We start from the raw sequence: 115,343 nt of genomic DNA on the forward strand, positions 1-115,343 counted from the left end.
CAGTTATTGGCCGCCAGTATTTTAGGCTCGCTGGTGAATCATTTGTTTGAGAAACAAGCGATTTATGCGTTGGTGATAGGTGGTGTCAGTTGGATTATTGCCGCTTTATACGTACTACGCGTCAAAACACGTCGCTTGGCTTCTAAATAAAGGTTAGTGCAAGAGTTCTCCCGCTTCTGACCTCGTTTAGCGATGGACAGGTCAGAGGCACTTCCACTGAGTTCGTTATTTCTTCTGCCATCTGAACTGAGCCCAGAGTTGACGCTGCTTTTCAGGCATAAAACTCCAGACCAAAATCCGGCTTTGTTTATTGCCTTGTTGCATGTTAATTACCTGATGTTCTGCGCCCTGCTGAGTTAACTGCTTCTGAAGTGCTGGCAGATTGTCCTGTTTGGATACCAGGCTACTAAACCACAGTACTTGCTGCGCATAGCTTTGACTTTCTTCGATCATGGTTGTGATAAAAGCAGCTTCTCCACCGTCACACCATAGCTCATGCGAGCGTCCAGCGAAATTTAGCTCTGCTTTCTTATACCCCAGATTTTTGGCTTTACGTTCACTACCTGCTGCAGCTTGCTCAGCCGAGGCATGAAAGGGGGGGTTACATAAGGTCAGGTCAAACAAATCATCAGGTTGAATAATGCCGTGAAAAATATGACTGGAATGAGGTTGTTGACGCAGTGTAATTTTATGCTGTAGCTGATTTTGCTCTATCAATAAGTGGGCAGCTTCTGCAGCCATCGGATCCAGTTCGGAAGCCATTACCTTCCAGCCGTATTCGGCCTGAGCTAATAGAGGATAAATCAGATTGGCACCACAACCTGTGTCCAGCAACTGCACTTTGCTGCCGGTCGGTACTTTGTTTTTATTCAGCAAAGCTAACAAATCAGCCAGATAATGCAGGTAATCAACGCGGCCTGGTACTGCAGGACATAAAAAACCGTCTGGCAGTTGCCAATGAGCTACTGAGTACAGCTGTTTTAATAAGGCCTGGTTCAGAGTTTTTACCGCATCCGAATTGGCAAAGTCTATGGATAATTGACCGTATCCATTATCCCGGACAAAAGCACTGAGTGCCGGAACTGCAGCACAGAGGGCGGCAAAATCATAGGGTTGTTGATGTTTGTTGCGCGGATGCAAAGCTTTGTTGGATAGTTTCATGCAAAGGACCTGGGCTGCAGCTTAACGCTCTGCAGCACCACAAGAGTGACGGACAATAATTTTCGGCTGAATTTCTGTCAATTCTACAGCCTGATGATTAATCAGTTTTAATAAATTGACCACCAGCATTTCACCAGCCAAAGAGGTATTTTGCTGAATAGTAGTTAAAGCCGGTGATGAAAAAGAGGCCACAGGTATATCATCAAAGCCGACCACAGCGACATCTTCAGGCACCCTCAAGCCTTTTTTCTGCAAAGCACGAATAGCCCCAATGGCGATCAGGTCGCTGGCACAAAACAGTGCATCAAAAGTTTTACCCTGAGCATGTAGTTGATTAATTGCATCGAAGCCAGCTTGCTCTGTTGAAATGGCATCCAGCTGCGCCACAGTGTCCTCTGCTATTCCTGCTTGTTTTAGGGCGTGCACCATGCCCTGATAACGAGCTAAAAACTCAGGACTGTTATCGGATGCATTACCTATAAAAGCAAAGCGGCTGCGTCCTTGTTGCAGCAGATGTTGACCCGCCAGTTTTCCGCCTTGCAGATTATTACTGCGGATTGTGAATTCAGGGTGGCCTTGCACTTCAGCTCCCCAACAGACAAAGTGAGTTTGTTGCGCCAGCAAGGTATTGAGTTTTTCTTCGTAGTCTTTGTAGTCACCGTAACCCAGCAGAATAATACCATCGGCCTTTTTACTGTCCTCATAGTCAGCGTGCCAGTCATTGCTCAGTTGCTGAAAAGAGACTAATAAGTCGTGTCCACGCTGGCTGCAGGCCCGGGTAATACTGCCCAGCATAGCGAGGAAAAACGGATTGATCTGAGATTCGTCTACAGTCGGGTCTTCAAACAGTAATAGTGCCAAAGTGCCAGTCGTTTGTTTGCGTAAATTACTGGCGTTTTTATCCACTTTGTAATTTAACTGCTTCGCAATGGCGAATATTTTGTCTTTGGTTTCCTGATTCACAGCCGGGCTATCACGCAACGCACGCGAAACCGTGGATTGCGAGACGCCAGCCAGATAAGCGATATCAAAAGAGGTCGCTTTTCCTTTCATTGGTGTCATCGGGGCTATTCCTGGCTGATTTGTTGACTTCATATACCCTTCTTACTTGAAGCTGCAGCTGCGTTGACTGCGCTCTTTCGCATCAGTCACATAGACAACTATGTTCCTGACAACTCAATCTCTTGTCGCCTTGCCGCAACTCCAATTAATTTGGGTAACCCCCTTCTTACTTGAAGCTGCAGCTACGTTGACTGCGCTCTTTCGCATCAGTCACATAGACAACTATGTTCCTGACGACTCAATCTCTTGTCGCCCTAACATGGCTTTATCTTCGGTATGCTTTGGGATAACCCCAGCCCCGACAATAGCTCTTTCTGAGCACGGCTTCGAGGTGCTTATTTATTCTTAATAATGCTGGGCATCATAGCATTAAATTGTGGTCAGTGATCCTTTTCACTGGTTGCTATCACAACCTCACAATTTGATTTGATTACGTATTTTTCTACGTTGTGGATCCTATGTTTAGCCACAGCCGTGCTGTGACTGAATGCGGCAATTTGTACGAAGTTGTTAACTTTGCTTAAGCTGTTTTGTATTAACTGCTAAAGTATGCGCCATGATTAGCCTGAGTAACCCGTCCGATGAAATCTGTAGTTTGGTTTTTTCTCATCTGCCTTTTGAGCAGTAAAGCCGTGTTGGCATGCAGCGAAAACGCAGAGGGTTGCGTAGCATCCGAACAATTTCAGTTGTCTGTCGCTCTGGGAGCGGGACAACGCAGTAATCCGCTTTATGACGGTGACAGCTTTCCTATGCTGATTTTGCCGGATTTTAGTTACTATACCGACACTTGGTTCATCGACAATGGCACCTTAGGTTACAGTCTGGTTCAGCATGATCAGTTTGCGGCCAGTGTGGTGATGCGTTTGAACTCAGAGAAGGGCTACTTCCAGCGTTGGTTTGCCGGTAATGTCATTACGATGAACAGCGCTGGCGCGTTGTTGCCCCCTGAGGTTGAAATTGGCACCGAAAAGACGATGAGCACAGTATCGGTTGAACAGGTGAAAAAAAGGCCGACCGCGGTGGATGCTGGCTTACAGTTCAACTGGTTTGGAGAGCAGTGGCAAAGCCGACTGAACCTGTGGCAAGACATCAACTCCAAGTACCAGGGCCAGAATGCCAGTTTGAGTTGGTCGCGTTTTTGGCCTCTGGCTGGTGGGCAGTTTGATTTGAGTACCACTTTATACTGGAAAAGTGCCAAACTGATCGACACCTACTATGGGGTGGATGACGATGAACTCTATTACCTGGGGCGTTATGATGGACGGGCCAGTTGGCAACCTGAATTACGTTTAGGCTGGCAGAAGGCTCTGACTTCACGCTGGTCTGTACTTACTTTTTATCGATATCTGCATTTGGATGATGCGATGACGGATAGTCCGTTAGTGCAGGATGATTCAGTGCAGACCTGGTTTGTAGGTATGGTTTATCGCTTTTATTGAACGAAGGATAGGGAATGTTCGGGCTGTTATTCGCCGGTAATATGATGCTGGCTGCCGCCCAGCCCCCTGAATGCAAGGCTGAATTATGCTGGTCAGTAAGTCCGGCTTTTTGTGTTTCTGCAACACCAGAACAAGTTTGTGAGACTCAGCTAAATGTCAGTTGGAGTAGCAGCAAAGTTGAAAATTTGTGTCTGTATTTTGCACAGCAGCAAATGCAGTGTTGGCAGCAAGTCAAACAGGGAGAATGGCAACAAGTATTGAGTTGGCCGGGTAAAACGGAAGTCAGATTACAACACGAGCATGATGTGTTATTGCAAAAAGAGTTAATAGTCTTAAGCCGTCAGCCGGAAAAAAGACGACGTCTGGTGGCTCCCTGGAGTGTGTTTTGATGCAAAAAATCTTACTGGTTGAAGATGATGCCCGCTTAGCTGCTTTAGTGCAGAGCTTTCTGCAGCAACAAGGCTTTGAGGTTCGGTTGGAAAGTCGTGGAGATACAGTCGCGACTATTTGTCAAACCTGGTTGCCTGATTTGCTGATCCTGGATTTGATGTTGCCTGGTATGGATGGTTTTACAGTGTGCCGTACCATCAGGCCCTGGTTTACTGCGCCCATTTTAATGTTAACTGCCAAACAAGGTGATATTGATCAGGTGTTGGGGTTAGAACTGGGGGCGGATGATTATGTCATTAAACCAGTTGAGCCTCGCGTCTTGCTGGCCAGAGTGCATGCTTTGTTAAGACGGAGCAGTCCGACACAAAAAACTGAAAATCAGGAGCTTAGCTTTGGTCTGCTGAATCTGAATAACAGCGCCAGAGAAGCGCATTTCAAAGGACAGCTGGTCGAACTAACCAGCTATGAGTTTGATTTGTTATGGATGCTGGCTAAGCATGCGGGGCAGACAGTTAAACGTGAAGCCATTCATAAACAGATCATTGGCCGTGAATACGACGGTTTAGATCGTACAGTGGACGTTCGTGTGTCGCATTTACGTCGTAAACTTAATGATAACGCCGAAACACCATTTCGTATTAAAACTGTCTGGGGTAAAGGCTACTTGTTTGTTGCAGACGCCTGGAATAGCTAAACAGTGTCCAGGCTATTCCTGCATTTTTATCTGTTCATTTCGCTGGTACTGATTGGTGTTGGCTGGACTGTAGAGCGGATCTGGCAGGAAACTCAAAGTCAGGTTCCGCCCTGGGTGCTTTTACTGGCAGACAATCTGGCCGGACAACTCAGTACCCAGTCTTTACCGCATGCAAAGCTGTCCTCGGCATTGCCTGTCACTCAATTGCCCGCTGGCAGTATTTTATGGTCGGATGCTGAACTTGCTGCGTTAAACGCAGGGCAGGTGGTTCCTTTGTTTACCCAAGACCAGGTGTTTTTTTATGCGATACAACAGGATGAGTTGTGGCAGCTTGGTCCTGCTGATTTGACCGAAAGTGCTGTGCCTTCCTACTGGTTTAGTTTGTTGTTTTTAGGATTGTTAGCTGTGGCTGTATGGTTATGGCTTTGGCCTGTCGCCCGCGATATTCAAAAGCTCAAGCAACAATTATCTGAGCCTAACGCGCCAGCTGCTGTGCCAGTGCGATCTTTTATCGCCCCTATTGCACTTAGTTTTGAACAAATGCGACAACAAATTCAGCGATTACTGGGGTTGCAGCGCGAAATGACGCAGGCAGTTTCGCACGAATTACGTACCCCCTTAGCCCGTTTGAGTTTCGCATTGGAATTGTCTGCTCTGCCCACAGACGAAAAGCAACTGATGCTAAATGATGTTAAAGAGTTAGAGCATCTGGTGGATGAGATGCTGGACTATGCCCGTCTCGAATCGGTACAGCCACAGTTGAAGAAGCAGCAGGTCGACTTATCTGAATTGCTGCAGAACTTAGTTGAAAAGTTATCTCCTCTGCCTGGCGCTCCTGTCACGCTTCAGGTGGGGGCTGGCTGCATTTATGTCTGCGATGGTCATTATCTGGAAAGGGCAGTGCAAAATTTACTGGTGAATGCGAAACGATTTGCTCGTACTCAGGTACTGATGACACTTGAAGTAAAACCGCATTCGATTGAGATCACTGTGGAAGATGACGGGCCTGGTATAGCGTTGGAACAAAGAGCAGAAATTCTGAAGCCTTTTGTCCGATTGGACCCAAGCAGGCAAAAAGGTTTTGGTGGTTTTGGTCTGGGCCTGGCTATTGTCAGTCGGGTGATGGAATGGCATCAGGCAAGTATTAAGGTTGATGACAGTCGTTTGGGTGGTGCTTGTTTCAGGATAAAACTGCCGTTAGTTCACTGAGCCAACGGCAGTCACAGAATATTACAGTCCCAGGTTTTTCAGAAAATCATCGTCTGCGTCAGAGGTTAACACTTCAACAGCTTCTGTTTCAGTGGCATTGGTATTCGCGATGATATCGTCCGGATTTTCGTCCTGAGTGGGGATAAAATCATGCAATTGGATAAATTCAGTTTTATCCATCGACAGTTCCATATAAAAAATGGCGTGATTGGGGGTACTGAACGTGACTCGTCTGGCCTGAGGCTGATCCAACTGAGTATTGATCATGATTTGCACTTGTTTATTAATTGCCATCATTTTAGGTTGGCTTTGATTAATAGAGGTTTGCAGCTCCATCCGGACTCTGTTAGTGAAGTCACCCACTATTTGGTTCATCAACTCGCCCATCACATTACCTACCTCGTCTGAGGTATGGAAATTGGCAAGTTCAGACTCTGGCATCCCCATGCTCATCATGTACTTACGGTAAATTTCCATTGCAGCTTGCGCGGTAAAATTGATGATGACTAAACCAGAAAAACCGCCATCAAATAATACGAAGCAGCCTAAATCTGGACGCAGACAGGTTTTCTGGATTTTTTGCACCATAGGTGAGTAAGCAACTTTATCATTACCTGCTGCAGCCAAAACCTGAGTCACAGAATGGCAGAGCGTGAGCAGTATTTCTTCGGTAGTAATTACTTTTGTTTTTTTCATCTCTTAACCCGGCTAAGCAACAACATTAACCTTAGTATATCTCTATTCGAACGCATAACACTATAAAAAGCCTAAGGCTTTATGCTAACACCTCTATAGAGGGCAGCAGATGTTCTATTCATTTAAAGAGGCAAAGAGCAATGACAGAGCAAGAAAAAATGGCTGCAGGTTTGTGGTTTAATCCTGCGGATAAGGCTCTGGCTGCACAACGACAGTATGCCAAAGCTTTGTGTGTGCAGATGAATCAACAGGGGCCTTTACCTTTTAAAGCTCATCAACAGCAGGCCGGACAACTTTTTGGCAAGCTGGGCAGCTGTTATATCGAGCCCAATTTCTTTTGCGATTATGGCTATAACATTGAACTGGGGAAGAATTTTTATGCGAATCATCACTGCGTTATTTTAGATGCTGCTAAAGTGCGTATTGGGGATGATGTGCTACTAGGGCCCGGTGTGCAGATATACACTGTGACCCATCCGCTGGATGCGGCACAGCGAAAAACCGGATTAGAAAAAGGTCTGGCCGTTACTATCGGCAACTCGGTCTGGGTTGGCGGCGGAGCCATTATTTTACCTGGTGTCAGCATAGGTGAGGGCGCCGTTGTTGCTGCTGGTGCTGTGGTGACTAAAGATGTACCAGCGTATGTAGTGGTGGCAGGTAATCCAGCTAAGGTGATAAAAAATCTGGATTAAAGTCTGGGCCTGTCATGGATTTTTTGAAATTCTCCTGATTCTATAAGATGAAGCAGGCCAGCATTAAATCTTGCCTGCAACTCCGGACTCCAGAATGCCGCAGGGTATTCAACGGCGGGGAAAATCTCATGTATTTGCAAAGTACCCTGACCATAATTTTTATTGGCATAATAGCTGAGTACTTTCCGATCCCCTACCATCAACTGAACCCGGTCATTCATTAATAACTCAAATTGTTTCTCGCGGTCAGCTTCTTCCAGGTAATGTGCTGTTTTGATGATGGCAGAAAAATCCGGCCCTAATACTTCACTGGCTTGTTGATAGGCAACAATAGTTTTTCCCGTCAAATCTTTCATGCTATCGATGTTAAGTTTTGTTGTACTTTTGTTCGCAACAACATCCAACACAGTGAAATAGGGCTGGCTGTAAAATGCGCCGGGATAAGGCACAGCAACAGGACTGGCTATGTCCAGCTTTTGTTCTGAAAATAGCTTGAGTAAGCGATTGTAGCTGTAGAGTTCAAACTCAGCCTCAATGCCCTCACGCTGTAAAATAGCTTTTACTATCTCATAATCCACACCGGTCATTTCCCCTTGCGCATTCCGGTATGCCCAGGGAGCGGAATCATGTAAACCCACTTTAATGCTGGCAGCTTGGGTAAATAAGCTGACCAAACTGAAGAATAAAACAAAAGGTCTCATAAAGGCTCCGGTAAAGCATAAGCTCCTTGCCTGTTTTTAACACAGTTCGGGACCAGTGTCGCAATTTTTAAGATGGTGCTGCCAATAAATTTTACTCAGATCAGGTATCATTTAATTGCTTCCTGTCTGGATCCTATTATGAGTAAAACTGTTTCTTTGGGTTTATTGGTGCTGCTTGCCAGTATCATCGCTATTACCCCTCTGGCCATTGATATGTATTTACCTGCTATGCCAGTGATGGCTGATGAATTAGGTACAGATATTGGTCTTATTCAGCAATCGTTGAGCATATATCTGGCAGCTTACGGTTTAGGGATGCTGCTGTTTGGCCCGCTGGCTGATGCTATTGGTCGTCGTCCTTTGGCTTTAGGTGGGCTGTGTTTTTTTTGCCTGGCCAGTTTTGCATTAGCTTTTTGTCAAGACGCTCAGTGGTTGTTAGCGTTACGCGCGTTACAGGCTTTTGCCGGCAGTGCGGCAACTGTAGTCATTCCTGGAATTATTCGTGCTTTGTATCAGGAAAATACAGCCAAAGGTATGTCCTATGTGTCGATGATTATGATGATGGCGCCTCTGATCGCTCCGGCTATCGGCAGTGCTGTACTTTGGGTTGGGCATTGGCAGGATATCTTTTTAGTGCTGGCTTTGTATTCGGCATTGATCCTGCTGCTGACCTGGCGTTTTTTACCTGATCCTGTGCCAGTTGTGAAAGGACGGCAGCTGGAATTTTTCTCTGGTTATCGTTTTGTGTTTGCCCACCTGGCGGCGCGACCACAAATTGCGACCTCGATGTTTGCCTCTTTTTCTTTCTTTTGCTTTCTGACCGCGGTGCCTTTTGTTTATATTGAATACTTCGGAGTCAACGAACAACTCTTTAGCCTGTTGTTTGCACTCAATGTGGGCATGCTGATGCTGGCTAATTTCTGTAATAGCAGGTTGGTCAGCCGCTTTGGTCCGCAGCGTATGCTGAATATGGGACTGGTATCCGCACTGTGCAGCGCTGTTGTGCTTTGTCTGGCCAACTGGTTTGAACTAGGTTTAGTGTTTACTGTGCTGAGCATTGCGCCTTTGATGGCAAGCTTGGGTTTGATTGCCACTAATGCAGACGCGATGATTTTGATGCGTTTTCCTGAGCACAGTGGCACAGCTACGGCGGTGATTGGGACACTGAGATTTGGCAGTGGTGCATTAGCTGGTCCTCTGTTAGCGCTGATTTATACCGGAACAGCTCTGCCTTTTTCCTTATTGATGTTGTCTGGCGTGCTGGCGATCGCTATTAGTCAGTTTTTAGGTGCACATCAAGCGCGGCCTGCCAAAGCATCTTAAGATTGCAGATGATTGAGTAGCCGGTCAAAGGCGCGATAACTTAAGGCTTCGAGTAAATCCGTGCGCTCTATCTGCGGACGCTGAGCTAAGTCGGCCAGAGTACGTGCTACTTTGAGCAGTTTGTGATAACTGCGGGCAGATAGTTTGAGCTGGGTCAGGCAATGTTCAAAAAAATCGGCATCTGCTGGTGTTAAGTAACAGTGTTGTGCCAGTTCAGTCAGGTTTAAGCGTGCATTGGCTTTGCCTTGCCGTTGCCACTGAATAGCTCGTGCCGACTGCACTCTTTGTTTTACCTGAACACTGGACTCTTCCTGTTTATGCTGGCTTAAACTGCCTTTAGGTAACAGTGGAACTTCGACCTGGAGTTCGATACGGTCGAGAAAAGGACCAGATAAACGGCTTAAATAACGGCGGATTTGCTCTGGACTGGAGCGGCCATCTTTGTGGTGCCCTGACGGGCTTGGGTTGAGCGCTACGACCAATTGAAAACAGGCAGGAAACTCAGCCTGTCGCGCTGCTCTGGAGATAAATACTTTGCCGCTTTCTAAAGGTTGGCGTAGTGATTCGAGTACCAGACGTGGAAATTCGGGTACCTCATCTAGAAACAGAATGCCGCTGTGGGCTAAAGATATTTCTCCGGGACGAGGTACAGAACCACCCCCAACCAAAGCTACTGCTGAGCAGGTGTGATGAGGCTGACGAAAGGGCCGCTGATGCCATTGTTGCAAGGTCCGGGGTTGTGCAGCTACTGAATAAATCGCTGCGGTCTCAAGCGCCTCTTGATCACTCAGGCCGGGTAAAATACCAGGTAAACGTTGAGCCAGCATAGATTTCCCTGTGCCTGCTGGGCCAAACATCAGCAAGTTATGTTCACCTGCTGCAGCTATTTCCAGTGCTCTTTTCGCTTGAGCCTGACCACGTACTTCAGCCAGATCCGGATAGGATTCAGCCTGAATATCCGTAATGGCAGGTATAGCAGGTAAGGCCTGATGTTGCAGTAAAAATGCATGGAGTTGTAATAAATGCTCTGCGCCGCACAGCTGCATATCGGGAATGTGTTGTGCTTGTACCGCATTTTGTAAAGGAAATACAGCGATATGTCCGGCCATTTTGCAGGCCAAAGCCAAAGGGATTTCGCCGACTATACTGCGAATTTCACCTGATAAGGCTAATTCGCCAAAAAACTCATAACCCGATAAATCTGCTTGCAATTGACCGCTCGCATGCAAGATGCCCAGTGCTATCGCCAAATCAAAACGACCGCCTTCTTTGGGAAGATCGGCAGGTGCCAGGTTGACGGTGATTTTATGATCCGGAAACTCAAAACCGCTATTAATCAAAGCGCTGCGTACTCTGTCTTTGGCTTCTTTGACTGAGGTTTCTGGCAAGCCTACCAGCTGAAATCCCGGTAGACCACGACTCAGATGAACCTCCACTGTGACCAGTGGTGCCTGTAAACCGCAGCGGGCTCTGCTGTGAACTAAGGCCAGTGCCATGCTCTATCCTTAGATGATTTTGTTTACTTAATTTTAACCTTTAAACTTCAGTTCGCCAGTAGTCACAGCGAATTGACAAAAGTGTTTTTTAAGCCTCATACCATTTGCGGTTAAGTCTATGTTTATTGCCACTATTTTCTTCTTTTTCTACAACGAAATACAGCCGGAGTACTTTCATTTTCCGCATTTCCTGCTATTCCTCTAACAGTAGAGCAATAAATTGAACCTGAACTGTTTTGTCTGATAAGGTGAGGGTAACTAACTACAGCTTGGTATTGATCTGGTATCAGTAAACACATTGGGGTCCCATGCGCTTTGTATTGATATTGCTGTTCAATTGTGGTCTGTGTTGGAGCTTGCAGGCTAAAACTTATGTGATTGGTATAGAGCAGCTGGACTATTACCCGCATTACGATTTTAAATCGGCTCAGCCCAGAGGTTATTTTTTCGATTTAATACAGCTTTATAGCCAGTGGAGCGGCGATGAGTTTGTCTTTAAGGCTCTGCCGGTTAAACGTTTATACAAAGACTCAATTGAGCTGACAGACTTTGTCTATCCGGACAACAGAGCATGGCAACCTCATTTAGATATAGATTCAAACATCACTAAGTATTACAGCGCTCCGGTGATTTATACGCTGGGAGCTACTATGGTCTTGCCAGAAAAGCGTCGTATGACGATGGATGAGTTTAAAGTGCTGGCGAACATCCATGGATTCTCGCCGACGCTTTGGATGGAGTTAAAACAACATCACAAGTTTAAAATCCTGGATGTACCTGATGCTGAGTCTGCTTTACGTATGGCGATGCGAGGCAGAGTTGATGCTGCAAACGTCGAATACAATGTCGCTTTGCATCATCTTCAGCAAATGAAATTATCTGGAGCTTTGGTGATGGCTGAGCATTTACCTTTTACCAATCTCGCATTTCATTTATCCAGCCAAAAACATCCGGAACAAATACGGCGTTTTAATCAGTTTCTGATTGAACAACAGGACCAGATCCAGCGGTTAAAGCGGCGTTATGCTTTAGTAGAATACAAGGGACAATTGCCAAAATTGCCGGATGACCAAAAGGTTACTGCTGAAATTCGCCATTAAAGTCGCTACACTAGCCATAGTTAATTAAAATCATGGGAACTTGATATGTTTGAATGGATCGCAAGTCCAGAGGCCTGGATTGCGTTGGGTACTCTGGCAGCTTTAGAAATTGTCTTAGGCATAGACAACATTATCTTCTTATCTATTTTGGTTGGGCGTTTACCTGAACACCAGCGTGCTTTTGCCCGTCGTATGGGGTTAGGCTTAGCTATGTTTGCCCGTCTGGCACTGTTATTCTCGATTTCCTGGGTGATGGGGTTAACTGAAACCTGGTTTACCGTATTGGGTAATGACATTTCGGGTCGGGATGTGATCTTAATAGGTGGCGGTTTGTTCCTGCTGGCGAAGTCGACTCAGGAAATTCACCATAGCCTTGAAGGCCCTGATGAAGAAGAAAACGCAGGTCCTAAAGTGGTCGCGAATAACCTCTTTATGGTGCTGATCCAAATCGCGATCTTAGATATCGTTTTCTCTTTAGATTCAGTGATCACTGCTGTTGGTCTGGTCAATCAAATTGAAATTATGGCTATTGCTATCATCGCAGCTGTTTTAGTGATGATGTTTGCTGCTAAGTCTATTGGTGATTTTGTTGATGCCCACCCTTCTATTAAAGTACTGGCGTTATCTTTCCTGATTTTGGTCGGTGTAACTTTAATGATCGAAGGTTTTGATGTGCATGTACCAAAAGGTTATATCTATTTTGCTATGGCGTTCTCTGTTGCTGTGGAGATGGTCAATATCCGTATGCGTAAAGGCCGCAATGCAGTGAAACTGCATAAAGCCATGACAGAAGAGAAAGCTGAATAAACTCGGCCCCTGACGTGAAAAAAAAGCCCTGTGAGTTAACAACTGACGGGGCTTTTTCTTTCCAGCTGCAGATACAAGACTGTAGCGAGCAGCAGAGTGAAAACTACAGCAACACCAACTGAGCTTATCCGGTACAAAGCGCTGTACATCAGATCCTGATCCGGCTTTAAATACTGACCAAAAATAATGGCCATAGTAGTCATGCCGCCAAAAGCCACACCCGAGCCAGGCCCTTCCAGTTGCTGCGCTCTGGCAAAAATCAACATGCCAAAAAAGAACGCCAGCATGGTTAACGGCAAGTGCTGATAGTTGTCGTACAACACCAACTGAGCGACTATGGCATAAGCCGATCCCAGCAAGACTCCAGAAGCTCTTTTGATGCCCGCTTGTACTATTCCAGTGAAACTCATCGGCAGCAGGATCAGGATGCTGCTGGCCTGAGCGGACAGTGAATCCTGTAAGTCCAGCAGTTGAAAGGTCACAAAAGATAATGTGGCCAAAGATGCAGCCACCAGACTTTGTTGCTGCTGCTCAAAAGCTGTTTTCGCCGGGGGCAGTTGCATTGGCTGTTCTGATACTGGAAATAACCAAATCATGCTACTGGCAATGAGCAAAGCCAATAATACGGCCAATAAAGCATTGCCAAGCATTTGGCCAGGATCCATGCTGGGGTAGCTGGCAAAATGCAAAAAGATACTACCGTTAATAATGGCAATAGCGGCAAAAACAAAAAGAGCTCCCTTGGCCATCAGGCGGAATAACCAGAGAAAATACACAAACACCAGCAGTGTCATGACCAGGCTTAAAGCGCCGAGCCAGCTGTACAGCAATACCATAGCGCCAGCCAGCAGGTTCGCCGTCAGGTATTGCAGTACCACAAAAGGGGTCAGTCTTGGGATTAAGCCTAACAGCAGCACAGGACTGATGGTGAAAAACACGCCCCATTGATCGGAGTTGGTCAGTTTAGCCAGCAGTAAACCCAGACTGGCACCAAAGGCCAGCCGCAGTACTTTATTAAAAGGAGTGGAAGCAAACATAGTAGGCCCTGTGCTCTGTCATCAACACCATCTCAGTAGACATAATGCAGCAGGCTAATCAGCTGGATTTGGCTTTTCGCCAAAGCGGCCAGCACGCTGTTGTCTTGCGGCACCAGTTGCACTGTGGCGCGGGAACCTACCACTAAAGCTGGCGGCATTTGCTGTTGCATCGCCAGATTCACTTTTAAACGCTGGGCATCACGAACCCAGCGGCTGCTGCTGTCAGCTGTGGCTAAGCGTCCATCCGGTGTGCTTTGGCCATTGGCGACACCAGCATCAATATCGCGCACTGAAGCTGTAAATACTTCACCAGGTAAAGCGTCAAAAGTGATAAGTGCCTCAGTGCCCCGGTGCACATGCAACAGACTTTTCTCCCGAAACAAAGCGCTGACCCAACTTTGCTGAGTGGACACCAAAGCGACTGTGGCCTGATGACTCGCCAGATTAGTACCGACCTCCAGTTGTAAGTCTGTCACTATGCCATCGACATCGGCATAGACTTTTGTTCTGTCCAGTTCCAGTTGTGCTAAGGCCAGCTGATTCCGGGCTTGTTTAATTTGTACTAATTCCTCAGATGGTATTCCAAGTTCAGCTTCACGTTCCGCTAAATCTGCTGTACTGGCCTGTAGCTCTGCTTTGGCTTTGAGTACCGCAGTTTGACTTTGCTCCAGTTGCTGGCGTGGAATTAGTTTTTGACTGTAGAGTTGCTGATAACGCTGATCTTCCCTTTGTACGTCTTGCAGGGCAAAACGTGCCTGATCAACACGTGCCGTTGCACTTTGCAAAGCCGCGCTTAACTGACGATTGTTTTGCTGACTTTGCTCCAGTTGTAACTGAGCCTGCTCCAGCTTGAGTTGGTAGTCCGTTGGATCCAGTTCAAACAATAAATCGCCTTTTTTCACCTGTTGATTATTTTGCACTGCAACAGAGACCACACGACCAGACACCTGTGGCGCAACCTGTACCACGTAACGTTGCACCAGACTGTCTGTAGTGACAGGCATGTACAAATCTGCAGCCAGGTAGTAACCAAACACCAGTCCGAACAGTAATAAGGTCCATTTGATCCAGCGATTAAACAGTTGCTCGGCGCTCATGCTAAATCTCCGGCTTTTTGATCCTGCAAAAGTACTGCGGCTTGTTGCAATACCAAACTCAGTAAGAGTGGTAAATCCTGCTGCTGTTGCGGGGTCAGTTTGGCCAATAATTGCTGTTGCAGTGCACTGCGTTGTTCATTGATAGCGGCAACTAAATCTGTAGCCGCCGGTAATAAATACAACACCTTCTGACGTCTATCCTGCTCTGAAGGACGACGCTCTATCAGACCTTGTTTTTCCAGCTGGTCTAGAACCGGCACTAAAGAAGGGGTTTCTACAGCCAATAGACGGGCTAGTTCAGTTTGACTAAAGCCCTGATTTTCAGCGATGTACACCAGTGCTATGCCAGAGCTTTGCGTCAGCCCCTGACAAGCTAATTGTTTATCCAGCAAACAGCGCCATTGGCGGGATAGCTGGTGAACTTGCAGACCTAGACTTTGGAAACTCATAATTTGCTCGTTAATAATTAGGAAGCTAACGGTATTTTAGTTAGCTTCCTAATCAATTTCAAGCTGAAGCAGCAATAGCCTCATTTTCTGTGTAAATAAAAAAGTACAGGTGACCTTGCTGCTGGGCAGGAAGTTAGCGCAGGTCGTCGGCCTTTTTACCAAATACAGGAATGGTCAAATGCCAGCGAATGGCGGCTAAGCGTAAGGTTAATAAAGCTGTCATCCCTATGAGCATCGCGGGCATTTGCGCTATGCCAAAGCCGAGCAACTGCACATAAACCAAACCACCAAAAATACAGGTAATAGCGTAGAGTTCGCCACGAAACACCATAGGAATTTCACGGCATAACACATCACGGATCATGCCTCCACAGACTCCGCTCATCGTGCCCATCATGATGGCAACAAAACCCGAGGTGCCGTGGTCCAGCGCTTTTTGTGTACCCATGATGACAAAAAACGCCAGACCAATAGCGTCAGCAATTTGTAAGGTATTGTTTGGGATCAGCAATCTGTTACGGACGGCCAGAATGGTCAATCCTGCAGCCACAAATATGGCTAAGAAGTAACTGTTGTTGCTTAACCAGATCACCGGAGAGTCCAGGATCAGGTCACGTAAAGTACCACCCCCAATGGCTGTGACTGTCGCCAGCACTATCACACCAAAACCATCCATTTGTTTGCGCCAGGCTGCCAAAGTACCGGAAATTGCAAACACGGCAATGCCTAATAAATCAAACCAGTGGAAATAGAGCTCCATACCACACCAAAAGCTGAAATGAATGGCATTAAATTAACAGGCTTTTACACTGAATCACAGGTTGAAGCAGGTGTTTTATTTGCTGCTCATGCTAGTATGACGCCGTTAGTTTGGTTGAAGGAAGAGGCAATATGGTTAAAAAAGTGTGGCTTGGAGTTGTGTTGGTGTTGTCAGCCAGTGCTGTGGCGGGTTTTTTCTATGCCAATCATCATGCAGAACAGCTAATGGCTGGCCATATCGAGCGCAGTAATCAGCAGTATTTGCAATTAGCTGAACAGGGCGATATGCCACCTATTCATATGAGTTACAGCCAGTTGTCTGCCAACGTCATTACCTCAAGTTACAAGATCCAGGATTTGACGATTGGAATTGCAGGAGTGGGAGATTTTATCACTGTGGGTCAGGTTGAGCTGATTGGCTTACAGCGTGATGGTTTACCCGTAGATGGTGCCGCCCGTTTAAAAGATTTAAAGCTCGCTCCTCAGGCTCTGGCTTCCTTACCCAAAGAGCTGGCTGACTATCTGGCCACTTTAGTGATGGAAATGAGTTATCAGTACAAATACAAAGCAAAAACAGGTGACCTGACTTTTCAGCAGGAATTAAGAGTGGATCATCATTTTAGTGTGAATTATCGTTTCGCACTCACCGGCGTAACGGAGTTATGGCAGTTTGCTGAAAATATACATGGACTGACACCAGAACAGCAGCAGCGACAGTCTGAGCAACCTAATTATCTACCTGATTTAATGAAGAAAGTAGGAGCCATAGGCGTAGCAAGTGGTTCCTTTGTTGTGGAGAACAAAGCGTTTTTACAACAGCTGTTTGATCAACTGGCGGCAGCACAAATCACCACAGATTATGCCAGCACCCAACAACAACTTAGTTCAGCTATTATGCATAATCCGCAAATACCTGCGGTTATCAGTGAGCCAGTGCTGAATTTTTTAAAACAGCCTGAGCGGTTAAAGCTCAGTTTCCAGTTTCAACAACCTCCGACCTTTTCTCAAATGCAGGACGGCTCTGCTATGACAGGAATTGAGACTGCGGAAGATTTTATCGAGTTCGCAGGTATTACTATTGAAGGCAATGCTGTTTCCGGGAGCTTGTTAAAATAACGGTACATCAGCTGAACTCGGCATAAGCAGTTCTGGTTAGAAAAACGGCCCTTGTCGGGCCGTTTTTAGCAAAAGTATTAATCCTGACCGATACGGGCTTTGATATCGTTAATCAGTGGAGAAGCGCCAAAGCCATTGGCTGCAGCCCATGCTTCCAGATCTTCTGCAACTAAAGCTTTGGCTGGCATCTGTTTTACAAAAAACGCGCCAGTTTCATAAGCATCGCTGCGCATCGCAAATTTAATTAATGACTCACCATTGCATTGTATTGCGTCATAAACCTTACGAACGTTGACTTTGTTATCTGACAACACTTTACGGACGCGGTTTTTATCGTCTGCTTTGGTGTATTCACACAAAGAGGTGGCCCATTGATCCTGTGCTATTGCTAACGGTGCTGCTGCGAAATAAGCACTGGCTACTACTGCTAATGTAACGAGCTTTTTCATAAAAATACCCCTTAGAGGTTATAGGTGAATTGGTAAAATTGATAATAATGAAACTATATACTGTTGGGTACTACTTTGCCAAGTATTACCTGCATTTTTAGATAAGCAAGTAATTGAATAAAATCAGGGGTTTACGGCTGGACGGCTAGATGAGGGCTGTTGTCTAATTATTGGGGAGAGGTGTATCCTCTCCCGACAGATGAGGCTGGCTTTTAACCTAACCAGGGTTGTAACGAAGCTCGCTGTTGTTCATAACTACTGATTTGTGGAGCGAACTGTTCGCTGGCACCGATAAAATCCAGGCCGCTTAATAAACGCTGCTTGATATCAGGGTCTATCTGAAAGCCCACAGCGGCGTTATTGCCCAGAATAATTTGCTGGCCCGCTAAATCAATTTTCCATTCCTGTGTGCCTTGCTGGCAGCGACTGAATAAAAACTCGATATTGGATGCACTCAGGCTAATCAATAACATGCCGTTGTTAATACTGTTATTAAAGAAAATATCAGCAAAACTTTCGGCAATGATCACATTAAAACCATACTGCTGGATAGCCCAGGGCGCATGTTCACGGCTGGAACCACAGCCAAAGTTAGCCCGGGTCAACAGAATCGAAGCACCTTTGTAGTGAGGGGCGTTTAATACAAAATCCGGGTTGGGTTGTTCATTCGCCAGATAACGCCAGTCATAAAACAAGGCCTCTGCAAAACCGTCGCGACTGACTGACGTCAAAAACTGTTTTGGAATGATTTGGTCGGTATCGACATTGTTTTTATCTAAAGGGCAAACCAGCCCTTGTGCAAAAATCTGGCTCATTAGTTCGCTCCTGCTGTGCGCTCTACAGATGAAATATCAACAAAACGACCTGCAATAGCAGCGGCTGCGGCCATAGCAGGGCTGACTAAATGCGTACGGCTGCCACGGCCCTGGCGGCCTTCAAAGTTACGGTTTGAAGTGGAAGCACAGCGCTGACCTGCTTCAACACGATCGTCGTTCATACCTAAACACATAGAGCAGCCAGGTTCACGCCATTCAAAACCTGATGCTTTAAAAATATCGGCTAACCCCTCAGCTTCGGCCTGACGTTTGACCTGACCTGAGCCTGGTACTATCAAAGCACGCACACCGGAAGCCACCTGTTTGCCTTGCACCACAGCAGCAGCCTGACGTAAATCTTCAATCCGGCTATTGGTACAGGAGCCAATAAAGACCACATCGACTTTCAGGTCAGTTAACTTTTGGCCTGCTTCAATGCCCATATAAGTTAAAGCACGGCGCGCTGCGTCAGCTTTAATTAAATCACTGAAGGACTCTGGGGCAGGAATAGGCTGATCCACAGCTATAACCTGCTCAGGGTTGGTGCCCCAGGTCACTTGTGGTCTGATGTTTTCTGCGGCAATAGTCACTGTTTTATCAAAGACTGCATCTGCATCTGAGTACAAGCTTTGCCAGTACTGTACTGCTGCATCCCAGTGCTCTGCTTGTGGCGCATGAGGTTTGCCTTTCAGATAAGCAAAAGTCACTTCATCCGGTGCTATTAAACCGGCCTTCGCACCCATTTCAATGCTCATATTACACAACGTCATGCGGCCTTCCATGCTCATGCCACGAATAGCTGAGCCGCAGAATTCAGCCACATAGCCATTACCACCGGCCGTACCTAACTGGCCTATCACCGCCATAATCACATCTTTAGGCGTTACAAAAGGCGACAAAGAGCCGGTCACTTCTACCTTTAAGGTTTTTGCCACTTGCTGCTGCAAGGTTTGAGTGGCCAGCACATGCTCAACCTCAGAGGTGCCAATACCAAAGGCGATAGCACCAAAAGCACCATGAGTAGAAGTATGGGAATCACCACAGACGATGATCATGCCCGGCTGAGTTAACCCCAGTTCAGGCCCTATCACATGCACTATGCCCTGATCCGGGTGTAATAAATCCAGCAAAGGCACATTAAATTCTTTGCAGTTGGCGGCCAGTGCTTCCAACTGTTTACGTGAAGTTTCGCCCGCAGCGTCTATGCTGCGCAGCTGAGTCGAGACGTTATGATCCATAGTGGCATAAGTTAAATCAGGACGGCGCACAGTACGACCGGCTTGACGTAAACCGGCAAAAGCCTGAGGGCTGGTGACTTCATGGATTAAATGGCGGTCGACAAACAACAAGTCGGTGCTGCCATTCACAGCGGCCACTACATGGCTTTGATAAATTTTCTGATATAAGGTTTTAGCCATGATTAAGCTCTCTTTGTATCAATAGCGTTTAAGGCTGCAATCACTGCAGCGCCTACATCTGCAGTACCATAGTTTGAAGCTGAATTAATATCCCGCGTTACTATGCCTTGCTCTAAAGTACTGGCTACGGCCTGCTCAATAGCCCGGGCAGCTGCTTCTTCGCCAAAGCTGTAACGCAACATTAAAGCTGCACTTAAAATCTGGGCTATAGGGTTGGCAATACCTTTGCCAGCGATATCCGGCGCAGTGCCACCAGCGGGTTCGTACAAACCGAAGTTAGAGCCGTTTAAGCTGGCTGAAGGCAATAAACCTAAAGAACCGGCAATGGCGGCAATTTCATCCGACAAAATATCGCCAAACAGGTTGTCGCATAACAACACATCAAAATGCTGCGGCGCCCGGATTAGCTGCATAGCGGCATTGTCGATATACATATGTTCCAGCTGCACTTGTGGGTAGTCTTTGGCGACACGCTCTACCACTTCCCGCCATAACACACTGGTCGCCAACACATTGGCTTTGTCGATGCTGGTGACTTTATTGCGGCGTTTAGTCGCAGCTTCAAAAGCCACCCGGCTGATGCGCTCAATTTCGCTGACACTGTATTTTTGCGTATCAAAAGCGGCGTCTTCAGTGCGGCCTTTTTCACCAAAATAAATACCACCTGTCAGTTCACGCACACATAAAATATCCATGCCCTGACTGCTGATTTTTGGGTGCAAAGGCGATAACTCGGCAAAAGCCGGGTAAATCTGACCTGGTCGTAAGTTGCAAAACAAATCAAAGGTTTTACGAAGTGGCAATAACGAAGCACGTTCTGGCTGCTGAGCCGGTGGCAGGCTGGTCCACTTAGGGCCACCCACTGAGCCAAATAATATGGCATCACTGTTTTTACACAAAGTCAAAGTCGCTTCCGGTAAAGCTGCGCCAGTGGCATCAATAGCAGCGCCACCAATTAAGGCTTCAGTGTGTTGAATACTGAAGCCAAATTGATCTGACACCACAGCCAGTACTTTTAACGCCTGAACCATGACTTCAGGGCCAATACCATCTCCTGCCAACACGGCAATTTTATAGTTTTTCATTGTTACTTCTCTGTCTGTGATTCAGATAAACGGCGGGCCTGCTTGGCGGCGTCGACCTGTTTGCTGCGTTCAATTAAATTTAATACGTGCACATAAGCCAAGACTGAAGAGCGCACTATGTCCGTGGCTAAGCCTGCGCCGTGGTAACGGCGGCCCTGATGTTCGGCAATGATATCCACCTGGCCCAACGCATCTTCACCGCTGCCTTTGGCTTGTAAGTTAAAGTCGACCATCTTGACGTCAGTGCCAACAATCCGCTGAATAGCCTGGAATGAGGCTTCCACCGGACCATTGCCTGTGGCTGCTTCGGTGTGGGTTTCACCATTAATGCTGATGCCGACAGTAGCGCTGGCGACATGTCCTGTGTGAGTGGACGAGCTTAAAAACTCCAGTTTGTAAGGCTCGTTGGTGTCTTGTAAGTTTTGAAAAAACACCAGCGCTTCTAAGTCGTAATCAAAGACCCGGCCTTTTTGGTCAGCTAAAGTGACAAAAGCTTTGTAAATTTCGTCTAAGTTGTAATCATCCTGGGTGTAACCCATTTCGCTTAAGCGATGCTGGATCACAGCGCGACCAGAGCGGGAGGTCAGGTTTAATTCGTTCTGACGAATACCGACTTGCTCAGGCGACATAATTTCGTAAGTGTTTTGCGCCTTTAATACGCCATCCTGGTGAATACCTGAGGAGTGCGCAAAAGCGTTTTCGCCGACAATGGCCTTATTCGGTTGAATCGGCATATGGCAAATTTGGCTGACCAAGTGGCTGCTGCGGTAAATCTCAGTGCTTTTAATATCAGTGTAAAACGGCAGAATGTCCGGGCGGGTTTTAATAATCATCGCCACTTCTTCTAATGAACAGTTACCGGCGCGCTCACCTATGCCGTTAACTGTACATTCAATCTGACGGGCCCCGGCCTGAACAGCGGTGATGCTATTGGCCACAGCCAAACCTAAATCGTTATGGCAGTGCACACTTAAAATGGCCTGATCAATATTCGGCACTTTATTACGCAGGTCGGTAATGATGCGGGCAAATTCATTCGGAATGGTGTAGCCCACAGTGTCCGGAATATTAATAGTGCGGGCACCAGCTTTAATAGCGGCTTCGACAATACGGCATAAGTCATCAATAGGAGTACGGCCTGCATCTTCACAGGAGAACTCAACATCGTCAGTGTAACGGCGCGCCAGTTGAATAGCGGCAACCGCCTGTTCAGTGGCTTGTTCTAAAGTGCGGCGTAACTTGTACTGCAAATGCAAAGGCGAGGTGGCGATAAAAGTATGAATACGGCGACGTTCGGCATTGGCCAAGGCCTGACCACAGGCTTCAATGTCCGCACTGACAGCCCGGGCTAAACCACAAATAATAGGGCCTTTGACTTGAGTAGCTATGCTTTGCACAGACTCAAAGTCGCCAGGTGATGACACAGGAAAACCCACTTCCATTACATCGACATTTAAGCGGGCAATAGCATGAGCCAGCTGAATTTTTTGCTTATGGCTCAAACTGGCACGCAAGGCCTGTTCGCCGTCTCTTAAGGTGGTGTCAAAAATCCAGACTTTGTCCTGACCACTCATCACATTTTCCTCATTGATTGATTAAAACCCGTTCTGGTGGCCTTGGTTAAAACAAAAAACCCCGGCCTGTGGCACGGGGTTTTTGGTTTACTGGTACAGTCGTTTTACCAATGCACAAAGCCCCGTGGCCTGTTGAGGAGCACGAGGAGAGTGAGCAGGTTAGCGAAACGCTGGTTTAAATTCATTGTTGTTTAAGTCTTCATTGAGTTTAATTTATACAACTGTTATTAGTAATATCACGGCAAATTGACCATTGCAACAGTATAGACGGCTAAATATCTAAGTATTTTTGCTGGTGTTTGATAGTGTCGCTGAGGCCAAAGGTTTAGCTGGGTTAAGCTCATCATCCACCGAACAGCTTCTCTCCTGCTCGATTTCTGCGTGCCAGCAGTAGTATTACCTATGAATGGAGTAGGGTGTTTGTTATTTTAAGAACGCCTTATTTTCCTAAGCGCTTGAAATCCAGGCTGAGAGATGAAAATTTAAACCAAACAGATGGGAGAATACAGTGGCAGCTATAGGTTTTGTAACTTTGCTTAAAAACTTCAGTGTTAGAAAGTTGCTGTTTGGCGTGGCACTACTGGCGTTGATGATTTTTTTAGTTATATGCATCACCTACACATTAAAACATTCTCCCTGGTTCCTGTTAGGGGCTGTGCCGTTTTTATTGTCTGTGTTGGTGTGTTATGAAGGATTTATAAAAGTAATCCAAACTTACTTTTTGGACTACATCAGCTGCGCAGTGTCTTTTGGTTTCGCGTTAGTTTATTTAAGACTGTATTGGGACTCGAATTACTCTTCTCAAATGGATGGGCAGTCTGATATTGCCTGGATAAGCCTGATTCCTGTTCACTTTCTTGCTTATTTTGTCTGCTGTTGCCTTGGGCTGGTTGCTTATTATGTTTACACCAAATGCTGGAGTCGTTAGCTCCGGCCCCGCTATTTTTGGTGGCATGCTGTCTTCTCTGTTAGGGATTGGCGTGTCCACCTGATGTTTTTTGCAGCAAAGGCAGCTAAATAGAGTTGTTTTTGTTGAAAAATTAGGCGGTTGATGCGTTTTTTCAGTTTTTTTATGAAAAACACATGACGAACGCCAGTTATTCAGCATAAAATGCGCCCCGTTCTGCCAGTGTTGTCAAACAAGCTCTGCTCATGCCCGGGTGGTGAAATCGGTAGACACAAGGGATTTAAAATCCCTCGCTCGAAAGGGCGTGCCGGTTCAAGTCCGGCCCCGGGCACCATTTCTCTTCTGTTAGTCCTGATACATTTCCTTTTCAATTTCTGTTCTGCCACTAAACTGCTATAACTAAAACACTTTGCTTATTTTGCAGGTTTATTCCGTTATGCATTTTTACTCTCTTGATTTCATTAAAGAAATGCCAAAATCCGATCTGCATTTGCATTTAGATGGCAGCTTACGTTTAGACAGCCTGATTGAGATGGCAGCTAAAGCCAGTGTGAAACTGCCAAGCCAGACAGTGGAAGGTTTAAAACAGCTGGTATTTAAAGACAGTTACCAAAATCTTGGCGAATACCTACATTGTTTCCAATACACCTGCGCGGTGCTGCGTGATATGGATAATCTGGAGCGCGCTGCGTATGAGCTTGCCATCGACAACCAGCTTGAAGGTGTCAATTATATTGAAGTGCGTTTTGCTCCTCAGCTGTTAATTGATTTGCCATCCGGCATAGATTTTGACCGGGTGATGCATGCGGTCAACAATGGATTGAAACGTGCGCAGCAGGAATACAATAGCCAGGCTGCTATTCTGAATGGTGACAAGCCGCCTTTTGCCTATGGCATTATCAACTGCGCCATGCGGATGTTTGGCGACAAAGGCTTTTCACCTTATTACACCAATTTATTCCAGCTGATGCGGGATTTTAGTCCTATTGAGGTTATTAAACTCGCCGCCATGGAATTAGTGCGGGCCAGTGTCAGGCTGCGGGACGAAGCTGGTATTCCTATAGTAGCTTTGGACTTAGCTGGGCAGGAGTCAGGCTATCCGGCCAGCAAATTTAAAGAAGTTTATGAGTTTGCGCATCAGCACTTTTTACTAAAAACCTTACATGCTGGTGAAGCTTACGGCGCTGAAAGTGTGTTTGAGGCCATTACCGAATGTTACGCCGACCGCATAGGTCATGGTTATTCCTTGTTTGTGCCGGAGATGATCCAGGATCCGTCTATCAAAGATAAACAGAAGTACATTCGTGAACTGGCGTCTTACATCGCTGATAAACGCATTGCCATTGAAGTCTGTTTAACCAGCAACCTACAAACCAATCCGGGTATCAGCGACATCAAAGCGCATAAACTCGGCGATATGCTGGACCATCGTATTGTCACTGTGATTTGCACTGACAATAGGCTGGTGTCTAACACTACAGTTAGCCGCGAATACAAACTGGCTTTGGATAACTTTGATATTCCGCTCAAACGCTTAAAAGATATGGTGGCCTACGGCTTTAAGAAAAGCTTTTTTCCGGGCAGCTATGTAGAGAAGCGTCAGTACGCTAAACAATGTTTAGAGTACTTCGATAAAGTAGCGCAAAAATACGGCTTTATTAATTAAGCTTAAAATGGGTTCGGAGCTGTTCACAATCAGCTCCGAACCCACAGTCCCTTCCTTAGCTTCAGACGCCTTCATTTCTCTATATTTTAAGTTGTTGAATTAAAAGTAAATTATCGCTTCTTAATAAATCCTGACAAAAGTGTCGCAAAAAGCATACATGCTAAGCCATTGAAATATATAAGTATTATTTCAAGCTCTATTTTGCTGTTGCTAATTAGCGACAGATCTTTTGGAGTTTCTGTTCAGTTTCAGCCTAAAATGAATTCAACTTAATTTAAGTTATTGATATTTAACGTTTAAAAATTAATTTTAAGACTTGGCACGGACTCTGCATATATTAGTTCGTAACGGTAAATTAGGTAAGAGGTACGCAGTTGTTACTCTTACCTAATTTACCGGCAGGCTCAGCAAAACGCTGAAATGAACAGTAGTAAAGACGGGGTGAATTATGGACTTATTTTTAATCGCAGCTATCGCATTCTTCATGGTGAACGCTTTTGTATTTGTAACCTACATGCGCAAAATTGATTTAAACGGCAATGCAGTTTTAGAGTTAGAGCGTGTTCAGGCCGCTGATGCTTATGCCCGCACTGCTGCTAAAGTACGCAAAGCCCGCACTGCAGTTGCGCTGGAACAAGCTGCTAACTAAGTAGTTGCTGTAAATAGATGAAAGCCAGTCTCTGACTGGCTTTTTTTATGCTCTGCAGGATTGCAGAGCACCCCAAGGGGCTAACGCGGTGCGTTGTTAAAAATCGTTCCGGACGGTTGTTTATTCGCAGTCATCCATGGCGCTTAACCTCCTTCTGTAAATCCGTTATGATAAGCGTCTGATTTTTCGTGGAACCCTGTCCTGATGCGAATGCCTGTTCAGCCTGCTTCCTTGCGGCAGTTTGTTTTACTCAGCTTTTTTATGGCGTTAATCCCACTTGGGGTGCTGTTATGGCAAAGTCATAGTGCTTTATCCGATGTCAGTCGTTATGCCATAGCTGAAGCCGAGAGTTCGGTGGCGAATGTACGCCGTGCTGAAAATATGCAAAAGCTGGTCAATGACATTGAACGTTCAGTGCTGCAGTTCAGCATTTTGAAAACCGATGCCTTGTCTCAATTGGCGGCCACTCACCTGAATAACTATCAACAGAATCTGGGTTCCGTTTGTCTGAATCTGGCGCAGCCTGTGCTGTGCGCGCAGCAACAAAAACAACTGGAGTTGTTGTTTGACAGCTACTTACACGAGAGTAATGAAGAACTAAGCCCTATTCTGCAAAAAATCCGCCAGCAGCAGGTGCAACTGACGCAAGTGATTTGGGCCTTGCTGGAACAACGATTACAGCAGCAACAGGTGTATGCCGAAGAGGCGCAAAGTCATCTGGCCTGGCAAACAGTAGCTTTAGTGGTACTGACTTTATTGATGGTGCTGTGGGCCTCTGCCCGAATTACAGCACCGGTAAAAATGCTCGACACTATGATCCGTTCTATAGGGCAGGCCAGCCATCATTTCCCGCATGACAAAGTGGATGGCCCACGTGAACTGACCGAACTGGGTGAGCAGTTACGCTGGCTGGCATCACGTTTACAACAACTGGAAGCTTTGCGGCTTATTTTATTGCGTCATGCATCTCATGAACTTAAAACACCTTTGTCCAGTATCCGCGAAGGTTGTGCTTTACTGAGCGAACAGTTGGTTGGACCGCTGAACGCGCAGCAAATGGAAGTGGTTAGTTTGCTCAATGGCAGTGCGGACCGTTTGAGTGTGCTGACGGAACAGCTGCTGGATTACAACAAGTTACTGCAGCAAGCAAAACCTGAGTTTGACTGGCATGACAGCGAAACCTTGCTGCAAAATTGCTTTAACGATCATGCGTTATCTTTGCAGCAACGCGAGCAAAAAATTGTGCTGGACTGTCAGTTACCTCGTATTTACACCGATTCGATGTTATTCCGGCGTATTCTGGATAACCTGATTAACAATGCACAGGCTTATGGTGCCGAAGGCAGTAATGTCTGGGTCAATTTGCGTCAACATGATAAGTTTATGTTGTTAGATGTGGCGAATAACGGCACTCCTATCCCTGCTGAATTGCGGGCTAAGTTGTTTGAACCTTTCCAACGCGGCAAAGCCCCACGTTTTGATGCGGTACAAGGTTCAGGTTTAGGTTTATCTATTGTCGCCGACTGCGCCCGTTTATTAGGTGGTCTGGCAGAAATTATCGATGTGAATTACGCCGATGTGTGTATTCAGGTGCGTTTGCCTTTAGTTGAGGATGCGGTATGAAAGTTTGGTTAAGTCTTGGCCTTTGTCTGGTGTTAACAGCCTGTCAGGGCGTGAAGCCTGTGGCACCAGTGGTGAATAAAACTATACCCAAAGTTGAACCCGCCCAAACCCAGCAAGTGGAACCACCTAAACCGATAAAGGCTGAACTGGCTATTGCTGACGATGTATTAACTTTGCAAGCCTGGCGTGATTTTCGTGCCCAGTTGTTATTGATGCCGGTGGCAGAGCGCGATCTGTTATTACGTAGTTTCAAAACCAGTCCTGTAACGACCTTACAAACCTTATTGATTAAGCTGCATCCTGACAGTCCTTATACGGTTCGTTTTGCCGCTCAGACTCAGTTAAATGACAAACTGACCACTTTACCTAAAGGTTTAGCCGATTTATTGCGTTGGGATTTAGCCTATAACCAGAAGTTGCTGGAAAGCGAATCTGCAGTGACTGCGTTATCGCGTTTAAATGCACAGCAACAAGAACAACTGGACAGATTGCGTCGGCAAAGCAAAGACTTACAAAAGAAAATTGATGCGCTGACGCAGATCGAAGCCAAATTAAATCAAACAGGAAATTAAGCATGAGCAATGGCGCCCGGTTATTGCTGGTGGATGATGATCCCAGCTTATTGCGTTTACTGACGCTGCGTCTGGAAGGTGAAGGCTATCAGGTGATCAGTGCCGATTGCGCTGAAACTGCTTTGGTATTGCTGGGTAAAAACAAAGTCGATGTAGTGCTGAGTGATTTGCGGATGCCGGGTTTAGACGGTATGGCTTTGTTTGATGAAATCGCTAAACGTCACGCCGGTTTACCTGTGGTGTTGATGACAGCACACGGCTCTATTCCAGAGGCCGTAGCTGCAACGCAGCGTGGTGTGTTTGGCTTTTTAACTAAGCCACTGAATAACAACGATTTACGTGATATTTTGGCGCAGGCGGTGCATCAGTCCCATGTGCCGAGTAAAGATGAGTGGCGTGCAGATATTATCACCCGCAGTAAAGTAATGGAGCAGGTGCTGGATCAGGCTTATCGGGTGGCGCAACGCGATGTCAGTGTGTTGATCACAGGCGCCAGTGGTACAGGTAAAGAAATGCTGGCTAAGGCTATTCATAAAGCCAGTCCAAGAGCGAAAGGCCATTTTGTTGCTATTAACTGTGGTGCTTTGCCTGAGCATTTGCTGGAGTCCGAGCTGTTTGGTCACACCAAAGGGGCTTTTACTGGTGCAGTGAACGAGCATTTAGGTTTATTCCGCGAAGCAGACGGCGGTACTTTGTTCCTTGATGAAATTGGTGATATGCCAATGCCATTGCAGGTGAAGTTATTGCGGGCTTTGCAGGAGCGGCAAATACGTCCTGTCGGCAGTACCAAGACTATCCCTATTGATGTGCGGGTATTGTCGGCGACTCACCGTGATTTAAAACAGGCGATGCAGGAACAAAGCTTTCGTGAAGACTTGTATTACCGCTTAAACGTGGTGAATTTGCAGCTGCCAACCTTAAGAGAGCGGGCTGAAGACATTCCATTGTTAGCTCGCCATGTGCTGCAACAAAATGCAGAGCGTCATGGCGTGCAGGTGAACCGCTTTTCCGAAGATGCAATGCAGGCGCTGGTGACAGCTCAGTGGCCTGGTAATGTGCGCCAATTGGTGAACGTGGTCGAGCAATGTGTGGCGTTAACCCAAAGCCCGGTGTTGAGTGTCGCTTTAGTTGAGCAGGCGCTGTCACAAAACCGCAGTTTCTGGCCGACCTTAAGCGAAGCCCGTGATCAGTTTGAACGCCAGTATTTGATCCGGGTGTTAAAAATGGCTGAAGGCAATGTGACCCGGGCTGCGGAGCTGGCCGGGCGCAACAGAACAGACTTTCACAAACTGCTGAAAAAGCACGAACTCAGCGCAGCTCAGGTGTCCGAGCAAAGCGATGAATTGGAATAACCGAAAATGGGGTCGGATCACATTGTTTAAAGCGCACAATGTGATCTGACCCCGAGAGATTGATTTATGCACGAAAATTTTGATGTAGAACCTGACGTACTGAAAGCGAAAATCATCAGCGAAACAGCCCGCATCAACTGGTTGGAGCTGCAAAAGTTTTATGCGGCCGGTTCTGTGGTGCAGGTTTCTGCCGAACTGGATTTAGTGGATGTGGCTTTTGCCTTTAGTCAGGATGATAAAGCAGCAGTAGAGAACTGGCTGCAAGCTGGTTTAGTCGACAGAGTAGCTGATACACAAGCCCAGCTTTGGGTGGAACAAAAAGCCGAACTGTGGGCCGTGGTGATTTCTCCCTGGATTCTGGTACAGGACAAAGCAGCTCAAGCTACTCATTAACTACGCAGGTCAATCCCTTATGTATGCAGAAAATTTCCAGTTAGAGTCCTACCTCAAGCGTATTGGTTATACTGGACCTTTAGAGCTCAGTGCTGACACTTTAACAAAGTTGATGCGTGCTCAGCTCTTTAGTGTTGCCTTTGAAAACCTCGATGTGCAAGCCGGTAAAATTGTCTCTCTGGTGCCTGAACAGATAGTCGACAAAATAATAGGCCAGGGCCGCGGTGGTTATTGTTATGAGGTCAATGGCCTTTTTGCGATGGCATTACAGGCGTTGGGTTTTCACTACAAGTTTATCGCCTGTCGCCCGATGTTTTATCCGGTGCGCCGGCCTAAAACTCATATGGTGTTGCTGGTGGAAGCAGAGGGTGACCAGTGGATCTGTGATTTAGGTTTTGGCAGCTACGGCATTCGTGCCCCTATAGCTCTATCGTCGTTAGAACAAATCCAGCAGCAAGACTTTGATCAGTTCCGTTTAACCACAGAGCAGAGCGGTGCTTATGTGGTGCAGGCCTTGGTGGATGGCCAGTGGTTAAGTCAGTTTGGTTTTGAGCCTTATGAGAGCGAGTGGGTCGATTTTATGCCTGCCAACTACCTGAACTCCACTCATCCGGATACGATTTTTGTACAGAAGTTATTAGTGATTAAACACCATGAACAAGGCCGCGATATCCTGCTGGGCGATCAGCTCAAACAAATACGAGCTGATGGCACACAAGTACAGCAACTAAGCCCGCAGCAGCGGGAAGACATACTAAAGCAGTTGTTGAGTTAGAGAAAAGGGCAGAGTGTATACTCTGCCCTTTCTTATTAATACCCTGCAGCCTGGCCGTCTTTACGGGATTCTGAAGCGCCGTAATACACTCCGGTTTTAGGGTCTTTCATAATGGCCTGATAACCACCAAATTCCCCTAAACCATAACGAACGTCATGGCCTTTTTTCATCAGTTCACGAGCCGTTTCGTATGGCACCCCTTTTTCCAGTTGAACATAACCGCCGTTAGTTAAATACAGAGGCTGTGCGTCTGTTGGTTCAGTGCTGCCCAGATGTTGCCAGCGCGCAGCATCACCTGCTTCCTGCAGGTTCATACCATAATCGACCATATTCACCACAATCTGCACATGGCCCTGAGGCTGCATAGCGCCGCCCATCACCCCAAAGCTGGTCAGTGGTTTGCCATCTTTACTGATAAAGGCCGGAATAATAGTCTGGAAAGGGCGTTTGCCTGGTTCATAGGCATTCACGTGTTTTTGGTCCATCGAGAACATCTCGCCCCTGTCCTGAAAACCAAAGCCGGTACCAGGCGCAACCACACCTGAACCCATACCGCGGTAGTTACTTTGGATCAGTGACACCATAGTGCCGTCTTTGTCGGCTGTAGTCAGGTAAATGGTATCGCCCTGATAGGCGGCTGGATTACCTGCATCGACGCGTTGCGCCGCTTTGGGACCAATTAACTTAGCGCGTTCTTTACCATAGGCTTCAGAAATAAGGCCTTTGACCGGCAACTTATTAAAATCTGAGTCTGCGTAATATTTGGCTCTGTCTTCAAAAGCCAGCTTTTTCGCCTCTACTAAGGTATGAATACTTTCAACGCTGTTATAGCCCATGGCTTTTAAATCGAAATTCTTCAGAATTTGTAACATTTGCAAAGCCGCTATGCCCTGGCCATTTGGCGGTAATTCCCAGACATCATAACCACGGTAATTGACGGATACCGGGTCCACCCAGTCTGACTTGTGGCTGGCGAAATCTTCATACCGCAGATAACCGCCATTGGCTTTCATAAAACCGTCGATACTTTTAGCGATATCACCTTTGTAAAAGGCATCGCGTCCGCCTGTGGCTATGGCTTTATAAGTGGCAGCTAAATCAGGGTTTTTAAATAGCTCGCCTTTAGCTGGCGCTTTACCATTGATGGTAAAAGTGCCAACAAAATCACCCGGCTGGTCTTTTAAGCGAGGAACAGACCTGTCCCAGTAATACGCAATCAGCTCACTGACCGGGAAACCTTGTTCGGCATAAGTAATGGCAGGTTGCAGAATTTGCGTCATAGGTAATTTGCCAAACTTCTGGTGCATCTCAAACCAGCCATCAACGGCACCAGGTACGCTGATCGGTAACATGCCATAAGGCGGGATGTCTTTTCGATCGAGCTTTTTCAGTTCTTTAGCTAACTGGTTATAGCTTAAACCTTTAGGTGAACGACCTGAGGCATTTAAACCGTAGATTTTATTGGTTTTACCATCCCAGATAATGGCGTATAAGTCGCCGCCTATACCATTGCCCGTAGGTTCCATTAAACCCAATGCTGCATTGGCGGCTATGGCAGCATCTACCGCTGTGCCGCCTTGTTTCATAATATCTAAAGCAATTTGAGTGGCTAATGGCTGACTGGTCGCTGCCATAGCGTGGGGCGCTATTACCTCTGAGCGGCTGGCAAAATCAGCGCCGGTAATTCGGTCATACGCTATTAATTGAGGGGATAATGCAATCAAACTGCAGAGCAGGAGTTTTTTCATTCTGGTTGTGCCTCTGAAATACAGGAGTACTCAAACTAATCAGGACTTGTTGAAATTACCAGCGGCACGCGACCAAAACCCTGATTAGCTGGCTGAAATAAGATGTGCGTTCAAGCTGACTTTTTGTTCATGGCTGAGTAAGAGTTTTTGTTTGGCGTCAAAGTCGTATTGCACCAGTACGGCTTTTCCTAAAGCACAACACCGACCTTGCTGCCAGGCTTCCTGATGAATTTCAAAAGAACTGTTTCCAACCATGCTAACTCCAGTGCGAAGTTCGACCGGTAAACCATAAAATAGCTCTGCCTTAAACTGCACACTGATGCTGGCGAGTATTAACCGCCATTGTTTGGTATTGAGATCAGGTGTAAATAATTTGAAAATAGGGTCTCTGGCCCCTTCAAACCACTGCGTCAGCACTGTATTGTTGATGTGACCTAAGGCGTCTGTCTCGTTAAATCGTGGCTGAATAATTTCTTTAAACATAACAATAACCTAAAAACTATGAATGATTTTATTGAAGTGTTCGATGATGTATTACCCCGTGATTTTTGTCAGCAACTGATCACTCTATTTGAGCAAAGCCCTCACACAACAGCTGGGCGCACTGGTGGTGGCGTCGACACCAGTAAAAAGTTGAGTACCGACTTGTACTTGAATCAGTTTCAGGAGTATCACCCGGCGCTGAGTGAGATTATTAAGTACACCACCACTTATATTGCGGACTATTTCAGAAAGTATCATTTTGCGTTAATTGGCCCCGTCAGCATGACAGTTGCTCATCCGACTGAACAGCGGATGGTCACTGTGACGGCCGAAAATTATCCACAACTTGGTGCTCCTCAGGCCGAAAACTTTATGCGCAGTTTGTATCGGCTTGGCCCAATACAAATGCAAAAATATCAGCAAGGTAAAGGCAATTATGGTTACTGGCACTCAGAGGTCTATCCGCAGCTCCCGAATAATGAGCCCTTGCATCGTACTTTGTTGTTTATGTTTTATTTAAATGATGTAGCAGAAGGTGGCCAGACCGAGTTTTATTATCAGAATAAAGCTATTCAACCTAAAGCCGGACGTATGGTGATAGCGCCGGCTTACTTTACTCACACGCACAGGGGCTGTGTTCCGGTGTCGGATGATAAGTACATATTAACCAGTTGGGTACTGTTTAACCGTGCCGAACAGTTATACGGTACAAACGCCTAGTGACCAGATTCAGCTATCGGACGAACCATCTCTAAATGTGGAATATCATCTTCCAGATAAGGTTCACTGCAGGCGATAAAACCAAAGGACTCGTAAAATCGTTGCAGGTAACACTGAGCAGAAATACGGATCTCCTGATCAGGCCAGCAACTGCTGGCTACATCCAAAGCTTTATCCATTAAACCGCGGCCCAACGCCAGACGGCGCGCTGTTTGTGACACACAGATACGGCCTAAGGCAGGGCTGTTTTCATAACTGACCCCAGGGGCCAATACCCGGGCGTAAGCTAAAATTTTGTCGCCTTTTTTCAGCAGTATATGCCGGGTTTGCGGATGGAGGTCTTTGTTATCCAGCTCTGGGTAAGGACAATTTTGTTCCACCACAAATACATCCACTCTTAATTGCAGCATGGCATACACCGTATACGAATCCAGTTGATTAAAGCCTGCAACCTGCCATTCCATTTGTCTGTCCCGTTATTTTTTTATGGTTCTGGTTTTTACTATATCAAAGTCCCCTTGCTTTTGTCTGGTTGTGAAAAGGATACGGAAGCACAGTAAAAAAATCGGCATAAAGAGCAAACTTGCACCACACTTACTCAAGGCGTTGGATAGGCAGCGGCAAAAGGAGTTGGGATGTGGTTAAGTCAGATAGTTCAAAAGAAGCGCTACTGGCAGCAGCTGCTTAGTCTGTTGGTTGTACTGCTGATCAACTGCAGCTTTTATGCAATAGGTCAGTTACAACTGCAACAACGTCAACAGCAATGGCAACAATGGCTGGAATTACAACCGCTCACGCATCAAGCCTGGCTAGTCAGTGAACAAGGCCAGTTAAAACTTTTATCCAGCCCACCCAAAGCTGCAGCTGATTTTGTTGCTCTGGATGGCACAAATCCGGTATTACATCTGGCACCACAACTGGTGCAGAGTTGGACAGCTCTGGATTATCTGTTACTGAATCTGCCTTTTGTGATCTGGTTGGCCTGGCTAGTGTGGATCCGGCCTTATCAGCAACAATTCCGGCAAGAACTACAGCAGCTTGAGCAACAAACTCAGTTATTGCTGACTCATCTGGATTTACCTTTTCATCAGGAAACGAATCCTGTTACTCAGTTACAGCGAGTATTACTGAAGCTACAAAACTGGCAAAAACGTGACAGTGAAATTCGCCAGTTGGTGCGGGTACAAGGCCTGGTTGATCACGAGCTGGCAATAGGCAACAGAGTGTTTTTTGAAAGTCGTCTCAATCACTATTTAACTGAGAGTGGGGAAGTAAACAGCGGCGCTGTGTTTATAGTGCAGTTGTCTCACCCTGAAGTTCATTTATCCAATCTGATCAAGCTGCAACGTTTAAGAGGTTGTGTGGAATTAATCGCTGAACTGGTCTCTGGTTGGCCTGAAGCTGTGATGGCCCGGCTGGCCGAAAATGATATCGCTTTGCTGATCCCAGGATTGAACGGGAAAGAGGCCGAACAACTGGGTGATCGTCTGGCTCAGGTACTGAGTCAGGCTAACTTTTTTGCTGAATGTCAGGATTTTGATTTAGTCCATATTGGTTTTGTGTTGTACCAGCAAGGACAGAGTTCTTATCAATTGATGGCGGAAGCAGATATGGCTTTAAAGACTGCTCAGTTACAGGGACCTAACGCTGCTTATGGTTTTAACGATCCACAAAAACCAAAAATCAAAGGTTCTGTCTGGTGGCGGACTGAATTACATAATGCGTTGAAAGAACATAGGTTTTTGCTGAGCTTTCAGCCTGTATTCTGTTGGCAGGATAATGATGTGTTGCAACACGAAGTGCTAGTTCGGCTGGCCGGTAGTGATGGAGAAAAATTAGCTGCTGCTGTATTTTTACCTATGGCTGCCAACTGTGGTTTAGCTGGGGCTATCGACCAGTATGTATTACTCAAGGTTGCTAAATTGACTGAGACCGCTGTGCTTGAGCACTGCCGTTGCAGTGTGAACTTAAATGTGCAGTCTTTGCTGGATGAGGGCTGGTGGCATTGGCTGACCGCACAGGTAAATCAAGGCAGCCTGGAGACAGCGGATCTGGCATTGGAGTTTCACGAACATCACTTAATCAAACATTATAAAAACCTGAAACCCAAGTTATTACAATTACAGCAATGGGGCTTTGAATTAATTGTTGATCACGTGGGATTGAGTCTGGATACCACCCCTTATACCGATGAGTTACCTATCAGAATGTTAAAAATCCACCCTGCGATAGTGCGCGGAGTTGATCATCAGCTGGAGCAACAGTTATTTATCCGGGGTTTATTGGCGTCTTGTGTTGGCAAGGATATTAAAGTGATAGCGACAGGAGTGGAGCAGGATCTGGAATGGCAATGTCTGAAAAAATTAGGGGTAACGGGAGCTCAGGGGTATTATTTTAGTCAGCCACTGGCTCGTCTTATTGCACAGAACCAGTTGTCAGATTAAGGCTCCGATAAGGCCTGTTATCAGGCCGGCTCAGAGCCAGGCAGCAGACCACGGTATGCCAAGCCTTTGATAGCCTGCAAACCGCCTGTATGGAAAAAACTCAAGCGGCTGCCGGCTGGAATTACGCCGCTTTTAATAAGTTCAAATACTGTATATAGGGCCTTGCCGGTATAGATAGGTTCTAACTGAACAGCCTGATCTGTAAACGCCAAACAAAACTGCCATAACTGGTGATCAAAGTGGCCATAGCGTGGCTGATGCAAAGCCTGGACTAACTGCCATTCCGGCCAGGAGTGGTCGGCAGGTAGAAATTGCTTAATTTTGTCCGGTAAGCCTGGATCCTTGACCACAGCGATACCCAATACGGGCGTATTTTGGGCGCCATGAATCAGGCCTGCTATGGTGCCTCCACTACCTACAGCGCAGATCAGCAAAGAAGCGGGTCCAGCAGGGGTATTGCACATATCCAGTTCACTGACTCCTTGCACCGCGGCTTTGCAGGTGCCGCCTTCCGGGATCTGGAAATAATCTGGAAATTGTCTGGCCAATTGCTCTAACCAGGGCTGATCGTGACGAGAGCGATAAAGCTCTCTGCTGACAGGGATCAGCTGCATGCCATAAGAACGGCACAACGTCAGCGTCGGGTTATTGATATCAACCTCTTCGCCCCGGACTATGCCAATACTTTTAAGATTATGCTCCGCCGCTGCCGCTGCGGTTGCAACTAAATGATTAGAAAAAGCTCCGCCAAAGGTCAGTAGCCCTGGATATTTTTGTTGCAGTGCTTGCTTGAGCTGGTATTTTAGCTTCAACAACTTATTACCGGATATGTCTGGATTGTTACATGAGGTATAACGCAGCCAAAGTTCCGTCTGATACTCAGTTAAAACAGGATGTTGAAGGTTTTTCCACTGTAAATAAGAGCTTAGTTTCATCAGTAGTGGTCAATCTGGTGCAAAATTTCTATCATTTTTATCGTTTCTGCGATGATTTAGAGTTACAATAATTTAAAAAGCACAGTAGGTAGTATTTGCCGTTATGTTAACAAAGCTATTGGCGCAGTTAAAAATCACCAAAAAATCAAGCGATGTATTTGCTGGCGTTCATTTATCTGCCAATAGTTTAAAGGTTGTTGTTGTCAGCCGGCAACCTGCAACTGAAATCCGGGTTGAACAAATGTTTCAGGAGCAATTTAGTTCCTCTGCACAATTATCAGCTGCTTTTAAAGCAGTGGCGGCAAAATTACCTTCGGATTGCCACTGTACTCTAGTAATCCCGCCTGAGCGTTATATGGTGTTGCAGATTGATAAACCAGCTGTGCCTGATGAAGAGATCTCATTAGCCTTGCCCTGGACTATTAAAGACTTAGTGACTTTGCCTGACGATGATATGGTGCTGGATTATCTGGATTTGCCTCTACAAAACCAACTGCTGGGCGTCAAAGTCAATGTAGTGGTCAGTTCTAAAAGCTGGCTGGCTGACATAGTGGCTCTGTTTACGCAAAATAAGCTGCACTTAGTTGGGATCCAACCCGAAGAATGGTTAGCAAGAAACTTATTACCTGCTAAGAATCAGGCACTGATGCTGGTCTCGCATCAAAGTGGCCAGGACCTGGCTGTACAAATTTTACAGCAGGGGCATCTTTGTTTTTCCCGGCGTTTACGCGGTTTTAATCGTTTGGACCAATACAGTCTGGACGAATTACAACAAGGCGTGTTTGATAATTTGTTGTTGGAGTTACAGCGCTCTATCGATTATTTCGAGGGGCAGTTAAAGCAGGCTCCGGTGAAAGAAATTGCGTTGTTGTTGGTCAATAGTAACCAGAGCGGTGTAGTGCAGTTGTTTGTGCAAAATGGATTTTCCCAGGTCTTCGCCCTTTCTGCCAAAGATGCGGGTGTACAGATGTCAGCAGAGCAGTTTAACCTGTATTGGCTGGCTTTGGCCGGAGCTATCGAACCACTGTGCGCACAACTGGAGGTGAACCTTGAAGCTGCGGGTTAACCTTTATGTGCAGGCTTTACAGCCTGTCAAAGAGAAGATTAGTTTAAAGCTGCTGATTGGCAGTACGTCAGGCTTGTGTGCTGCATTGCTGGCTATTGGTCTTTTGATGAATGCGCAGGCTGCCTCGAAGCAATCTGAGCTTTTAGTATTACAAGAGCAAGTGAAACGTCAGGAACAGCAAATAAAACAACTTCAGGACTCACTTGGGAGTCGCCAGCCAGCTCCGGTTTTGGTGAAACGGCGTACTGAGTTGAACCAGACCATAGCGCAAAAACAAAAGCTGTTGCAATTTGTGCAAGGTGAGCAATTAAAAACTTCAGTGCAATATTCCCCTGTATTGCAGTATCTGGCCGGTATCGACCTGCAAGGCTTTTGGTTAGATAGCTTCAGTTTAAGTGCCCGCAGCAGCCAGTTTAGTGGTTATGTCACAGAGCCTGAATTATTGCCGCAATGGCTGAACAAATTAGGCGGCACAGCGTTTTTTAAAGGCCATACCTTTTCTCAATTTGAGATTAAACAGCAGGAAAATACAGAGGCTTTAGCTTTTAAAGTCACATCTTCTGCGGTGGTTCTGACTACTGCGGAGGCTAAACCATGAGTGCATGGCAACAAATGTCAGAGCGTTTCAGCGCGTTAAAAGAGCGGGAAAAGTACACAGCTTTGATTGGGGCTTTGCTGTTGTCTTTATGGCTCTTTATGCTGCAACTTTTAGTACCTGCTTTTGAAGAACTAAGGAAAGTGGAGCAGCAAATCACCAGCGCCACTCTGGCTACACAGCAGCACAGCAATACCTTAACTGCATTAGAGCAGCAGGCCGGAGTAGATCTGGATGCTAATTACAAAAAGGAGTTAGAGGCGTTAGAGCTTCAGGAGCAAGAGCTGCAACAACAGATTTCCAAACTGACCAGCTACTTTATAGGTTCTGAGCGCATGGCCTCTGTACTGCAGGATGTGTTAAAAAGTAGCAAGAATGTCAAGATGAAATCAGTGATTGCCAACCCTCCTGTGCCTTTAACCTTCGCAGAGCAGGGCACTGATAATAAAGCAGTTATTTATCAACATTCGACAGTTGTGGTTCTGACGGGCAGCTATTTTGCATTAACAGCGGTGCTGGAGCGTCTTGATGCGTTGCCCTGGTCTTTAGGTTGGCAAAGTATTGACTATAAAGTCACTGAATATCCTGATGCAGAGCTGACTTTGCATTTACTGACGGTGAGCGATAATGAAAGTTATATTAAGTTGTAGCCTGTTGCTGCTTCTGAGTGTGGCGGTGCAGGCTGCTTCAGATCCAACAAAACCTGATGTTGCCATGGCTGTGCCTGTGGCCGCGGATCCTGTTCAGTCAGATCAGAGCGTTAAATTTAAATTAGGTCTGATTAAAAACGTGCAGGGACAACAGATGGCATTGATTAATGGCCAGTCAGTGAAGCAGGGTGATGAAATTGATGGTTACAGGGTGCTGAGCATTAACCAGAAACAGGTGGTGTTACAGCAAGCGAATGAGCGTTTAACCTTAAGTTTGTTTAAAGCGATGAAAACTCAATGAATTATTTTAAGAAAAACTATTTCACATTAGCTTTCATCAGCTTAAGTCTGGCTGCGTGTCAGGGGTTACAGGAAACGAAGGTGCCACAACAGGCACAAGCGGCGTTAACTGAAGCGCAAAAACAACCCAAAGCCGCGGCTCCTGTGGTGCCAGACAGTGTGACTCAGGATTTGTTAGCCTTAGCTACCCCTATGCAGCAAGGTCAGGCCATTCAACCTCGTTTTAATGTAGCTGCCGCCAATGTGGAAGTTGCAGACTTTTTTACTTCTTTAGTCGCAGATACAGACTACAGCGTAGCTATCCATCCGGCTGTTTCGGGCCAGATCACGCTGGATTTAAAACAAGTGACTTTAAACGAAGCTTTTGCCGTGATTGAGCAACTCTATGGTTACCATATTCAGCAAGTGGGCTCGATTTACAAGGTGATGCCTGGTGGACTGCGCACTGAAACTATCCCGGTGAATTATTTATTGATGCAACGTTCAGGCAGTTCATCTATTTCTGTCACTGCCGGTGGTATTTCTTCGTCTCAGAATGGCAACAGCAACGGCAATTCCAATAATAACCAAAACTCTTACCAGAGTAACAACAACCAGAGCGGCAACAATCAAAACGGTAATAACCAGAATGGGCAAAACGGCCAGAATGGGCAAGGCAATGGCAGCTCAGTGCAAAGTTCCAGCGAAACCGATTTCTGGAAAGACTTAAAAGAGGCTATTACAGGGGTGATGGGATCAGGGCCGGACAGAGCCGTGGTGGTTAGTCCGCAGGCTGGTTTAGTAACTGTGCGTGGTTTGCCGGCTGAAATTGAAGCTGTACGGGCTTATTTAGGTCAAACCGAAGCCAGTTTGCAGCGTCAGGTGATACTGGAAGTAAAAATTATTGAAGTGACCTTAAATGACGATTATCAGCAAGGCATTAATTGGAGCCAGATCGCCGGAAGCATTGGCTCTACAGATATCAACTTCAGTAATAACAGCTTTACGCTGGGAAATAATATCACCGCTCAGATCGGCGGCTTAGGCAGCATAGGTTTTGAAGGCGATGATTTTAGTGGTGTGATTAACCTGCTGGAAACTCAAGGTAATGCTCAGGTGCTGTCCAGTCCGCGTGTTACCGCCATTAACAACCAAAAAGCGGTAATTAAAGTAGGCTCTGATGAATATTATGTCACTGGGGTCAGCAGCAGCTCGAATCTGGCTGATACCACAGGAACTGGCACAGGCATTACCAGAGACGTCCCTATTCCGGAGCTGGAACCTTTTTTCTCAGGTATTGCTTTGGATGTAACGCCTCAGATTAACGTCGATGGTGATGTCATTTTACATGTGCACCCATCAGTGTCCGAGACCACAGAGCTGAGCAAGTCGATCAACTTAGGCGGTACCAGCGCTTATACTCTGCCTTCGGCTCAAACCAATATCCGTGAATCCGACACTATTATTAAAGCCCGTAATGGTGAAATTGTGGTGATAGGCGGTTTAATGCAATCCACTATCAGTGACAGTGAATCTAAGGTGCCAGTGCTGGGCTCTGTGCCATTGCTGGGCAAATTATTTACCAGTATCAGTAAAGTAGAACGGAAAAAAGAGCTGATTATTCTGATCAAACCTACAGTATCGTCCGGCAGCGCTATGCAGCAACAGCTGAAACAATCTGCCGATTTGATTGATCAATGGTATCCGAAGAACTGATTATGTTGTATTTACGCCACTTTGGTTTACAGCAGACCCCATTCAGCTTGACGCCTAACACGGCGTTTTATGTCGATTTGCCTCAGCATCATGAAGCGTTAGAGGTACTGACTACAGCCTTGGATGTAGGGGAAGGCTTTATCAAAGTGACGGGTGAGGTTGGCACGGGCAAAACTATGCTCTGCCGCAAGCTGATGAATGAAGCAGCAGACGATTGGGTGATTGCTTACATTCCCGACCCTTATTTGTCTCCACTGGAGTTACGCTGGGCTTTTGCCGCAGAGCTTGGATTAAAGCAGGCTGATATGATAGATAATCAGCAGTTAGTTCAATTGCTACAGCATCGTTTAGTAGCGCTGGCTGCTGAAGGCAAAAGAGTGGTACTTATTATTGATGAAGCGCAAGCTTTACCTGACGATACACTGGAAGCCCTGCGTTTGTTGACGAATTTGGAAACTGAGCAGCGTAAATTACTGCAGGTCGTATTGTTTGGCCAGCCAGAGCTGGACAAACGCTTAGCCAGTTATAAATTTCGTCAATTACGCCAGCGCGTCAGCTTTTCCTATTTACTGCGAGGCATGACCTATGACGAGGTGCAGGCTTATGTCAACACTCGTAGTGAGATAGCGGGTGTCCGCCAGCCGCTGTTTTCAACCGGAGCATTAAAAGCTATCTGGAAATACAGCAGAGGTATCCCACGTTTAGTGAATGTATTAAGTCATAAAGGCCTGATGTTGGCCTTTGGCGAAAATAAGCTGCAGGTCGATACCAAACACTTACGTTATGCCGCAAAAGATACGGAAGATGTGCAACAGCACAGCTACGTTTTAAGTGATGTACTGCGTGGACTTTTAGTCTCAGTGTTAGTGGGCGCTGCCGCTGCTGCCTGGTATTTCAGGGAGTTGTGGATATGAGCGTGATCAATAAGATGCTGCGTGATTTGGATAAACAACAGCAGCAACAACAGCACAACGGTTTTAGCCGGGTTAAAGCTCAACGAAAATCTCAGTGGCTTGTATGGGTTGCGGTTCCTTTGGCTTTATTGGCAGGCTGGTGTGGTCAGGCCTGGTATATGGAACGTTTCTCCGTTCATACTGAATTAGCTCCTACAGCTTCTGATCTGCAAAAAGGTCAGGTTCATCCGCTTGCTGATGTCGCAGAGCTGGTACCACAGGCGCAAAGCCTGGCGGCAGTCACTACTGTTCCAGCAGAACCTGTCAGCCTGCAGGATGTGGTGGCTACCCGCATATCACCAGAGGCCGCAGCTCAGCTGGCTAACAAGCCAACTACAGAAGCTGTTAAAGTTGCTGAACCTGAGTTACAGCCTTTTGTGAATCAGCCTGTCGCTGAAGAACGAGTCGTAGAAGTGGTTTTGGCTGAACCTGTTCCTGCTGCCAGCAATGAAACTTCGTTGGCCTATACAGAGGCAACAGACGAAGTGCAGGTCAACGAATTCGACCAAAGCGGAGACTTTAGCGCAGAGTCTGAAACTGCTATCGAACCTGACTGGAACGATATGCCACAAGCTTCAGATAAACCCCGCTCTCTGGCGATTGAAAAAGTACAATTAAGCCCAGAACAGCAAAAAGACTTACTGAAAAACAAAGCGCAAAAAGCTGAAGCTATTGGCAAGCTCACTCAGGCAACGGAGTTGTGGCAGCAGATACGCCAGCTTGAACCTTCCCGCAGCGAAGCTTATTTCGAGTTATCCCGTCTGGCGCAAGTTCAGCGCAATGATGTTGCCGCTGTGCAGGTTCTGGAGCAGGCTCTGGCTTCTGGCATACAGGATCCAAAACTCTCTATGGCGTTGGCGGCGTTAGCGCTAAAGCAACAGGACTGGGCCAAAGCTTTAAGTTATTTGCAATATGAACCTGATATTTTTAATTACACTGACTTTTATGCATTAAAAGCCGCTGCCTTGCAAAAAAACAGTCAACATCCTCAGGCTGTGCAGGTGTTTCAGCAATTGGCTCGTCAGCAACCTGAACAGGCACGTTGGTGGTTGGGAATGGCACTAAGTTACGATGCGATGTCACACTCTGAACAGGCATTGCATGCGTACCGTCAGGTGGCTGTAAATGGTGTCGGTTTATCGGCCCAGAGCCTGGACTATGTTAAAAAACGCATCGCGGCGTTAGAGTGATTTTATGTTAAAACCCAGACTGAAAATGCGGCTTGGCGATTTGTTGGTGCATGAACATATCATCACCGAACAGCAATTACAGCAAGCTTTAGCGCAGCAGCAAAAAACAGGCCGTAAGCTGGGTAGCAGCCTGATTGATATGCAGTTTTTAACTGAAGATCAGTTGCTGCAGTTTTTATCCCAGCAACTCAAAGTGGACTTGTTGGATATTAACCAGCAGCAAATTGACCCCAAAGCTGTGGCTTTGCTGCCCGAGGTGCATGCCCGTCGTTTCCGCGCTTTAGTGTTGGAAGACCGGGGCAGTTCTGTGTTGTTGGGTATGAGCGATCCGGCCGACTTGTCTGTACTTGATCAGATTGCGCCTATGCTGGCGCCAAAAGACATTTCTATCGCCATAGTGCGGGAAAGTCAGCTGATCAGTGCTTTTGATCGTTTGTACCGCCGTACCAAACAAATTGAAAGTTTTGCCACTCAGCTCAAAGAGGAATATGCCGAAACCGATATTCTGGATTTTGGTGCCTCAAGCGATCCAACAGACAACGACAACACTATTGTTAAACTGCTGCAATCTATTTTCGAAGATGCAGTCCAGGTAAGGGCATCGGATATTCATATCGAACCGGATGAAAAGCTGCTGCGCATTCGCCAGCGGGTAGACGGTGTGTTGCAGGAAAACGTCTTAAAAGAAGTCAGCATAGTGCCGGCTTTGGTCTTGCGTTTAAAGCTGATGGCGCAGCTGGATATTTCTGAGAAACGCTTGCCGCAGGATGGCCGTTTTCAAATCAAGATTAAAGGCCGCACTATAGATGTGCGGATGTCGACTATGCCTGTGCAATATGGCGAGTCGGTGGTGATGCGTTTGCTGGACCAATCCGCAGGGTTACTGACCATGGAGCAAACCGGCATGCCGGATGCGCTGCTCAAACGTTTGCGCCGTATCTTAAAAACACCTCACGGTATGATTTTAGTCACGGGCCCAACGGGTTCAGGTAAAACCACCAGTTTGTACGGCATGCTCAGCGAGCTGAATAAAGAAGGTAATAAAATTATTACGGTGGAAGACCCGGTGGAGTACCGTCTGCCCCGTATTAATCAGGTCCAGGTTAATCACAAAATTGGCCTGACCTTTAGCAATGTATTAAGAACCAGCTTACGTCAGGATCCCGATATCATTATGGTCGGTGAGATGCGTGATCAGGAAACGGCAGAAATTGGCTTACGAGGTGCCTTAACAGGACACTTAGTGTTATCCACGTTACACACCAACGATGCCATCAGCAGTACCTTACGTTTAATCGATATGGGGGCTGCTGAATATTTAGTAGCCAGCGCACTGCGGGCTATTCTGGCGCAGCGGCTGGTGCGGCGTTTATGTTCTCATTGTAAAAAAACTTACACACCGGATTCCTCTGAAATCAGTTGGTTACAGCATAAGCATATCACACCGAACCAGCAGTTCTGGCGCGGTGAAGGCTGTCAGAACTGTAACTACACGGGGTATTCAGGCCGTATCGGCGTATTTGAGTTACTGGTGATGAACCGTGAATTGGCGGATGCATTGCGTCGCAGTGATGCCGAAGGTTTTGCCATCGCAGCCCGCAACAACGAGGGCTTCCGGCCTTTGGGGGATATGGCGCTGGATTATGCCATGCAGGGCCTGACCAGTATTGAAGAAGTGATTAAAGTCTCTGAGTACCTGGAACTGGAAGAGCCTCTTGTTACGGATGTTGCAGAATGGGACGCTAACTAATGGCCACCTTCAGTTACACAGCCAGAGACAGGCAAGGTCAGTCTGTCAGCGGTAGTATTGAAGCCAGTAGTGAAGCCGCTGTGGCTGATCTGTTGTTACAACGTAGTCAGATCCCTATCAAAATACAACTACAGGAAGAGAAACAGGCCGGTACAGCTATTGTCTGGCCCTGGCAGCTGGTCAGTATGACCGAGCTGATTATTTTCTCGCGTCAGATGTACTCGCTGATGAAAGCTGGTATTCCTATTATCCGCGCTATTGTTGGTTTGGCCGAAAGTACCAGTTCTGCTGCGTTGAATAAGGTGTTGTTCGATTTAGCCGAGCAGTTAGAAAAAGGCCGCACCTTATCCGCGGCTATGGCACAGCACCCGAAAATATTCAGTCGTTTGGTAGTGTCCATTGTGCATGTGGGGGAAAATACCGGCCGTTTAGACGAATCCTTTTTGCAACTTTCCAGCTATTTTGAGCAGGAGATGGAAACTAAAAAGCAAATTAAACAAGCCACCCGCTATCCAACTTTTGTGCTTTTTGCTATTGCTGTTGCCATGGTGCTGATGAATATGTTGGTGATACCACAGTTTGCCACTATGTTTGCCAAATTTAATACGGAGTTACCATGGGCGACTAAGGTGCTTCTGGCCAGTTCTAATCTTTTTGTTAATTACTGGCAATGGATGCTGGCTGTGCTGATAGGTCTGGTGTGGGCGCTGAAACTTTACTTACAGACGGAGAAAGGCAGCTATCAGTGGAGTTACTGGAAACTAAAAACGCCTTTGATGGGGTCTATTATTGTCAGGGCCACATTAGGGCGTTTTAGCCGCAGCTTTTCTATGATGCTCAGAGCCGGTGTACCTTTAACTTCCGCTTTAACGCTGGTCGCCGAAGCTGTAGACAATGATTATATGGCAGAAAAAATCCGCGAGATGCGGAAAAATATTGAGCGTGGCGAAAGCTTGTTGAGGGTAGCGGTACAAAGTGAATTATTTACGCCTTTAGTGCTGCAAATGTTAGCGGTAGGCGAGGAAACAGGCCAGGTTGACGATATGTTGACTGAAGTCGCATCTTTTTACGAAAGAGAAGTGGCGTATGATCTAAAGTCACTGACGGCAAAAATTGAGCCTATTTTAATTTGTATCGTCTCGGGTATGGTGCTGATTTTAGCTTTAGGCATTTTTACCCCGATGTGGGATATGCTCAACGCATACAAGGGTAGTTAGTAAATAATCGGTAAAAATGAAAAAAATGTAAGACAAGTTCATAATAGTGAGTAAAATAGACGCAATTAGCGATAAACTAACAAATAAAGATATGGAGTTAATAAAATGAGACGACAGAGCGGTTTCACTATTATCGAAATTATCATTGTAGTGATAATTTTGGGATTATTAGCAGCCACGGCATTGCCGCGGTTTTTGGATGTTACTGAGCAGGCTGAACAGGCATCCATTGATGGTATCGCAGGCGGCTTCGCATCTGCTGTTGGCTTAGTGCGTGGCCAATGGGAAGTAGAGGGCCGTCCTTCTGCTAATGGTTCTACTGGCGCGGGAAATGACACTGATACAACTAGCGTGTCTATTGATAACGTGCGTATTTTGGTTGATGGTACCAGCACTGCTGCAGGTATTAGCCGGGGTTACCCGACTGGGGCCGCAGATGATGATAACGGTAGCGAGATTACCGATATTACTAATGCGCGTTGTCAGGAAATACTGAATGTCATTTTACAAAACGGACCAGCTTCTGTAGTGGCAACCAGTGCTACAGCCCCGACTCTTCAGGCGATTCGTGATTCTGCCGCTACTTTGTTTGTACAGGAAGGCGTTGCAACCACAACTCCTAGCTCTGCAAATGTGTGTTTTTACTATCAGGTGGCAGGTATTAATGCGAGACCGGCTCCTGGTGACGAAGCTAATCTGAATGGCTTTAAATATAATCCAGCGACGGGCAGCGTCGTTGTATTCAAGAACAAAGCTTAATTTATAAATTTTAATTACTAAATATAGGGAAGAAGTATGAAATCTATCAATAAAACTCAACAAGGTTTTACCTTAGTTGAATTGATCATCGTAATCGTCATTTTGGGTATTTTGGCTGTGACTGCAGCACCACGTTTTTTGAATTTCCAAGGTGATGCGAAAGCTTCAGTGCTGGATGGCGTTGCAGGTAGTTTGAAGTCTGGTTTAAAGATAGTGGAAGGCAAAGCTATTATTGCTGGTTTAAATAAAGCTGTTTTAGCTTGTCTTGATGCTAATAGTAATGTCGTTATAGCGGATGCCGGCACAAGCAATGATGAATGCGATACTAACGAATTCAAGCTCACCTACGGCTCTCCAGCACTTGATACAGCGAGCGTAACAGCTATTGCCGAGTTCAGTGATGGTATTGCAGTTGCTCTTGAGCCTTCGACTGGCGGCGCAACGCCTGTGGCGGGAACCAAAGTTTTTATTGCTAATAATGCTGCAGATTTAACAAATGCAGATTGTCGTGTTGAATATACGCCGGCAACGAGCACTGTAGCTGCCTCAGTGGTGGTGAAGAACACTGGTTGTAACTAAGACATAGGCGATGAAGTATTCAATGCAACGCGGCTTTACACTGATTGAGCTGATTGTTGTGATGATACTGATTGCCATTCTCTCGGTCACGGCTTTACCTAAGTTTTTGGGTAAAGCTGGCACCGAGGAAATTACAGTTCAGGATCAATTAATAGCTGTGCTGCGTTTGATGCAAAATCGGGCCATGCAAAACACCGATCCTAATGCCTGCCATCAGGTACTTTTTACTGCTTCGCAGTTAGGTTCCGCAGCACTAAATCCTTGTAGCACCACATCTTCTTTTAGTCTTGGGCAGCAAAACGATGCCGATCAGCTGCTTCTTTCTGGCAGTGACATTAGGTTAAGTTTATTTAACGCCAGTAATGGTGGCGCAGAACTTAGTCCTCCTTTGCGTTTTCGTTTTAACTCACTTGGCAAACCTGTGGAAGATACTAATTTATCTCAGGCTTTGTTTAACGGTAATGGTGTCCGTTTTGTTATTCGGGGCGTCACTAATGCCGCAGTATGTATTGAATCTGAAGGCTTTATTCACACATGCACCTAAAGCCCTTTTCTTTACCCAAAGGTTTTACTCTGATTGAAATCATTGTGGGTATAGTGGTGCTCGCTATTGCCTTGCTGGTGATTACCGCGAGCTTGGGGCCTCTGTATAAGCAAAGCGCAGATCCCTGGCACAGAGTCCGGGCCGCCGAGCTAGGGCATAGCTTTTTAAATGAGATCCTTGCCCGTTCTTTTGATGAAAACTCCGATCGCGCTGGTGGCGGCTATCGCTGTGATGCCAGTGCAGAGCAGGGCTCTGTGTCTTGCACTACACCAGTGCTTGCTGCGGGCTCATTGGTTTTCCCAGCAGATTGTAGTGGAAGCAGTTGTGAAGATCGCCAGAGTTTTGATGATGTCGATGATTTTGATGGCTTCAGCTCTGACGGCGCTGCTATCGCAAATATTATTGATAATTCACTGTTGGCCAGTTACCGCAATTATGGGGTTGCTGTCAGAGTGGGCTATGACGGTGACAGGGATGGCATCATCAATAACCAAAACTGTACTCTAGCTCCTGATCCTTATCAGTTTTGTCTGGAGCGACAACTCAAACTTATAGTGGTAAGTATTACAACACCCTCTGGTGAAACCATAGATTTTTCCGCTTACAGGGGGAACTGGTGATGGTAAGCGCTTCGCGGGGTTTTAGTTTAGTTGAGCTGATATTGGTCATTATTCTTTTGGGCATAGTTTCTACGCTCAGCCTGGGATTTTTGCGCAATGGAGCAGAGATGTATGCACAATCTGCCGACCGCGAGCGTTTATTAAGTCAGAGCAGGTTTGTGATCGAACGCTTAACCCGTGAGCTACGTAATGCGTTACCCAATAGTGTCCGTATTTCCAGCGATGGACGTTGTGTCGAGTTTATTCCGCTGAAGTTTGCCGGACGTTATACAGAACTGCCAGGTGTTAACGCCGCAACAGCTTTAGATATGACATTTTTTAGTGGTCAAAGTAACAGTGTAACGAATTTTTCCTCTTTGATTGCTGAAGGTGATTTCATCACTGTGTATCCCACACAGCCTGAGCATTATTACAGTAAAAGCCGAACCTTAGAGCTCAAGGCTGCAACAGCTGTAGCTGAAAGCTCAGGTCAAAGAGTTACACTGGAATTTAACTCGGCAACTCTCATAGGTTTTCCTCAGGCTTCACCTAATCAACGCTTTTTTATCTGGGACTTTCCTGTTCGTTATTGTTTAGTGGCTAAACCTGCAGCTACTAATATCTATCTACATGATATTTATAGATTTGATGATTATGGGCTTCTACAGCAGTTGCCACAAGTGAGTGATTTGGGGAGTGCAGCGGGCTCTTTGATGGCCACTGATGTTTTTTTCAATCCGAGCCAGAGCCTTAAGCCATTTTCCTACGAAGATGGAGTACTAAAGCGCTCTTCGGTTGTCCATGTGGTTTTAAGCTTTAGCAGTAATTTTGCGGATGATCTGTTTTTTAATCAGGAGATCCATATTCCCAATGTGCCCTAATCACCTAGCTTCTTCGTTAAAAAAACAACAAGGCTCCATGCTGATGGTCGCCTTGTTTATTATTGTGGTTATGGGGCTACTTGTCGCTGCATTAAGTCGGTTAGTGATTAGCAGTTCAAGCATGGTCTCAACTGAAGTTTTAGGCATCAGGGCTTTTTTTGCAGCTCAAACGGGTTTGGAATTAGGTTTGGCTGAACTTTATCCATTACAACGAAAAACTTCAGCTTCAGATAGTACTGCGACAGGCGAGTCCTTGGTGTGTGAAGAAGCCAAAAATTATAATTTTTCAACATCAGGCTTAGCTCAATGTAAAGCAGAAGTCAGCTGCGTGGAAAGTAATGATACAAACGTAGGGATCAAGCACTATTATTTGACCAGTATCGGTCGTTGCGGTGAAGGCAGTTATACAAGTTCAAGAACTCTGGAAATGGAAGTGTGGCAGTGATGTGTTGTTTCAGGGCAGTGAATTATGAAATGTAATGCAGCAGTGACTTCTGTCCACCTGTTTTTTCTGTTGATTGTTTTAACAATGCTAAGCATGTCGCAGGCGAGTGCGGCGACCTATAACCTTACTCCTCCAAACCGACCGGCTTTGTGCAGTGGTAATCAGGGCAGTTGGAATGGCACTACTTACACATGTACCTGGAATCAGCCTTTTTCTTTGCAACAGGGTGATGTAATTACATCCAGTACAGCAATAACCATTCATTCTAACAATGGAGTGAATCTGACTGGTGTTACTTTAGGTAACAGCAGTAACCCTATAACTCTGACTGCCGAAAGTGGCAGGACTATTCAACTGAATAACTCTGTTTTATATAGTTCAATTGGCGGCGGCAGTACACAGGATGTCGTATTAACAAATAATACCACTGTGCATGGCAATATCAGCGTTAGTGGCACAGTTCAATCCACTAATTCAACAGTGATGGGCACTATTACTTCAAGCAACGGCGCTGTAACTTTTACCGGCGGCCAGGCATTTGGCCGTATAAATGTGCAATGCTGTAAGGTCACAGTGTCTGGCGGAGCTGTTATCCATGCCGGGATCCTGGCGGGTAACAACGGTATCAATATAAGTAATAGTACGGTAACAGGTGACTTAAGCGCAGGGAACAACGAAATTATTCTGACCAATGTCACTATGCTGTCAGGGAATATCAGCGCTGGCTCAAACAATGTCACTATTAACGGTGGTGATATCACGGCCAATGTCACTAACTCCAATAGAGTATTTGTCAATAATGGCGCTGAAGTGCATGGGAATTTGCAGGCTCGTTATCTGGTGGAAGTCAATGACAGTACAATCTACGGTGATATTGAAACCACGGATAATTTCCCTGAAGGGTTACACCATGTAAAACTAACAGACTCAATTGTGTATGGTAATGTCACAGTGAGAACTGACTGGGGAACCATTACAGGGAACTGGCCAGATAGTGCTATCTACGGTGATTGTGATTATAAATCTGTTACACCGTCCCTGTGCCAGGCAGCACCGCCGCCAGCCGCTGATACGTACTGGAAATTCGATGAAGCACAGTGGACTGGTGCATCGAATCAGGTGCTTGATTCCTCAGTCAACCTTAGACATGGTACTGCGCGTTATGGTGCTGCCACCTCTGTGATTGATCCCTCACCTGCTTCTTGTACCTTTGGTACTTTCCTGCGGGGCTCTTCGTCATCAAACAATCCTCATGTTTATGTCGAACCTAATGCTTATTTTCATAACGCCGATGATTTTGGTTTTGCCTTGTGGCTGAAAATGAACGCGTCTCAGCAGTCTGGCAACCGGCAGGTTATTCTGGCTTATGGAGATGAAGATGGCGTAGAGGACGACGATGATGGACGTTTTGAGCTATTACGCACTTCTGCAGGACGGTTACGTTTTGCCGTGCGGATGCAAAGCGAAGACTTACGTTATGTAGAAGTGAATGGCTCAGGCATATTTGACGGGCAATGGAAACATATTGCTGTAAGTTACAGTAAACAAAATAAGCGGCTGCGTTTGTATGTCAACAATGTATTAGTTAGCAATACGCCCAATGCAACTATAGGTAATGGCAATAGCGATCGCACGCCTAATGATGGGGATACCGGCTTGTCTATTGGCGCTTTGCCAGACGGAGACAATGGCATTCGTGGTCAGATTGATGAGGTAAAGTTTTTTGCTCATGAGCCTACTGCAGCAGAAATTCAAGCTATGTACCAACAAACGGCCAGTTGTACAAACGAGTGTTTTAACGAAAACTTCACCAGCGATACCAATTGGTATCTGACCCAACGCAACAGTACCCCCCCTTCACTCAGAACATCGCCAAGTCGATTGCGATTAACCGAAAACATACAAAATCAATCGACTTCTATTACCTTTAAACGCAGCTTTCCTGCGGCTGGTAATAAAATGACCATAGAATTTGACCACTATGCTTATGGTGGTGGTACGAATGGCGCTGACGGTATTGCGTTGGTTTTATCTGACGCGGCTGTTACTCCAGTGCCAGGCAGTTATGGTGGCAGTCTGGGCTACGCGCAGCGCACTAATGTCAGTCCTGCTCAGAGCGGCTTTGCCGGTGGCTGGCTGGGGATTGGATTTGACGAATATGGCAGTTTTTCTCAGGCGACAGAAGGTCGGGTTGGTGGCACTGTAGTCAGGCGTAATGCGATAGGGGTAAGGGCTGCCAGCAGCACCAGTTATGGCTGGTTGGGCGGCACTGACCCCCTGCTGCCGGCACTCAGTGCATCAGGCAGCAGCCTTGGCCGTGGTGACAGATACAGAATTACTATAGATTCCACAGCCTCCAGTTCAACGGCTGTTGCTTTTCAGCTTGAGCGTCGCCTTGCAGGCAGTACCACCTACAGTACTTTATTAAACTCTTCAAATTTATTAGCTTTAGGCCAGCCAGTTCCACCCGCTAATTTATTACTGTCTTACACTGGCTCAACTGGCGATAACACCAACTTCCATGAAATCACCAATATCCAGGTCTGTACGCAAAAGCCTTCTACGCCTATAGAGTTAGGCAATCAAGTACATCATTTTGAGTTAGTTTATGTGAATAAAGGCCTGACTTGTGAAGCTGAAGCTATTGAAATTAAAGCCTGCGCTAATAGTTCCTGTAGCGTATTGGCTGCAAGCCCGGTAAGCACTACGATTAGTGCAACTAATGGCGGTACTTTTGTTGGGGGAAATAATCTGACATTTACAGGTAGTACTACGGTTTATTTACGCCAGACGAATCCAGGTGACACCACATTGTCACTGACTGGTGCAGCTAATCCAACAGTGTGCACTACAACGGGCTGTAAAATTAACTTCAGTAATGCAGGATTTAAGTTTTATCGGGATAAAACATCAACGGCAGGCATAGCAAATCAGATTGCGGCTGTTAAAGGCGGTGGTTATTTAAGAGCCGTGAAAACGAATACGGATACCATGGCTTGTGAAGCCAGAACTACAGGAACCCGGAATGTAGCTATGTCTTTTGACTGCAGTAATCCGATAAGTTGTGTTCCTGGCCAGACTCTTAAACTCACGGATAATACTACTTCGGCAACGACCAGCACGATCTTCAACGGCTCCGAAGCAGGGCTTATTAAAAACGTCAGTCTTACCTTTGACAATCAGGGGTTTGCACCCCTGGGTATTGAGTACAGTGATGTAGGGCAATTAAGGTTATCTGCATCTCTGTCGTTACCTGCAGCAGGTAATAATCCTGCTGTTACTTTGAGTGGTTTTAGCGATTTTGTGGTTCGTCCTTATCGTATTAATGTCACTAACGCTTTATTTTCAGATACTTCTGACCCTGCAAATCCTGTTAATACAACAAATCCGCAAAGCCTGGGTACTGGGCCAGGCTTTATTGCGGCAGGCGATCCTTTCCAACTTGATGTTTCTGCTGTGAATGCACTCGGCGCTATTACTCCTAACTATGGTAATGAGACTACTGCTCCCGAAACTGTTGCCGTAGAATTTGGCCAATTGGTGCACCCTGCCGGAGGCGTCGATGGAACTTTCACTCAAGGCGCTACTTTTACCAAAATAACAAACGGAATGTTCAATAGTTCCGGTTTCAGTTGGAATGAAGCAGGTAGTTTCAGTGTGTTGGCCAGAGTTGCGGATAATGATTATTTAGGCACAGGTTCAGGTGCTGCTTTTAGCAGTGTTCCTTACATAGTGGGGCGTTTCTATCCGAAGCATTACACCTTAGCCAGCTCCACCCTTGAAAATAGCTGTGCAGCGTTCACTTACATGGGACAACCTGCGATAAAACTGGCTTACGAACTTCAGGCCAGAAATTTTGCTGGTGAAATTACTCAGAACTACGGTCCAGCTTATGGTGTGCTCGCTGTGCCTTCTGTGGTGCTGGAAAATGCTGACAACGGTACAAGCCTCAGTAGCAGAATTAATGTTCCGGCGTCGAGTTGGGTAGCCGGGGAATATAAGTTGATGCATACCGATCTGAGCTTTAGCAAGCAAGCTCTACCCGACGGCCCTTACTCGTCGTTAAAAGCTGGTATTCAGATTACTGATGATCTGGATGGTAGGAGCTTAGAGGTAAAAGATATGGACCCGACCAGTGCAGGGGCCTGTGGCAGTAGCTGTGTTGCTGCGGCTCTCAGTGGGACTCTGGATATGCGTTATGGCCGTTTTGCACTGTTGAACGCTTCAGGCCCTGAAGACGAAGACTTGCCTATCGTGTTGCAAAGCCAGTATTGGAATGGCAGCCGGTTTGAGCGCAATTTAGATGACAGTTGCTCCCTTTTTGCTGCGGCTAATTTAAATGTAACAGGCATTACCACCTTAAAAGGTGGCACGTCTGGAACCATGGTAACGGGGCAGAATCCTTTCTCCGGCATTTTTATTCCAGCGCCAGGCGTGCCAGGTAATGCCACTATGCAATACCAGATCCCACCAGCGCTGAATTATCTGCAGTTCCCGTGGAATGGCGGGACGGTACTCACAAACCCTGCAGCAGAAGCTCAGTTTGGTCGGTATCAGGGCAACAAGCGTCAAATCTTCTGGCAGGAGCGGCTGAACTAAAACTAATTCAGTGCTGACAAAACTTAAATTCATCTGCCTTGTCTGATGACGAAACAATTGGCTTTTCAATGGCTTTGGTTTAATTTGGTAAAAACTAAAGATAAAGCTATTTTCTTGGCGTTTTGTTACTTAAAATAAGCACCATTTCGTCGGGCACCTTGTGTCACCACCTCTTAGTTAAAAGGATTAGTCTGTTCCATGTTAAATAAATTGCGTGGTCTGTTTTCAAATGATCTGTCGATCGACCTGGGGACAGCCAATACACTCATTTACGTAAAAGATCAGGGTATCGTATTAAACGAGCCTTCTGTTGTTGCTATTCGTCAGGAAAGAACTGGCGGACCTAAGAGTGTTGCGGCCGTTGGCCACGCAGCTAAGCGTATGCTTGGCCGTACTCCTGGCAATATCAAAGCCATTCGTCCTATGAAAGACGGCGTAATTGCCGACTTCTATGTGACTGAAAAAATGCTTCAGCATTTTATCAAACAAGCACACAGCAATAGCTTCCTGCGTCCAAGCCCACGTGTACTGGTCTGTGTACCTTGTGGTTCTACCCAGGTTGAACGCCGTGCTATCCGTGAATCTGCTCAAGGTGCTGGTGCACGCGAAGTCTACTTAATTGACGAGCCAATGGCTGCTGCAATAGGTGCAGGTTTACCTGTATCTGAAGCGACTGGTTCTATGGTGGTCGACATTGGTGGTGGTACTACTGAAGTTGCTATTATCTCTTTGAACGGTGTGGTGTATTCCTCGTCAGTTCGTATTGGTGGTGACAAGTTTGACGACGCCATCATCAACTATATTCGTCGTAACTACGGCATTCTGATTGGTGAAGCCACAGCTGAGCGTATCAAAACAGAAATTGGTTCAGCTTACCCAAGCGATGAAATTCTGGAAATTGAAGTCCGTGGCCGTAATCTGGCTGAAGGTGTGCCTCGCAGTTTCACTATGACCAGCAACGAAATTTTAGAAGCTTTACAAGAGCCTCTAGCTGGTATCGTTTCTGCCGTTATGGTGGCTTTAGAACAGTCTCCACCAGAGCTGGCTTCTGATATTTCAGAACGCGGCATGGTGTTAACAGGTGGTGGCGCATTACTACGTGATTTAGACCGTCTGTTGATGGAAGAAACCGGTATTCCTGTGGTTGTAGCTGACGACCCGCTGACCTGCGTTGCTCGTGGTGGTGGTAAAGCTTTAGAAATGATCGACATGCATGGCGGTGATGTGTTTAGTTACGACTAACAAGTCAGTCCTGAATGAAACCTATCTTTGAGCGTGGCCCATCTCTGCCATTACGACTGTTTCTTGCAGTCTTGTGTAGTGTTGGGCTAATGACGCTGGACAGATTTACCGATAGTTCCACACAGTTGCGTAGTTATTTAACCGCAACTGTGAGTCCTTTGTATTATCTGGCCAATTTACCTCAAGCCATGTTGTCTGATGCCTCCGAGCAATTTATGTCTCACCAGCGTTTACTGGAGCAAAACCAGAAGCTGCGTGAAACTTTGCTGCGGCAAAATACCCAGATGCAGCGCCTGCAATTTTTACAGCAGGAAAATGACAAACTGCGCTCTTTGTTGGGGTCAGTGCCAGTAGCGGACAGCAAACGTCTGGTCGCTGAAGTACTGGCGGTCTACAGCCATCCGTTCAGTAATCAGATAGTGATTAACAAAGGCAGCAATGACGGCGTCGTGGCGCAGCAACCTTTAATCGATGATTTAGGGGTTCTGGGACAAATCGTCAGCGTGGGGCCAACCAGTAGCCGCGCTTTACTGATTTCTGATACCACTCATGCGATCTCTTTGCGGGTCGAGCGTAATGGTGACCATGTGGTGGCTGAAGGCTTGGGTCAGTCGGATGAAGTGCGGCTGATGCATATCCCACACAGTGCCGATATACAGCAGGGTGATAAACTGATCACCTCGGGTTTGGACGGTATTTTCCCCGAAGGCTATCCGGTGGCTGAAGTCGTACGAATTAGCCGCAATGCACAGCAGCCGTTTTTGCAGGTGTATGCCCGACCTTATGCCCAGCTTGATCGTATTCGTTATGTGTTATTAGTCTGGCCTAAAGCTAAACCGGAAATTGACGAGCAAATCGCCCCGCCTGATGCTGAAGCGTCCGCTGTGGCAGGAGATTTCTGATGGAAAAGTCACATCGTTTGTATCTGGTGTATTTATCTCTGATGTTTTCGCTGGTATTGGCTGTGGTGCCTTTACCCGCTATGGTGAAACTATTCCGCCCCGACTGGCCTTTATTGGTATTGTTTTACTGGGCTTTGGCTTTGCCATTTCGGGTCAGTATAGGGACTGCTTTTGTCGTTGGTTTTTTGTTGGATGTGCTGGTCGGTACTGTGCTTGGCGTCAACGCTTTAGCTTACTCTGTCATTATTTATTTCTGTTCTGCACACCATTTGAAAATTCGTAATTTCTCCATTTTGCAGCAAAGTTTAGTTATAGCGCTGTTTTTAGCGTTTTATCATTATTTTATCTTTTGGCTCAGTCATTTCTTAACTGGCGTGGTCTTTACTATGGCCTATTTATGGCCTGTAGTGACTGGTGCTGCGGTCTGGCCTTGGATCTTCTGGTTATTACGCCGTATCCGTCGCCAGTTTAAAATTCATTGAGTGTCTTTATGATAGCCCTTGCTTCCGCTTCCCCCCGTCGCCGCGAATTATTAGGCCAGTTGCAGCAGGATTTTGTGCTGGTCAGTGGCACTATTGATGAAACTCAATTAATGGGCGAAACCGCCGATCAGTACGTACTGCGTTTAGCGGAGCAAAAAGCCCGCGCCGGTTTTGCCAATCAAAGTACTCCACTTCCCACTCTGGGCGCCGATACTATAGTGCAGGTCGATGACTTAGTTTTAGGTAAACCTGTGGACGAGGCTGATTTTCAGCACATGATGAGATTACTGTCAGGTCGTAGTCATTGGGTAAAAACTGCTGTGGCTATTGCGACAGAGCAGGGAGTCATCAGCACGACAGTCGCGACTAAAGTCTGGTTTAAACAGCTGTCCGAACAGGAAATACTCTGGTATTGGAATACAGGCGAGCCGGCTGATAAAGCCGGTGGTTATGGTATTCAGGGACTGGCAGGTCAATTTGTACAACGCATCGATGGCAGTTACTTTGCCGTAGTCGGTTTGCCTTTGTATGAAACAGCCCAGTTGCTACAGGCTCTGAAGGAGCAGCGATGAGCGCAGAATTATTGATCAACGTCACCCCAAGTGAAACCCGGGTTGCTTTGATTGAAAACGGTGTATTGCAGGAAGTGCATATTGAGCGCCAGGCCAAACATGGTCTGGTCGGCAACATTTATATGGGCAAAATCAGTCGTGTTTTGCCTGGTATGCAGGCTGCTTTTGTCGACATAGGCCTGGATAAAGCCGCCTTTTTACATGCCTCAGATATTGTCACTGCAGGCTTAAATATCGCCGATGCTGAGCTCAAAGCGGGCCCGGTAAAAGATATTCGTTTGCTGGTGCACGAAGGCCAGTATTTGCTGGTGCAGGTGGTGAAAGATCCGCTCGGCACCAAAGGCGCCCGTTTAACCACTGATATCACTTTACCAAGCCGCCATCTGGTATTTATGCCTGGTTCGGCTCATGTTGGTGTTTCTCAGCGTATTGAAAGTGAAGTTGAACGTCAGCGTCTGAAAGATATTGTCAGCACTTGTCTGGATGAAACTGGTGGCTACATAGTTCGTACTGCAGCTGAAGGTGCAGGTGAAGATGAACTGCTGCACGATGGTAAGTTTTTACAAAAGTTATGGGCCAAAGTTTTAAAACGTAAGAAAAATGCCCGCAAAGAGACCATGTTGTACGAAGAGCTGACACTGGCTTATCGTATTTTGCGTGACTTTGTCGGCTCTGATCTGGAGCGGGTGCGAATCGACAGTAAGCTGACTTATCAGCAACTACATGCTTTTACTGAAGAGTTTGTGCCAGAGATGACCGCCCGGCTGGAGTATTATCCGGGCGAGCGGCCTGTGTTTGATTTATTCGATGTAGAAAATGAAATCCAGCGCGCGCTGGAACGTCGGGTTATGCTGAAAAGTGGTGGTTATCTGATGATCGACCAAACTGAAGCTATGACCACTATAGACGTCAATACCGGTGCTTTTGTTGGCCATCGCAACTTAGAAGAGACCATTTTTAACACCAATATCGAAGCCACCCAGGCCATCGCCCGCCAGTTGCGATTACGCAATCTGGGCGGCATTATCATTATCGATTTTATCGACATGCAAAGCGAAGAGCACCAGAAGCGCGTGTTGCATAGTTTAGAAGTGGCTTTGGGCCGGGATAAAACCAAAACCAATATTCATGGTTTTTCTGCGCTGGGTTTGGTCGAGATGACCCGCAAACGTACTCGGGAGAGTTTAGAGCATGTACTTTGTGGCGAATGCCCTGTTTGTGAAGGTCGTGGTAGTTTAAAAACAGTCGAAACTGTCTGTTTTGAAATATTGCGGGAAATAGTCCGGGTGAACCGTGCTTATGTGGCAGATAAATTTGTGGTCTATGCATCACCTGCGGTAAAAGATGCATTGATAAATGATGAATTTCATAGCATGGCTGAACTCGAAGTTTTTATTGGTAAACAAATCAGTGTCGTGATCGAACCTCAATACGGTCAGGAACAATTTGACGTGGTGATGATGTAGTGCGAACGGTAAAACAGGCCTGGTTGTATTGCTTACACAAGCTCTGGATCTTTTTTGCTATCTTCGTGGTGTTGATGGCCACCTTAGTCTCAGCCTTACGTTTTGGCTTGCCGTATGCCCCTGGTTATAAAACCGATATTGAGCAGTGGATCAAAGCCGAATACGGTACTGAAGTAAGGATTGGCGCTTTATCTGCTGGCTGGCAGGGCACAGGACCTGCTTTGGTGTTACAGCAATTGGAAGTTCTCGACAGCAGTTATCAGCCGCAGTTAACAGTCAGGGAAACCGGTATTCGTTTAGATTTCTGGCGTTCACTGCGCACCATGAAGCTCAGTGCTGCTCATTTTGAACTGACAGGCTTAACCTACAGAGTGGATGCTCAACGTTGGCTAGGCACTGGGGTTGCCACTCCTACGGATAACCAACAGCTATTTGATGCCTTGCAGGATCTGTTTTTTAAACAGCTACAACATTTCTCCGTGCTCGACAGCCAGCTGGTGTTTCACAACACCCAGGACGAGGATATCCGCTTGGATATCAAAGCGCTGAACTGGCAAAACGAGGGGGATCGTCATCAGGGCTGGGGCGAGCTGTCTGTGGCCGATGTCACGGCCAATACTTTGTCTTTTATCATTGATTTAACAGGCGAACCGTCTAAAGCTCAGGGCCAGCTGTATCTGGCCAGCCAGCAGTTGGATTTATTGCCATGGTTTCAGCAGCTATTACCTCAAACCCGCAAGCTTAACAGCGCTAAACTGAACTTTGCCGCCTGGGGCGATATTAAAGCCGGTAAGTTACAACAAATAGATGTGGCTTTATCCGACAACAACGTGGGCTGGCTGAAAGATGGCGTCTGGAATAAAGTCGCCTTGTCTGACGGTTATCTGCGTTGGGTGCCTATGGCTAAAGGCTGGAACTTAAGCTCAAGCCCTATGACGCTGAGTAACAGCAGTCAAAGCTGGCCAGGTTTACAGTTGCAGCTGAGTCAGAATGAATTGGGTTATCAGGCGTCGTTACAACATCTTCAGTTAGGGGTTGCCCGGCCTTTGCTGGAACTGTTTTCTGATGGGTCAGAGCAACTGCAGTCTCTGCTTGCTTATCAACTGGATGGTAAAGTTGATCGAGTGGATCTGGTTACAGAACGTGATCAGTGGTACTTGTCCGGTCAATTTAATGAATTCTCTTCAGCACCAGTGGCTGATGTGCCTGGTGTCAAAGGCTTTAACGGCCGTTTTGTTGCGTCCCCTCATTTTGGCTGGCTGGGCTTAAAAGCACAAGACGGTGCGCTGCAGTGGGGAGAGGCTTTTAGTAAAGACTGGACGTACAAAGGCGCTGAATTAGAGCTGGCCTGGCGCAAGCGCGCTGGCAACTGGCAAATCTTAGTGCCTTACTTAAGTTTGTGGCAGGACGCTTTTAGCCTCGAGGCTGAACTAGTGGTCAATCTGGACGATAAACCTGATATGGATTTAGTCGCAGAGCTGCATGGCGTGCCGGTGCAAAACGCAGAACAGTTTTTCCCGAAATTTTATATGCCGGAATCTGTGATTAATTACCTGAAACCAGCGCTGGTCTCGGGGGATGTCAGTTCAGGTAAAGTGTTATGGTCCGGTGATTTTTCTGCTTACCCTTATGCTGAAAAAGACGGTGTATTTCAGGCAGTGGCTGAGGTGACCAATGCTGAGTTTTTATTTGATGAAAACTGGCCCAGCTTAACGGATTTGTCGGCTGAACTGTTTTTTGAAAATGCGGCCATGCTGATCAGCAGCAAATCTGGTTATCTGGTGGATGCGCCTGTAGAACAAGGGGTGCAGGTTGGTATTGCTGATTTATATAACGCCGATAAGCTGATCATCGATATCAAACAACAATTGCTGGCGGAACAAGTCACCACCCTCATGCAGGCTTCACCTTTGCACGATTCTGTTGGGGAAACTCTGGCTTATTTAGGTGTCACAGGTCCTGTTAAAGGTGACGTGCGTCTGAGCATTGGCCTGAATGAACCAACAGTAGATATCAAAGGTGCTATCGACTTTGAGCGCAATGGAGTGGCTTTGTCGGCTCCAGCTTTAGTGGGTGAAAACCTGACAGGTCGGCTTTCGTTTCATAACGACATTTTGACAGCTGATGATTTACAGCTCTTTATCAGTAATATTCCTGTGCAGTTTGGCTTTCGTGGTGAGCAGCAACAAGATAACTACAAGGTGTCTTTGTTAAGCCAGGGTTTGCAGAATAGTCAGGAACTGCTATTGAGTTTAGCACCTCAACTGGAGCACTTTGCAGCAGGCCCTCTGAACTGGCAGTTTAAGCTGGATTTGTTGTTAGCAGGTGAGGGCTATACCTATCAGGCTGATTTAGCCTTGGATTTGACCGATACCGAATTACTGCTGCCAGCGCCTTTAGCGAAAAAGTCAGGCCAGTCAGGCACTGTATTCTGGTCGTCCAGTGGTAGTCAGGATAATTCAGTCATCGCCTTAACTTATCAGGATTTAGTATTTTTTGACGCCAGTTATGTGCATGAGCAGGGGCAGATAGGTCGTGCCCATTTGAGTTTAGGCGACAAAGAAAATGCTGGTTTTGCCGATGGTTTTACCATCAGTGCCAATCTGGATAAAACCGACTTTATGCCTTGGTTTGAGCTGATTCGTCATCAAGTCAGTCAGCAATCGGATGAAACCGGACTCTTGCCTGCGTTGACTTCCGTCAAAGCCAAAGTAAATACGCTGAAGGTGACGGACGAGATAAGCTTTGATCAGGTACAACTGCAGCTGAAGCCGGAAGCCAATTCCTGGGTCGTGGACATCAATTCCACTCAAACCAAAGGCCAGTTAACCTTAGCAAAAGACTTGATGGCGCAGGGGATAGAAGCCAATCTGGAGTTTTTGAAATTATTCCCTTATGACCCGTTGAAAGCCGAAGCTGAAGCCTTGGCTGCTGCCGAATCTCTGGCAAAGCTGACGAAAGAGCAACAAATTGCCAAAGCGTTGGCTGATGTGGTGAAACCCGAACCTATGCCATGGCTGGCCGACTTACCACCTATCAAACTGGATTGTAAAAGTTGTGTGTTTGGGCCTTTTGATTTAGGCCAACTGACAATGCAAACCGAATCTGATGGTGAGCGTTTAACGATTCAGAGCTTTGAATCACGTTACAAAAAGCATCAGTTAAGTATCAAAGGTCAGTGGCAAAAAGATACGGAAGCAGGTGTCACCACATTATCAGCAAGCTTAATCAGCCCTGATTTTGGTCAACTGATGAAAGATTACCATTTAAGCTCGGCGGTAGCAGGCAGTTCTGCTGAAGTTCGCATTGATGATTTAAGTTGGGCTGGTGGGCCTACCCAGTTTAACTATGCCACTTTAGGCGGCAAACTGAACTGGCAGTTGGGGGAAGGCTCTTTGTCCGAGGTCAGCGACAAAGGTGCACGTTTATTGTCGATATTTAGTTTGGGTTCTTTGGTGCGTAAGCTGAAACTGGACTTCAGAGATATTTTCTCCAAAGGCTTTTTCTACACTGAAATGAAAGGTGATTTACAGCTGGATAAAGGTGTGGCCCATACCAACAATACCATGGTGGATGGTGCAGCAGGTAAAATTGAAATTCAGGGTTATGCCGACTTAGTCACCCGTCAGCTGGATTATCAGATGGCATTTTTACCCAAGATCACCTCAAGTTTGCCTGTGTTAGTTGCCTTATTGCAGTTTAACCCTGCGACCGGTCTGGCAGCTTTAGCTCTGGACGAAATTGTGGAATCGGCTGAAGTCATTTCAAAAGTGAATTTTGTCGTGACAGGTAACTTTGATCAGCCTGAAGTGGTTGAAGTGGCTCGTCATACGACTGAAGTTGAAATTCCACGTTCTGATTTGTTAAAAGCCGAACAGGAAAAACGCTTACGTTTGCAGCAGGAGCAAGAGCCGCAGCAACAGCCTGCCAAGCCTGCCGCCAACAGCAAAACCAAGGACAAAGCCAATGGCTAAACCCTGGCGTTTATCTGCAGTACAACTGACCAGTGGCCCTGATGCTTTAGCCAATCTGGCCAAAGTGGATCAATTACTGGCACAGTTACCTAAAGCAGAACAGCATCTGGCGGTTTTACCCGAAGGTGTGGCAGTATTTGCCGGCCCTGATGGTTTAAATCTGCAACTGGCGGAAACCTTAGGCGCAGGCACTTTTCAAAGTGCTTATGCGACTTTAGCAAAAAAATATCAGCTGTATTTACTGGTTGGTACTTTGCCAACCCGTACTTCTGATCCAAAGCGTTTTGCCGCCAGTAGTCTGTTATATAGCCCTGAAGGTGAATTACTGGCGGATTATCAGAAAATTCATCTGTTTGATGCCTTAGTCAACGACAGTAGTCAGCAGTATTCGGAATCAGCTACTACTATGGCAGGTAAAAAACTAACTCTGGCCCAGCTGGGCGATTTAAGACTGGGCATGCTGATTTGTTACGATATACGTTTTCCAGGTTTAGCTCAGGCTTTAGCGGCTCAAGGCATGAATGTGATGGCTGTACCTTCGGCTTTTACTACTGTGACAGGGGAAGCACATTGGCATACCTTGTTAAGAGCCCGTGCCATAGAAACCCAGAGTTTTGTCGTTGCACCTGCTCAGATCGGCACTCATATTAATGGTCGTCAGACTTATGGCCATAGTTTAATTATCGACCCTTGGGGCCGTATTCTGGCCGAAGCCGATGGCAGCAGCGAAATGGTGCTGAGTGTCGAAATTGATTTAGATTATTGCCAGCAGCTGGCAGAGAAAATGCCGGTAAGGCACCACAACAGATTTCAAAGTGAGTTCAAAGTATGAGTAAGGTCGAACATAACCTGTTAAGCGCCAGTGACTTAAGCGCCAGTGATTTACAGCAAAGCTTAGGCTTTTTATTTGCGCACAAGCTGGATTACGCTGACTTATATTTTCAGTCCAGTGTGCATGAATCCTGGGGTTTGGAAGATGGTTTAGTCAAAGACGGCTCTTTTAACATCGAACGGGGTGTGGGGGTTCGCGCCATCAGTGGTGAAAAAACCGGCTTTGCATATGCCGACTCTATTTCTGCAGCTGCCTTAAAACAAGCGTCAGAAGCAGCTCGTGGTATAGCAGCTGTAGGGCAACAAGGCACTGTACAGGTCTTTAAGCAGCAAACTCAACCAGAAATTTATTTACCTTGTGAGCCACTGCAAAGTCTGGATAACACTGCCAAGGTTGAGCTACTCAAGCAGATGGAAGTTTATATCCGTAGTCTCGACAGCCGTGCTGAACAGGTCGCTGTGAGTTTGTCCGGTGTGTATGAAGAAATATTGGTAGCTGCCTCTGACGGCACTTTTGCAACAGATATCCGTCCTTTAGTACGGTTAAACTGTTCAGTGCTGCTGCAACACAATGGTCGCCGTGAACGCGGTGGCAGCGGTGGTGGCGCTCGCACTGACTATCAGTATTTCCTTGAAGATGTCAATGGCTCACCGCGTTGGCAAGGGTATGCCCGCGAAGCCGTGCGTATGGCTCAGGTCAACTTAACTGCCGTTGATGCACCAGCCGGCACTATGCCTGTGGTGTTAGGCTCTGGCTGGCCTGGCGTGCTGTTACATGAAGCCGTTGGGCATGGTCTGGAAGGGGATTTTAACCGCAAAGGTTCCTCTACTTTTGCGGGTCGTATTGGGGAGCAGGTTGCATCCAAGCACTGCACTATTGTCGATGACGGCACTTTGGCCCATCGCCGTGGTTCACTGAATATCGACGACGAAGGTACTGCCAGTCAATACAACGTGTTGATCGAAAACGGCATTCTCAAAGGTTATATGCAGGATAAGCACAACGCCATGCTGATGAACGTGGCGCCAACAGGCAACGGCCGTCGAGAGTCTTTTGCTCATTTACCTATGCCCCGAATGACCAACACTTACATGCTGGCCGGTGAATACGACCCACAAGAAATTATTGGCAGCGTGAAAAAAGGCATTTATGCACCGAATTTTGGTGGTGGTCAGGTGGATATCACCTCAGGCAAATTTGTGTTTTCAGCCTCAGAAGCTTATCTGATAGAAGATGGCAAAATTACCACGCCTATTAAAGGCGCAACCCTGATTGGCAACGGCCCAGAGGCAATGCAGCAGGTGTCTATGGTCGGTAACGACCTGTCGCTTGATGCTGGTGTTGGTGTCTGCGGTAAGCAAGGCCAAAGTCTGCCTGTAGGTGTGGGTCAGCCGACCTTAAAACTGGATGCCATGACGGTAGGCGGTACGGCTTAACTAGAGCCTGTTGACGAAAAACACTAGGACTTTGTGCCGTTTTGCGGCAAGATCCCACTCATTAAAATTTGAACTAAAAATGGGGTCAGATCACATTGTTAACTGTTAACAATGTGATCTGACCCCATTTTAGCCGACTGAGAATTTCGCCTGCTATGTTACAAACTTTGTTAAACAGACGTCGTCTGGCCAAATTGCCAAAAACAGATCTGGTGGCTGAAACCGTTTCTGTATTGTGGTCAGCTGCCGATTACAAAAGCACAGTGCTTGATCTGATCCAGCGTGCTCAACATCGTATTGTGATCACAGCTTTGTATTTACAAGCTGATGAGGCTGGAGAACAAATTCTGCGGGCTTTATTTGTCGCTAAACAGCAAAAACCTGATTTGCAAGTGACTGTGTATGTTGATTACCATCGCGCCCGTCGTGGCCTGATTGGTCAGGAAGGCGCCCGCACCAACAACGATTTTTATCGTGAGATTGCCAAAGACTACGACTTGCCTATCCAAATTATTGGCGTGCCGGTGAAAAAACGTGAGCTGTTTGGTGTACTGCATTTAAAAGGTTTTGTCTTTGATCAAACCCTGCTGTACAGCGGTGCGTCACTGAACAATGTCTATCTGGCCGAACAAAACCGTTACCGTGCTGACCGTTATTTAGTGCTGCAAAATCAGGTGATGACAGACGCCATAGTGCAGGCGCATCAGCAGCTATTTGGTGATGAAGAACAAACACCTGAACTGTTGGATGACGAAGACTATGTCAGTCAGGCGGTGAAACGTCAGTCACGTTTATGGCTCAAACATGCCAAAGCCACCCGTTATCAGTATGCGGATAAAACCGATTCAGCTTTACGTGCTTCCTTGCTGATGGGCCTGGGACGGCGTAATAACGAGCTGAATAGTACAGTGCTTGCTTTGCTTTCTGTGGCACAACAGGACGTCTTAATTTATACCCCTTATTTTAATCCGCCTGTGGCTTTGGCTCGTGCGCTGCGTAAATGTTTAAAACGTGGTGTCACAGTGACCATAGTAGTGGGCGATAAAACTGCTAACGATTTTTATATTCCGCCAGGTCAGCGTTTTAGCAAAATTGGTGGTCTACCGTATTTCTACGAAACCATTTTGCGTAAGTTTGTCCGCGCGAATCAAAAATTCATCGATGCAGGTTTATTACACGTCAAACTGTGGAAACATGAGGACAACAGCTACCATCTGAAAGGCTTGAGTGTGGATGGTGTCAAACATCTTTTTACAGGCCATAACCTGAATCCCCGTGCTTTTGCTCTGGATTTTGAAAACGGTATTTATGTCGAAGACGAGTTGCAGCAGTTAAAAACTCTGCTGGAGCAGGAAAAACAGGTCATCACAGCCCATGCCACTGAAATTGTGCATTATTCAGAAATTGAAACAGTACGCGATTATCCGGAAGTAGTGCAAAAGCTGTTAGGTCAGTTGCGCCGTATAGGTGCAGATTTAGTGGTGAAACGGTTGATATAAAAATGGGGTCACATTTGACCCCATTTTTTAATCTTCTAAAATAGCCGGTTTAATCAGCTGGAACAATTCACGGAACGCCTTAGGTGGCAGACCTTTTTCCTGTTCTCTTTTGGCATTACGAATAAGTGCACGTAACTGCTGTACGTCCACTTCAGGGAATGCCTCAACAAATTCAGTTAAGGCGTCCGGGTTAGCAATCAGTTTATCGCGCCAGGTTTCTACTAAGTGAAACTTACGGGTCGCTGCCTGATTGGTATTACGCAGCACGGCCAAAGCACGCTCTATAGGTTCCAGATCACGGGTACGCATTAAACGACCAATAAACTGGATATGGCGGCGCAATGCTTCGTGTTTTTTCACCAACTTGTCAGCCAGTGCTAAAGCGTCTTTTAACTCTTCATCTAAATCTAACTTAGCGCGGGCTGCAGGGCTTAATGCCACCAGCTCTTCACCCAGTTTCTGTAACGCAGTCATTTCTTTTTTGACTTGGGTTTTACTTTTACCATGCTCAACATCCCAGTCGTCGCCATGGGTAAAGTCGGTCATATCGGCCATAGAATTCTCTTACCATCTTATTTAATGTGGCAAGTATACCTGATCTCCCGAGCAATAGCAGCGGCGCCCTTCGTACTTGAAGCCGCAGCGGCGTTAACCGCACTCCTGGCCCCAGTCACATAGACAACTATGCTCCTGGGATCTCGTTCGCTTGTCGCCTTGCTGCAACTCCAATTACTTTGGGCCGAGTCGTCCAACATCGCGGCAGTTGTGTTGACCCCCCTGCGTCCAATTAGTGTGGAACTATGGTAAGCTGAGCCTAAAATTCTGGTAGGTATAAAAACAGATGAGTCAAACCGAAATAACAATCTGGCAAGAAATCGCCGAAGTCAAAGATGCGGTCAGCCAGGTGCTGGCGCATGCCAAACAATTAGGTGCAACCAGTGCTGAAGCATCGATGAACCGCACTCGCGGTTTAAGTGTCGAGACCCGTCATGGTGAAGTAGAAACCGTCGAGTTTAATCAGGATGGTGGTTTAGGCATCAGCATTTATGTCGGCCAGCGTAAAGGCTCGGCGTCTACCGCTGACTTAAGCCCCGCTGCGTTAAAACGCACTGTAGAAGCTGCTATTGATATAGCCCGATACACCTCTGAAGATCCACATGCAGGTTTAGCTGATGCGGCCTGGCTGGAATTATCGCCGCCGGATCTGGATTTATTCCATCCGGCTTCGGTCTCTACCGAACAGGCTATTGAATGGTGTAAAGCTTCTGAAGAGGCTGCTTTTGCTTACGATGCGCGTATCACCAACTCGGAGGGCGCATCCTTTTCGTCACATCAGGGCTTAAAAGTTTATGGCAATAGTCATGGCCAGTTAGTTGGTTATCCAAGCAGCCGTCATAGTTTAAGCTGTGTGGTGATTGGTGAAGATGGCGATGATATGCAGCGCGACTACAGCTACACAGTAGCCCGTGAATTAGGTGCCTTATTGGACCCGGCTCAGATTGGTCGTGAAGCGGCGATGGAAACAGTACAACGCTTAAATGGCCGTAAGCTCGGTACGCAAAAAGTGCCTGTTATTTTCCGTGCTGATATCGCCAGCAGTATTTTTGGTCATTTGGTTTCTGCCATCAGCGGCGGCAGTATTTACCGTAAATCCAGTTTCTTGCTGGATAAAGTAGGCCAACCAGTGATGTCCGACAAAGTCACTATTATTGAGCGCCCGCATTTAAAACAAGCTTTAGCCTCCAGTCCTTTTGATGGCGAAGGTGTGAAAACCCGAGATTTAACAGTGCTGGATCAAGGCGTATTAAATACCTACCTGACCACCAGTTATTCAGGCCGTAAGTTAGGTTTGCCAAGCACAGGTCATGCCGGTGGTATCCATAACTGGTTAGTGCAACATGGGGATGCCGACTTAGCTCAGCTTTGCCGTGATATGGGCACGGGCTTGTTGGTGACAGAACTGATGGGGCAGGGCGTCAATACAGTCACAGGCGACTACTCGCGTGGTGCTGCAGGTTTCTGGGTTGAAAACGGTCAAATTCAGTTCCCTGTATCCGAAATCACTATAGCTGGTACTTTGCAGCAAATGTTTATGGATATTCAGGCCATAGGCAAAGACGTTGACCCTCGTGGTGGCGTGCTGACAGGTTCGGTATTGATAGGCCAGATGCAAATCGCCGGGCATTAAGTGAGCAACAAACCTAACGCCTGACTCGGTTAGCCGAGCTTTAGCGCATCGCCAGTGATATACGACTTAAGTCTGGCTGGTTGGTGCCTGATTGCAGGCGTAAAATGTCGCGTTTTTTAACGATACAGGGGTTCAGAAATGCAGTTCGATCGGATCCGCCTTAGCGCTTTACATCAAAAAGTGATGTCTGCCGAGCAGGCCACAGACTTTATCAAAGATGGTATGACGGTAGGTATGAGCGGCTTTACCAGAGCCGGGGAAGCGAAAGCTGTTCCGCAGGCTTTGGCACACAAAGCTAAAACTCAGCCGTTGAAAATCAGTTTGATGACAGGCGCATCGCTGGGAAATGATTTAGACAAAGCGCTGACCGAAGCCGGTGTACTGGCCCGGCGTATGCCGTTTCAGGTCGACAGTACGCTGCGTAAAGCCATTAATAATGGTGAGGTGATGTTTATTGACCAGCATCTGTCCGAAACGGTCGAACAGTTGCGTAATCACCAGTTGAAGTTACCTGATATCGCCGTCATTGAAGCTGTGGCTATCACTGAGCAGGGCCATATTGTGCCGTCTACCTCAGTGGGTAATTCCGCCAGTTTTGCCATTTTTGCCAAACAAGTGATAGTCGAAATCAATACCTCGCACCGGGCTGATTTAGAAGGTCTGCACGATGTGTATATTCCAACGTACAGACCAAGCCGGACGCCTTTGCCTTTGGTGAAAGTGGATGACCGCATTGGCAGCGCGGCTATTCCAATCGATCCGGCGAAAATTGTCGCCATCGTCTTTACCGAGCAGCCGGATTCATACTCGACAGTGTCTGTCCCTGATGAAGAGACTCAGGCTATTGCCAGCCATCTGGTACGTTTTTTCGAGCAGGAAGTGCAGGCCGGGAATCTGGCAAAAAATCTGGGTCCACTGCAGGCCGGTATCGGCAACATTGCGAACGCTGTGATGATGGGCCTGCTGCACTCTTCTTTTGAACATCTGACCATGTACTCCGAAGTCTTGCAGGACTCCACCTTCGATTTATTTGACGCAGGCAAGCTGGATTTTGCCTCCGGCAGTTCTATTACCTTGTCAGAGCGTCGTAATGCCGAAGTTTTTAGTCAGTTAGAAAAATACAAAAACAAGCTGGTGCTCAGACCGCAGGAGATCTCCAATCACCCTGAATTAGTGCGCCGTCTGGGTATTATCGCCATTAATACTGCGTTGGAGTTTGATTTGTACGGTAACGTCAACTCGACTCACGTTTGCGGTACACAGATGATGAATGGTATTGGTGGGTCGGGAGATTTTGCCCGCAATGCTCATCTGGCGATCTTTGTGACTAAATCTATTGCCAAAAACGGTGCTATTTCCAGTGTGGTGCCTATGGTCAGTCATGTCGACCATACGGAACATGACGTGGATATTCTGGTCACTGAACAGGGGTTGGCGGATTTACGTGGCTTAGCACCACGGGAGCGCGCCAAAGTGATTATTGAACATTGTGTCCATCCGGATTACAAAGCTCAATTACAGGACTACTTTGACCGAGCCTGTCATAAAGGTGGCCATACGCCGCATTTGCTGGCTGAAGCCTTTAGCTGGCATTTGCGTCTGGAACAACTGGGCAGTATGAAGCGTTAAACGCACCAATAAAAAAAGGCCGGATCTCAGTATCCGGCCTTTTTTATCAGCGATATTAAACCACCTCTTGAGGAGGTGGTTTAACTCAGTACTTAGTTAATACCAGTCTTTAAACCACGACGGATTAACAGCGCATCTGTGGTTGGTTCCTGACCACGGAAGGCTTTGTAGGCTTCCATTGGGTCTTTGCTGTTACCAATAGACAGAATGTTTTTACGGAAGTTAATACCATTTTCCAGCTTTAAACCGCCTTGAGTTTGCACATAGGCAAAAGCGTCAGCCGCCAGAATTTCACTCCACATATAAGCGTAGTAACTGGCTGAGTAACCACCAGAGAAGACGTGAGCGAAGAAAGTCGACTTATAACGTGGTGGTACAGCGGCTAAGTCCACACCATGTTTCTTCAGAGCTGCGGCTTCAAACTTTTGTACGTCCTGCAGTGGCGCATCGGCTGGCAGAGAATGCCATTCCATGTCCAGCAGGGCAGAAGACATATATTCCAGTGTGTCATAGCCTTGGTTGAAGCTGCGTGACTTCATGATTTTTGCCAAAAGTTCAGCAGGGATAGCTTCGCCTGTTTTGTAGTGTTTGGCGTAGTTGCCAATTACATCAGGGTGAGCTGCCCAGTCTTCCTGGAAAGTCGACGGGAATTCAACGAAGTCACGGGACACTGAAGTACCAGCTAAAGCCGGGTAGGTCACGTCGGAGAATAAACCATGCACAGCATGACCAAATTCATGGAACATAGTAGTCACGTTGTCATAGCTCACCAGCGTAGGTTCACCGGCTGGGCCCTTAGGAATGTTCATCACGTTTACAACTACAGGCTTCTGATTTAACAGCTTGCTTTGCTCGACAAAAGAACTCATCCAGGCGCCACCACGTTTGCCGTCACGGGCAAAGTAGTCAGCATAGAAAATAGCCATGCTTTTGCCGTCAGCGTCAAACACTTCATAAGCTTTTACATCCGGGTGATACACAGGTAAATCCGGACGGGCCTTCATGGTGATACCAAACAGTTTGTTCATGGTGTAGAACATACCGTCGTTCAGGACGCGTTCAAATTCAAAGTACTCGCGCACTTGGGCTTCGTCTAAATCGTATTTGGCTTTACGTACTTTCTCAGCATAGAACTCCCAGTCCCATGGTTGTAATTCAAAGTCACCGCCGGTTTCTTTGATCATGGCCTGAATAGCTTCAGCTTCTTTTTTGGTATTTTCTACGACAGCAGGCACCATAGAACCGAACATATCCAGTACAGCTTTAGGTGTTTTGGCCATAGTAGGTTCTAACTGGTAAGTCGCCCAGTTGTCATACCCTAGCAGCTTGGCACGTTCAGCACGCAGTTGCGCTAAACGGGCAACGATAGGCTGGTTGTCTGTTTCACCTGAAGTACCGCGGTAGGCTGAGGCTTCCCATACTTTTTTACGTACTTCACGGTTTTCCAGTGCAGCTAAAGCTGGCTGACGAGTGGTGTTGGTAATTTCGATAATAAATTTACCTTCTTTACCTTTGGCTTTCGCGCCTTCTGCCGCTGCTGTGATTTCAGCTTCTGATAAGCCTGCTAATTCTTCTTTGGTATCCACATAAACCGCGATTTGATCTTTCATCGCCATCAGGTTCTGCTGATATTTGTTGGTCAGCGTGGACTGCTCTTCGTTTAAAGCACGAATTTTAGTTTTTTGCTCTTCGGTTAAGTTGGCACCGGCACGAACAAAACGCTCATAATAGTCTTCAACTAAACGAGTGGCCTCACCGTCTAAACCTGAGGTGGCACGGGCGTCATACACTGCTTTTACCCGGGCAAACAGCTGAGGATTCAGGTTGATATTGTCTGAATGCGCAGCAAATTTAGGTGCCATTTCAGATTGAATTTTCTGGATCTCATCATTACTGATGGTGCCTGTCATATTAAAGAAGGTGCTAGTTGCACGAGTTAACAACTCACCACTTTTTTCCATAGCGACAATAGTGTTTTCAAAAGTTGCAGGCTCTTTATTATCAGCAATAGTCAGGATCTCAGCCATATGCTGTTTGATGCCTTCTTCCATAGCTGGCTGATAATGTTCAACTTTAATTTTGTCAAATTCAGGTGCTTCGTATTGCAGCGTACTTTTTACTAACAATGGATTGGTCACCGCAGCTTGCTCCGTTGCTGGTGCAGCAGCTTGAGTTTGTTCAACTGCTGCTGTGGTTTTTGCTTCTTCCGCTGGCTTGGAGCAGGCACTTAAAGCGACTGCTGCGCCGATAGCGCTGGCAATTAACGTCTTGCGCATGAATATTTCCTTCTGGGTATCTTGGTTGCTTTTTTGTTATGGAATCACAGTAAAATCATTACCTGTTAACTGGTCGAGTATGCCAAAAGCAGTGCTGAAAAGACAGGTTTTGCAGTAAATGGCAGATTTAGTGGGATAAGTGGCGCACAGCTGCGGTAATACCTTTGCCGACCTTAGCGTTTTGTACCCTAAGTGCTCTATCCATTGAGCTTAACCTCAGAATGCTTTGCTGGTTGGGTAGGGCTTTGCCTGCTTAGTATGGGTGTTGAAAAATAATTCAAACTGCTCCGCACTTAAAGGTTTACTGAAAAAGTAGCCCTGAATTTCATCGCAGTATTGGGCACTGAGGAAGTCTTGCTGCTGTTGTGTCTCCACGCCTTCCGCTATGGTGCGCATGCCCAGACTGTGAGCCATCTGCACTATAGCTTTCACAATAGCCTGATCATTAGGGCTAACCTGCAGCTCTCTGATAAAGGACTGATCTATTTTCAGCCGATCCACAGCAAAGCCCTTGAGATAGCTCATCGAGGAATATCCAGTACCAAAATCATCGATCGATAAAGAGAAACCTGCAGCACTGAGCTCCTTCATAATCAGACTAGCCGCTTGAGGATTTTTTAAGGCCACAGCTTCTGTCAGTTCCAGCTCTATCTGCTGTGGTTTTACCCCGGCTTTTGTCACCAGCTCAATCACATGTTGAACAAAACCCGGTTGCGCAAATTGCAAGGCTGAAATATTCACTGCCAGCAGCAGCTCTGTGATCCCTACTGACTGCCATTGCTTCAATTGTCTGGCAGCATGCTCCAATACCCAGTCACTGATGGGACCTATCAAGCCATTGTTTTCTGCAAGTGGAATAAATACGGCCGGAGAGATTTCACCAAATTGCGCGCTGGTCCAACGTAGCAGAGTTTCGGCCCCTACAATGCGGCCGGTTTGCAGGCAGACCTGAGGCTGGAACACCAAACGTAATTCATGACGGCTGATAGCATGTTTCAGGGCGTTGTCGAGTGCCAGCGAGCGGGCGCTGTCTTCCTGCATATCAGGAGCAAAAAAGCGGAAACTGTTTCGCCCGTCTTGTTTCACTCTGTACATGGCGGTCTCAGCACAAAGTCTCAGTGCATCAAAATCTGTTGCATCATTCGGATACAAGGCGATGCCAATAGACGCATTGATCAACAAATCATGTTGTTCAATCAATAAAGGCTCAGCCAGCGTGGCCAACAAACGCGAGGCCATAGCTGTGGCTTGCATCTGCGACATTTCGGGAAACAACAAGGTGAAATGATCCCCGGATTGGCGCGATAATGTATCCTGATCATTCAGTGGTACCCGCAGACGTTGTGCTATTTCCCGTAATACTAAATCTCCGATCGCCTGACCCAGAGCATCGTTAATCACTTTAAAGTTATCCAGATCCAAATACATAAGCGCCGTCGTCTGGCCGTCAGATAGCTGCGCTGACTCGCGCTCCTCAAAGCGTTGCCTGAGCAAACTGGTATTAGGCAAACCAGTTAACTGATCAAAGTTGGAGAGTTGCTGTAGTCTGGCTTCAATTTGTTTACGGGCGGTAATATCCTCTTTGTGCGCCAGGTAGTTAACAATTTCACCTTGTTCATTACGAATAGGATAGATATAAGCTGACTCAGTGAACAGAGAACCGTTTTTGTGCCTGTTAATCAACTCGCCGTTCCACAGCTCGCCAGCTTTGAGCTTGCTCCACATTTGCTTATAGGTTTGTTCAGGGGTATAGCCTGACTTCAGGACTCGCGGATTTTGACCTATGACTTCTGCTTTGCTGTAACCACAGTTTTCAACAAAAGCCAGATTAACGTATTCAATGCAGGCATTGGCATCAGTAATGATGATAGGAAAGGGGCTTTGATCGACTGCCGCTGAGAGCTTCTGAATAGTAGCATTCTGACGTTTGCGCTCTGAGATATCGCGGGCTGAGGCATAAATCAGGGTGCCATCAAATTTGATTCGCCACTCCAAAGTACAGGACCCGCCTTCCTTCATTTTCCATTGGATTTCAAAATCCAGCACATCATTATTTTGTTGCAGTTGCACTATGGCTTGCTGCAATTTGGTTTGGTCCGTAGCGTCGACAAAATCAAGCAAAGAAGAACCGAGCATTTCAGTCGTGCTAAAACCTGTCAAAGGCTGCCAGGCCTCATTCAGCTGTAGCAGGCGGCCTTGTTGATCGCAAATACAGAACAGGTCCAGATTAGAGCTGAAAAAATAATCCAGCTGCTGCTGTTTTTGTTTCAGTGATTGTTCTTGTTCGACTAAGTCGGTGACATCTCTGGATAACACTAAAAACCGGGTGGGTGTGATATTGGCTTTGATGGCGACAGAGAGTTCAAAGTAACGCTGTTGGCCATTCAGATGCAAAGCAATACGACGGCCACGGCTGATGCTTTCGGTTTTAGCTTGTTGCAAGCTGGCAAAGCAAGTATCTGCGGCTTCAGGAGTCATGACATCCCTGATATTTCTCCCCAACAAACTGTGTTCAGGTGCAAGTAGTTTGGAGGTTTCTCGGGCATGAACTTCTAAATAGTTGCCTTGCGCATCCAGCTCAAAAAGTAAATCAGGCAAAGCGTTTAACGTGGTACTGAGCTGAAGCTCAGACGCTTTGAGCTTCTGGTAAGGCAACTGAACTGTTTCAACAAACAAGGCTTTGTATAAAAAACCATAAGCAAGAATTTTATAAAGATGACCAAGCAGGTGATAAGAATCAGACATAGTGGTATACAGGGTAAAAAAGAATTCACTCATAGCCATAATACAGCTGGCGGCGAACAGCCCTGCAGTGTGGACCCGTCTCTCTGTCCGCATACTGGAGAGATTCAGCAAAGCAATCAATAAGTAGCAAAACATCAAGCTGTATTCAAAGCTGATTTTAAAGTAGGTTAAGCCAGTTTTTTCGTTGAAGGTAGCAGGTACATAATCTGGATAGAACAGAAAAAGCAGATGAAGTGCAGTGACTAACAGTAAAACCAACAGCGAAATTAGATATTTCAGACTGCGGTTCTTGAATGCCGGAATACGCATCATAAATAACGCACCCAGCAAAGCGATAGCAGCAAAGGTGCGACCTGCTAACCAAAAATTTATACCTTTTTCCGCACTGGATGGAGTAACAAAGTCAGGCATACCCACAAAAGAGAGCAGGTGCGATAAGTCCAGCAGAGCGACGCCCAAAAACCAGGCTGATAACCAGATAATACGGGGCGATTGCAGAAATTTTTGGGTGTTCCAGCCGATGGCAAAAATCAGCACAGAAACGCAGACCGCTATTACTTCCAGGCTGATATGCAATGATAGGTAATTAGCAAGACCGGGCGAATAAATCAGCCTGGGGTAGAGCAGGACAGTACACAATATGACAGCTAACAGCATCACGACGCGAAAGGCTTGCCGGGACTCAGTCAGATGACTTGGATGGACCATTGTGCACCAAAGATTTTAATACTATGGCCTGAGTATAAGAGCTTACTAAAGAATATGGCTAGTAAAAACTGGCTGGTTTGGTAGTAATAGCCGCATGTCAGACTTGGCTGTAAAAATCTCCAGACAAATAACAGTTCGCTGCCGCGCTTGTTACGACAAGTTTAGCATTTGCCTTCAGCCCAACTGTGGCTTTGAGTTTTGTCGCCAAATGCGATATGGTATCCAACATCGAATTCCCATTTTCATCGCAAACAAGACGGAGGTGATGTTGTTTAAAACTGCAATAAAGTCGCCGTCTTATCACGCCGCTTTTTTTACCGTCTTCCATTTCTGAGCCGGCTCCATCCTGATGGGGTCGGCATAGCTGTTATTTTCTTATTTTTAACTGCTTAAATTCCGGAGTCTGGAATGACCTTATTCAAAAAACACGCATCGGGTAAAACCGATGTTTCGGCTTTATTTTTAATAGCCAGTTCGGCTATTCAACCGCTGCCGCCCTGGCAATTGCAACAGCTGTTACTCCAGCTGGAATCTGTTGCCAAAGGCAAACGCAGACCCTTAAGTGAAACTGGCATGTTGCCCGGCTGTTCAGCTCGTTTGCTGGATTTATCCGATCAAACCGAAGTCTGGCTGACTTTGGTCTATCCACAGCAGAGTAACCCGGAACAGGGCTTTATCTCCGTACTATCGCCTTTGGGGGCTGCATTATTGGGGAAAAATGTCGGTGAAGTGGCTGAAGTGAAGCTGTTACGCCGTCCGTTACGTTTTTTGTTATGTGATCTGATGTCGGTGAAACAACCACCGGCTTTCTTTCCTTCTGTACAGGAGAACTCCATGAAACATCCGTTGCCACAGCAGACATTATCTGAACATGCTTTACCTCCACTTGTGTTGTCCAGTCTGGATCTGGACAGGTTGGATCAATTGTTAAACACTTTACCTGCCACAGACCCAGCTCGTTTATTACTGGAACAGGAGCTGGAGCGGGGCGAGATCGTCGAGCCTGAAGTTATACCGCCCAATGTGGTGACTATGAATTCGACAGTGCGGATCCGTCTGCCAAAAACAGGCGATGAATCCTGCCTGACGCTGGTGTATCCAAAAGATCTGGACGCAAGCGGCGATAAAGTCTCTGTATTGGCTCCGGTAGGCTCAGCTTTACTTGGTCTTTGTGAAGGCGATCAAATTGATTGGCCTATGCCATCCGGCGATATTCAGCCGATCCAAGTGCTGCAGCTGGTCTACCAGCCAGAAAGAGCAGGACAATTACACAGGTAACACTGACAATGGGGGTCTGTCAGATTCGTTATGTGTAACTAATCTGACAGACCCCCAATTTCATCGCTTGAGCTGTACGTGGGCTATCGGCTAAGATAAGGTCAGTTTTTATCGGGGGCTTTATGCCAAAATCTGTGTTCCGGCTGTTGTTATTACTGCTGATTATGCTTAATCACGCTGTTTCTGCTTGTGACAGTGTGGTGATGCATTTGCCGGACGAGGATCACCCTTTTGTTGTGCTCGACAACAGTACCCATGCCGACTTTCCATTGCATCAGCATGCAAACACGACTTGGCCTTCACAAGATGGCGGCCCGGATCATACAGACGACCATCACCCCAGCCATGCCCATGTGGCCTGCTATGTAGTGGAAGCCTATTCTGTCAGTGCAGACCCTGCTGTGCATAAAGCTGCAGCTTTAGCTCAATATGCGTTAATTACCACCAGCTACAGCCCACCTGTTCCGCCACCTAATCAGTCACTATTGATTTAAAAATTAGATTTTCAATTTTATTTCAATAACGTACTGGATCTAGTCATGACGATAAAAACCAGCCATGTGGCGACTGTGCTGCTGGCTTTATGCTTGCTATGGGTTATTCCTGCCCTGGCGACCGAACTTAGCCTTGCGCAAGCGTTACAGCGTACCTTAACGCATAACCCCGGCTTGCAATTGTATCCCTATCAACAGCGGATCAACGACGCCGCTGCTATTAGCGCCGGAATGCGGCCTAATCCCGAACTGCAAGTGGAACTGGCGGATGTGCTGGGCACGGGCGACAGCAGTGGTGTGAAAAGTGCCGAGCTGACCTTAAGCCTGAGTCAATTGATTGAACTGGGTGATAAACGCCAGAAGCGGCTTGAACTGACTCAGTGGCAAAGTGAGCTGACAGAACGACAATACCAGCTGGATAAAGTCGATGCGCTGGCGGCAACCATGCGAAGCTTTTTGCAGCTATTGCATCAACAGGCGCTGCTGAACTGGGCAGAGCAAAAAATTGCCATGGAGCAACAGGCTCTGAACCTTGCCAAAGAGCGTGCACAAGCGGGCAATATCAAAGACGCAGATCTTAGCCGCCTAGAGCTTAAAGTGCTACAAAGCCGGATGGAGCATAAAAGTCTGTCTGCGACAAAACAGCTGAACTTGCGTCTGTTGGCCAGTCATTGGGCCGACCAGCCTGACTTTGATGCCGTCTCAGGTGATTTAACTCTGCTACCCGCTTTGCCTGCGCTCGCTGATGTGCTGACGCAACTGCAACAAGCTCCAGAGTTGCAATGGTGGCTGACGCAGCAGCGTGTGTTGGAGAGTCAGTTACAACTGGCCAAAGCTCTGGGACAGGCAGATTTAACCCTTGGCGCAGGAATTCGCCGCAATGAGCAAACTAACGATAACGCTGTGGTGCTGCAGCTCAGCCTGCCGCTGCAACTGGAAAACCCGCAGCAGGGTACTTTGCTCGCCACTCAAGCCGCAACAGAACAAGCCCAGCTGCAGCAACAACAGACGATGCAGCAACTGCAATTACAAACAGAGCACAGCTATCTGCAATTGACGCAATTGAGTGAACAAATCAAGGATTACCAGAAAGCCGTGCTGCCACTATCACAACAAGTACTAGAGCAGATAGCGGCGGGTTACCAGCTAGGGGTATTTGATATGACGGATCTACTCTCAGCGCAGCAGGAGATCCTGCTGGCCAAACGCAACCTGATTGACCTGCACTACGCTCTGCATTTGCAGCTATTAGAGCTGGAGCGTCTGACCGGCTTACCTATGGTGGTGAATGCTCCGCAGGCTTTACTTCAACAGCGCAGCGCTTCCTCTCTCGGCGCACAACAGGAGCTTACTCAATGAATATGTCAGCATTTTTCTTCATGGTCTACCTGAGCCTCACACTGGTCATCAGCCCGGCCGCCTTTGCCAGTGGTGAACATCATGATGACGAAGCGGAGCATGCGCACAGCGAAGCGGCCAAAGGGCCACATGGTGGGCGTTTATTGACTCAAGATGACTTTGCTGTAGAAGTCACTATTTATGAAACCGAAGTAGAGCCAGAATTCCGGCTGTATTTGTACAAAAACGGCGAGCCTGTCAAAACCACAGCACTGAAACTACAAGTCAGGTTACAGCGTTTAGGCGAACCGGCAGAGCTTGTCCAATTCAGTCCAGAACTGGATTACTGGCTGGGTGATACCGTGGTGCGGGAACCTCATTCCTTTGCCGTGCAAATCGACGCCAGTTATCAGGGCAAAAACTACCAATGGCAGTATGACTCCTTTGAGGGCCGTACTACGTTATCAGCGCGGTCAGTGGAAAAAGCCGGCATAAAGCTGGAACAAACCCGGCCAGGCCAAATCCACACTCAGTTGCATTTGTTTGGGGTAGTTGCCCCTGTACCAGAGCAACAGGTTCAGGTGGGTGCTGCTTATGCCGGAATTGTGCAGCAGATTGCGGTTAAAGTTGGTGATAAGGTAACTAAAGGCCAGTTGGTGGCCAGTGTTCAAAATCCTAACAGCTTAAAAAACTACGCTATTTTTGCGCCTCTATCCGGCGAAGTCACCGCAAGCTATGTCAGTGTAGGGAGCAAAGTTTCAGAGCAGCCTCTACTCGAAATCAGCGATTTTTCATCGGTTTATGTCGAAATGTCGGCTTTTCCTTCGGATACAGAACAGCTCAAGTTAGGGCAACAATTTTTAGTGCAGGATTTACATGGTCACCAAGCGGCCACAAGCCAGATCAGTTACATAGCACCACAAATGACCGGAGGCCATATAGCCCGCGCCCGTGGTCTGTTAGCCAATCCGGACGGGCATTGGCGGCCAGGTATGCATGTGAAAACCGATGTGACAGTAGCGACAGTGGATGTGCCTTTGGTGATCAAAAAATCAGCCCTGCAGTTATGGAATGATAAGACGGTGATTTTTATCAAGGTGGGGGATGTGTTTGAGATCCGCATGCCTGAAGTTGGCCGAAGCGATGACACTCAGGTCGAAGTACTATCCGGTGTACCGCTGGGGGTTGAATACGCCACCACGCACAGTTTTATCCTCAAAGCCGACGTGATGAAGTCTGGCGCCAGCCATGATCACTAAGGACTTGTCATGATAAACAGCTTATTAAAAACAGCGCTGGCAAGGCCTGTGCTCATCATGCTGCTGACCTTGTTATTAGCAGCAGCCGGGCTTTGGCAGGCCATCAAGCTGCCGGTGGATGCTGTGCCTGATATCACCAATGTGCAGGTACAAATCAATACTGCTGCCGAAGGTTTTTCGCCGCAGGAAACCGAGCAGCGTATTACCTATGCCATTGAAACAGCGATGGCGGGCTTACCCAGATTGGAGTACACCCGTTCCTTATCCCGTTATGGTTTGTCACAAGTCACAGTGGTTTTTACCGAAGGCACAGATATTTACTGGGCCAGACAACAAGTGGCGGAGCGGCTGCAAAACGTCAGAAACGAACTGCCAGCCGATATAGATCCAGAAATGGGGCCTATAGTCTCAGGCCTTGGCGAGATTTTTTCCTATACAGTGAAGGTTGTGCCTGATGCGAAAAAAGCCGATGGTTCCGCTTACAACCCTGAGGATTTGCGCACTATTCAAGACTGGGTGATCCGGCCACAACTGCTGAAGGTGCCGGGTGTGACAGAAATTAACACCATAGGCGGTTATGTCCGCGAATATCAGGTCTCTCCTGATTTAGTCAAGTTACTGGCCTTTAAACTGACGCTGGATGATTTGGCCCAAGCGCTGGAACAAAACAACAGCAATGTGGGTGCAGGTTATATTGAACGCAATGGCGAGCAGTGGCTGATCCGATCGCCAGGCCAGCTGCAATCACTTGAGGATATAGCTCAGTTGGTGGTGGCCAAACGCGACGACGGCCCGGTTCGGGTGAAAGATGTGGCCGCTGTCGCTATAGGCAAACAACTGCGTACTGGCGCGGCCACTCAGGATGGTAACGAAGTCGTACTGGGCACAGTGATGATGCTGGTCGGACAAAACAGCCGCACCGTATCGCAGCAAGTTGCCAGTCGCCTTGATGAAATCAACTTACGTTTACCTTCTGGCGTGGTCGCTGAGGCCAATTACAACCGCACGACCTTAGTGGATAAAACCATCAAAACCGTGGAAACCAACTTGCTTGAAGGCGCTGTGTTGGTGGTGGTGATCCTGTTTTTGTTTCTTGGCAATGTGCGTGCTGCGTTGTTAACGGCTTTAGTGATCCCACTGAGTATGCTGTTTGCCATCAGCGGCATGGCGGCGAATAAAATGAGTGGCAACCTGATGAGTTTGGGCGCCATCGACTTTGGCCTGATTGTCGATGGCTCCGTCATAGTGGTTGAAAACTGCTTACGTCAGCTAGGTTTAGCCCAGCATCAACAAGGCCGCTTACTGACGCTAAAAGAACGTTCTGCCGTGGTGCTCCGGGCAACCAGAGAAGTGATGACCCCTGCTATGTTTGGTGTCTTTATTATCATGCTGGTGTATCTGCCGATTTTTGCCTTAAGTGGGGTTGAGGGCAAAATGTTCCAGCCTATGGCCTTTACCGTAATAGCGGCTTTGTTAGGCGCTTTGGTTTTGGCTATTACCTTTGTTCCGGCCGCTATTGCCTTGTTTGTCAGTGGTAAAGTGTCGGAAAAAGAAAATGCTCTGATGTCAGCGTTACGCCGCAGCTATCAGCCTCTGTTGGCCTGGTCGATCAAAACGCCGCTGTTGGTGTCTGGCCTGGCGATACTGCTGCTATTCAGTGCTTTATGGTCGGCCAGTAAAATGGGCTCGGAGTTTTTGCCTCAACTGGATGAGGGCGATATCGCCATGCATGCCTTGCGGATCCCTGGCACCAGTCTGAGCCAGTCGGTGCATATGCAGCTGCAATTGGAAGCCGAGATAGCGACCTTGCCGGAAGTGGCGCGGGTGTTCTCAAAAATTGGCACGCCAGAAGTGGCGACCGATCCTATGCCGCCTAATGTTGCCGACACCTTTATCATTCTGAAAAACCAGCAGGACTGGCCCAATCCGGCCAAAACCCGTGCTGAATTTGACGAAGAACTGCGCCAGTTAGTGGAGCAAATTCCGGGTAATAAATACGAGTTTACCCAGCCTATCGAAATGCGTTTTAACGAGCTCATTGCCGGGGTGCGTACCGACGTTGCTGTGCGGGTTTATGGTGATGATCTGGATACGCTAGCCGAAGTGGGTGAACAAGTTGCTGCTGTGCTTGCTGCAGTGCCGGGCGCTGAAGATGCCCGGATGGAACAAGCCACAGGCTTACCTTTATTATCGATAGAGCCGCAGCGGGATCATTTAGCTTTGGTCGGCATGGACGTGGCGCAAATGCAGCAGTTAATTCAAACCGCTATCGGCGGACGGCAGGTTGGGTTGATGTACGAAGGCGATAAACGCTTCAAGCTGATGCTGCGTTTACCGGAGGAGTTACGGCAAGACCCGGCGGCTTTGGCACGTATTCCTGTCACTTTGCCTTTGGATGACTCGCCTGAACTACGGTATGTGCCGTTGGGTGAAATTGCCACCATTAAGGAAATTACCGGCCCCAATCAAATCAATAGGGAAAGCGGTAAACGTAATGTGGTGGTGACTGCCAATGTCACAGACCGCGACCTGGGCAGTTTTATCGCCGAAGTGCAGCAACGTATGCAGCAATTGCCTCTGCCGGAGGGATACTGGCTGGATTATGGCGGTACGTTCAAGCAGTTACAGTCAGCAACGGAGCGTTTAAGCATAGTGGTGCCTCTGACTTTGTTGCTGATTATTGGCCTTTTGTATGGTGCACTGAACTCAGTGCGGGACACTTTGGTGGTCTTTAGCGGTATACCGCTGGCGCTGACTGGTGGTGTCTTTGCGCTGCTGCTGCGCGATATGCCGTTGTCTATCTCAGCCGCTATTGGCTTTATTGCTTTATCAGGTATAGCGGTACTCAACGGCATAGTGTTGGTCAGTTTTATCCGCCAGTTGCGTGAGCAGGGCATGGAGTTGTTGGCTGCATTGGAGCAAGGCGCATTGTCGCGGTTAAGGCCTGTAATGATGACCGCTTTGGTCGCCAGTTTAGGTTTTGTGCCTATGGCCTTTAATACTGGCACAGGCGCTGAAATTCAGCGGCCTTTAGCGACAGTAGTCATAGGTGGTATTATCAGCTCCACCTTATTAACCTTGCTGGTGCTGCCGGCTTTGTACCGGCTGGCGAATTTCAGAAAGGCTTAAACATAAAATTGGGGTCAGATCACACTAGTTATGCGTAACTAATGTGATCTGATCCCATTTTCAATAAATTACAGCTTAGTCACGTCCGATTTGCTGACATTACAGCTGGCGCTGTTCCAGTATTCTTTGTCTTTCACCGATTTACCCTGACCTTTTTTCACACCGGTATAGTGTTCACAGACCGGCGGTTTGCCTGCTGCATAGTCTTTAATTTTCAGATTACGGATAGTCGCCACATCTTTGTAGTTGCTGTTAACCCCGGCAATACTGCCAATTTTGCCGTTAATGGTTACCCCTGAAATCGTCAGATAACGTGGGCCACCATTGTCAGTGCAGTCTCCGCACGAACGCCATAACTTACCGTTTTCGCCGGTTAGCGTGAAGTTACCTGTCAGCACTGTGGTACTGTTTTTTGAGTTCTGCTGAAATACTTTATCGGGTTTACCTCCAGGGCCATTGGCACTGTTAAAAGCCATACCGCCTTTGACTGTCATCGTCTTGCCATTATTAGTGGCGGCATCTTCACAGATATCCTCCCAGACGACGTTTTCAATGGTGCAATTGCCGCTACTGCAATGAATGCCATCAGCGCCGCCACTGGCTGAAATACGCAGATTTTTCACTGTTGCGTTCTTCAGCGTGATCACAGGTTTTTGACCTTCAGCATCGCTGGCACAACTGCTGCCCACAGTGATACCGCCACAATCTATAGTCTCGTTTTCAAAGGTAGCGCCCGCTTTACAACGACTGGCATTGGCGATAGTCGCAAAAGGCTGAATGCTCAGTGCTGGTATTGTGGCGGATAAGTTTGAAATATGCTCCTGACCATCGGCATCTATTACTTTAAGCCAGTACCAATAATCCTGCTCAGGTTCAAAGCTGCTGTCCTGTGCTACTTGCTGGTAAGGGTCTAATACGGCAATACGTTCAGCCTGTTCAAGCACACTGCTGGTGCTGCGGTAAATTTCCTGTCGGGCCACAGTTTTGACTTCGGTAGACCAACTCAGGTAAGTGGTGTTGGCTTTTTTAGTCAACATCAGTGTGGTGTTTGGCTCGCTTTGCGCTGCAACAGACAGCGACAAAGGCAATAACAGGGCACAGGATACTGCTTTGATGGAACTGCGTAGTAAGTTCATAGAACCTCCGGTTGTTGTATTCCTTGTCACATTAGTGCGTTTATTTACAATTAATAAACTTATTTGCAACCAAAATGCTCTTGTTTCCATGAGTGAAACTTTTGGCTGAAAAAGCTGTAACTCTGACGGGGGATCTCTGACTGACCTGACTTTTTTCTCCAAATCTTCTGTTTAGCGTTAAGATATAAGAACTACTTAACTGCATCACAGAAACAGATGCGGGGTCTCGGCGCTGAATTGTGCTCTGCTTTTACGGAAGTCTTTATGCAACAATGGTTTAATGCATCCTTACAGCGAAAGATCAGTGGTTTACTGGTGGTGCTGCTGTCGTTTTTATTTGTCGTCATTCTTTACTCCATTTATAAACTCAAGCTGATTGATGCCGAGATGCATGAAGTAGCGGAAATTGACGTACCGCTGACCGAGATGGTCAGTGAGCTGGAAATGATGCAGTTAAAGCAACATTTGTTGATTGAGCAATTTCGTTTAAGAGGCGATCTGGCCAAAATGGCCTTAGAACCAGAGCAGGCTTTTGCAGCGCAGCGCGATGGATTGAGGCTGATACTATCGAAAGCCGAGCAGGTGCTGACCAAAAGTTTGCAGCAACATCAGGTGCGTTTTGCAGCAGCCGAGCATCAACAGATTCTGGCCAGTATTGAACAGTTTCATCAGCAAAGTGACAGCTTTGAACAACAGCTGAAGTTGGCTTTACAACAAGGACATACTGCAGAGGAGCAATGGCTGAAGTTTGAGAAAGAAGCGGCCAATTTAGATCAAAGCATAGTGGCTATATTACGGCAGATGGAAAAGCTAACGCTCGAAGCCAGTCGTTATACCGATAAGCATGAAAATGAATTTATGTTGGTTAACACAGGACTAGGGCTTTGTGCCTTTGTTATAGGTTTGTACCTGACCTTTTATATTTTGCAGATATTTCGCCAGCGTATTGGTCGTATTCAGGCCGAAATTAAAAATGTGCATCAATCCATTGAACAGGGAGAACCTATTGCCAGCCCTGTATTCCATGAGCCACAGCATCGAGATGAACTGACGGAACTTGAACACGATTTAAAAATGATGGTGCAGCGTTTATCTGTAGAGATCAGTAACAGGCAGGAAATAGAGCAACAACTTATGGCGCTGGCGACACGAGATAAATTAACCGGCGCTTATAACCGACACAAATGGGATGAGCAGTTAAGTATGGAGCTCAGTCTGGCTGAGCGGGGCAGCGTATTTAGCATTGCGCTTCTGGACGTCGATTTTTTTAAAAAGGTCAACGATCAGTTTGGCCACCATGCAGGCGACAAAGTGCTGCAATCATTAACCGAACACATCAGCAGGCGTTTGCGCAAAACTGATAGCTTGTTTCGTTTAGGTGGTGAGGAGTTTGTGATTTTGTTACCGCAACAAAAAGCGGAAGCGGCCTGCCAGTTGGCCGAAATGCTTAGGCAACATATCGCCTGTCTGGATCAGCCTGATTTGCCGAAATTTACCGTCAGTTTTGGGGTCACCCAATATCAGCCGCAGGACGATGAAGATTCTATTCTGAAAAGGGCCGATCATGCTTTGTATCAGGCCAAGGACATGGGACGGAACAGGGTGCAGTTGGGTTAAAGATCAGCGCTTTCAGCAGTTTCTTCAGGGAGCAATAAGTGGTCAAACTCAAGCTTTAAGTATGGGTAATCGCAGGAGAATTGCTTTGTTTACAGGAAGAACATATTACTTTTTAGCGCTGTTGCTGTGCTGTTGCTGCGCCAGCGCTGCTATCCATGTGCCATCGCAGCTGGAGTTTCATCATTACGATCATGAGACGGTACAGCTGTTTAATAAAGGCACTTATCAGTCTATTAACACTGAAACTAACTATCTTTTATTTCAACACTTTTCGACCCCGGTCACAGTTCTGGAATTTCCTCTGGCTCGTACCGAGTATATGATGAATAGCGGAGCGTCCATTTGTACCATGGACAGGGTCAAGAACAACGACAGAGATGCTAAATATTTATTTTCCAAGCCTGTGAATTTCTATCTGGGCTACCGCTTATTTCAGTTGGCTGAGCTGCCGGCTGTTTCACCACAGCTGCTCACTCGTAAAGGGGAAGTGCGGAGCATAGTGCAAGTGCTGTTATCTATGCCAAAAGCAAAATTATTGGTGCCTGAGTATTTCTCTTTTGGTGATATTTTGGATCAGCAGTTGCACCAATGGCCTGAACACCAGCTGCTAAAATTTTCAACTACGCACTACCATAGTAATTTTCTGGGCATGTTTGGTTCGAAAAGAGCAGAGTTTGTCATTGCTTATCCGACCGAAATGAGCATTTTTATGAACAACAAACCAGGGCTGAAAATACGTAGCTACGGTATCGCAGATTCACCAGAGTTAATTACCAGACATATGATGTGTACAGACACAGTCAGGAACAGACTCTTTATCCAGGCAGTCGACAAGGTTTTAACTGTGCTGTATCGGGAAAAGAGCTTTTTATTGGCTCATACCCGTTATCTGGACGAGCAGAGTGCGAAGCACATCAGCCAGCTTATTCGTCAGTATGCGGCTGAGCAGTGATTACGCTATAGCTTCAGCTGAAAAGCCTGAACTGAGTTCCCGAAAAATGTCGGGATATACAAGGTTTTAGTCGCCTGATCCCAGCCAATATCTGCTGTATTCAGTTTTAAGGCTCTGGTATCGAGCAACTCTGTTATCTTGCCATCAGCGGATACGTAATAGACTAAACCTGCCCAACAACTGACAATAAAATCCCCATTGCCAACAGGCTCTAAACCATCCGCTCTCTCTGCGAATCCCACCGCTACTGGTGTAATGGCTTTGTTAGGATCCGCTAAATCGACTTTCAGCAGCTTATCGCCTGCTGCAATATACAGCTGTTCATCTACAACTTTTAAACCGTTGGCTGCAGCTACGTGCTCCAGCCAGATGCTGATCTCATTTTGCTCCAGCTTATAAATCCGGTTTTTGCGGGTGTCAGAAATGAAAACTCTACCTTGGTCATCTACAGTGACATCATTTAAAAACACCGCGTCCGGAGCAGTAATTTTCTGCAATATTTTTGCTGAAGCTATATCCACGACCACCACTTCAGTTAAATCAGCGATATAAAGTTTGTTCTGAAACACAGCCATGCCTTTCGGGGCATTTAAGCCACGCAGCCAATCTTTGTTCCGGACACTGCCGTCAGTATTTAAAACGGCGATACCGCCCATGCCATCTGCTGCGCTGCCCTGGCCATCAATTTCTGATACAAACAACAAGCGGTCAGTATTTCCGTTAGTTTGCTGCTGATACCAAAGCACAGACTCTGGCACCCGCAAATCTTTGCTGTGCCATAAGGCTGTTAATCCGGGCTCTGAAGAAATTATTTCCTCAGAGAACGCTACTGGAGTCATTAAGGCTGATAACGCAAAAAAAATCAGAGGGATAGAGCCTTTCATTGTTATGGTCCGGTTCATCAATGCAATGGTACTACCATACCCAGAGTGGTGTAAAAAGGCCAATATGGAATAATAAAGTGCAGAAAAACGCAGAACTCTGTTTCAGATATGGAATTCTAAGCCGGGCCGGTGCAACACCATGCCCGACCTTATTCTCTAGCTGATCTGAATGGTTTTATAGGCCAACAAAGAGCCGTCAGAGTTTTGCTGGTAGTCAAACAAAAACTCATCGTAACTGCTGCCAAAGACAGTGTCGCGGCCAGCACTTAATGTGGTGTCCTGAATACCGCGGCTGCTGTAGTTGGCATGAGTGGTACAAATTTCTGCAGTAAAGGCATCAGGGAAACATAACTGCGATACCACTTCATCGTTATTGTTATTGCGTACTCTGAAGTGAATATGAATAGTGCGGCCTGAGTACCAGCCAGGGAAGCAGGATTTGAAGTTGACTCTGCCGTTGCTGTCGGTAATTTGTGTGCCTCTGAACCATTTGGAACGCAAGGCCTCGCTGTCATTGCCGGTACAAAAGGAGCTGGAAAAACCACTGCTGTCACTGCTGCCACTGGTATCTCCCGAGTAAATACCTGCAACATCACAGTGCCATACTTCTACTTCCAATCCGGACACCGGGTTACAACTGTTATCTATCACTCTGAAACACAGCTGCATAGGCAAGCCAGTTTGTTCTTCAGAAATATCATCCAGCGTATCTGCTGTGAAGTAACAGGGGCCTTCGGTTAAGTTTTTGGTTAAAGCGACTGTACAGGCTGTGCCGAGCGCAAACAGGCTGTCGTCCGGGAAATTTGCTGTCATAGCTGCAGTACCTCCACTGGCCCAACTGGTGCTGCTGCCTGTTGAACCCCCAGTTGAACCACTGCTATCAGAGGAACCTGTGTCGTTGCTGGCTGTTTCAGTGCTGTCAGAGCCACCACCACAAGCCACTAAACCAATTAAAGGAATACTGGCCAGGCCTAGTCCAAGCTGTTTAATAAAACGTCGTCTGGACGGATTCTTTGATACTGCATTCTTCATGGCGGTCTGCTCCTCTGCTTTTTAGTTCATGGACTATGACGGCGCTGGGTAGAGCAGGGTTCAGAGATAAACTTAACTTTACCTTTGCAGATAAAAGCTAACATTTCCTGATGGGGATAAAGTTGGAGTATAGAAAACCAGCTTGATGCCTGAAAGCTCTTAGGTTAAGGTTTTTCTTTTATTTACAATAAGGTAACTCATGGATTGTGTTAGAAAGACAGCAGTTTTTGCAGTGGCAGTGGCCCTTTGTACTGCTGCATTACCTTTTGGTCTTAAGGCGGCTGAACCACAAGTAGTGCTGCCTGCGACAGCTCAGGGCTGGGCTGAACTTGCGCTGCAGGATATTGAAGCGGCTTATCAAATTACAGCTGAAAACCATCCGGGTATGGCTGATGCGCAGAATCCAAACTTTCACCGTCAGTTGTTGCACGCCAAAACCAATGCGTTGCTGCTGGTGCCGCAAGTGAACAGTGCCTATGGTTAAGAAGCTGTGATTGACCGTTTCAGTGCCAGTTTACAGGATGGTCATGCTGGTGCTTTTGCTGTGCTACCCGACTCAGTGAAACCTATAAGACGCTGGCCTGGCTTTAATGCCGTATGGCGTGGAAACGCCTTGTGGGTGTATCACAGCGAGCAGGCCGGTGTGGTTGCAGGAATGCAAATTGTCTCCTGTGATGGCAAGCCAGTGGAACAACTGATGAAAGACAGGGTTTTTGCTTATGCAGGCCAGGTGGGGCAGCCTGGGCACTGGTGGTCTTATGGCAGCAGATTGATGCTGGACGATGGTAATCCGTTTAATCAGCCTTTAAAGCACTGCCAGTTTGTAAAAGCTAATAAGCAAGTGGTTGAGGCCAGATTAAACTGGGCGGACCGCCCTGAATCGGCCATGCAGCACGTAGAAGCCGCTTACAACGGCGACAAGCTGCCTATAGGTTTAAGCTGGCAGCAGAAGGATATTGCCTGGATTGCGATGCCAACTTTTAGTCCTGAACCGGACGAAATCAAACAGTATGAAAGCTTGTTCATAAGTCTTGAACAACAAAGGCCAGCTTTGCTGGAAGCTAAAGCCATAGTGCTGGATTTACGCCATAATCAGGGAGGTTCTTCTTACTGGAGCAAACAGGTCGCAGAGCTTTTATGGGGCAAAGAGCGGGTAGGACCGCTGCGCACTGCCTTGTTCAGCCGTACTGAAGTCTGGTGGTTTGCATCGAAAGGTAATACCGACTACGTAAAATCTTTATACGATGTACTGAAAGAGCAAGGCCAAACTGAATCATTACCCTGGATACAAGCTGTAGGGCAGGGCATGCAACAGTCGCTGGATTCTGGTAAGGCATTTTACGTTGAAGGGGATGGGAACAACACTGATGACACACCAGCTCAAGCGGCGCAGCCTGTTGTTCTGCCTGCTCTGCAGACCCCTGTTTATGTAATTATGCCGGGGCAATGTGCCAGTGCTTGTCTGGATGCGGTGGATGTATTTACCTTATTTGAAAATACTAAGCTTGCTGGCGCAACTAGCAGTGCGGATTCCACTTATATGGACGTCAGGGTTCAGCCCGTACCTTCAGGTTTAGCGAAGGTGATTATTCCAAACAAGGTGTATGTCAACAGACCCAGAGCCAATGGTCAGTATTATACTCCGGCTTTAGCTCATAACGAGTTGGACTGGTCGACACAGGCGCTGTTAAAGAAAATAGTGGCAGATGTAAAAGATTAATATTTTCTGCTGCTTCACCTGAGGATTTTAGGTGGGCTACTAAAGCAACTTCTGCCAGTAGCCCACATCGCGCCACTGCTCAAACTTAAAGCCAACTTGTTGAAAGTGGCCGCATTTTTCAAAGCCAAATTTTTCATGCAGCGCGATGCTTTTTTCATTCGGCAAAGTGATACCGCCTATCACCAGATGCAAACCTAAAGCTTTAAGCTCAGTCAGTAACTGCTGATACAACTGACTGCCAATGCCACGAGCTGTTATGCCATCTTTAACATACACAGTGCTTTCTGCTGAAAATCGATAGGCCGAGCGTACCCGCCACTTGGTCGCATAGGCATAACCCAGCACTTCACTGTTTTGCTCCAGTACCAACCAGGGTAAGCCATCCGCTTTTACCTGCTCAATGCGTCCAGCCATTTGTGAAGTGCTAACAGCCTGCTCTTCAAAAGTGATGACTGTATTGAGCACATAGTGGTTATAAATGGCTGCAATAGCTGCTGCATCGGCTTGGGTTGCCTGGCGGATCATCGGTATCTCCATTAAATACACTGTTTTGGCTGCTTCAGATACAACAATGCCAGTCATGAGACTGGCATTGCAACATAGCCTTCGTACTTGAAGCTGCAGCTTTGTTGACTACACTGCTCACCTCAGTCGCATAGTGGCCTATGCTCCTGAGGATTCGCTTACTTGTCGTCGCGCTGCAACTCCAATTACTTTGGCTATGGCGTCAAGGTCTTACAACTATTCCGCTATCAAACCATAATCGCGGCCTAACACCTCAATTATTTCGGCTTTAGGATTAGCGGCTAACTCAATTTTACGGCCTGTAACTTTTTCCGCTATGCCAAGGTAAGTGCGGGAAATATCCATCATCACTTCCGTAGGCAAAGCATTGTCGCGGGCCAGTGCGGCACGCTCTGGCATCCGGTCTTTATTCAGTAAAATATCCGGATCAGGGAAGTTGCTCAAAAGCCACTGGCGGAAGCCTTCTTTTGATTGCTCGACAATGCTGCCATTACGCCAGCTGGCGCCATCCCAAATCCGTGAGCTGTCAGGTGTGCCTACTTCGTCCATATAAATCAGTTTGCTGTTGCCATTGGCGTCGTTGACATAACCAAATTCAAACTTGGTATCAACAAACATCTGATCCAGCACAGCTAAAGCGTCGCTGATTACGCCAAAACCTTGTTTTAACAGGGTTTCGTACAGGCTGATGTCGGAGAGTTGTTCAAAACCAAAAGCAGCGCTATGGCGTTCAATATCGGCGCGGGAAATGTTGACATCGTCCGCTTCCGGTACGCCTTCCAGGCCAGTCAAAATACCCTTGGTGGACGGAGTAATTAAAATCTCAGGTAGTTTCTGATCTTTTTGCAGGCCTTCAGGCAGAGTAATACCACAGAATTCACGTTCGCCTTTGCTGTAGGCACGCCACATAGAGCCGGTAATGTACTGACGGGCTATGGCTTCAATTTTCAGTGGACGGGCTTTTTGCACTATCCACACCAGCGGGTGCGGAATATCCAGAATATGACTGTCGGCCAGGCCATGTTGTTTAAACAAAGCAAACCAGTGATTGGATATTGCGTTTAACGCTGCGCCTTTGCCAGGCACACCGTTTAAGCCATTTTCGCCATGCCAGATGCAGTCAAAAGCACTGATGCGGTCGCTGATCACCATAATAGCCAGCGGCGTGTCTGCTGCTACAGGGTAGTTTTTTTCCCGGATCAAGCGCGCGCTGTCAGCGGCAGTCAGCCAGTACACACTACGAACTTTGCCTGAATGAACTGGTAAATCTGTACGAATAGGCAAGTCGTCATTGACCGCCAGGACCTGAGTTGCAAGAGTCATCTTCACTTCTTCTGTGGCTGAAAAAAGGCGCGGTGGAGTTTAACAGAAAGTGTGGGTGAACTGAATCGGTCTGGCGCATAGCTTTGGGGTAAAAATGACGGCTATAGCTCAAAGAAATGCTTCATGGGCTCCATCTGTTGATGCAGTATTCTGATCACAAAAATATCGTTTTCGCGTTTTCGATAAAAAATGGCGTGCCGTTGGTGATCATGTCGACGCACCCCTGAAGCAATTTCCGGGCAGTCATGGCCCATAAGTGGTGAGCTGTAAAGAAGGTGAAAGGTGTTTTCCAACTGGCTGGTGTATATGTCTGCCTGACAAACGCCAAAGTTAAGCAACGTATATTCGTAGATAGCAGTGAAATCTTCCACAGCTAGCTTAGAAAGTTTATACATTGTGTTTCCGTTTTAGCTCAGCGGCTATGTCTTGCAGGCTCAGATCACTTTCTCCGCTCTTTTCACCCGCTTCAACAGCATTTCTGAGTGCTGTTGTCTGATTTTCTTGCTGTTCCAACAAGCGCAAGGCCGAACGAACAACTTCACTGGTTGAACCATATCGCCCTGATTCGATCAGTTTTCCTACAAAATCATCCAGTTGAGAACCTATAGTAATGCTCGTTGTTCTGGCCATGAATAATTACCACTGTGTTAATAGATAACACTAGCCTAGCACTGCCAAGGGCCTGCTTCAAGTGAAGAGCTTTATTCCTGAATATGATTAGAGGATGGTCGTCTTAAGTTTCAAAATAACTGCGTTCGTGGTTATTCTGCTATTTTTTGTTGGGGTAGGTAGCAAACTTACAAGAACGCATAAATAACCTGGTGTTAGAGTGTTAACACCAGATTCAGCAATAAGACGCAAGGCATTAAAAGGCCCTGCCACGTAAAAACAAGATCAGCCGAAAACAGCTACTCACGGGACAAATTACTGTTTTATATCTTTTTTTTATCACACTAAAGGAGTAATTTGTCTGGCCATATTCTAAGGCTGTATTTGTAGTACTATTGTTGTGGCTAAGTTCAATGCCATTTAAGCATGCACTACATGGAGTTTTTTATGCCTGCAAATGACGACGTCATCCGCAGAAACAATGTCCAGATAATAGGCTCTGGTCAGCAGGTCATGCTGATGGCGCATGGTTTTGGTTGTAACCAGCTGATGTGGCGTTTTTTAACACCTGAACTAATCAACCAGTACAAAATAGTGCTGTTTGATTATGTCGGTTCCGGCGCGTCCAATTTGGAGGCTTATTCCAGGCAAAAGTATGCCGATCTGGAAGGGTATGCCCAGGACATTATCGATATCTGCACCAGGCTGGATTTACAGAATGTGGTGCTGGTTGGCCATTCGGTGAGCAGTATCATCAGTTTGATTGCAGCGCAGCACATACCACAGCGCATTCATAGCCTGGTGATGGTGTGCCCGTCGCCTTGTTTTTTAAATCATCCGCCGGATTATCTGGGTGGTTTTAATCGCGAAGACTTAACCGAACTAATTGATTTAATGGATAAAAACTATATTGGCTGGGCCCAGTATCTGGCCCCGCTGGTGGCGGGCAACGCTGATACAAACTTTGTAAGCAATGAGCTTGCCGAAAGCTTCTGCAGCACCAACCCCATCACAGCAAAAAACTTTGCCAAAGCTACTTTTTTCTCGGACTACCGCTCTTTATTGCCACTAAATAACCACCCTGTGTTGCTGCTGCAAAGCCAAACTGACGCTCTGGCGTCTTTGTTTATCGGCGACTATATGCATAAACACACTCCAAAAAGTGTATTGCAGGTAGTAGAGGCCAAAGGCCATTGCCTGCATATGACGCATCCACAGCAGGTGGCTGGCCATATTCAACTTTTTATGCAGTCCTTACCGCCAGGTAAAAGCACAGTATGACGGCTGAATTTGCTCTGGACGATTTTCCCACTGGTTTAGTGGTGACCACCCTTGAAGATCGCGAAATCCTGTTCGCTAATCAGTATTTTTATCAGGTCAGCCAGCAAGAGCCACAAAGCGGCGCCCGTATTGGTTTGGTATTTAATGCCGCGTCCAAAATTGTCATCGAAAGTTTTGTTATGCCTATGCTGCTGCATCAGGGTTACTGCGCAGAAATCCAGTTAACCCTTGAAACCAAAGCCGCTGAGCCTGTGCCAGTGCTGGTGAATGCCCGTGTTGTTGAAGGTGAGCGCAAATTGATTTACTGGGTGATCAGCACAGCACAACAGCGTGACAGCTTGTATCAGGAACTGGTGAACCTGCGAAACGATTTAGAGCAGCGCGCCGAAAAGCTGGAAGTGTTGTCGCAAACCGACGAGCTGACTGGTTTGCTGAATCGCAGAGCTTTTGTCTCCAGAGCTACGACTCTGATCAAACAGGGGCTGCGTCACAAGATGTCTTATTCCTTCTTTATGATTGACATAGACAACTTTAAACAAATCAACGACCAGCATGGCCACGACGTTGGAGATAATGTATTGCATCAGGTAGGGCAATGGCTGGCCAGTAACAGCAGAGCAAACGACATTCTGGCCCGGATTGGCGGCGAAGAGTTTGCCATTATCACGCTGAACCAAAACCATGAATCCCCTATCCAATTTGCCGAAAGAGTACTGACGCTACTTCGAGCCGAAAAAATACAGGGTATAGAAGTCACAGTCAGCGTTGGCCTGGCAGTTTCCGCCAAAGCCAGTTTTGAGCAGCTATACAAAGGCGCAGATATTCTGTTGTACGAAGCAAAAAACCAGGGCCGTAACAGACTGGTGTGGCGGGATATGGATAAAGACTGAAGTTTTGTCAGTCAAGCTGATGAATTAAAATCTGAATACGTGTATCAAAGCATGCGAGGCCACTTCCTGCTTGCGGACTCTCTTGGTCGCTCAGGAAGTCAAAGAGTAATGCATTAAAATAAAGCGAAATGCTTTGGTCAGATGGCGGGTACATGTCAATGAAATTCAAGCAACTGATAATAGGTTCAAAATTAATTGAAGCGGTAGGTGAAAATCTACAAGGCTATGTTTGGGGAAGGGATAGTCGATATCTGGATTCCCTTTTTCTCACTTTTGATACGGGAATACTAAAGATCTACAATCCTGCATGTCTGCTTTGTGACAGTGGTCAGTCAGTAGGATTAGGCTCAATAATTGGTCTTGTTGTTACAGATAGCTTCGTTTTTTCAGATGAACTTACATTAGTATTGGATCACAAAATATTAGTACGTGTGTCGCTAAGAGAGGAAGATTGTATTGGACCTGAGGCAGCAGTTTTTCAAGCTGTTTCGGGTGATATTGTTGTATTTAATTAACTACGCTATGTCATTTAAAACTGCATCAAATGACACTGTTTTGTTGTTTTATCGACCTAAAGGTGCTGCTCCTGCTACACTCTTGGAAACTTTCATCCAAAGACCTATCTGATGGTAACAATTGCAGTAAAAACAATACTTTTACTTGGTTCGTTACTGGCTTGTGCGCTGTACTCTGTCGCGGCTGCTGAGAGCACTGAGGTGACTGAAGCTCAGTTAAAACAGCAACCTAAGTATCCGGATGATTTTTACGACAGGCCTTACGCTGAGCGTGTTACCTGGTTGCAACAGCAACTGGCGCAAGCCTCCGATGCTGCGCGGCGTTATCAGTTAGGCAGCAGCCTTGGGTTTCAGCATTTTTCTGCCTATGCCAATGAGCCATTACGTCAGGCTTGCGCCCAAACCCCACCTCAGGCTTTTGATCTGGATTACCGATTCATCTGCACCTCGGTCAATGGTCTGGACTACGACAGCAATATGCGTGATTTGATGGCTTTATACGATGATGCAATAGCCGCCGCCAACATAGATTTGGCGACTCAGGTGTTGTCGGGTATGGCCTGGAAGCAATCTGAGCATGGGGATATTACCAGTGCCTTTCGCAGTTACGGGGTGGCCTTGTCTTTGGCTAACCAGGCCAGTCCTGAAGCTTTGAATGATGTGATGTTAAATACCGCCGCTTTGTATGTGATGCACGGCGATCAGAGGTATATCGAAAAAGGAGTGCAATTACAGAAAGAGGCTATTGAGCGACTGGAGCAGTTAGTTCAGCAAAAATCTGATGCGATGGATTTAGACTATGCCAGCCAGATCATTGGTTTAACTCAGCATAATGTCGGCGTGGCTTATGCGTTGCATTTATTTGATTATCAGCAGGCGCTCGACTGGTTTGGTAAGGTGAAACCTGAGCATACCGAGGTATGGCGTTCTGCGTTGGTGTTTTCTGCCTTGTCTGCGGCTGAACTAGGCCAAAAAGACAAGGCCGCAGACTTTGTTGCTAAGTCCGCATCTGCAACAAACAGCAGTGAAATTAACTCAGATTATCTGGACTGTTACCTGCAGTTAGTGCAGATGAAAACAGGCCACAGCGGTGAGCTAAAGCTGTGCCAGCAGTTGGATGCGCAAGCACCTTTGGAGGTGCGGCTGGATATTTATAAACGACTGGCGGCTATGTCAGAGCCGGAGTGGCGGTTGCTGGGGCTGGAAAAGCTGCATGGCTTATTTGTCAGCACTTTGGAGTCACAACTGAAACAAAGTTCGTCTCAGGCCGCGTCGCATACCGAGTTAAGTCGGTTAGAACTGGAATCTGATCTCAAAACTGAACTGTTGGAAACAGAGCTGTCACTGAAAAAAGTCGAGCAGGAAAAACGCCAGAGTCAGACGCTGCTCACTATGGCGACCATGCTGATTTTAGTGCTGGTGATCCTGGCTGTGGCTATCCAGCTTGGGCAAAAACGTAAACTGGCGCGGCAGTATAAGTTGCTCAGCGTACGTGATGGTTTAACCGGCTTACATAACAGGCGTTACTTTGAACAGAATATTGAACGGGAGCTAAGTTTTGTCCGGCGCTGCCAGCAGCAAGGACGGCCAACGACCTTGGCATTTTTTCTATTTGATATTGATTTTTTCAAGAAAATCAACGATCTCTATGGCCATCAGTCAGGTGATGAAGTGCTGATTGAATTCTCCAGACGTATCACTACAGTGATCCGTGACACTGATTTATTGATCCGCTGGGGAGGTGAGGAGTTTTTGTTAGTAGCCCGAACCGAGCAAGCTTCAGATCCACATCAGATGGCTGAACGGATCCGACAAGTGATTTGTCAGCAGCCTTTTGTGGTTGCAGCACAGCAGCAGCTTGATGTTAGTTGCACCATTGGGGTGTCTGTTTATCCTTGCGTTGAACCAGGCCAGCAGAAGCTGGACTGGGGCAATTTAGTGCAATTGGCGGACGCGGCTTTGTATCTGGGTAAACAAAAACAGCGGAATTGTTGGGTTTGCGTTGATTCTATTGCAGACTCAGCCCGGATAGCCGACGTACTGCAGCAAGGACTGGAGACATCCGCACAACAGCAGCAAATTAGCCTGACCAGTCAGTTTGAGCTGACTACAGCGTCTGAAAGAGCCTGAGGTTCAGGCTCTTGCGCATTGCTGCGAGCAGATCCTGAAAAAATCTCTATCCGGCTGATTTTTCTGGTAAACCTTTTCCGTTGAATTGGCGTAAACTAAGGCCACTTAGCCGGAAGAGTCATGGATTTGCGATGCGTTATATCAATACCCCGAACTACGACCACAAGCAAAACGACAAGATTGGTATTTTACTGACCAACTTAGGTACGCCTGATGAGCCAACACCTAAGGCGCTGAAACGTTACCTGAAGCAGTTTTTATCAGACCCTCGCGTAGTTGAAGTGCCACGTTTATTATGGTGGCTGATCTTAAACTGCGTGATTTTGCAAATCCGTCCCCGGCGCTCAGCCAAAGCTTATGCCACAGTCTTTACTGAAAAAGGCTCGCCGCTGCTGTTTAATACGCAAGCGCAAAGTGATGCTATTGCTGCTCAGTTGCAGCAGCAAGGTGTGCAGAATGTAGTAGTTGATTTTGCCATGCGTTATGGCAACCCAAGTTTTGATACTGTGCTGGATAAGATGTTTGCGCAGGGTGTGCGTAAGTTATTGGTGTTGCCGTTGTATCCACAGTATTCGGGCTCTACTTCAGCTTCGACCTTCGATGAGCTGGCCGCTAACTTTATGCGTCGGCGCTGGTTACCTGATTTACGTTTTATCTCACATTACCCTGACTACGCACCTTTTATTCGTGCTGCAGCGGAAAAAATTCGCCAGCACTGGCAACAACATGGCCAGGCCGACAAACTGATGTTGTCTTATCATGGTATTCCAAAGCGGTATTTACTCAATGGCGACCCGTATCACTGTGAATGCTATAAAACCTCGCGTTTAATTGCAGAGGAGTTGGGGCTGAGTAAAGATCAGTACCTCACCACTTTCCAGTCGCGTTTTGGCCGCGAGGAATGGCTCAAACCTTACACAGACGAAACCTTAAAGGCGCTGCCAGCTCAGGGCGTAAAAAGTGTTCAGGTATTTTGCCCTGGTTTTGCTGCCGATTGCCTGGAAACCATTGAAGAAATTGGCGAAGAAAATAAAGAGTATTTCTTGCACGCCGGTGGTGAGCGCTACGAGTACATCACAGCACTGAATGCAGAACCCGCGCATATCGACGCGTTGTGTCAGCTGATTAAAGACAATCTGCACGGCTGGCAGGTTGAGGCTGATGCGCAGCGGGCTGTGAGGGCTGAGGCGTTGCGGACGGAGAAGTATCCAGGCTAAGTTGTTGGCTGATAGTAAGGGGCCAGCTTTAAAAGTGGCCCTCAGTTTTATCCCGCTTAATTCTCCATCTCTTTGACAAGGCTCGTCATGGAATAGACCATGGTCTCGTAGTCAGCCTGACGTTGAACCATAATGTCTGGTGTGAAACTGCCTTTAGGTGGTGTTTTGTATAATTCCCTTTCAATATCACCGGGTCGTTCAGCGACTGAGGAGTTATGAAAATATCTCGGATGCAATTTGTTGTTGTAACTTTTTATTTGCTCAATGATTTCTTCTTTTGACAAACCCGCTTCGATAGCGCGCTCATAAATTTCAATGCGATCATTGGTTTGTTTATCTATTTCTTTTTCGTAGCTAAGCCAGGTTTGATAATCCAACACCTTATTGTCCGCAGGCCAACGCGGTGGCAAGGTCGTGAAGTCAATTGTTTGTCCTCCGCGCCCATACACCATCTCCTCCAAAGCGCTTGAGGGTTGTGGTGGTATTCTGTGTGACGTTGAACCAAAACCATCAGGAATTCTTATGTCTTTTGCAGATGCCCCAGATGCTGAGGCTTTTAGCGCCTTATCCGATAAGGTGACTACTGAGCTTGGAGTATCTTTCGCCTTGCTCTCGGTCGTCTTTAAATCTGTGCCCTGAGTTAAGTAATGTGACAGTTTCTCTATCTGATTCCTTGGGGGGACTCCGCCTAAAATATTCATCATCAGCTCCTGTTAAATATGCTGCTGATTTGAAGCAATCTTTGTACCCTTTATCCTTGCTTTAACAAATGTTCACAGTTGTGTTGGTCAACTGATGGTTGACGAAGTTCGAACCTTAGGGGACCGCAAACAATCAGGACTTGAACCTGAGACCTCTGCCTCCGGGGGGCAAGATGGGAATGAAGTTGTATATTCAATATTTATATAATAACAGTGGCTTAGGTTGTTTTTGTGGGGTTTATGAATGGTTTTATTCTAGGATGAAACACCATTTAATGCCGATAAAAGCTACAAAATCTACAGGCGATCAAAAATTTATGCCACATTGAAAATTAACCGTCTACCCGACGTCGGTTTCAAAAATCACCACTCATGTTGCAGTACCTAAAAGAAAGAATGAGAAGCAGCCTGAAAGTAAGGCGCGCTCGGGTTACTCATATTGAAATCAGTGACTAAACCAGCCGCCAAATACACGAGAGATTAGAAATCTTAATCAGTTCTCAGTGTTATATATTGCCCCAAGTGACATGCTGGAAATGTAAGCGAAAATTGATGCAAATTTTGGTGCAAGAATTGATGCAATAATTATGCTAAGCTCTTATAGTTAATTGAAAATAAGAGAATTATACTGCCATGGCTAGTTCAGTTATTGATGCAATTTTTGAGTTCTTGCGACGTAATCCCGCCAGTTCAACTGAGCTTGCAAGCTTTTGTGATTGCGATCGCTCAACTGTGACTCGTCAACTAAAACTGCTTGAAACAAAACTAGTTGCGACAGGCCGCGCTCGCTCTACCCGTTATTATCTGCGCCGGGGCTATGATTCCGACACTGCACTTTATCGTGTCAGTGAAGCAGGCCATGCCGAACATTTTGGCACTATGGTCGCAGTGATGCCCAATGGCTATGTTGTGAAAACATCTGGCGATGTCGATTATGTTTATTACGACGATTTACCTTGGTGGTTACAAGACTTGCGCCCTCAGGGCTTTCTGGGCCGAAATCTGGCCAAGGCTCTGTTTAAGAGGGGGATAGTAGTTACTGATGATATTGATTACTGGAAAGATCAGGACATTTTTCAGGCACTGGTGCATGCAAAAGGCGATTCGCCGGGAAACCTGTTGATTGGCCAATTGAGTTATCAGGAATGGCTACAGCATGAACCCGTCGCTTTATCAGAAGATGACTTTAACAGACTGGCAGCGGATGCGATGGCTGGAGAAGTGGTTGGTTCTTCCGCCGGTGGAGAGCAACCTAAGTTCTGTGCTTATGTCGATGGCAAGCATAGGTTGGTGAAGTTCACAGAGCCAGTAGTCAATGCGAATAGCCAGCGCTGGGCTGATTTGTTGCTTGCGGAATACCTTGCTTTAAAAACCTTGGCGGGATCTGGGATCACGGCTACCAACTCAACAATCATCAGGCGTGAACAGCGTACTTTTTTAAGTTGTGAGCGGTTTGATCGCATAGGTGTGTTAGGCCGCAAAGGTTTAGTTTCTCTGCGTATGGTGGACATGCAATTTGTTGGGAAGCCAGCAGAATGGCCTGTCATAGCGCAGTATTTGTTGCAGGATAAACGCATCAGTGCGGCAGATGCGGAGGCTATCACCGTGATTTGGTGTTTTGGTCGTTTGATTGCCAACACAGATATGCACACAGGTAACCTGTCGTTTTATTTGTCAAAAGACATGTCACTTTCATTGGCGCCTGTATACGATATGCTGCCGATGGCATTTGCACCTTTACGAAGTGGTGCTATGGCCTCTACTCATACCTTATCTGTTACCGCGGAAGCCCAGGGTAAGCACTGGCGTCAAGCTTATGCCATGGCAGAGCAGTTTTGGGGCGAATTAGCAAAGCATGCTGATATCTCATCAGAGTTCAGAGGTATAGTTCAATCGATGCAAATTGAACTGCAGAATAAAAAACAGCTGATTGAGCGGATGGCTTAAGTGGTGCAAAGATGAGCTTTAGTTTGGAGTTATTTGGTATGGCCCTCGTAGGTCTTTAATCATGCCCAAACTCATCCCTGCTTTGGATCTTTAAAACGTTCTGTCAGAAATAAAAAAACACTTGAGTTGCCTTTAGGCGTTTGATTCGTATGGCGTGCCCATCAGGATTACTCGGCGCTTCCTGCGTCTCGCCCTGTTGGGCGTCGCTGTGCTCCGTCCCAAAAGGCTATCCTGCATGCTACTCGTATCATCCTGATACTCACCCTTACGGGCCAGCGGAGCTGTTCCAGTTTGCTCCCGGCAAACTGGTGGTCGAACGGCGCGTTCAAATAGGACAGGGTGCCAAAAACACAAAAACCACCTTACGGTGGTTTTCTTATGTTTGGTGCACCCGCCGGATTACTCGGCGCTTCCTGCGCCTCGCCCTATCGGGCCGTCTTCGCAAGCGAAGACGTTCAAAAACGCTCCCGGCGTTTTTGTCGAATAAGGTCCGACTCTGCGGATGACACAAACAAAAAAACCACCTTACGGTGGTTTTCTTATGTTTGGTGCACCCGACAGGAGTCGAACCTGTGACCTCTGCCTCCGGAGGGCAGCGCTCTATCCAGCTGAGCTACGGGTGCGCAACGGTGGGCATTTTATGGGGCTTTGTGGTTATTGTCCAGCCAGCATTTGGCCTAATTCTATTGCTTGGGTTTAAAGGCACAAAAATTAACCAATGCTGGATAAAGAACTGCTTTTACCGCAGATCCTGTAGCTTTGTCCCAAAGGCAACACAATTCCCTATTTGTCATCTTGTGTGCGTGCAAAAAATATGTAACTTTCAATGGCACGGGAAGATGTTGATATCACAGTAAAACACTGTGAGATCAGATAAAAGTGTTCATGCTGGCGTTGGACGTTCGGCTTGAGGTGGGTATGGAGCCAGTAAAGGGTAAAGTGTATCGGCCTGCTTTGGGGCTGATGTTTGATGACAAAGTGATCACTGCATTTTCTAATCTTTGGCGCTGTTTAGGCAACGCTGATTTCAGCACAGCTGTGATGGATGTGCTGGATGCTGTTTGTCCTACCGATTCTTGTGGTGTGTTGGTGTTTTACACTCAGCGTAAGCCGTTGAGTTTACTGCACCGTTTTAACCCTGTGGATCGTAAAGTCTCGGCTGATATTTATTCCACCGGGCCTTATGCGCTTGACCCTCAGTACCGGCTGTTTTTAGCAGGTTGCCCTACCGGCGCTTATTGGCTGCGTGATGTAGCGCCTGATGATTTTTATTCCAGCGAATACTACGAAACCTTTTATTCCAAAACCGGCGTGGCCGATTCCGTTGATGTGTTGTGGCGTATCGATGAAGACTCGGCACTGGTATTTTTTATGCAGCGTAATATCCATAGCAGCGAATTTACCGCCGCCGATTTAACCGCGCTAAATATGGTATTACCTATTTTATCTGAAGCTTTGGCCAAACATTATCAACTAGCCGCTGCGTTGCCGCTGGCTAATCCGGATGATAAAACTCACCAACAGGTGGAATGTACCTTAAGTCATTTTGCCAGTTCTTTGCTGACCAAAAGAGAACGTGATGTGCTGCTTTATATGCTGCGTGGTTATTCGTCGGCTTTAACGGCGGAGAAGCTAAATACTTCAGATGGCACAGTGAAAATTCACCGCAAGAATATTTACCGCAAGCTGGAAATTGGCTCACAAGCTGAGCTGTTTTCGTTATTTATCAACTGTATTCCTTTTGCCCGCCCTGAAGAGAATACCGATCCACTCCAGCTCTACCAGCAAAGCCACCAACCCCTTCGTACTTGAAGCCACAACTTTATTGACTGCATGATTATTACAGAATAAGGCTCGCCCCAGTCACATAGTGTTTCTATGCTCCTAGGGTCTCGCGAGCTTGTCGCCTCGCTGTGACTGCAATTACTTTGGGGGACTATCAATACCCCTGTGGCAGTGTTTAAAAAATAAACTACTGCTTTTTAGGTAGCCTTTGTTCTGTCTGGCTGCTTTAAACCACCTGCTTCTATCCCCAACAGGATATATAAGCTTTGGCTTTTACTCTCTATTATCAAAGAGAAATCAAAACCAGACCAGGGCAGTAATAGCAAAGGCACACAGAGGCCGGTTGTTACAACGTAAGCCCGATAAAAATAATAATCACAGGCGGACATGGACCTGTAGCAACAAGCCGGAGTTAACAACATGACACAACAGAAGCTTAAATGCCTGCGCCGTTCCGCTTTGGCTGCGCTGATTACCGCAGCCCTTAGCCAGAATATGGCGTATGCCGATTTATCCGTAGGTTCTATTTTTGGTCAGACCGAAAAGGGTGTGACTATTTCGGTGAAAAACTTACAAACAGGTTTAAAACGCGAACTGACCTCAGACAACAGTGGCCGTTTTAATTTCTCCCAGTTGCCCAGTGGCCGTTATCAGGTGGTCGCCAATGGCGTGACCCGTGAAGTCAATGTCGCTATAGGCACCGGTACGCCGGTCAATTTCAGTGAAGAAACCACTGAACGTATTGCTGTGGTGGGTTCCAGCATTAGCCCTATTGATACCTCGTCTGTTGAGTCGAGTACTGTATTTACCGCCGCTCAGATGGAACGTTTGCCTGTAGGCCGTGATATCAGCGATGTAGCTTTACTCGCGCCAGGCACAGTGCGGGGTGACAGTGGTTTTGGCAAGTTGGCGTCTTTTGGTGGCTCTTCTGTGGCGGAAAACGGCTACTACATCAATGGTTTTGATGTGACCAACGCCCGTACTTTTTTATCTTATGGCCGTGTGCCTTTTGACGCCATTGGCGAGCAGGAAGTAAAAACCGGTGGTTTTGGTGCTGAATATGGCCGCGCCTTAGGTGGTGTGGTCAATATAGTCACCAAACGTGGTACCAATGAGTGGAAATTTAATGGCTCAACTGTCTGGTCTCCTGCTGATTTAGCAGCCTCAGGTCGTGATGTGGTCAGCCGCAGCGGTGAAGCAGGCGAGCGCAGTTATTACTCGGCTTACCGTTCTGCTGATGAGCAAGATGAGTTGTCTTACAGCTTGTCCGGTGGTGGTGCTATTGTGCAGGACAAGCTGTTTTTTTACGGCTTACTCGAAGGCAAAAAAGACAGCTTTGATTCGTATGAAAGTGACCGCAGTACGGCTGGCGAAAACACCTCGCCTAATGGTCTGGCTAAGTTCGACTGGTACATTACCGACAACCATATTCTGGAAGTGACAGGCATTCGTAATGTCGAAGAAACCGACTATGTCGAATACCTGAACCTGGATGAGGAGTATTTTACCGGCCGCCATGGCAATGAGCGGGTGCGTTACACCGAACGCAACGGCGGTGAAATTCTGATTGGCAAATACACCGGCCATCTAACCGAAGACTTTACAGTAGGCGTGCTGGTAGGGCGTTTAACTAACGACTCAGATTACATTACGCCAGATCCGCTGGCGGGCGATGATTGTCCTTTAGTGGATATTTACGACCAGGATACAGACGATGTGATAGATGTGGGCTGCTGGAACAATATCGACGTGCGTTCGCTGGAGTTTGGCCCTGACAACGACGAGCGTAAAGCGCTGCGTTTAGATGCTGAATGGCGTATTGGTGAACATACCTTACGTTTTGGCTACGACGACGAAACCTTCACCTCCCGTATTGCCGGTGCTGAATATTCAGGTGGCGTATTCTACCGCCGTTATACCCCGGTTGATTTTGAAGACAGCTGGAACGGGGTCGATATTCCGGCCAACGCCCATGTTGTGCGCAAACGTACCCGTACTTCGCCGTCAGGCCGCTATGAAGTGAAAAACTCGGCTGTTTATTTAGAAGACAGCTTTTATGTCACAGACAATCTGATGTTATACGCTGGCCTTCGCAGCGAGTCTTTTGACAACCTCAATGCCGATGGTGTGTCTTTTGTCGATGCCAGCGACATGATAGCGCCACGTTTAGGTTTTGTTTGGGATGTGGACGGTGATGCCAGCTCTAAACTCTATGCCAATGCGGGTCGTTATTATATTCCTATTGCCGCCAACACTAATATCCGTGCATCCAACTGGCAGTATGTCACCACTGAATATTATCTGTATGACGGTGTGGTCGACCCAACCACTCAGGCACCGCTGCAGTTAGGCGAAAAGCTGGGCGATACCTTAACCAGCGGTCGCAACAGCTCACCGGATCCGGCTACTGTGGCATCGGCGAACTTAGAGCCAATGCTGCAGGACGAACTCATTTTGGGTTATCAGCGTGAGTTGTCCGACTTATGGACTGGTGGTGTCAGCTTTATTTACCGTGAAGTGAAAAACGGTGTCGATGACTACTGTGGTCGTCAGGCCTTTATCGACTTTGCTGAAGATCAGGGTTTTGAGGATTTTGATGCGGATACCTTAGCTACTTGCATCATCCTGAACCCGGGTGAAGATCTGGAAATGGATATGGACGTGGCAGGGGATGGTGTGTTGCAACGGGTGACAGTGCCAAACTCTTACCTGCAACTGGCCGACTACAAACGCACTTACAAAGCGCTGGAGTTTAACTTTGAACGTGCCAGCGACAACGGCTGGTATATGCAGGGCAGCTACGTCTGGGCTAAAAGTCAGGGTAACAGCGAAGGTTTAGTCAACAGCTGGCTGGAATCTGAGTCGCCTGGTTTAACCAACGACTTTGACCATAAAGTCTTTGTTGATGGTACAGACGGTTATTTATCCAATGACAGACGCCATACCTTTAAGTTGTTTGGTGGTTACGAGCTGAACGAAGAAATGGAAGTATCGGCTAACTTGCTGGTGCAATCCGGTCGTCCTGTTAGCTGTTTTGGTTATGCGCCCTTTGACGTCGATGAAGATGAGTATGAAGTGTTTGAACGTTATGCAGCCTCCAGCTTGTATTGCCGCAATGTGGATGGTGAGCAGGAGCTGACGCAACGTGGCCAGTTTGGTCGCACGCCATGGACTTACACTGTGGATTTAGGCTTCTCCTACCGTCCACAATGGATGAAAGGATTACTGCTGCAAGCCAATGTATTTAACGTGCTGAACAGCCAGCGTGTGACTGAATATGATGAGAAAGGCGATTTGTCGCTGGAAGATGAAGGCCAAAACCCGAACTTCCTGAACGATCAAAACTACCAGAGCCCGCGTTCAGTAAGATTAACCGCGCGTTACTCGTTCTAAATCTCCTTCGTACTTGAAGCCGCAGCTTTGTTGACTGCGCCTTCTCGCCCCGGTCACATAGTGATCTATGTTCCCGGGGTCTCGAAGGTTTGTCGCCGCGCTGCAACTCCAATTACTTTGGGGATTGGGTATGAAGTGTTGCTTTTTTAACAGCCAGGCTTGAAGCAACTGGCGCAACGGAATTAAATCTGATGCTAAATCCATCTAAAAAATCTCTCACTTTGCTGCCTCTGGCTTTTTGCCTTAGCGCATCTGTTCAGGCCGCAGAGATCACCTCAGGCAAAGAACTTTGGCTCTTTGGCGGCGGTGAACCTATTTGTTCCAGTGTGGAACTCAAACGTTGTGCGCCGGATAAACAAGCTGAAGCTGCGGCTTATTTTCAGCAACATCAGGGCGTAACTCAGAAAACATTCAAGCCTGATGCTAAACGCATCGCTGAATTAACAGCTTTGCCACATTGGCCGGAGAAAGCGGCCAGAGCGCAGCAAGTCAAACCTCTGCTGCTGACTAAATTAGAGCAGATGCAAAACAAAGACTGGCCGGAAGACAGCTGGTATAGCGAATTTGAGTCTTTTGAGTTATCTGACGACGAACAGAATTTACTGGATGATGTATTTGAACAGCGGCCTGTACTCAAAGACGGCAGCACGGCTCAGGTGAAAGTTTATTTTGATGGCACAGAACTGTATGTGCAGCAAATGTTTCAGCATTTTATTCAGTCAGCCAAAAATCGTGCACTAGTGCGGGCCAAAACCTCTGGTGCTGCAGCTGTTGCTAAAGTAACAGCACAAAAACCTAAGTTAGTGCTGATCAGCGCTTCTTCCAATAGCCCTATGGATTGGGTGGATTATTACCTGCAACTCTTTAATGCAGCTGGTGCTGATGCGGTCTGGTTGCCGATAGAACCTGCTTTGGTGCAGGTGGGTAACTGTGACACTTTGGACCAGGACAGATTTCGCTGGAATGGTCAGTATAAAAGATCCGAGCGTTACCCTGAGCTGGCGGCTTATCAGCAGAAGATGTGCCGCAATCCACAATTGATGCAGCAGATGCTGTTGGAGGCTGACGCCATTTTTATTAATGGTGGCGATCAGTCGCTGACCATGCGCAGCCTGCAGAAAAAACCAGGCGAATTTACTGAACTAGCCAAGCTATTGCATCAGCGTATTGATGCCGGAGTGCCACTGGCAGGTTCCAGCGCTGGTACTGCAGTGCAGGCAGGTTATGCCAAGAAAAAGATCCTGATGATCAGCGGTGGCCAAACCATCAAAGCGCTGCAGTATGGTGCTTATGCTACCGAACCTAATGCACCTTTGTGCCACTACCATCAAAGCTGCAGCTCAGATTTGGATGGTAGCTGGTTAACTTACAGAGCGGCAGGTGGCCTGCAGTCTTTTACTTTAGGTGTGACAGACACGCACTTTCGTGAGCGCAACCGCGAAGGCCGATTATTACGTTTATTGATAGATACCAATACAGACTTTGGTTTTGGTATGGATGAAGCCACAGTGCTGCGGGCGAATTTTATCGACCCGGACACAGCGCAGTTACAGGTCGAAGGCCGGGGTGGGGTCTGGATAGCAGATGCCAGCGCAGCGAAAGCCAAGGCTGTCAAGCAAGGCGATAAAACCACAGGCTGGGTTGCATCAGGCATGAAGTTTAGCCGTTTACTCGCAGGGGATACCGCCTTTTTCCAGCAGGGTATTCAGCAGGCTAAGCTGCAATGCACAGCGCCTGATCTGTTGGCTAACAGCAAAGTAGCACCTGAGACTTATTCTGCTATGGATGGTCGGGTCTGGCAGGCCTTGCCTGGCCAGGTGCAGGCGTGTCAGCGCGAAGATGGCCGTTGGCGTTACCTGAACTTGCCTATGAGTCTACAGGTGGCCTATGAGTCTGCAGGTGACTTATGAGTGAGTTGCCATCTGGCATTAAAGCCACTGGCTGGCGTATGCCAGATACCTTACTCATTGTATTTGCGGTCTTGCTTTGTTCAGCCTTGCTGACCTTGCTTGTGCCGCAAGGTCAGTTTGATACAGCTCTGGATGCCAACACAGGACGACAGTTGTTGCTGGCCGATAGTTACCGTATGGCACATAACGGCGAGCCTCAGGCTGTGGCTTTATTTGCTGATGGTGAAAAAACCGGTGTGTTGACGGCCTTTTTTGATGGCATGACCTCGGGTTCCAGAAATGGCTCAGCCATAGGTGTGATTATTTTTATTCTGCTGGTCGGCGGCAGTTTTGGTGTGCTGTTACGCACCGGAGCTGTGGATGAATTGCTGAAGCTTCTGATCAGCAAAATGCAGCATAAAGCCCGTTTGTTATTGCCTGTGATGGCGCTGTTTTTCTCCTTGGGCGGTGCTATTTTTGGTATGGGTGAAGAGGCGATGGCCTTTGCTATTTTGCTGGTGCCGCTGGTGCGAATGCTGGGTTACGACGCTATTACTGCTGTGTTACTTACTTATGGTGCCACTCAGATAGGTTTTGCCACCTCCTGGATGAACCCTTTTTCTGTGGCTATAGCCCAGAGTATTGCTGGCTTGCCGCCTTTGTCCGGCTCGGGTTTTCGTATCGCCATGTGGCTGGTGTTTACGCTGATTTATATAGCCTGGTTTATCTGGCGGGCTGAACGGCTTAGACGCAAAGCCGATCAGCAAACCGATTTTCAGATCACCCATCAGTTTCACTGGGGCCATTCGTTGGTGGTGCTGACTTTAATAGCAGGCATGGTCTGGGTGGTCTGGGGTGTGGTCACTCAAGGTTATTTCCTTAGAGAAATTGCCACACAGTTTTTTGTCATGGCCATTGTCAGTATGACTTTGGGCACAGTACTGAAACTAAATAACGCCAGCTTAAATGACTATGTCGATGCCTTTAAAACCGGTGCGGCTCAGCTGTTGCCTGCGGCTTTAGTGGTGGGCATAGCCCAAGGCATTATTTTGCTGCTGGGCGGCACTAACCCTGAGCAGCCGACTATTTTAAATACCATGCTGCATTCTGCCGCCAGTAGTATTAATGGCCATTCAGAGCTATTTGCTGCTCAGGCTATGCTGGTGTTTCAGAGTGGTTTTAATTTTTTTGTCACTTCAGGCTCAGGTCAGGCCGCTTTAACTATGCCTTTGATGGCGCCTTTGTCGGATCTGGTTGGCATCAGCCGTCAAACTGCAGTGTTGGCTTTTCAATTGGGGGATGGTTTAGCGCATCTGTTTTATCCCACTTCAGCGGCTTTGATGGGCACGCTGGCCATAGCCGGGGTTGAGTTTAGCCAGTGGCTGCGTGCTATGTGGCCGCTGTGGTTATTACTGACCGGCATGAGCATGCTGACTATGTGTGTAGCTGTGGCCATAGGGTACTGAAGTCAGGGTATTCAATTTTCTCAATCAGGGCTGCTGTCAGCCGGAGCAACAAGGATTTTTTATGATCACCAGAATTATCAATGGGATCTGTTATTCGCCTGAACCTTTGGGCCAAACCAACCTGCTGGTGGCAGGACGTCAAATTGCGGCTTTAGGGGCGCAGGCAGAGCTTTCTGGCGATATAGTACAAACCGTCGATGCCAGTGACTGTTATGTGGTGCCGGGTTTAGTCGATTCGCTGGCTCATATTATTGGTGGGGGTGGCGAAGGTGGCTTTCGTAGCCGCACTTCTGAGTTAAAAGTTACAGATGCGATTGAAGCAGGGGTTACCACTTTAGTGGGTGTACTTGGCACGGATGCTGTCACCCGCACTTTAACCAATCTGTTGGCCAAGGCGCATGCGCTGGATGAAGAAGGTTTAACTTGTTATTGCCATACCGGCTCTTATCAGGTGCCAGCTTATACTCTGATGGACGATTTGCTGCAGGATTTGGTGCTGATTGACAAGTTTATTGGTGTGGGTGAGGTGGCTATAGCCGATCACCGCTCGTCGCAGCCGACAGTGCAGGAGCTGGCGCGTTTGGCCTCGCAGGCCCGTGTTGGCGGAATGCTTGCAGGCAAAGCCGGTATTGTCAGTGTGCATGTGGGGCCTTCGCCTGAGGGCATCACACAATTGTTGCAAGTGGCAGCCAGCACTGATATTCCACTGACTCAGTTTTATCCGACTCATATCAACCGCAATCAGGCCTTGTTGCAGATGGGCTTTGATTTTGTGGCTCAGGGTGGTTATATCGACTTAACCACCAGCACCACGGCGCAGGATTTAGCTCAGGGCGAAATCAAATGTGCCGATGCCTTGTTGCAGGCGGTCAAAGCTGGTGTGAATTTACAGCATCTGACTTTTTCATCCGATGCCAATGCCTCGTTGCCGATGTTTGACGCGCAGAATAATTTTGTTGGTTTAGGTGAAGGTCGTATCGCCAGTTTGTATGAAGAGATGACAGATGCGATTCGTTTAGGGGTGCCAGTGCAGGATGCGCTGCGGGTGGTGACTTCAAACCCGGCCCGTATTTTAAAGCTGCCACACAAAGGCCAGTTGCAGCTGGGTGCTGATGCCGACTTGTTACTGATTGATAAACATACTTTAGAGTTAAAGGCGGTGATGGCAAAAGGCCGCTGGTTGTTTTCCGATGGCCGTGTTGCTGTCGAGCGCAGCAGCTTATTTTTCTGAGCTGATTCATTAGTGATCGAGCAAAGCAAAGGTGTTGATTTTTCAGCACCTTTGTTTCCACAATAGCAGCCCTGTTACAAGTGAAGGATGCTGTGATGACTCCCGCTGTTTTGCTGCTGAAAAAACTTAAAGTGCCGCATCAGGTATTGGAGTATCAACACGACCCTGCGGCTGAATCTTATGGTCTGGAAGCTGCGACCAAGCTGGGTTTAGCTCCGGTTGAGGTGTTTAAAACCTTAGTGGTGGCTTTGGACGGTAAAGAGCTGGTCACCGCCATAGTGCCTGTGCATCAGCTGCTGAATATGAAACAGCTGGCCAAAGCTGCTGGTGCCAAAAAGGCTGCTATGGCAGCAGCTGCTGATGTGGAGCGTAGTAGTGGTTATGTGCTGGGTGGTGTCAGTCCACTTGGACAAAAAAAGCTGCTGCGGACTTTTATTGACGAGTCGGCTGCGGCTTTTGAAACTATCTATGTCAGTGCTGGTAAAAGAGGGCTGGAGATAGGGCTCAAGCCTGCGGTTCTGCAGGCTTGCCTGAGCGCTAAGCTGGTCAGCTTATGCCAGCACGAAAGCGCTTAGTCTTTCGCTGTTAGCCTAAAGTTGTGTCTAGCACCATCATCACCGCAAAGCCCACCATTAAACCCAAAGTCGCTGCTGTCTGATGGCCGTTGCGATGGGTTTCGGGTATGACTTCATGCGACACGACAAAAATCATAGCGCCCGCTGCCAAACCTAAACCCATAGGATAAGCGGCGGCAAAACCGCTGGATAAACCAACACCCATTAAAGCACCTAACGGCTCTAAAATACCGCTGGCTGCAGCAACAAAAACGGCAAAACCCGGTTTAAAACCTGCAGCCCGTAAGGATAAAGCCACAGCTAAACCTTCAGGCATATCCTGCAGTGCTATGGCTGTGGCCAGTGGTAAACCGACCGACATATCGCCATTGGCAAAACTAACACCCACCGCCATACCTTCAGGTAAGTTATGCAAAGCGATAGCAAACACAAATAACCAAATGCGATCACAAGCTTGGAAACCTGGGCCACAAGGGCCGGTTTTGTCGTGTTCATGTGGGGTAAAGGCATCTAAACCCAGCATCAGCAATACGCCCAACGCCATACCAAACACCACCACCAAAGCGCCCAAGCTATCGCTTTGAAAGAGTTCTGTGCCTGCTTCAATACCTGGCAATAACAAAGAAAACGCGCTGGCCGCCAGCATCATGCCAGCAGCTATGCCCAATAAGCTGTCTTCCATCGCCTGCGGCAAACTACGAAATAACAAAGCTGGCAAAGCGCCTAAAGTGGTCGCGACAAAACCTGCGGTGCCGCCTATTAGCGCCAGTTGTAAGTTTTCAGAAGAAGGGGCGTTGGATAAATGCACAATACTTTGTCCAAGCAGGACCAGTACCGCCAATAAACCTAAAGCTAACCCTACAGCAGCCAGTTTGTGTTCGCCGGCATGCTGTTTAAGTTCACTCAGCCAGTCTTGGCTTAGCGGTAAGGTTTTTTCGTTCATGCTCAGTCCTTTGCCAGATCACTGCTGTAGTTAATCAAGTTAAGTATTAATCCGCAAGCGGCTTTGCTCTGAGCGGAGTAAAGCATAAAAGTTACAGCAAAAACTATAAAAAAGGCCAGCGATTTGCTGGCCTTTTTCTCCCCGTCGACGTCTATCGTCCCCTGTTGTTTTTATTCTTTTTGCCCCTGTTTTTTATCAGGTTAGGCAAATCAATACTCGTAATTTCAATAACCAAGAGTATAAAAAATCAACTGCGTTAGTTATAACTAATTTAACCGGTAATCGCCACCATCTTTTGCACGAAAACACGGACTATTTTGTGTACTGGCGATACAAGGCTGTGCCTGAGCGTTGCCGCGTATCATACTGAACCAGCCAGTCTGCTCACCTGTCAGCTGTAATTGGATGTCTTCAATACCTGCTTTATCCATGGAACCATGGGCTCCTTTGTGGCAAAACAATAATTCGACATGGCGTTCGCCATCTTTTAATAACAGCGATTGTGGCTGCTCCGGATGACCGCCAAAAGCGACAAACTGCGCCGGAGTTTTTAAGCCGCTGTTGCTGCCATCGGCAAAAAAAGCCAATACATGCTGGTAATACACCACATAACTGCAAACATCTTTGTGTGAGCCTCTGTCCAGTGGAAAAACTTTATCCAGAAAAGCTTTGGAATAATCCATGATCTGACGGACATGACTCTGGTTCAGCCCGGCTATGTAGCTGATCTCTTCCCGGATATCATGGTCCTGGTGTGAGTTTTGGGTGGCTGTCATGTTCATGATTTCTGTCCTGTTCTGTGTTGCTTTTAATTAGGTCTTAAGGCTGTAGGGCCAGTAAAGCAGCATTGCTGTTGCTTGATATTTAGTCTATGTTAGTTTTCTGAATAATTTCACAATTAAAACTTCACAGTGTGAATTTTACAAAATGACAGCTAATAAAAGTTTACTCAGAAAGTCGCATTTCCTTGGTACTAAGATCAGAAACCTTAGAAAGCGCAATAACTTAACTATGGAAGACTTGTCGACCCGCTGTATCAGAGTGAACTCTGAGTACGCGCCGTCCGTGTCTTATTTGTCGATGATTGAACGTGGCAAACGGGTGCCGAGCCTGGATATGCTGCAGGTCATTGCTGAAGTTTTTCAAAAAGAAGTGGACTGGTTTTTGGATGGTGAAGAGCAGCAACTGGATATCACACCGCAAAAAGGCAGCAGGGGCGGAGTGTCTGGTATGGCGCTGGAACCGGGCTTTTTGTTTTCTAACGATATTCTGCAAATTGCTATTCCGGAAATGTTGTCACAAACCGGTATTAGCGGTCGACAGTTTGCGCAGTTGTTGATTCGCGCGCACCAAGAGCATCACCAAAACCATTTTCCTGAGCTGGAGCGTGCCGCTGAAGAAGTGGGTTTAAAACGTATGCCCTTGTCGGTAGACGATTTAATGCAGATAGTGCAGCAACTGGGTTTGCAGGTGCG

The 115,343-nt window shown here is 47.0% G+C and carries 101 protein-coding genes, 2 tRNA genes and 1 pseudogene (2 of these 104 cut by a window edge); 72 read left to right on the plus strand and 32 right to left on the minus strand.

Features of this window, described 5'->3' with window-relative positions; translation table 11 throughout:
- Window positions 1-150: the 3' end of an MFS transporter gene (locus IEW88_RS06120; RefSeq protein WP_147903476.1), read on the plus strand. It extends 1,362 nt beyond the left edge of the window; the window shows 150 of its 1,512 coding nt (coding positions 1,363-1,512); the start codon falls outside the window, past its left edge; it ends in the stop codon at window positions 148-150.
- A gap of 75 nt (window positions 151-225) precedes the next feature.
- Here the strand turns inward: IEW88_RS06120 and rlmF are convergent, their stop codons facing one another.
- Window positions 226-1,161: a 23S rRNA (adenine(1618)-N(6))-methyltransferase RlmF gene (rlmF, locus tag IEW88_RS06125; protein ID WP_147903477.1), complete on the minus strand. Its 936-nt coding sequence runs from the start codon at window positions 1,159-1,161 to the stop codon at window positions 226-228.
- 21 nt (window positions 1,162-1,182) lie between these two features.
- Window positions 1,183-2,223 (minus strand): LacI family DNA-binding transcriptional regulator, encoded by a 1,041-nt coding sequence (locus IEW88_RS06130; protein ID WP_221411372.1) that lies wholly within the window; start codon window positions 2,221-2,223, stop codon window positions 1,183-1,185.
- Window positions 2,224-2,855: 632 nt separating this feature from the next.
- Here IEW88_RS06130 and IEW88_RS06135 point away from each other — a divergent pair.
- The 4 genes from IEW88_RS06135 to IEW88_RS06150 are packed head-to-tail and all read left to right on the plus strand — an operon-like array spanning window position 2,856 to window position 5,955.
- A complete protein-coding gene (locus tag IEW88_RS06135) occupies window positions 2,856-3,662 on the plus strand; it encodes a MipA/OmpV family protein (RefSeq protein WP_185148552.1) in 807 nt (268 codons plus the stop codon).
- Between the two features lie 14 nt (window positions 3,663-3,676).
- Window positions 3,677-4,051: a DUF3019 domain-containing protein gene (locus tag IEW88_RS06140; protein WP_147903479.1), complete on the plus strand. Its 375-nt coding sequence runs from the start codon at window positions 3,677-3,679 to the stop codon at window positions 4,049-4,051.
- Window positions 4,051-4,746: a winged helix-turn-helix domain-containing protein gene (locus IEW88_RS06145; RefSeq protein WP_147903480.1), complete on the plus strand. Its 696-nt coding sequence runs from the start codon at window positions 4,051-4,053 to the stop codon at window positions 4,744-4,746. Before IEW88_RS06140 ends, IEW88_RS06145 begins: the two co-directional genes overlap by 1 nt.
- 3 nt (window positions 4,747-4,749) lie before the next feature.
- Complete coding sequence (locus tag IEW88_RS06150) at window positions 4,750-5,955, plus strand: ATP-binding protein (RefSeq protein ID WP_147903481.1); 1,206 nt, start codon at window positions 4,750-4,752, stop codon at window positions 5,953-5,955.
- 21 nt (window positions 5,956-5,976) lie between these two features.
- On the opposite strand, the gene IEW88_RS06155 is transcribed toward IEW88_RS06150, so the two are convergent.
- Window positions 5,977-6,651 carry a DUF3334 family protein gene (locus IEW88_RS06155; RefSeq protein ID WP_147903482.1) on the minus strand — a complete coding sequence of 225 codons (675 nt, stop codon included), beginning with the start codon at window positions 6,649-6,651 and terminating at the stop codon, window positions 5,977-5,979.
- Between the two features lie 140 nt (window positions 6,652-6,791).
- Here IEW88_RS06155 and IEW88_RS06160 point away from each other — a divergent pair, with 140 nt between their 5' ends.
- Window positions 6,792-7,343 carry a sugar O-acetyltransferase gene (locus IEW88_RS06160; protein ID WP_147903483.1) on the plus strand — a complete coding sequence of 184 codons (552 nt, stop codon included), beginning with the start codon at window positions 6,792-6,794 and terminating at the stop codon, window positions 7,341-7,343.
- On the opposite strand, the gene IEW88_RS06165 is transcribed toward IEW88_RS06160, so the two are convergent.
- Complete coding sequence (locus tag IEW88_RS06165; protein ID WP_147903484.1) at window positions 7,340-8,044, minus strand: substrate-binding periplasmic protein; 705 nt, start codon at window positions 8,042-8,044, stop codon at window positions 7,340-7,342. The genes IEW88_RS06160 and IEW88_RS06165 overlap by 4 nt on opposite strands.
- A gap of 138 nt (window positions 8,045-8,182) precedes the next feature.
- On the opposite strand from IEW88_RS06165, the gene IEW88_RS06170 reads away from it, so the two are divergent.
- The gene (locus IEW88_RS06170; protein WP_147903485.1) at window positions 8,183-9,367 is read left to right on the plus strand and encodes a Bcr/CflA family efflux MFS transporter; all 1,185 of its coding nucleotides are present in this window, start codon (window positions 8,183-8,185) and stop codon (window positions 9,365-9,367) included.
- On the opposite strand, the gene IEW88_RS06175 is transcribed toward IEW88_RS06170, so the two are convergent.
- Window positions 9,364-10,863, minus strand: coding sequence for a YifB family Mg chelatase-like AAA ATPase (locus IEW88_RS06175; protein WP_147903486.1), 1,500 nt, complete (start codon window positions 10,861-10,863; stop codon window positions 9,364-9,366). The genes IEW88_RS06170 and IEW88_RS06175 overlap by 4 nt on opposite strands.
- 308 nt (window positions 10,864-11,171) lie before the next feature.
- Here IEW88_RS06175 and IEW88_RS06180 point away from each other — a divergent pair, with 308 nt between their 5' ends.
- Together IEW88_RS06180 and IEW88_RS06185 are read left to right on the plus strand one after the other, a co-directional pair.
- Window positions 11,172-11,963, plus strand: a complete 792-nt coding sequence (locus IEW88_RS06180) for a transporter substrate-binding domain-containing protein (protein ID WP_147903487.1) — start codon at window positions 11,172-11,174, stop codon at window positions 11,961-11,963.
- A 45-nt stretch (window positions 11,964-12,008) separates the two neighbouring features.
- The gene (locus IEW88_RS06185; RefSeq protein WP_147903488.1) at window positions 12,009-12,770 is read left to right on the plus strand and encodes a TerC family protein; all 762 of its coding nucleotides are present in this window, start codon (window positions 12,009-12,011) and stop codon (window positions 12,768-12,770) included.
- A 35-nt stretch (window positions 12,771-12,805) separates the two neighbouring features.
- Here the strand turns inward: IEW88_RS06185 and IEW88_RS06190 are convergent, their stop codons facing one another.
- From IEW88_RS06190 to IEW88_RS06205, 4 genes are all read right to left on the minus strand, one after another.
- The gene (locus tag IEW88_RS06190; RefSeq protein ID WP_147903489.1) at window positions 12,806-13,807 is read right to left on the minus strand and encodes a DUF2955 domain-containing protein; all 1,002 of its coding nucleotides are present in this window, start codon (window positions 13,805-13,807) and stop codon (window positions 12,806-12,808) included.
- 32 nt (window positions 13,808-13,839) lie between these two features.
- Complete coding sequence (locus IEW88_RS06195; RefSeq protein ID WP_147903490.1) at window positions 13,840-14,904, minus strand: HlyD family secretion protein; 1,065 nt, start codon at window positions 14,902-14,904, stop codon at window positions 13,840-13,842.
- Window positions 14,901-15,353, minus strand: a complete 453-nt coding sequence (locus tag IEW88_RS06200) for a MarR family winged helix-turn-helix transcriptional regulator (RefSeq protein ID WP_147903491.1) — start codon at window positions 15,351-15,353, stop codon at window positions 14,901-14,903. Before IEW88_RS06200 ends, IEW88_RS06195 begins: the two co-directional genes overlap by 4 nt.
- Window positions 15,354-15,486: 133 nt before the next feature.
- A complete protein-coding gene (locus IEW88_RS06205) occupies window positions 15,487-16,113 on the minus strand; it encodes a trimeric intracellular cation channel family protein (protein ID WP_053424030.1) in 627 nt (208 codons plus the stop codon).
- A gap of 131 nt (window positions 16,114-16,244) precedes the next feature.
- Between IEW88_RS06205 and IEW88_RS06210 the strand changes: the two genes are divergently transcribed.
- Entirely contained in the window at window positions 16,245-17,228 is a 984-nt protein-coding gene (locus IEW88_RS06210; protein WP_147903492.1) for an aq_1923 C-terminal domain, read from the plus strand.
- 77 nt (window positions 17,229-17,305) lie between these two features.
- Here the strand turns inward: IEW88_RS06210 and IEW88_RS06215 are convergent, their stop codons facing one another.
- From IEW88_RS06215 to leuA, 5 genes are all read right to left on the minus strand, one after another.
- On the minus strand, window positions 17,306-17,677 hold the full coding sequence (locus IEW88_RS06215) for a DUF3718 domain-containing protein (RefSeq protein ID WP_053424032.1): 372 nt from the start codon (window positions 17,675-17,677) through the stop codon (window positions 17,306-17,308).
- A 212-nt stretch (window positions 17,678-17,889) separates the two neighbouring features.
- Complete coding sequence (gene leuD, locus IEW88_RS06220) at window positions 17,890-18,492, minus strand: 3-isopropylmalate dehydratase small subunit (RefSeq protein WP_147903493.1); 603 nt, start codon at window positions 18,490-18,492, stop codon at window positions 17,890-17,892.
- Window positions 18,492-19,913 (minus strand): 3-isopropylmalate dehydratase large subunit, encoded by a 1,422-nt coding sequence (leuC, locus tag IEW88_RS06225; RefSeq protein ID WP_221411381.1) that lies wholly within the window; start codon window positions 19,911-19,913, stop codon window positions 18,492-18,494. The genes leuD and leuC overlap by 1 nt, the downstream gene beginning before the upstream one ends.
- Window positions 19,913-20,995, minus strand: coding sequence for a 3-isopropylmalate dehydrogenase (gene leuB / locus IEW88_RS06230; protein ID WP_147903495.1), 1,083 nt, complete (start codon window positions 20,993-20,995; stop codon window positions 19,913-19,915). Before leuB ends, leuC begins: the two co-directional genes overlap by 1 nt.
- Window positions 20,996-20,997: 2 nt before the next feature.
- Entirely contained in the window at window positions 20,998-22,569 is a 1,572-nt protein-coding gene (leuA, locus tag IEW88_RS06235; RefSeq protein ID WP_053424035.1) for a 2-isopropylmalate synthase, read from the minus strand.
- A gap of 508 nt (window positions 22,570-23,077) precedes the next feature.
- On the opposite strand from leuA, the gene IEW88_RS06240 reads away from it, so the two are divergent.
- The 9 genes from IEW88_RS06240 (at window position 23,078) to IEW88_RS06280 (ending at window position 30,506) form a co-directional block, all read left to right on the plus strand.
- Window positions 23,078-23,497: a hypothetical protein gene (locus IEW88_RS06240; protein WP_147903496.1), complete on the plus strand. Its 420-nt coding sequence runs from the start codon at window positions 23,078-23,080 to the stop codon at window positions 23,495-23,497.
- 226 nt (window positions 23,498-23,723) lie between these two features.
- Window positions 23,724-23,810, plus strand: a tRNA-Leu gene (locus IEW88_RS06245).
- Between the two features lie 102 nt (window positions 23,811-23,912).
- Complete coding sequence (locus tag IEW88_RS06250; RefSeq protein ID WP_147903497.1) at window positions 23,913-25,142, plus strand: adenosine deaminase family protein; 1,230 nt, start codon at window positions 23,913-23,915, stop codon at window positions 25,140-25,142.
- 448 nt (window positions 25,143-25,590) lie between these two features.
- The gene (locus tag IEW88_RS06255; protein WP_147903498.1) at window positions 25,591-25,791 is read left to right on the plus strand and encodes a hypothetical protein; all 201 of its coding nucleotides are present in this window, start codon (window positions 25,591-25,593) and stop codon (window positions 25,789-25,791) included.
- Window positions 25,792-25,995: 204 nt separating this feature from the next.
- Window positions 25,996-27,414 carry a sensor histidine kinase gene (locus tag IEW88_RS06260; RefSeq protein ID WP_147903499.1) on the plus strand — a complete coding sequence of 473 codons (1,419 nt, stop codon included), beginning with the start codon at window positions 25,996-25,998 and terminating at the stop codon, window positions 27,412-27,414.
- Window positions 27,411-27,986, plus strand: coding sequence for a hypothetical protein (locus IEW88_RS06265; protein WP_053424040.1), 576 nt, complete (start codon window positions 27,411-27,413; stop codon window positions 27,984-27,986). Before IEW88_RS06260 ends, IEW88_RS06265 begins: the two co-directional genes overlap by 4 nt.
- A 2-nt stretch (window positions 27,987-27,988) precedes the next feature.
- Entirely contained in the window at window positions 27,989-29,338 is a 1,350-nt protein-coding gene (locus tag IEW88_RS06270; RefSeq protein ID WP_053424041.1) for a sigma 54-interacting transcriptional regulator, read from the plus strand.
- 66 nt (window positions 29,339-29,404) lie between these two features.
- A complete protein-coding gene (locus IEW88_RS06275; RefSeq protein WP_053424042.1) occupies window positions 29,405-29,731 on the plus strand; it encodes a DUF2288 domain-containing protein in 327 nt (108 codons plus the stop codon).
- Between the two features lie 19 nt (window positions 29,732-29,750).
- Window positions 29,751-30,506 carry an arylamine N-acetyltransferase family protein gene (locus IEW88_RS06280; protein ID WP_147903500.1) on the plus strand — a complete coding sequence of 252 codons (756 nt, stop codon included), beginning with the start codon at window positions 29,751-29,753 and terminating at the stop codon, window positions 30,504-30,506.
- Between the two features lie 35 nt (window positions 30,507-30,541).
- Here IEW88_RS06280 and ggt read toward each other — a convergent pair whose 3' ends face one another.
- Window positions 30,542-32,254, minus strand: a complete 1,713-nt coding sequence (ggt, locus tag IEW88_RS06285; protein WP_147903501.1) for a gamma-glutamyltransferase — start codon at window positions 32,252-32,254, stop codon at window positions 30,542-30,544.
- An 84-nt stretch (window positions 32,255-32,338) separates the two neighbouring features.
- The gene (locus tag IEW88_RS06290) at window positions 32,339-32,737 is read right to left on the minus strand and encodes an acyl-CoA thioesterase (RefSeq protein WP_147903502.1); all 399 of its coding nucleotides are present in this window, start codon (window positions 32,735-32,737) and stop codon (window positions 32,339-32,341) included.
- An 18-nt stretch (window positions 32,738-32,755) separates the two neighbouring features.
- Here IEW88_RS06290 and IEW88_RS06295 point away from each other — a divergent pair, with 18 nt between their 5' ends.
- Window positions 32,756-33,457 carry a 2OG-Fe(II) oxygenase gene (locus IEW88_RS06295; protein ID WP_053424046.1) on the plus strand — a complete coding sequence of 234 codons (702 nt, stop codon included), beginning with the start codon at window positions 32,756-32,758 and terminating at the stop codon, window positions 33,455-33,457.
- Here IEW88_RS06295 and IEW88_RS06300 read toward each other — a convergent pair.
- Entirely contained in the window at window positions 33,454-33,921 is a 468-nt protein-coding gene (locus IEW88_RS06300; protein ID WP_053424047.1) for a GNAT family N-acetyltransferase, read from the minus strand. The genes IEW88_RS06295 and IEW88_RS06300 overlap by 4 nt on opposite strands.
- 171 nt (window positions 33,922-34,092) lie before the next feature.
- On the opposite strand from IEW88_RS06300, the gene IEW88_RS06305 reads away from it, so the two are divergent.
- Window positions 34,093-35,901, plus strand: coding sequence for an EAL domain-containing protein (locus IEW88_RS06305; RefSeq protein ID WP_147903503.1), 1,809 nt, complete (start codon window positions 34,093-34,095; stop codon window positions 35,899-35,901).
- A 20-nt stretch (window positions 35,902-35,921) separates the two neighbouring features.
- Here the strand turns inward: IEW88_RS06305 and IEW88_RS06310 are convergent, their stop codons facing one another.
- Window positions 35,922-36,761, minus strand: a complete 840-nt coding sequence (locus IEW88_RS06310) for a 1-aminocyclopropane-1-carboxylate deaminase/D-cysteine desulfhydrase (RefSeq protein ID WP_229670349.1) — start codon at window positions 36,759-36,761, stop codon at window positions 35,922-35,924.
- On the opposite strand from IEW88_RS06310, the gene IEW88_RS18645 reads away from it, so the two are divergent.
- The 27 genes and pseudogenes from IEW88_RS18645 (at window position 36,746) to pssA (ending at window position 67,063) form a co-directional block, all read left to right on the plus strand.
- Window positions 36,746-36,907: a hypothetical protein gene (locus IEW88_RS18645; protein ID WP_229670353.1), complete on the plus strand. Its 162-nt coding sequence runs from the start codon at window positions 36,746-36,748 to the stop codon at window positions 36,905-36,907. The two genes, IEW88_RS06310 and IEW88_RS18645, sit on opposite strands and share 16 nt — an antisense overlap.
- Window positions 36,908-36,939: 32 nt before the next feature.
- Window positions 36,940-37,902, plus strand: a complete 963-nt coding sequence (locus tag IEW88_RS06315) for an MSHA biogenesis protein MshI (RefSeq protein ID WP_147903505.1) — start codon at window positions 36,940-36,942, stop codon at window positions 37,900-37,902.
- Entirely contained in the window at window positions 37,886-38,500 is a 615-nt protein-coding gene (locus IEW88_RS06320) for a PilN family protein (protein WP_147903506.1), read from the plus strand. The genes IEW88_RS06315 and IEW88_RS06320 overlap by 17 nt, the downstream gene beginning before the upstream one ends.
- A complete protein-coding gene (locus IEW88_RS06325) occupies window positions 38,497-39,147 on the plus strand; it encodes a hypothetical protein (protein ID WP_147903507.1) in 651 nt (216 codons plus the stop codon). Before IEW88_RS06320 ends, IEW88_RS06325 begins: the two co-directional genes overlap by 4 nt.
- Window positions 39,125-39,448 carry a hypothetical protein gene (locus IEW88_RS06330; RefSeq protein ID WP_053424053.1) on the plus strand — a complete coding sequence of 108 codons (324 nt, stop codon included), beginning with the start codon at window positions 39,125-39,127 and terminating at the stop codon, window positions 39,446-39,448. The genes IEW88_RS06325 and IEW88_RS06330 overlap by 23 nt, the downstream gene beginning before the upstream one ends.
- Window positions 39,445-41,142: a pilus (MSHA type) biogenesis protein MshL gene (mshL, locus tag IEW88_RS06335; protein WP_147903508.1), complete on the plus strand. Its 1,698-nt coding sequence runs from the start codon at window positions 39,445-39,447 to the stop codon at window positions 41,140-41,142. Before IEW88_RS06330 ends, mshL begins: the two co-directional genes overlap by 4 nt.
- Window positions 41,124-42,056: an ExeA family protein gene (locus tag IEW88_RS06340; RefSeq protein ID WP_229670329.1), complete on the plus strand. Its 933-nt coding sequence runs from the start codon at window positions 41,124-41,126 to the stop codon at window positions 42,054-42,056. The genes mshL and IEW88_RS06340 overlap by 19 nt, the downstream gene beginning before the upstream one ends.
- The gene (locus IEW88_RS06345; RefSeq protein ID WP_147903509.1) at window positions 42,053-43,285 is read left to right on the plus strand and encodes a tetratricopeptide repeat protein; all 1,233 of its coding nucleotides are present in this window, start codon (window positions 42,053-42,055) and stop codon (window positions 43,283-43,285) included. Before IEW88_RS06340 ends, IEW88_RS06345 begins: the two co-directional genes overlap by 4 nt.
- A gap of 4 nt (window positions 43,286-43,289) precedes the next feature.
- Entirely contained in the window at window positions 43,290-45,035 is a 1,746-nt protein-coding gene (locus IEW88_RS06350; RefSeq protein ID WP_147903510.1) for a GspE/PulE family protein, read from the plus strand.
- Window positions 45,035-46,252 (plus strand): type II secretion system F family protein, encoded by a 1,218-nt coding sequence (locus IEW88_RS06355; RefSeq protein ID WP_147903511.1) that lies wholly within the window; start codon window positions 45,035-45,037, stop codon window positions 46,250-46,252. Before IEW88_RS06350 ends, IEW88_RS06355 begins: the two co-directional genes overlap by 1 nt.
- 105 nt (window positions 46,253-46,357) lie before the next feature.
- Entirely contained in the window at window positions 46,358-47,011 is a 654-nt protein-coding gene (locus IEW88_RS06360; protein WP_147903512.1) for a prepilin-type N-terminal cleavage/methylation domain-containing protein, read from the plus strand.
- 36 nt (window positions 47,012-47,047) lie between these two features.
- A complete protein-coding gene (locus tag IEW88_RS18830; RefSeq protein ID WP_147903513.1) occupies window positions 47,048-47,590 on the plus strand; it encodes a prepilin-type N-terminal cleavage/methylation domain-containing protein in 543 nt (180 codons plus the stop codon).
- Window positions 47,591-47,600: 10 nt separating this feature from the next.
- A complete protein-coding gene (locus IEW88_RS18785; protein ID WP_147903514.1) occupies window positions 47,601-48,134 on the plus strand; it encodes a pilus assembly FimT family protein in 534 nt (177 codons plus the stop codon).
- The gene (locus IEW88_RS06375) at window positions 48,125-48,754 is read left to right on the plus strand and encodes a type IV pilus modification PilV family protein (protein ID WP_147903515.1); all 630 of its coding nucleotides are present in this window, start codon (window positions 48,125-48,127) and stop codon (window positions 48,752-48,754) included. Before IEW88_RS18785 ends, IEW88_RS06375 begins: the two co-directional genes overlap by 10 nt.
- Window positions 48,754-48,828 (plus strand): annotated as a pseudogene (locus tag IEW88_RS18870) (prepilin-type N-terminal cleavage/methylation domain-containing protein); the annotation flags it as partial. The gene IEW88_RS06375 and the pseudogene IEW88_RS18870, both read left to right, overlap by 1 nt.
- Window positions 48,829-48,861: 33 nt before the next feature.
- Window positions 48,862-49,614 (plus strand): hypothetical protein, encoded by a 753-nt coding sequence (locus IEW88_RS06380; protein ID WP_229670331.1) that lies wholly within the window; start codon window positions 48,862-48,864, stop codon window positions 49,612-49,614.
- Between the two features lie 37 nt (window positions 49,615-49,651).
- Window positions 49,652-50,059, plus strand: a complete 408-nt coding sequence (locus IEW88_RS06385) for a pilus assembly PilX N-terminal domain-containing protein (protein WP_147903517.1) — start codon at window positions 49,652-49,654, stop codon at window positions 50,057-50,059.
- A gap of 93 nt (window positions 50,060-50,152) precedes the next feature.
- The gene (locus IEW88_RS06390) at window positions 50,153-54,658 is read left to right on the plus strand and encodes a DUF6701 domain-containing protein (RefSeq protein ID WP_185148553.1); all 4,506 of its coding nucleotides are present in this window, start codon (window positions 50,153-50,155) and stop codon (window positions 54,656-54,658) included.
- A 198-nt stretch (window positions 54,659-54,856) separates the two neighbouring features.
- Window positions 54,857-55,900: a rod shape-determining protein gene (locus IEW88_RS06395; protein WP_046521342.1), complete on the plus strand. Its 1,044-nt coding sequence runs from the start codon at window positions 54,857-54,859 to the stop codon at window positions 55,898-55,900.
- Window positions 55,901-55,914: 14 nt separating this feature from the next.
- The gene (gene mreC / locus IEW88_RS06400; protein ID WP_147903519.1) at window positions 55,915-56,802 is read left to right on the plus strand and encodes a rod shape-determining protein MreC; all 888 of its coding nucleotides are present in this window, start codon (window positions 55,915-55,917) and stop codon (window positions 56,800-56,802) included.
- A complete protein-coding gene (gene mreD, locus IEW88_RS06405; RefSeq protein ID WP_053424065.1) occupies window positions 56,802-57,284 on the plus strand; it encodes a rod shape-determining protein MreD in 483 nt (160 codons plus the stop codon). Before mreC ends, mreD begins: the two co-directional genes overlap by 1 nt.
- A gap of 8 nt (window positions 57,285-57,292) precedes the next feature.
- Window positions 57,293-57,856, plus strand: coding sequence for a Maf family protein (locus tag IEW88_RS06410; RefSeq protein WP_147903520.1), 564 nt, complete (start codon window positions 57,293-57,295; stop codon window positions 57,854-57,856).
- Entirely contained in the window at window positions 57,853-59,322 is a 1,470-nt protein-coding gene (rng, locus tag IEW88_RS06415; protein ID WP_053424066.1) for a ribonuclease G, read from the plus strand. The genes IEW88_RS06410 and rng overlap by 4 nt, the downstream gene beginning before the upstream one ends.
- Window positions 59,322-63,296 (plus strand): YhdP family protein, encoded by a 3,975-nt coding sequence (locus IEW88_RS06420; protein WP_147903521.1) that lies wholly within the window; start codon window positions 59,322-59,324, stop codon window positions 63,294-63,296. The genes rng and IEW88_RS06420 overlap by 1 nt, the downstream gene beginning before the upstream one ends.
- Window positions 63,289-64,128 carry a carbon-nitrogen hydrolase family protein gene (locus IEW88_RS06425; RefSeq protein WP_147903522.1) on the plus strand — a complete coding sequence of 280 codons (840 nt, stop codon included), beginning with the start codon at window positions 63,289-63,291 and terminating at the stop codon, window positions 64,126-64,128. Before IEW88_RS06420 ends, IEW88_RS06425 begins: the two co-directional genes overlap by 8 nt.
- Window positions 64,125-65,564 carry a metalloprotease TldD gene (tldD, locus tag IEW88_RS06430; RefSeq protein ID WP_147903523.1) on the plus strand — a complete coding sequence of 480 codons (1,440 nt, stop codon included), beginning with the start codon at window positions 64,125-64,127 and terminating at the stop codon, window positions 65,562-65,564. The genes IEW88_RS06425 and tldD overlap by 4 nt, the downstream gene beginning before the upstream one ends.
- A gap of 155 nt (window positions 65,565-65,719) precedes the next feature.
- Entirely contained in the window at window positions 65,720-67,063 is a 1,344-nt protein-coding gene (pssA, locus tag IEW88_RS06435; protein WP_147903524.1) for a CDP-diacylglycerol--serine O-phosphatidyltransferase, read from the plus strand.
- 27 nt (window positions 67,064-67,090) lie between these two features.
- On the opposite strand, the gene yjgA is transcribed toward pssA, so the two are convergent.
- A complete protein-coding gene (yjgA, locus tag IEW88_RS06440; RefSeq protein WP_147903525.1) occupies window positions 67,091-67,618 on the minus strand; it encodes a ribosome biogenesis factor YjgA in 528 nt (175 codons plus the stop codon).
- A gap of 286 nt (window positions 67,619-67,904) precedes the next feature.
- Here yjgA and pmbA point away from each other — a divergent pair, with 286 nt between their 5' ends.
- On the plus strand, window positions 67,905-69,251 hold the full coding sequence (pmbA, locus tag IEW88_RS06445; protein WP_053424072.1) for a metalloprotease PmbA: 1,347 nt from the start codon (window positions 67,905-67,907) through the stop codon (window positions 69,249-69,251).
- A gap of 138 nt (window positions 69,252-69,389) precedes the next feature.
- Window positions 69,390-70,880 carry a succinyl-CoA:acetate CoA-transferase ScpC gene (gene scpC / locus IEW88_RS06450; RefSeq protein WP_147903526.1) on the plus strand — a complete coding sequence of 497 codons (1,491 nt, stop codon included), beginning with the start codon at window positions 69,390-69,392 and terminating at the stop codon, window positions 70,878-70,880.
- A gap of 92 nt (window positions 70,881-70,972) precedes the next feature.
- Here the strand turns inward: scpC and IEW88_RS06455 are convergent, their stop codons facing one another.
- Together IEW88_RS06455 and IEW88_RS06460 are read right to left on the minus strand one after the other, a co-directional pair.
- Window positions 70,973-73,156, minus strand: a complete 2,184-nt coding sequence (locus tag IEW88_RS06455) for a M3 family metallopeptidase (protein WP_147903527.1) — start codon at window positions 73,154-73,156, stop codon at window positions 70,973-70,975.
- 216 nt (window positions 73,157-73,372) lie between these two features.
- Window positions 73,373-76,609, minus strand: coding sequence for a bifunctional diguanylate cyclase/phosphodiesterase (locus tag IEW88_RS06460; RefSeq protein WP_147903528.1), 3,237 nt, complete (start codon window positions 76,607-76,609; stop codon window positions 73,373-73,375).
- A 408-nt stretch (window positions 76,610-77,017) separates the two neighbouring features.
- Between IEW88_RS06460 and rnk the strand changes: the two genes are divergently transcribed.
- The 5 genes from rnk (at window position 77,018) to IEW88_RS06485 (ending at window position 84,107) form a co-directional block, all read left to right on the plus strand.
- Entirely contained in the window at window positions 77,018-77,887 is an 870-nt protein-coding gene (gene rnk, locus IEW88_RS18855; RefSeq protein WP_147903529.1) for a nucleoside diphosphate kinase regulator, read from the plus strand.
- 122 nt (window positions 77,888-78,009) lie between these two features.
- Window positions 78,010-78,381: a cobalt transporter gene (locus tag IEW88_RS06470; protein ID WP_147903530.1), complete on the plus strand. Its 372-nt coding sequence runs from the start codon at window positions 78,010-78,012 to the stop codon at window positions 78,379-78,381.
- Between the two features lie 45 nt (window positions 78,382-78,426).
- Window positions 78,427-79,740 carry a TolC family protein gene (locus tag IEW88_RS06475; RefSeq protein WP_147903531.1) on the plus strand — a complete coding sequence of 438 codons (1,314 nt, stop codon included), beginning with the start codon at window positions 78,427-78,429 and terminating at the stop codon, window positions 79,738-79,740.
- Complete coding sequence (locus tag IEW88_RS06480; protein ID WP_147903532.1) at window positions 79,737-80,978, plus strand: efflux RND transporter periplasmic adaptor subunit; 1,242 nt, start codon at window positions 79,737-79,739, stop codon at window positions 80,976-80,978. The genes IEW88_RS06475 and IEW88_RS06480 overlap by 4 nt, the downstream gene beginning before the upstream one ends.
- A gap of 9 nt (window positions 80,979-80,987) precedes the next feature.
- Window positions 80,988-84,107 (plus strand): efflux RND transporter permease subunit, encoded by a 3,120-nt coding sequence (locus IEW88_RS06485; protein WP_147903533.1) that lies wholly within the window; start codon window positions 80,988-80,990, stop codon window positions 84,105-84,107.
- A gap of 68 nt (window positions 84,108-84,175) precedes the next feature.
- Here IEW88_RS06485 and IEW88_RS06490 read toward each other — a convergent pair whose 3' ends face one another.
- Complete coding sequence (locus IEW88_RS06490; RefSeq protein WP_147903534.1) at window positions 84,176-85,243, minus strand: pectate lyase; 1,068 nt, start codon at window positions 85,241-85,243, stop codon at window positions 84,176-84,178.
- A gap of 264 nt (window positions 85,244-85,507) precedes the next feature.
- On the opposite strand from IEW88_RS06490, the gene IEW88_RS06495 reads away from it, so the two are divergent.
- Window positions 85,508-86,860: a GGDEF domain-containing protein gene (locus tag IEW88_RS06495; RefSeq protein WP_147903535.1), complete on the plus strand. Its 1,353-nt coding sequence runs from the start codon at window positions 85,508-85,510 to the stop codon at window positions 86,858-86,860.
- An 85-nt stretch (window positions 86,861-86,945) separates the two neighbouring features.
- Window positions 86,946-87,812, plus strand: a complete 867-nt coding sequence (locus IEW88_RS06500) for a hypothetical protein (protein ID WP_147903536.1) — start codon at window positions 86,946-86,948, stop codon at window positions 87,810-87,812.
- A gap of 5 nt (window positions 87,813-87,817) precedes the next feature.
- Here IEW88_RS06500 and IEW88_RS06505 read toward each other — a convergent pair whose 3' ends face one another.
- Together IEW88_RS06505 and IEW88_RS06510 are read right to left on the minus strand one after the other, a co-directional pair.
- On the minus strand, window positions 87,818-88,696 hold the full coding sequence (locus IEW88_RS06505; RefSeq protein ID WP_147903537.1) for an SMP-30/gluconolactonase/LRE family protein: 879 nt from the start codon (window positions 88,694-88,696) through the stop codon (window positions 87,818-87,820).
- 156 nt (window positions 88,697-88,852) lie between these two features.
- Window positions 88,853-89,728: a dioxygenase family protein gene (locus tag IEW88_RS06510; RefSeq protein WP_147903538.1), complete on the minus strand. Its 876-nt coding sequence runs from the start codon at window positions 89,726-89,728 to the stop codon at window positions 88,853-88,855.
- Between the two features lie 232 nt (window positions 89,729-89,960).
- Here IEW88_RS06510 and IEW88_RS06515 point away from each other — a divergent pair, with 232 nt between their 5' ends.
- Window positions 89,961-90,212, plus strand: coding sequence for a hypothetical protein (locus IEW88_RS06515; RefSeq protein ID WP_147903539.1), 252 nt, complete (start codon window positions 89,961-89,963; stop codon window positions 90,210-90,212).
- A 6-nt stretch (window positions 90,213-90,218) separates the two neighbouring features.
- Complete coding sequence (locus IEW88_RS06520; protein ID WP_147903540.1) at window positions 90,219-91,448, plus strand: S41 family peptidase; 1,230 nt, start codon at window positions 90,219-90,221, stop codon at window positions 91,446-91,448.
- Window positions 91,449-91,487: 39 nt separating this feature from the next.
- Here IEW88_RS06520 and IEW88_RS06525 read toward each other — a convergent pair whose 3' ends face one another.
- The 4 genes from IEW88_RS06525 to IEW88_RS06540 all read right to left on the minus strand — a co-directional run bounded on the left by IEW88_RS06525 (window position 91,488) and on the right by IEW88_RS06540 (window position 93,926).
- Window positions 91,488-91,973 (minus strand): arsinothricin resistance N-acetyltransferase ArsN1 family B, encoded by a 486-nt coding sequence (locus IEW88_RS06525; protein ID WP_147903541.1) that lies wholly within the window; start codon window positions 91,971-91,973, stop codon window positions 91,488-91,490.
- Between the two features lie 216 nt (window positions 91,974-92,189).
- Window positions 92,190-93,296 carry a phosphoribosylaminoimidazolesuccinocarboxamide synthase gene (locus tag IEW88_RS06530; RefSeq protein WP_147903542.1) on the minus strand — a complete coding sequence of 369 codons (1,107 nt, stop codon included), beginning with the start codon at window positions 93,294-93,296 and terminating at the stop codon, window positions 92,190-92,192.
- Between the two features lie 101 nt (window positions 93,297-93,397).
- Window positions 93,398-93,691, minus strand: a complete 294-nt coding sequence (locus tag IEW88_RS06535; RefSeq protein ID WP_147903543.1) for a type II toxin-antitoxin system RelE/ParE family toxin — start codon at window positions 93,689-93,691, stop codon at window positions 93,398-93,400.
- Window positions 93,684-93,926, minus strand: coding sequence for a type II toxin-antitoxin system ParD family antitoxin (locus IEW88_RS06540; protein ID WP_147903544.1), 243 nt, complete (start codon window positions 93,924-93,926; stop codon window positions 93,684-93,686). The genes IEW88_RS06535 and IEW88_RS06540 overlap by 8 nt, the downstream gene beginning before the upstream one ends.
- Before the next feature lie 426 nt (window positions 93,927-94,352).
- Here IEW88_RS06540 and IEW88_RS06545 point away from each other — a divergent pair, with 426 nt between their 5' ends.
- The 5 genes from IEW88_RS06545 (at window position 94,353) to hemH (ending at window position 99,938) form a co-directional block, all read left to right on the plus strand.
- Window positions 94,353-95,186 carry an alpha/beta fold hydrolase gene (locus IEW88_RS06545; RefSeq protein ID WP_147903545.1) on the plus strand — a complete coding sequence of 278 codons (834 nt, stop codon included), beginning with the start codon at window positions 94,353-94,355 and terminating at the stop codon, window positions 95,184-95,186.
- Window positions 95,183-96,076, plus strand: coding sequence for a GGDEF domain-containing protein (locus IEW88_RS06550; RefSeq protein ID WP_147903546.1), 894 nt, complete (start codon window positions 95,183-95,185; stop codon window positions 96,074-96,076). The genes IEW88_RS06545 and IEW88_RS06550 overlap by 4 nt, the downstream gene beginning before the upstream one ends.
- A gap of 158 nt (window positions 96,077-96,234) precedes the next feature.
- The gene (locus tag IEW88_RS06555) at window positions 96,235-96,591 is read left to right on the plus strand and encodes a hypothetical protein (protein WP_147903547.1); all 357 of its coding nucleotides are present in this window, start codon (window positions 96,235-96,237) and stop codon (window positions 96,589-96,591) included.
- Window positions 96,592-96,702: 111 nt separating this feature from the next.
- Window positions 96,703-98,721, plus strand: coding sequence for a GGDEF domain-containing protein (locus IEW88_RS06560; RefSeq protein ID WP_147903548.1), 2,019 nt, complete (start codon window positions 96,703-96,705; stop codon window positions 98,719-98,721).
- 131 nt (window positions 98,722-98,852) lie between these two features.
- Window positions 98,853-99,938 carry a ferrochelatase gene (hemH, locus tag IEW88_RS06565; RefSeq protein WP_147903549.1) on the plus strand — a complete coding sequence of 362 codons (1,086 nt, stop codon included), beginning with the start codon at window positions 98,853-98,855 and terminating at the stop codon, window positions 99,936-99,938.
- A 56-nt stretch (window positions 99,939-99,994) separates the two neighbouring features.
- On the opposite strand, the gene IEW88_RS06570 is transcribed toward hemH, so the two are convergent.
- Window positions 99,995-100,642 (minus strand): hypothetical protein, encoded by a 648-nt coding sequence (locus IEW88_RS06570; protein WP_147903550.1) that lies wholly within the window; start codon window positions 100,640-100,642, stop codon window positions 99,995-99,997.
- A 630-nt stretch (window positions 100,643-101,272) separates the two neighbouring features.
- Here IEW88_RS06570 and yjjJ point away from each other — a divergent pair.
- Window positions 101,273-102,586: a type II toxin-antitoxin system HipA family toxin YjjJ gene (yjjJ, locus tag IEW88_RS06575; RefSeq protein ID WP_147903551.1), complete on the plus strand. Its 1,314-nt coding sequence runs from the start codon at window positions 101,273-101,275 to the stop codon at window positions 102,584-102,586.
- A 546-nt stretch (window positions 102,587-103,132) separates the two neighbouring features.
- On the opposite strand, the gene IEW88_RS06580 is transcribed toward yjjJ, so the two are convergent.
- A tRNA-Arg gene (locus IEW88_RS06580) sits at window positions 103,133-103,209 on the minus strand.
- Between the two features lie 295 nt (window positions 103,210-103,504).
- Between IEW88_RS06580 and IEW88_RS06585 the strand changes: the two genes are divergently transcribed.
- The 6 genes from IEW88_RS06585 to ybaK all read left to right on the plus strand — a co-directional run bounded on the left by IEW88_RS06585 (window position 103,505) and on the right by ybaK (window position 112,925).
- Window positions 103,505-104,398 (plus strand): helix-turn-helix transcriptional regulator, encoded by an 894-nt coding sequence (locus IEW88_RS06585; RefSeq protein ID WP_185148554.1) that lies wholly within the window; start codon window positions 103,505-103,507, stop codon window positions 104,396-104,398.
- Between the two features lie 393 nt (window positions 104,399-104,791).
- A complete protein-coding gene (locus IEW88_RS06590) occupies window positions 104,792-107,764 on the plus strand; it encodes a TonB-dependent receptor (RefSeq protein ID WP_147903553.1) in 2,973 nt (990 codons plus the stop codon).
- A 191-nt stretch (window positions 107,765-107,955) separates the two neighbouring features.
- Complete coding sequence (locus IEW88_RS06595; RefSeq protein ID WP_147903554.1) at window positions 107,956-109,674, plus strand: cyanophycinase; 1,719 nt, start codon at window positions 107,956-107,958, stop codon at window positions 109,672-109,674.
- Window positions 109,671-111,119: a putative basic amino acid antiporter YfcC gene (gene yfcC, locus IEW88_RS06600; protein WP_147903555.1), complete on the plus strand. Its 1,449-nt coding sequence runs from the start codon at window positions 109,671-109,673 to the stop codon at window positions 111,117-111,119. The genes IEW88_RS06595 and yfcC overlap by 4 nt, the downstream gene beginning before the upstream one ends.
- Before the next feature lie 61 nt (window positions 111,120-111,180).
- Window positions 111,181-112,350 (plus strand): beta-aspartyl-peptidase, encoded by a 1,170-nt coding sequence (gene iadA, locus IEW88_RS06605; protein ID WP_147903556.1) that lies wholly within the window; start codon window positions 111,181-111,183, stop codon window positions 112,348-112,350.
- Window positions 112,351-112,445: 95 nt separating this feature from the next.
- Window positions 112,446-112,925 carry a Cys-tRNA(Pro) deacylase gene (gene ybaK / locus IEW88_RS06610; protein ID WP_147903557.1) on the plus strand — a complete coding sequence of 160 codons (480 nt, stop codon included), beginning with the start codon at window positions 112,446-112,448 and terminating at the stop codon, window positions 112,923-112,925.
- A 10-nt stretch (window positions 112,926-112,935) separates the two neighbouring features.
- Here ybaK and IEW88_RS06615 read toward each other — a convergent pair whose 3' ends face one another.
- Both IEW88_RS06615 and IEW88_RS06620 read right to left on the minus strand, forming a co-directional pair.
- Window positions 112,936-113,868 carry a ZIP family metal transporter gene (locus IEW88_RS06615; protein WP_147903558.1) on the minus strand — a complete coding sequence of 311 codons (933 nt, stop codon included), beginning with the start codon at window positions 113,866-113,868 and terminating at the stop codon, window positions 112,936-112,938.
- A gap of 266 nt (window positions 113,869-114,134) precedes the next feature.
- Window positions 114,135-114,650: an aldolase/citrate lyase/malate synthase family protein gene (locus IEW88_RS06620; protein ID WP_147903559.1), complete on the minus strand. Its 516-nt coding sequence runs from the start codon at window positions 114,648-114,650 to the stop codon at window positions 114,135-114,137.
- Window positions 114,651-114,795: 145 nt separating this feature from the next.
- On the opposite strand from IEW88_RS06620, the gene IEW88_RS06625 reads away from it, so the two are divergent.
- Window positions 114,796-115,343 carry the 5' portion of a DUF3612 domain-containing protein gene (locus IEW88_RS06625; RefSeq protein ID WP_147903560.1) on the plus strand. It continues 961 nt past the right edge of the window, so only the first 548 of its 1,509 coding nucleotides appear in the window; its start codon is at window positions 114,796-114,798; its stop codon lies off the right edge, out of view.

Origin of the sequence: Rheinheimera tangshanensis (assembly GCF_014645135.1) — a bacterium.
Taxonomy (GTDB): domain Bacteria; phylum Pseudomonadota; class Gammaproteobacteria; order Enterobacterales; family Alteromonadaceae; genus Pararheinheimera; species Pararheinheimera tangshanensis.

What these genes read in the sequence shown, in the direction of transcription:
- IEW88_RS06525 (WP_147903541.1), bottom strand. Translation starts at nt 91,973, where the DNA reads ATGATCCGCCAGGCAACCCAAGCCGATGCAGCAGCTATTGCAGCCATT.
- IEW88_RS06535 (WP_147903543.1), bottom strand. Translation starts at nt 93,691, where the DNA reads ATGTATAAACTTTCTAAGCTAGCTGTGGAAGATTTCACTGCTATCTAC.
- IEW88_RS06550 (WP_147903546.1), top strand. Translation starts at nt 95,183, where the DNA reads ATGACGGCTGAATTTGCTCTGGACGATTTTCCCACTGGTTTAGTGGTG.
- mreC (WP_147903519.1), top strand. Translation starts at nt 55,915, where the DNA reads ATGAAACCTATCTTTGAGCGTGGCCCATCTCTGCCATTACGACTGTTT.
- leuB (WP_147903495.1), bottom strand. Translation starts at nt 20,995, where the DNA reads ATGAAAAACTATAAAATTGCCGTGTTGGCAGGAGATGGTATTGGCCCT.
- IEW88_RS06155 (WP_147903482.1), bottom strand. Translation starts at nt 6,651, where the DNA reads ATGAAAAAAACAAAAGTAATTACTACCGAAGAAATACTGCTCACGCTC.
- IEW88_RS06590 (WP_147903553.1), top strand. Translation starts at nt 104,792, where the DNA reads ATGACACAACAGAAGCTTAAATGCCTGCGCCGTTCCGCTTTGGCTGCG.
- IEW88_RS06540 (WP_147903544.1), bottom strand. Translation starts at nt 93,926, where the DNA reads ATGGCCAGAACAACGAGCATTACTATAGGTTCTCAACTGGATGATTTT.
- IEW88_RS18645 (WP_229670353.1), top strand. Translation starts at nt 36,746, where the DNA reads ATGAGGTATAACGCAGCCAAAGTTCCGTCTGATACTCAGTTAAAACAG.
- IEW88_RS06330 (WP_053424053.1), top strand. Translation starts at nt 39,125, where the DNA reads ATGAAAGTTATATTAAGTTGTAGCCTGTTGCTGCTTCTGAGTGTGGCG.
- IEW88_RS06265 (WP_053424040.1), top strand. Translation starts at nt 27,411, where the DNA reads ATGAAAGTTTGGTTAAGTCTTGGCCTTTGTCTGGTGTTAACAGCCTGT.
- IEW88_RS06130 (WP_221411372.1), bottom strand. Translation starts at nt 2,223, where the DNA reads ATGACACCAATGAAAGGAAAAGCGACCTCTTTTGATATCGCTTATCTG.
- IEW88_RS06545 (WP_147903545.1), top strand. Translation starts at nt 94,353, where the DNA reads ATGCCTGCAAATGACGACGTCATCCGCAGAAACAATGTCCAGATAATA.
- tldD (WP_147903523.1), top strand. Translation starts at nt 64,125, where the DNA reads ATGAGTAAGGTCGAACATAACCTGTTAAGCGCCAGTGACTTAAGCGCC.
- ybaK (WP_147903557.1), top strand. Translation starts at nt 112,446, where the DNA reads ATGACTCCCGCTGTTTTGCTGCTGAAAAAACTTAAAGTGCCGCATCAG.
- IEW88_RS06190 (WP_147903489.1), bottom strand. Translation starts at nt 13,807, where the DNA reads ATGTTTGCTTCCACTCCTTTTAATAAAGTACTGCGGCTGGCCTTTGGT.
- IEW88_RS06350 (WP_147903510.1), top strand. Translation starts at nt 43,290, where the DNA reads ATGTTAAAACCCAGACTGAAAATGCGGCTTGGCGATTTGTTGGTGCAT.
- IEW88_RS06300 (WP_053424047.1), bottom strand. Translation starts at nt 33,921, where the DNA reads ATGGAATGGCAGGTTGCAGGCTTTAATCAACTGGATTCGTATACGGTG.
- IEW88_RS06530 (WP_147903542.1), bottom strand. Translation starts at nt 93,296, where the DNA reads ATGACTCTTGCAACTCAGGTCCTGGCGGTCAATGACGACTTGCCTATT.
- rnk (WP_147903529.1), top strand. Translation starts at nt 77,018, where the DNA reads ATGACCTTATTCAAAAAACACGCATCGGGTAAAACCGATGTTTCGGCT.
- mreD (WP_053424065.1), top strand. Translation starts at nt 56,802, where the DNA reads ATGGAAAAGTCACATCGTTTGTATCTGGTGTATTTATCTCTGATGTTT.
- IEW88_RS06205 (WP_053424030.1), bottom strand. Translation starts at nt 16,113, where the DNA reads ATGGAGCTCTATTTCCACTGGTTTGATTTATTAGGCATTGCCGTGTTT.
- IEW88_RS06355 (WP_147903511.1), top strand. Translation starts at nt 45,035, where the DNA reads ATGGCCACCTTCAGTTACACAGCCAGAGACAGGCAAGGTCAGTCTGTC.
- IEW88_RS06475 (WP_147903531.1), top strand. Translation starts at nt 78,427, where the DNA reads ATGACGATAAAAACCAGCCATGTGGCGACTGTGCTGCTGGCTTTATGC.
- IEW88_RS18830 (WP_147903513.1), top strand. Translation starts at nt 47,048, where the DNA reads ATGAAATCTATCAATAAAACTCAACAAGGTTTTACCTTAGTTGAATTG.
- IEW88_RS06200 (WP_147903491.1), bottom strand. Translation starts at nt 15,353, where the DNA reads ATGAGTTTCCAAAGTCTAGGTCTGCAAGTTCACCAGCTATCCCGCCAA.
- IEW88_RS06375 (WP_147903515.1), top strand. Translation starts at nt 48,125, where the DNA reads ATGCACCTAAAGCCCTTTTCTTTACCCAAAGGTTTTACTCTGATTGAA.
- IEW88_RS06315 (WP_147903505.1), top strand. Translation starts at nt 36,940, where the DNA reads ATGTTAACAAAGCTATTGGCGCAGTTAAAAATCACCAAAAAATCAAGC.
- IEW88_RS06385 (WP_147903517.1), top strand. Translation starts at nt 49,652, where the DNA reads ATGCTGATGGTCGCCTTGTTTATTATTGTGGTTATGGGGCTACTTGTC.
- IEW88_RS06290 (WP_147903502.1), bottom strand. Translation starts at nt 32,737, where the DNA reads ATGTTTAAAGAAATTATTCAGCCACGATTTAACGAGACAGACGCCTTA.
- IEW88_RS06180 (WP_147903487.1), top strand. Translation starts at nt 11,172, where the DNA reads ATGCGCTTTGTATTGATATTGCTGTTCAATTGTGGTCTGTGTTGGAGC.
- IEW88_RS06595 (WP_147903554.1), top strand. Translation starts at nt 107,956, where the DNA reads ATGCTAAATCCATCTAAAAAATCTCTCACTTTGCTGCCTCTGGCTTTT.
- mshL (WP_147903508.1), top strand. Translation starts at nt 39,445, where the DNA reads ATGAATTATTTTAAGAAAAACTATTTCACATTAGCTTTCATCAGCTTA.
- hemH (WP_147903549.1), top strand. Translation starts at nt 98,853, where the DNA reads ATGCGTTATATCAATACCCCGAACTACGACCACAAGCAAAACGACAAG.
- IEW88_RS06140 (WP_147903479.1), top strand. Translation starts at nt 3,677, where the DNA reads ATGTTCGGGCTGTTATTCGCCGGTAATATGATGCTGGCTGCCGCCCAG.
- IEW88_RS06255 (WP_147903498.1), top strand. Translation starts at nt 25,591, where the DNA reads ATGGACTTATTTTTAATCGCAGCTATCGCATTCTTCATGGTGAACGCT.
- IEW88_RS06360 (WP_147903512.1), top strand. Translation starts at nt 46,358, where the DNA reads ATGAGACGACAGAGCGGTTTCACTATTATCGAAATTATCATTGTAGTG.
- IEW88_RS06195 (WP_147903490.1), bottom strand. Translation starts at nt 14,904, where the DNA reads ATGAGCGCCGAGCAACTGTTTAATCGCTGGATCAAATGGACCTTATTA.
- IEW88_RS06620 (WP_147903559.1), bottom strand. Translation starts at nt 114,650, where the DNA reads ATGAACATGACAGCCACCCAAAACTCACACCAGGACCATGATATCCGG.
- pssA (WP_147903524.1), top strand. Translation starts at nt 65,720, where the DNA reads ATGTTACAAACTTTGTTAAACAGACGTCGTCTGGCCAAATTGCCAAAA.
- IEW88_RS06480 (WP_147903532.1), top strand. Translation starts at nt 79,737, where the DNA reads ATGAATATGTCAGCATTTTTCTTCATGGTCTACCTGAGCCTCACACTG.
- IEW88_RS06210 (WP_147903492.1), top strand. Translation starts at nt 16,245, where the DNA reads ATGGTTAAAAAAGTGTGGCTTGGAGTTGTGTTGGTGTTGTCAGCCAGT.
- IEW88_RS06145 (WP_147903480.1), top strand. Translation starts at nt 4,051, where the DNA reads ATGCAAAAAATCTTACTGGTTGAAGATGATGCCCGCTTAGCTGCTTTA.
- IEW88_RS06280 (WP_147903500.1), top strand. Translation starts at nt 29,751, where the DNA reads ATGTATGCAGAAAATTTCCAGTTAGAGTCCTACCTCAAGCGTATTGGT.
- IEW88_RS06185 (WP_147903488.1), top strand. Translation starts at nt 12,009, where the DNA reads ATGTTTGAATGGATCGCAAGTCCAGAGGCCTGGATTGCGTTGGGTACT.
- IEW88_RS06495 (WP_147903535.1), top strand. Translation starts at nt 85,508, where the DNA reads ATGCAACAATGGTTTAATGCATCCTTACAGCGAAAGATCAGTGGTTTA.
- yjjJ (WP_147903551.1), top strand. Translation starts at nt 101,273, where the DNA reads ATGGCTAGTTCAGTTATTGATGCAATTTTTGAGTTCTTGCGACGTAAT.
- IEW88_RS06295 (WP_053424046.1), top strand. Translation starts at nt 32,756, where the DNA reads ATGAATGATTTTATTGAAGTGTTCGATGATGTATTACCCCGTGATTTT.
- IEW88_RS06485 (WP_147903533.1), top strand. Translation starts at nt 80,988, where the DNA reads ATGATAAACAGCTTATTAAAAACAGCGCTGGCAAGGCCTGTGCTCATC.
- IEW88_RS06570 (WP_147903550.1), bottom strand. Translation starts at nt 100,642, where the DNA reads ATGATGAATATTTTAGGCGGAGTCCCCCCAAGGAATCAGATAGAGAAA.
- IEW88_RS06165 (WP_147903484.1), bottom strand. Translation starts at nt 8,044, where the DNA reads ATGAGACCTTTTGTTTTATTCTTCAGTTTGGTCAGCTTATTTACCCAA.
- IEW88_RS06425 (WP_147903522.1), top strand. Translation starts at nt 63,289, where the DNA reads ATGGCTAAACCCTGGCGTTTATCTGCAGTACAACTGACCAGTGGCCCT.
- IEW88_RS06175 (WP_147903486.1), bottom strand. Translation starts at nt 10,863, where the DNA reads ATGGCACTGGCCTTAGTTCACAGCAGAGCCCGCTGCGGTTTACAGGCA.
- pmbA (WP_053424072.1), top strand. Translation starts at nt 67,905, where the DNA reads ATGAGTCAAACCGAAATAACAATCTGGCAAGAAATCGCCGAAGTCAAA.
- IEW88_RS06270 (WP_053424041.1), top strand. Translation starts at nt 27,989, where the DNA reads ATGAGCAATGGCGCCCGGTTATTGCTGGTGGATGATGATCCCAGCTTA.
- IEW88_RS06585 (WP_185148554.1), top strand. Translation starts at nt 103,505, where the DNA reads ATGGAGCCAGTAAAGGGTAAAGTGTATCGGCCTGCTTTGGGGCTGATG.
- IEW88_RS06510 (WP_147903538.1), bottom strand. Translation starts at nt 89,728, where the DNA reads ATGAAGAATGCAGTATCAAAGAATCCGTCCAGACGACGTTTTATTAAA.
- iadA (WP_147903556.1), top strand. Translation starts at nt 111,181, where the DNA reads ATGATCACCAGAATTATCAATGGGATCTGTTATTCGCCTGAACCTTTG.
- IEW88_RS06455 (WP_147903527.1), bottom strand. Translation starts at nt 73,156, where the DNA reads ATGCGCAAGACGTTAATTGCCAGCGCTATCGGCGCAGCAGTCGCTTTA.
- ggt (WP_147903501.1), bottom strand. Translation starts at nt 32,254, where the DNA reads ATGAAAAAACTCCTGCTCTGCAGTTTGATTGCATTATCCCCTCAATTA.
- IEW88_RS06470 (WP_147903530.1), top strand. Translation starts at nt 78,010, where the DNA reads ATGCCAAAATCTGTGTTCCGGCTGTTGTTATTACTGCTGATTATGCTT.
- IEW88_RS06395 (WP_046521342.1), top strand. Translation starts at nt 54,857, where the DNA reads ATGTTAAATAAATTGCGTGGTCTGTTTTCAAATGATCTGTCGATCGAC.
- IEW88_RS06170 (WP_147903485.1), top strand. Translation starts at nt 8,183, where the DNA reads ATGAGTAAAACTGTTTCTTTGGGTTTATTGGTGCTGCTTGCCAGTATC.
- IEW88_RS06460 (WP_147903528.1), bottom strand. Translation starts at nt 76,609, where the DNA reads ATGGTCCATCCAAGTCATCTGACTGAGTCCCGGCAAGCCTTTCGCGTC.
- IEW88_RS06260 (WP_147903499.1), top strand. Translation starts at nt 25,996, where the DNA reads ATGCGAATGCCTGTTCAGCCTGCTTCCTTGCGGCAGTTTGTTTTACTC.
- IEW88_RS06555 (WP_147903547.1), top strand. Translation starts at nt 96,235, where the DNA reads ATGAAATTCAAGCAACTGATAATAGGTTCAAAATTAATTGAAGCGGTA.
- IEW88_RS06490 (WP_147903534.1), bottom strand. Translation starts at nt 85,243, where the DNA reads ATGAACTTACTACGCAGTTCCATCAAAGCAGTATCCTGTGCCCTGTTA.
- IEW88_RS06410 (WP_147903520.1), top strand. Translation starts at nt 57,293, where the DNA reads ATGATAGCCCTTGCTTCCGCTTCCCCCCGTCGCCGCGAATTATTAGGC.
- IEW88_RS06615 (WP_147903558.1), bottom strand. Translation starts at nt 113,868, where the DNA reads ATGAACGAAAAAACCTTACCGCTAAGCCAAGACTGGCTGAGTGAACTT.
- IEW88_RS06275 (WP_053424042.1), top strand. Translation starts at nt 29,405, where the DNA reads ATGCACGAAAATTTTGATGTAGAACCTGACGTACTGAAAGCGAAAATC.
- IEW88_RS06215 (WP_053424032.1), bottom strand. Translation starts at nt 17,677, where the DNA reads ATGAAAAAGCTCGTTACATTAGCAGTAGTAGCCAGTGCTTATTTCGCA.
- leuD (WP_147903493.1), bottom strand. Translation starts at nt 18,492, where the DNA reads ATGAGCCAGATTTTTGCACAAGGGCTGGTTTGCCCTTTAGATAAAAAC.
- IEW88_RS06560 (WP_147903548.1), top strand. Translation starts at nt 96,703, where the DNA reads ATGGTAACAATTGCAGTAAAAACAATACTTTTACTTGGTTCGTTACTG.
- yjgA (WP_147903525.1), bottom strand. Translation starts at nt 67,618, where the DNA reads ATGGCCGATATGACCGACTTTACCCATGGCGACGACTGGGATGTTGAG.
- IEW88_RS06505 (WP_147903537.1), bottom strand. Translation starts at nt 88,696, where the DNA reads ATGAAAGGCTCTATCCCTCTGATTTTTTTTGCGTTATCAGCCTTAATG.
- IEW88_RS06325 (WP_147903507.1), top strand. Translation starts at nt 38,497, where the DNA reads ATGAGTGCATGGCAACAAATGTCAGAGCGTTTCAGCGCGTTAAAAGAG.
- IEW88_RS06160 (WP_147903483.1), top strand. Translation starts at nt 6,792, where the DNA reads ATGACAGAGCAAGAAAAAATGGCTGCAGGTTTGTGGTTTAATCCTGCG.
- IEW88_RS06345 (WP_147903509.1), top strand. Translation starts at nt 42,053, where the DNA reads ATGAGCGTGATCAATAAGATGCTGCGTGATTTGGATAAACAACAGCAG.
- IEW88_RS06340 (WP_229670329.1), top strand. Translation starts at nt 41,124, where the DNA reads ATGGTATCCGAAGAACTGATTATGTTGTATTTACGCCACTTTGGTTTA.
- IEW88_RS06250 (WP_147903497.1), top strand. Translation starts at nt 23,913, where the DNA reads ATGCATTTTTACTCTCTTGATTTCATTAAAGAAATGCCAAAATCCGAT.
- IEW88_RS06380 (WP_229670331.1), top strand. Translation starts at nt 48,862, where the DNA reads ATGTATGCACAATCTGCCGACCGCGAGCGTTTATTAAGTCAGAGCAGG.
- IEW88_RS06305 (WP_147903503.1), top strand. Translation starts at nt 34,093, where the DNA reads ATGTGGTTAAGTCAGATAGTTCAAAAGAAGCGCTACTGGCAGCAGCTG.
- leuA (WP_053424035.1), bottom strand. Translation starts at nt 22,569, where the DNA reads ATGAGTGGTCAGGACAAAGTCTGGATTTTTGACACCACCTTAAGAGAC.
- IEW88_RS18785 (WP_147903514.1), top strand. Translation starts at nt 47,601, where the DNA reads ATGAAGTATTCAATGCAACGCGGCTTTACACTGATTGAGCTGATTGTT.
- yfcC (WP_147903555.1), top strand. Translation starts at nt 109,671, where the DNA reads ATGAGTGAGTTGCCATCTGGCATTAAAGCCACTGGCTGGCGTATGCCA.
- IEW88_RS06390 (WP_185148553.1), top strand. Translation starts at nt 50,153, where the DNA reads ATGTCGCAGGCGAGTGCGGCGACCTATAACCTTACTCCTCCAAACCGA.
- scpC (WP_147903526.1), top strand. Translation starts at nt 69,390, where the DNA reads ATGCAGTTCGATCGGATCCGCCTTAGCGCTTTACATCAAAAAGTGATG.
- rng (WP_053424066.1), top strand. Translation starts at nt 57,853, where the DNA reads ATGAGCGCAGAATTATTGATCAACGTCACCCCAAGTGAAACCCGGGTT.
- rlmF (WP_147903477.1), bottom strand. Translation starts at nt 1,161, where the DNA reads ATGAAACTATCCAACAAAGCTTTGCATCCGCGCAACAAACATCAACAA.